Source organism: Devosia algicola (assembly GCF_028816455.1).
Taxonomy (GTDB): Bacteria; Pseudomonadota; Alphaproteobacteria; order Rhizobiales; family Devosiaceae; genus Devosia; species Devosia algicola.
Genome location: NZ_CP118246.1, coordinates 3395999 through 3509715, shown reverse-complemented (window position 1 = coordinate 3509715; position 113717 = coordinate 3395999). Strand labels below are relative to the sequence as shown.

Sequence of the window (113717 nt, the reverse complement as noted above, 5' to 3'; positions counted from 1 at the left end):
TGTTTACCGCGGTGGTCGCCGACACGCTGGACTTGCTGGGCTATCATCGTCAGGTGCTGACGCCCGGCATAACCGCACTGGACCCCGACCGGATATTGTGCGGCGTTGCGCGGGTCGGCCTTTACATGCCAATTTATCACGACGACGAGACGACCAAGGTCTACGAGCACGAAATCGCGTTGGTCGATAGCTTGCGCACCAACGATGTGCCCGTGCTTGTGTGTCATGGCAACACGCGCATTTCGCCCTGGGGCGAGCTTCTGTCGGAGCGCTCGACATATCTCGGCGCTGCGGGTTGCCTGACCGACGGTAGCGTGCGGGATTCGCGGATGATCCGGGAAATGGGATTTCCGGTATATTGCGCAGCCACCAATCCCAGTGACACCAAATATCGCGGCAAGTTGATGCTGTGGGATGTGCCCGGTGAAATCGCCGGCGTCGGTGTACACAGCGGTGATCTGGTCTTTGGCGATCAGGACGGCACCGTAATTATTCCCAGCGCCGTGATCGCGGAAACCATTGAAAAAGCGTTTGAAAAAGTGACGGCAGAGAACACGGTTCGCGATGAAATTCGTCGCGGTGACCGCCTTGTCGATATTTTTGCCCGCCATGAGGTTCTCTAGCAGTGGCGCCGGATCGACTGCAGGAAACCGCGAGTCGGTGGCCGGTGGTTGGCGGTGGGCGCGTAATTGGAATGCCATACTATACCCTTTGGTTGACCAAAAATTATTTTCTAGACACCAAAGTGAATTGGTAGTTTGATGGTCGTGGGAGAGTTTGGAGGAGCTTTACCGACGATGAATACGATTTCTGCGCTGCAGATTGCCAAGACGCTAGCGAGCGAAGTGCACGCTGGTGTGTTGCGTCCGGGCGACATGTTTCAATCCGAGCGGGAGTTGTGCGAACGTTTCGGCGTCGGGCGCAATGTGGTGCGCGAGGCAATTACCATGCTGCAGGGCATGGGCGTTGCCGACCTGTCCAAGGGACACCGTCCACGGGTTGCCGAACCAACATTGGCGCGAGTCATGTTCAGCGTCAGCGACGCGGCGCAGTTCTTTTTTCAAAGCAGCGAAGGCAAGGCGCATCTGGAACAGGCCCGCCTGTTTCTTGAAACCAGCATGATCCGCCATGTCGTTGTCCATGCCTCCCATGCCCAGCTGGCCAAAATGGTCAGTGCTGTGGACGAATGCGAAGCTGCTATCCATGATATCGCCGCGTTTCGGGACGCGGATGCCAAGTTTCACCGGGCGCTGGCGGAAGTGCCAGGCAACCCGATTTTTACCGCACTGCACGACACATTCGTTGAACGGCTGATGAAAAACCGGCCGGTCCAAGAGGATTTTGAGGCGCGCAATCGCGCCAGCAATGACGATCACAAGCAGATTTTGGCAGCAGTGCTGGCAAAAAAATCGGATGCCGCCGAGGCCATACTGACGCGGCATCTGACTCGCAATTACGGCACCTATTTTTTCGAGACCGTCAACGGTCTCGGTGCGGTTTCGTAATCAATGGTTTTGAAAAGCCGAAGAACAAGGGGACTGAAAATGAAGAAGATTTTCGCGCTTGCCGCGGTTATCGCGTTTCAGCTTGTGTCAACAGGGATTGCCTGGGCACAAGCGACAAACGCTAATCCGCTGTCGGACATTCGCGTTCGGCATGCTATCGCTTACGCCATCGATATGGACACCATCGTTGATACGCTCCTGGAGGGGAAGGCCATCAGCGCGGTGGGCTTGTTGCCAAATGGGCCACTAAAGCCAGAAGGACTTAACGCTTACAAGTATGATCCCGACAAGGCACGGGAGCCTACTCAAGGAAGCGGGTTGGGATTCCAATCAGGAACTCGACATGGTCTACTACTATGCCGATCAGCTGACCGCAGACATGATGGCAGCATTCCAGGCCTATTTGGCCGATGTTGGCATCAAGATGAACTATCGCCTTCTTGAAGGTGATGTTGCCGCCCAGCTGAACACTGTGCCCGAGGATCCCGTAAACGGTCCATCGGCAGTCAAGTGGAACCTTGGCTATGGCGCCCGCGCCGCATTGGCGTTGCAGGAATATTATAACGGCTTTGCAACCGGCAGTTCGGCACATACACCCGGCACGCCCGAAATGGACAAGTTGATCGCTGCGATCAATGCCACGTCCGATCCGGCAAAGGCTCAAGACTGCTTATGCCGACATCCAGAAGTATGAGAACGAAGAGCTTGACACCATCCCGCTCTATTACCAGCAATTGTTCATCTATGAGAGCAACCGGGTAAACCGCAACGGCCATGGATATGGCAATGAGCAGTATAATTATGACTGGGGTATTGTTGACTGGACGGTCGAACCTGATGCCGACGGCAAGAAGGTTCTGTACACCAACACCGCACCGGCGCAGTTCTTTGAACAGCCCTGGCTCAATCTTGGCATCTGGATCCACAACAAGGTGGTTTTCGATCATCTGTTGGTCGCCGATGGCAGCCTGACCAGCTTCAGCCCGCAATTGGCCGAAAGCTACAATGTCAGTGAAGACGGCATGACGGTCAGCTTCACGCTGCGTGACGGCCTGACCTGGCACGATGGCTCACCGCTGACGGTCGAGGATGTTGCCTGGAGCATCAAGACGGCAATGATGATCCCAACGGTCAATCCGGTGGTATCCAACACTATCCACTCGATCGAAGGGGCCGACGCCTATAGCGACGGCAGCGCCGACGATGTCAGCGGCATTGCGCTGGATGGCAACACGATCACGCTGACCTTTGCCAAACTAGATCCAAATGTGCTGCTGACGTTCAGCCAGTTCGCTCCGCTGCCTGCCAAGTACTTCCCGGACATCGATCCACTGCAGATCCAGCAGTCGTCCTTCTGGCAGAAGCCAATCGGTTCGGGTCCGTTCATGGTGAAAGAAGTCAAGATGAATGACTTTACCACAATGGTGCCCTTCCCCGACTATTTTGGCGGCGTCGCCAAGATTGACGAGATCGTGGCGTTCCCCAGTGGCGATGGCGATGGCAACCTGCTCAAGAACGCAGGCGCCCACAAGGCTGACTATGGCTTCACCAAGAACACAGCTGACGTCAGCGCGCTTGAAGACATGGACTTCATGAAGGTCACACCGGCCGACATTCCCTACACCCGCATGATGTGGATCAACCACTATCCCATGAAGTAGGGATCAACTGGATTTTCAAGCATAGCTGTCGCAGCATTGTGTTGCGGCAGCGTCTCGCAAAGACCTTCAAGAAGGCCGTCAATGCTCACTTATGTCATCCGACGCATTCTGATCCTGATACCCATGGCGCTGATCATCAGTTTCCTGGTCTATCTTGGGCTTGAATTAACGCCGGGTGATGCTGTTTCCCATATGATCAGCCCCGAAATGATGGCCAGTATCAGCGCCGAGCGACTGGACGCGTTGCGGGTGTCTCTGGGTCTGGAACAACCGTTTATCGTGCGGTACTGGATCTGGCTACAAGGGATGCTGCAGGGCAATTTCGGCTATAGCACCGCAGGTGGCGTCGCCATTCATGCCATTCTCGCCGACCGACTACCGGCAACGCTGGAGCTGTCGGCAGTGGCGCTGGTATTTTCGACCATTTTTGGCTGCGTGCTTGGCGTTATCAGCGCCCTGAAGCGCGGCTCAACCACCGACAATGTGTTGACGGTGACCGGTATGCTGGGCGTATCGATACCCGAGTTTTTCTTTGGCCTTGTGGCCATATTGATTTTTGCCCTCAAGCTGCAATGGCTGCCGGTCGGCGGTCGCCTGCTGCCCGGCTATGACAGCTATTGGGATCACCTGCCCCATGTCATCATGCCGGCGCTGGTGTTGTCGATCATGATGACGGCCGGGGTGATGCGCTATGCGCGCTCCTCCATGCTTGATGCCTTGAGCAAGGAATATATCAAGACCGCCCGCAGCAAGGGCTTGCCCGAATGGCGGGTCAATCTGCTGCATGGTTTTCGCGTGGCGTTGACCCCGGTTATCGTTTTGATCGGCTTTCGATTGCCGGTTCTGATCGGCGGCTCGGTCATTATCGAACAGGTTTTTCAATGGCCCGGCGTCGGCAGCGAATTTATCTCGGCCGTGCGCTCCCAGGACTACCCGCTGGTGATGATGATCGCGCTGCTCTCGGTCATGGCGGTGCTCACCGCCAGCCTGCTGGTTGACATTCTGACTGCACTGATCGACCCGCGCGTGAGGTTGGACAAATGAGCATGACCAATACGACCGGTCGCAAAACCTCGCGCCTGGATCGGCAATTTGACCTGATCCGCCGACGCGAAGAAGCGGGGCAACTGACCAACCCCAGGGGCTATCGGTTTGCGCGCAAGTTCCTGAGCAATCGCCTGGCCGCGATCGGGCTGCTGATCTTTACGATCATTGTGCTGGTGTCTGTGCTGGCGCCGCTACTGACCCCATATGATCCGCGCGCGATCGATCTGCGCAATATATTGAAGCCGCCCACATGGGCACATTGGTTTGGCACCGACAAGGTGGGGCGCGACCTGCTTACGCGGGTGCTCTACGGTGGGCAGATATCGATTTTGGTCGGATTGGGTAGCGCGCTGGCCTCAGCAGTCGTTGGCGTGTTGATCGGTTGCTATACCGGCTATGTCGGCGGGTGGCGCGATGCGCTGGCGATGCGCGTATCCGAAATATTCATGTCGTTTCCCCAGATCATCCTTGTGCTGCTACTGGTTGCCATTTTGGGACAGTCACTGTCCAATCTGATCATCATTTTTATCCTGACCGGTTGGGGCGGTATCTATCGCTTGGCGCGAGCGCGCATGCTGTCGCTGCGCGAGGAAGAATATGTGCAGGCGTTGCGCAGCTTCGGGCTAAGCACGCCGATCATTTGCTACAAGCACATCCTGCCCAACGCGTTAGGGCCGATCATGGTCAACATCACTCTGAGTACGGCGGCGTTCATTCTGGCCGAGGCCGGATTGAGTTTTCTTGGGTTGGGTGTGCCGCTCGATATTCCAACCTGGGGCAATATTCTCAATGTGGCGCAGGATTTGCGTATCCTGGAGAATAATTGGTGGGTCTGGTTGCCAGTGGGCATTGTCATCTCGCTGTTCGTGCTCAGTGTCAATTTCATCGGCGACGGTTTGCGCGACGCCACCGATCCAACACAGCAGGGGTGATGCCATGACCCAGGATCAGGATGTCGCCCTTAGCGTCAAGAACCTAAAGACCTTCTTTTATACCAACAAGCGCTGCAACAAGGCGGTCAACGGGGTATCGTTCGACATCAAGAAGGGCAAGACCCTGTGCATTGTCGGCGAGAGCGGTTGTGGCAAAAGCGTTACGGCCTCCACCATCATGCAATTGCTGCCGACGCTGTCGCGGATTGAAGAGGGTGAAATTACCTACCACTCCGAAAATGGCGACATACGGATCGACCAACTTGAGCGCAATGGCGAGAAGATGCGCTCCATTCGCGGGTCGGAAATCGCCATGATCTTTCAGGATCCGATGACCGCGCTCAACCCGGTCTATACCATTGGCTTTCAGATTTCGGAGAGCCTCAAATATCATACCGACCTGACGCGCACGCAATATAAAACACGGGCAATCGAGCTATTGCGCGACATGGGCATCTCGCTGCCCGAAAGTCGGGTCGATGACTATCCCCACAGCTATTCGGGCGGCATGCGCCAGCGCGCCATGATTGCCATGGCCATGTCCTGCAGTCCCAAGATATTGATCGCGGACGAGCCGACGACGGCGCTCGACGTGACCATTCAGGCGCAAATATTTGAACTGATGGACACACTCAAAAAAGAGCATGGCACCGCCATCATGCTGATTACCCATGACATGGGCGTGGTCGCCGAACTCGCCGACGAGGTGGCGGTCATGTATATGGGCAATATTGTGGAGGCGGGCACGGTCGATGAGGTGCTGCGCAACCCGACCCATCCCTATACGCGGGCCCTGTTGGCCTCAATTCCGGTGTTGGGCAAGGGCAAACATCAGGATATCACGGCCATTCCAGGCTCGACGCCTGACCCCTATGACCGGCCAAATGGCTGCCAGTTCGCGGATCGTTGCGCCTATCGCATCGACGCCTGCGATGTCATGCCCGAGGAAACCCAGATTGGACGGACGCATCGGGTTATGTGCTGGCGTCATGAAGAGGTTGGGGCCAATGCAGCAGAATAAGGATGTCATTCTCAAGCTGCGTGATCTGAAAGCGCATTTTCCGGTCAAGGCGGGCGTGTTCAAACGCACTGTGGGCCACGTCAAAGCGGTAGACGGCGTTGATCTCGATATCTATCGCGGCGAAGTGCTCGGTGTGGTTGGCGAAAGCGGCTGTGGCAAAACCACCTTGGGCAAGGCCATCCTGCGGCTGGTTGAATCGAGCGAAGGCCAGGTGATCTATTGCTCCGGCGACGAGCAGACTGATCTGACAACCCTCGATAATGAGGGTCTGGTGCCCTATCGCAAGAAATTGCAAATCGTGTTCCAGGACCCGCACTCCTCGCTCAACCCGGCCTTTACAATTTTTGGCTCGCTTGAAGACCCACTCAAGAAATATGGCGTCAAATCACGGGCGGAACGGCGCAAGATTATTGGCGACCTGCTCGAAGCGGTAAATATGCGCCCCGAATATATGGATCGCTATCCCCATGAGTTTTCAGGCGGCCAGCGCCAGCGAATTGGGATTGCCCGGGCCTTGAGCATTGGGCCTGAACTGATTGTCTGCGACGAGGCTGTCAGTGCGCTCGATGTGTCCATTCAAGCTCAGGTCCTGCAATTGCTGATGAAGCTGAAGCAGGAAAAAAACCTGACCTATGTTTTCATTACCCACGATCTGAGCGTGACCGAATATATCTGCGACCGGATCGCGGTGATGTATCTCGGGCGGGTGGTAGAATTGTGCGACTCCGAAGAATTATACGCCCATACGCTGCACCCCTATACCAAGGCGCTATTGTCAGCCGTACCCGTGGCCGATCTGGACAAGCAGACGGACCGGATCGTGCTTGAGGGTGATGTACCCAGCCCGGTCAATCCGCCGAGCGGCTGTCCGTTCCATCCACGCTGCCAAAGCGCCATCGAACGATGCAAGACCGACGTCCCCAAGCTCAAGCGCTATGAGGTGGATGGACGAGACCATTTTGCCTCCTGCCATCTGGTCGACCTGCCCGAGGCGGTCTGAGCGCCCTACCCCACCCATAATGAAATATTCGCGACTATTTTTTCCCGGAGTTGGAAATGCCTGCTTTCAAACTAAGCGATATCACCGGTGTAATCCCGGCCCTGATTACCCCGTTCGATGAAAATGAGGCCTTTGACGAGAAGCGGATGCGGGCGTGCGTGCGCTTCCTTCTGGCGCGCAAGGTAGATGGATTTTATCTGACCGGCAGCACAGGGGAAACGTTTCTGATGTCGCCCGAAGAGCGCAAGCGGGTTGTCGAGGTGGTGGTGGATGAAGTGGCGGGGCGCGTGCCCGTCATGGCCCATATCGGCGCCATCGGCACGCATTTGTCGGTTGATCTGGCCCAGCATGCACAGGAAACCGGTGTTGATGCGCTATCGTCGGTGCCCCCGTTCTACTGGTCGTTTCCACAGCATGAGGTGCTCGGCTATTATGCTGACCTAACCGCATCCACCGATCTGCCGATGATCGTCTACAATGTGCCGCTGGCGGGCCTGTTCGGTTTTGACATGATCTCCAAGCTGGCGCAGATCAAGGGCGTCGAGGGGATCAAATATACCGCCCCGACCCACTTTGAAATAATGCGGATCAAGGCCGAAATCAGCAAGGATTTCGTGGTCTATTCGGGCGCCGATGAAATGGCGATGTCAGGGCTCTCGTTCGGCGCTGACGGCATTATCGGCTCACTTTACAATCTGATGCCGGAATTGTTTATTGGCATTCGCGATGCGATTGCGGCGAAAGACCTGGCGCGGGCACAGGCGCTGCAGGAAACGGCAAACGCTGTCATCTTCTTTGGGGTGAGCCGCAGTCTGATGGCGGTGATCAAGCGGGGGATGGCCTGGCAGGGCGCTGACGCGGGTTATTGCAGACGCCCATTCTCAAATTACTATGACGCCGAGGCCGAAGAAGCGCTCAAAAATGACTTCCGCCAGGCTCAAGAAAGAGCGAAATTTGGTAGGCGTCAATTTCCTCGACGCACTCTGAATTATTACGTCTCTGATAGCGCTGGAGGGCAAATTGGGCAGCGGGCAGGATCTCTGGAAACGTGCAAAAACGGTGATCGCGGGCGGCAACATGCTGCTCTCCAAACGCCCGGAGATGTTCTTGCCAGACCGCTGGCCAGCCTATTTTTCCAAAGCCAAGGGGTGTCGGGTCTGGGATCTCGACGGGATTGAATATATCGATATGGGCCTCATGTCGGTGGGCACCAATACGCTGGGTTACGGCCATCCTGAAGTCGACGATGCCGTGCGAAACATCGTTGATTTAGGCAATATGTCGACCCTGAATGCGCCCGAGGAAGTAGGCTCTGGCCGAACGCCTTGTCGGGTTGCATCCCTGGTCGGACATGGCCCGCTTTGCGCGCACTGGCGGCGAGGCCAATGCCATTGCCATACGCATTGCCAGGGCCGCAACCGGGCGCGACAAGGTGGCGATCTGTGGCTATCATGGCTGGCACGATTGGTATCTCGCGGCAAATCTTGGCGACAGCGAGAAGCTGGCGGGCCATCTGCTGCCAGGGCTCAATCCCAATGGCGTGCCCCACGATCTGGCCGGTAGCACAGTGCCGTTCACCTACAATGATTTCGGCCAACTTGAACAGATCGTGCGCGGCCAAAATCTTGCAGCCATCAAGATGGAGGTGATGCGCAACCATCCCCCCGAGAATGACTTTCTGCAACGCGTCAGATCATTGGCCAGCGCGCATGGCGTGGTGCTGATATTTGACGAATGTACTTCGGGGTTTCGACAGGAATTTGGCGGACTGCACAAGGGTTTTGGCGTCGAGCCGGACATGGCGGTGTTCGGCAAGGCGCTTGGCAATGGCTATGCGGCGACTGTCGTCATTGGCCGCCGTGCCGTGATGGAGGCCGCGCAAACCTCCTTTATCAGCAGCACTTTCTGGACCGAGCGCCTTGGCTCGGCTGCCGCTCTGGCAACGCTTGAGGTGATGGAGCGGGAAAAGTCGTGGGAAATGATCACGCGAACCGGCAGTGAGGTGACCCGCCGTTGGCAGGCGCTTGCCGACAAGCACGGTCTCACCATTACCACCAGTGGTTTGGCCGCGCTAACCGGCTTTGCCCTCGCGGGACCAAATGGGCTGGCCTACAAGACTCTGATCACCCAGGAGATGCTGGACAAGGGCTATCTCGCAGCCACGAGCTTTTACGCCAGTACCGCTCACACAACCGATATCGTCGACGGCTATTTCGAAGCACTGGACCCAATATTCGCACTGATCGCTGAGTGTGAGAATGGCCGCGATGTCATGGGATTACTCAAGGGGCCGGTGTGTCACAGCGGTTTCAAACGCTTGAACTGAAAGAGGCGTGCCATGCAAATTGAACCGATAACCCAGGACGGTCTAGGCGACTTGGCTCTGCTGCTCGCCGCCCCCGATGGGCAATATCGCGATCTGCCACAAGTCGTTGCCCATGACGATGCGCCGGGTCACCATGGCATGGCAATCCTGTGCCCCCAAAAGATCGCCGAAGGGCCGATCCAGATTTCGACGCTGGAACGACACCCTCATAGCGCCCAGACATTTTTTGCCGTGAGCAAGACGCGATGGCTGGTCTGCCTCATGCCTTCTCAGGCGGATGGTGCGCCCGACATTGGCGAGGCGCGCTGCTTTGTGGCCGGGATTGGTGACGCAGTGTGTATTCACACCAATGTCTGGCACGCGGGCCTGACGGTTCTGGACGCGGACGCCCGTATTGCCATGATGATGTGGCGCAGCCAAAGCGGCGAGGATGGCGTGGTGCATACACTGGAAACACCATTATCGTTTCGTCTGTAAAGGGGGAAATCGTGCAGGAACGAATGGTCTATATCTCCGGCGAAATGGTGCCGGAATCGCAGGCGCGCATATCGATATTTGATAGCGCGGTCATGCTCGGGGACACAGTAACCGAGTCGACCCGCACTTTTGCTCATAAGCCGTTCAAGCTGGAAGAGCATATAGGGCGACTTTATAAGTCCTTCAAAGTCACCCGGATCGACCCGCAGTGCAGCGCCGACACCATGCTGAAAATCACACAGGACGTTCTGGCGGCAAATCTGGGCATGATGAGCCCCGATGATGACTGCTGGATCGTGCACAATGTGTCCCGCGGCCTGGCGATCGCCGGGGCTGATCCTACGGTTCAGCAGGGTTCGGCAACGGTCATGATCTTTACCCAGCCGATGAATTTATTGCCTTGGGTCGACTTTTACACCAAGGGGTGCCACGCAGTCACACCGATGAGCCGCGCCATTCCCGCCCAGTCGCTCGACGCGCGGATCAAGAATCGCAGTCGCATGGCCTACACGTTGGCCGAAATGGAAGCCAAGCTGGTTGACCCGCTGGCGCAAAGCGTCATTCTGGACGTTCATGGCAATGTCGCCGAAAACAAGGGCGGCAACATTTTTCTGGTGTCGGATGGTGTGCTCAAAACGCCGACCACCGCAAATTGTCTGGAGGGTCTTAGCCGCCAGGTGGCGCTCGATCTGGCAGACAGTTTGGGTATTCCAACTGTCCAAACCATACTGCAGCCCTATGATCTGGCGACGGCGGACGAAGTATTTTTCACCAGCACACCCTATTGCATCATGCCAGCAACACGCTTTAACGGGCTGGCGGTTGGCGATGGTCAGGTCGGGCCGATTACCAAGCGGCTACTGAACGCGTGGAGCGCGTTAGTGGGGCTCGATATTGTCGGGCAGGCGCAGGGGCAGCGTCCGAGCGGTTCGTGAGGCTGCCGACATCCACTGAGCAAGGTCATGACTTGCCAATCGATGACAGCAGCCTCCGCATTTACTTATTCTGGCGCACGCGTGCCAAAATTGTTTGAATCTACCCTCGATAGTGGGCCCGAGAAACCGTTTCAGGAATAGCTGATTTCGATCATTTGATGACCGCGCACTTCGGGCACCTTGAAGGACAGGATGTCGCCCTTCAAATCGTGGGCCAAGACGGTATTGTCCGGCACAATCTTGACCTCGGCGACTTTACCGTCGACGTGCATGGAGACGGCGATGTCGTGCAGGGTGACCAGATCCTGGATCGGCTGAATGTTTGATCCCCGCAAATTGCCCCGCAATGCAGGCGTCGCATGCAGGAGATGCACCACGTCCCGGTTTTGCTTGGCCTGATTACGCACGGTCACGCGACCGGCACGCGGCAGACTGGTGGTGACGGCTTTGTCGCCGCCCAACGCTGATCTGATGGCTTTTTCGGCAATTTCGAGCATGGAAACCGCACCCGCCTGCCGGTAGCAGGAGAATATCGGGTGAGCGATGTGGGTAAAATTGCCCTTGCGCACGCCCGCCGCAAAGCCGGATGCGTCGGGGCAGCTTGGTGCATTCACATGTCCCGAAAAATGGCGCGGTGTCCGGTCGAAATATGGGAAATAGACATCGCCCAGAGTTTCGCCGTCCTTGACGCTGATCAATTGGGCCGGCTGATACATGAACAGTGGCTCGTCGATACCATCGGCGCGCCAGTCTGGGGTCGGCAGCAAATAGTCGCCGCCCGCCATTTCGGAGACGCCTTGCCAGGTTGCGCCAACATCGAACAGAAATCCCGTGTCGGCATCAATGCCACTGGCGCCAGTCGTCAACACCTTGCCACCCGCATCCGCATAAGTCCGAAGTTTGGCGCGATAGGCGTCATCGAGGGAAATTTCGTCAGGCAGTATAATGAGACGATAGCCGGAGAGATCGCTTTCCCGGTCAAGCACGTCGAAGGTAAACTGGCCTTCCATCAGAATACGCACGGCACCTTCATCGGCAGCATAGGTCTTGTTGGGCCGATCCGACAATGTATTGCGGCTCATCGCCTCAACACTGACAAGGCCGATTTCGGCGCGGTTGGTGCTGCCTTCGGCCCACGCCTCGCGTTCTGCTACCCACTTATAGGCTGGTGCGATGACGCGCATGGTCGAATTGTCGATCGCGGCGGTCGGGTGCAGATGATCGCCGATGGAGCAGCGCGCGCCCTGCGCGATCATGGCGCCGCATTCGTAGATCATGGCGTCGGGCTTCTTGTAGCCCCCCACCTCACCCCAGTGATAATGGAATTTTCCGGTCATGCCGAGGAATGGCATGTCCATCTGTTCCACATAGCGAGCGCTCAAGGGGAAATGTTCATAGCCCCAACCCGCTGTTGGCAGCGATTCCAGTTCGAGGTGAGTGTAGTGCTGGTGATAGTGTTGGCGCATGCCTTTGCGAATATGGCCGGAATTGAAGAACAGGGGCGTTTTCGGATTGTGTTTGACAACGGCGTCCTGCACCCGCTGGAAGAAATTTTCCGACGACTGGATGGTAAACTTGGCGCGGTCGTCGGGGTCGGTCCAATCCAGACCCTGCTTTTCCATCTGCGCCTGAGCCGATGCGGATATTGAGGGCAATTGCCAGGAAATATCCATGAAAATACCGTCCCCGTCCGGATAGTTCTCCATTACCTCTTCGACTTGATTGCATAGATAGTCGAGATAGGGGGTGGAGAAATCAAGGCTGGCCCACCCGGCCCCGTTTGGCTCGCTCATGAAACGCGGCAGGGAGCCGTCAGGGGCAACAGTTCGCCATTCGGGATGGTTGAAGGCGGCCAGTTCGTCCCAGGTTGCGGTCAGGTAAATCGGCGCGTTGATGTTTTCGGCATGCAAAGCATCCAGTTGGCCACGCAACAGGTCGAACTCGAGATGCGGATGCATCTCGCCCACTTTGGTGGGGTGATATGAGTATCCATGGTGGCATTTGGAAAAGACCGTGACGCTGTCGACATAGGCGTCCTTGAATGCCTTGCCGAAGGCCTTTGGGTCAAATTTCGAACCAATGTCGGGAATGCGTCCGGAGGTATGGAAATCGAGATGAATCTGGCGAAAACGCATGATGGTCTCACATTATACTTGGTTGTGAATGATGGAATGGTGCGATTGGGGGAAGGCAATCGTCTCGTCATCGGGCCCGAAAAGGAACACTGCATTGGGGTCGACCGTGACTGTAAGGCCGTCACCGTGCCGGGCAGTAATCTGGCGGGTACGGTGCACCGCAAAATAGCCCTCGTGGGATTCTGAATCGGTGGCGCGTACCTGTCCGCCGTCGAGATAGACAAGGGTTTCCCGGCCAAGGCTTTCGATGACCGCGATTGACCCCTTTATGGTCCAACCACCTGCATCGTGCTCACCAAATGCCTCAGGTCGGACACCAACAGTGACTTTTTCGCCGGGTGCCGGTGCATCGGCGCCCGCCTTGAGTTTGATCCTCAGGGAGCCGTCAAGGCCGGGCGCTGATACGGACACCATGCCCTCGCGGCTCTGTTCTGCCCGCGCTTCGATAAAATTCATGCGGGGTGATCCCAAAAATCCGGCAACGAAGCGATTATGGGGTTCATTGTAGAGATCAAGCGGTGTGCCGATCTGCTCGATGATGCCGTCATGCAGCACAACGATCCGGCTGGCCATGGTCATGGCCTCGGTCTGATCGTGGGTGACATAGACCATGGTGGCGCCGAGTTCTGTATGCAGCCGCCCCAGTTCGATGCGCATCTGGGAGCGCAATGCGGCATCGAGATTAGACAAGGGTTCATCAAACAGGAAAACGTCGGGCGACCGGGTGATGGCGCGACCGATGGCAACGCGCTGCTTTTGTCCGCCCGACAATGCCTTCGGGCGCTTATCAAGTTGTTCCTGAATGCGCAGGATGGCTGCGGCCCGCTCGACGGCTTCGTTGACCTCGCGCTTGGGGGCGCCGGCGATTTTCAGGGCAAAGCCCATATTCTGGCGCACCGTCATATGGGGATATAGCGCATAGTTCTGAAACACCATGGCGACGCCACGGTCGGATGGTTCATCTCGGCTGATGTCGCGCCCATTGATGCAGATTTCCCCAGACGAGATTTCCTCAAGCCCTGCGATACTGCGCAGCAAAGTGGATTTGCCACAGCCCGACGGGCCGACCATGACCACGAACTCCCCCTGCTCCACGGCAAAGCTGACGTCTTTGACTGCGGTGAAATCACCATATTTCTTGACGAGGTTTTTTATCTCGAGATGGGGCATGAACCTGTCCTATTTGCCTAGACCGGCGAGCGACCGGACGAAATATTTTTGAGCGAGAATGAAGATCAAAAGGATTGGCAGCACGGCAATGGACAGACCGGCCATGATGGCCGGCCAGTCGGCGGTGAATTCGCCCGTAAGTTGCAAAATGCCAACCGGCAACGTCTTGAGCGCGGGCTTGGTCAACATAAGCAGCGCCAAAACAAATTCATTCCAGATAAATACCGCCTGGAAAATAGCGGCGCTGGCGATCGCCGGACCGGAAAGTGGCAGGATGATCCTGAAAAAAATCTGCAAACGGCCACACCCATCCAGGCGCGCCGCCTCTTCGAGTTCACGCGGGAAATCAAGGAAGAAGGCGTAAAACAAAATGGTGGTAAAGGGCACGCCATAGGCGGCGTAAGGCAACACAATCGCGGCCCGTGAATTGAGCATCCCCGCTTCGGAAACCATCTGGAACAATGGCACCAGAACGGCCTGCACAGGCACGGCAAATCCGGCAACAATCATCAGATACACCAGTTGCATCCATTTGTTGTCCGACCGGGCCAGCACATAGGCCGCCATGCCGCTGACGACGACAATAACAATGACCGAAAAGAAGGTGATGATGGCGGAGTTGAACAGAAATGTGCCCATGCCCACACTCCACGCCCGTTCAAACGCGTCGAGGCGAAATTGCGCGGGCAGGCCGAGTGGATCGAGGAAAATTTCCCGCCGGGTCTTGCTCGAGGCAATGACCATCCACACCAGCGGCAGCAGAACGAAAAGGCTCCACAGACTGACGGCACCATAGAGCACAACATTAACAAAGCGAAAGCGCGAACCCATGCTCATGCCCTCCGTGAAATCTGCAGTTGCAACCAGCCAAGGGCCACGGCTATGAGCAACAGCACCACGGAAATGGCGTCGGCATAGCCCATGTTTCCAAGGTTGAATGCCTGTTGATAAATATAGGTACCCAGCACCTGGGTGGCGTTGGCCGGACCGCCTTGGGTGGTTGCGTAAATCAGGTCGAAGACCTTGAAACCACCAATCGTGGTGATTAGCACCGCGACAATAAGAATGTTCCGGATCGAGGGCAGCGTGATGTACCAAAAGGCCTTGAGCCCACGCGCACCATCAAGGGAAGCCGCCTCGTAAAGTTCTTTGGGGATGCCCTGTAGGCCAGCAAGAATGAGCACCATCATGAAGCCGGTGAACTGCCACATGGCGATGATCAGGATCATCCAGATGGCAATATTGGGGTCGCCCAGCCACCCCAATGCAGGCGGTGTCAAACCGATCTGTTTGATCACGGCATTGAGTGCGCCCACATTTGGATCGAGAATAACCAGCCAGATAATGGCGATAGCCACAGACGAGACCACCATGGGCGCAAAGATGATGGTGCGGAATATCGTGCTGCCCGACGGCAACCCCCGGTCGAGAATAGCGGCGAGTATGGTGCCCACACCAACCTGCAGAATGATCGAACCAACCACGATAATGAGATTATTGCGCAGGGCAATCCAGAACACCGGATCACTGGCGGCGCGTCCATAATTGCCAAGGCCGACAAATTCCCAGTTCTGCGAGGTAATGCCGAAGTCAAAGAACGAGCCGAATATGGCCAGAATGGCCGGAACGACAATGAAAACACCGCACAGCAACAAAGCGGGGCCCAGCAACACAGATGTACTGATCGCATTGGCCGATTTGGCGCTTCGCGGCGCGCCGCTGCGGCCACGATCGCCAGTGAGTGATGTTTTTGCGGCATCCGTCATCATGTGTGCCCGTGCGTCAGCGCCTGTGAGTGCGTGGCGAGACATGCCACGTCGGTGCGGCATGTCTCATTGTAAAAAACGGGTCCGCGCAGGGAGGATCGCGTTCGGACCCAAGGCCGAACGCCAGGCTAGCTGGCCATTTTGGCTTTGGCTGCCAATGCGGTTTCACGGATGAACTGCATTGCCTCTTCGGGGGTTTTGGTGCGGTTGAGAACCTCAACACCCATATTGAGATATGCCTCGGCGACACTTGCCTCCAGCGCCACGTCGAGCACGTTGTAGGAAGCGGACAAGGACGCAATGTCCTGGGCAACCCACTTGAATTGCTCCGTTGCGTCGGTCATCTCGGGGACAAGCGCGGCGTTGGACGGAATGCTACCGCGCATCTTGGCATAGAGTTGACCCATTTCAGGCGTCACAAGGAAGGCTCAGCCACGCCACCGCTTCTTCGGGATGCTGAGTTTTGGAAGAAACCTGCATGCCTTGCGGGACCACCATATTGGTTGTGCCATCGCTCTTGCCGCCTTCAACCGGTGGGAACCGGAACAGTGCATAGTCGGTAAAGCCATCCTTGTTGAAGGTGGACATGCACCAGGTGCCGCAATAGATCATCGGTGAAATCTGCGAGGAAAACATGGACCAGGCCACTTCAGGTGACGTCGCGTTTGGCGCGTCCTGAAAACATCCGGCATCCTGCAATTCCAGCAGTTTGTTCCACGCCTCGACATAACCCGGATCGGTAAACAGGTCGGCGTCCGAGGCACTCAAATCGTAGTCGGCCTTGGTGCCGTCAATGCCCAAAACACGTTCGTTGAGCACGGTCATGTAGTGGACAACGTGCCAGCGTTCGGAATTGCCAATGGGTAGCGGGACGATGGACGGATTGATCTTGCGGATCGCCTTGCAGAGATCGAGCACGCCGTTGAACGATGTCGGCACTGACAGATTATTGTCAGCAAAGAACTGCTTGTCGTAGTAAAAATACTTGCTGACGGCCTCAATGGGAACGCCATAGAGCTTGCCATTGACGGCAAAGGTCTGCTGCCAGGCTCTCCGAGATCAGACTTTTGAAACCACCGTCCATATCGCCGAGATCGGTTATATCGAGGGCCAGACCGTCGCGCGCCAGGCGCGCTGAGTCTTCGCCTGCCCAATTGAAGAACACGTCAGGTGGCTCGGACCCAACAAGGGCCACCTGGATGGCGGTCTTGTAGGCCTCGTTTGGCGTACTCTCGAGTTCTATGTTCACATTGGGGTGGGTCTTTTGGAATTCCTTTTCTGCCAGGTCGATAAATTCAGGATAGTTGTCGTTCACCAGCGACCACATTTTTAGCGTTACCTGGTCTTGGGCCATGGCCGCGCCTGCGCTCAGCAAACTGGCACAGCAAAAGCCCGCCAGCGCCATTCCAGACGCAATGGATTTAATAGATCGATGCATTGTCCCCTCCCTCGGGATATCAAAACCACACAACGCCGAGCATCAGGTTGGGTGGCGCATAAATGGTATTCGTCCGGTCGCTTTGATAATTTATCGAACCGGTTCGACTGTACATGTTAGGCATGGCAAGTCGTGGAATGTCAAGCGGGTTCGAAGCAAGCAAGCGGTAGATCGGTTGACATTATTGGAGCGTGACGTCACAAGTCATTGTGTTCTCGGCACTTTCTGACAGTAAAAAAACCTATGTCGATAACGCCGAAGTCGGCATATTTCTATGAACGTTTCGATGGACCCAGATGGCAACGATCCGCGACGTGGCACGCATGGCCGAAGTTTCGATATCGACAGTGTCATTGGCGCTGAACGATCCCGATCGCGTCAAACCGGAAACTCGTGAGAAGGTTCTGAAAATTGCAAGTTCGATCGGCTATTCGGCGGACCCCATAGCGCAAACGCTAAAGAGCGGTCGCAGCAAAATGATCGGTGTTGTCGTCACCGACATCAACAACCCGTTTTTCGGCAATCTTCTGCACGAGATTGAACAGCAAGCATATAAAGACAATTACATGGTCCTGCTGTCCGACACCGGCGGCGATCCGGCGCGCGAACTGGCAATCATGAATCACATGGCCGGGCAGCGTGTCGCCGGCATTTTACTGTCTACCTGCGTGCAGGAGGGGCAATCCATCGAGCATATCAGGCAGTTGAAAATGCCCTGCGTGCTGTTTGACCAGCAGTTTGACTCGCTAGGGCGGGACTTTGTCGGCAGCGACAACGAACTGGCTGCGGCCATGCTCACCCGGCATCTGCTGGAGCTGGGGCATCGCGACATCTGTATGCTGGGCGGTGCCACCGGCATTTTCACCTCCCGAATGCGCGCCAATGGTTTTATCGACACCATGCGCGCGGCCGGTATCGAGGTGCGACCGGACATGATCCTGGATGCCGAGTACCGCGCCGACCGCGCCTATGATATCACGCTAAAACTGTTCGCCGGACAACGGCGTCCGACCGCCATTGTCGCAGCGAGCAATGTGATCGCGCTTGGCGCGCTACAGGCACTCAAGGACCTGGCCATAGATTGCCCGGAGGATGTGTCGCTTGTCGGCATCGACGACGTGCCCTGGAGCGGTCTTATTGTCCCAAAAATCACCTCGGCGGTGCAACAAATCGACCTGCTGGCGCGCAAGGCCAGCCAGATGCTGATGCGGCGCATTGCCGAATATGGCAAAGACGCAGCGCAGCCGGAAACATGCATATTTTCGCCGAAACTGGTCATGGGCGGTTCAACTGCTAAACCGCCGTCCAGCTGACTATTGCTCGGCGGGCAATCATATACAGAATGGCTGGGGCGCCAGGATTCGAACCTGGGAATGCCGATACCAAAAACCGGTGCCTTACCACTTGGCGACGCCCCAACTGGCGCGGTTCCTACACGGTTTGAAACCGACTGGCAACACGGATTACCGTGTTTGATTTGCAAACCGGACCGTCTTGAACCGCAGCGGTGGCATCGCTATAAAACAGGACATTGCGGTCACCCCATCGGGGTCGCAACAATGACGGAGTATGGCGCAGCCTGGTAGCGCACCTGCTTCGGGAGCAGGGGGTCGAGTGTTCGAATCACTCTACTCCGACCAACCAGCCCCGGCCTTTTCCAAGGTCGGGGTTTTTGCGTTGAACCTCACAAGCACTCTTGCAGGACCCGACTCGTCGGGCACATCAACGCACTGTCTGGAACTCTGTCTTTTTTGCATCGTTGAGGTGGCAATTAGTCGGAGAATTTTTCATGACAAATCATCCTGAAGCAATTTACTCTCGCGTTGTTGCCGTCATCATTGGTCTGTGCGGTCTTGCGCTATTGGCCGGTGGCGGTTGGCTGATCGGCTTGGGTGGCTCGTGGTACTATGCCTTGGCCGGTTTGGCGTTTTTGGCAACGGCAACCCTCATTTTTCAGCGTCGAGTGCTGGCACTATGGATTTATGCCGGCACCATCATCATCACACTTGCGTGGTCGATCTGGGAGGTAGGGCTGGATTGGTGGACCTTGGCACCGCGCGGCGATGTGGTCGTGATTTTAGGCGTGCTACTTGCCCTGCCCTGGGCGGTAAATGCGCTGGAGCGCGGGCCGCATGATGGTCGACGCACCGCTTGGTTTGGCCTTTTGGGCAGCATTGGTCTGGCGGTAATAGTGGGCATTGCTGCCCTGTTCATACCCAGCAACGATTTGTCCGGCAGTTTGCCGGTACGCGAAACCGCGGCGCGCCAGGTCGATCCTGTGCCGGATGGCGACTGGCACGCCTATGGCCGCACAGCGCTGGGACAGCGCTATTCGCCGCTCAATCAAATCACGCCCGACAATGTGGCCAATCTGCAGGTTGCATGGACATTCCAGACCGGTGATGTGCGCGGCGATGATGATCCGGTGGAAACCACCTATGAGGTTACCCCGCTCAAAATTGGCGACACGGTATATCTGTGCACGCCTCATGATCTGGTGTTTGCGCTGGACGCAGAAACCGGCGCGGAGAAATGGCGCTTTGATCCGCAACTCAAGCAGCCATCGTCACAAAATACACAGCATCTGACCTGCCGTGGTGTTTCCTATTCTGACGGCAGCACGCAAAACCCGCCGGCATCGCCGAGTTCGCCCGATTGCATGCAGCGCCTGTTCCTGCCGACGGTCGATGCGCGCCTGATTGCGCTGAGCGCCAAAACCGGCAAAGTTTGCCCCGGCTTTGGCGGGCAAGATGGCACCGTCGATCTCTGGTCCAACATGCCTAATGTGGTGGGTGGCTCTTATTATTCCACCTCCCCACCTGTGGTTACGCCCGATCTGATTATTGTTGGTGGTGCTGTCAACGACAATGTCTCGACCACTGAACCGTCGGGCGTTGTGCGCGCATTCAATATCAATACCGGCGAACTGGTTTGGAACTGGGATAGCCGCAACCCTGAAGAGACTGCCCCAATTGCGGCCGGTCAAAGTTATAGCGAAAACTCGCCCAATAGCTGGAGCGTCTCGAGCTACGATCCAGAACTTGGGCTGATCTATATTCCGATGGGCAACCAGCCTCCCGACCAGTACGGCGCCAATCGTGACGAAAATGTCGAGAAATATTCGTCCTCAATCGTCGCACTCAATGCCGAGACCGGCGAGGTAGCATGGGTGTTCCAGGGGGTTCATCATGATCTCTGGGACATGGACGTGCCGGCCCAGCCCAGCCTTTTGGACCTGACCATTGATGGCCAAACCGTGCCAGCGCTGGTGGCGCCGACCAAGCAGGGCGAGTTATTCGTTCTCAATCGTGAAACGGGCGAGCCGATCCTTCCAGTGACCGAAGAGCCAGCACCGCAAGGCGCCGTCGAGGGTGATTTTACGGCGCCAACACAGCCGTTATCGGCGCTGTCGTTCAAACCCGAGCCGTTGCGCGAATCCTCGATGTGGGGCGCGACATTGTTTGACCAGTTGGCCTGCCGCATTCAGTTCCGTTCATTGCGGTATGACGGGCGCTATACACCACCCTCCGAACAGGGCAGCATTGTCTATCCGGGCAATTTTGGCGCCTTCAACTGGGGCGGCGTGGCAGTTGATCCCGAGCGTCAGATCGTGTTCGCCATGCCAGTTTACCTCGCCTTCACCTCCAAACTGATCCCACGGCCAGATGCCGAGGAACGGGTGGTCACCAAGCCCGATACGCCGGCGTTCAATGAAAATTTCGGGGCACCGTATGCGGCCAAGATGGGGGCATTCCTGTCACCGCTCGGCCTGCCCTGCCAATCGCCGCCCTGGGGCTATGTCGCGGGTGCGGACCTGACCACGGGCCAGATCGTATACAAACATGTCAATGGCACGGTGCAGGATCTGTCGCCTGTGCCGTTGCCGCTCAAAATGGGCGTACCGGGAATCGGTGGTCCCATAGTTACAAAGGGCGGCGTTGCGTTCCTTTCGGGCACGCTGGACTATTATGCGCGCGCCTACGATGTCACCACCGGCAAGCAATTGTGGCAGAGCCGACTGCCCGCTGGTGGGCAGGCGACACCGATGAGCCTATTGGTCGGAGGCCAGCCAGCGCCAGTTCGTTATTGTGGTGGCGGGCGGTCACGGTTCAACCGGCACTGAAGCGGGCGATTCCATTATCGCTTATGCCCTGCCCAAGCGCTGAACCGAAATAAAAAAGGCCGACCCTCTGGGCCGGCCTTTTTGCCTCATTTGGTCATCTGACAATCAGCGCCGGGCTTTGAGCAGTGACCAGGCACCGGCAACGCTGAGCGCTGCCAGCGCCATTTTCAGAATGTCCCAGACGATGAATGGCTGCACTGCCTTGGCAAAGGCAGAGGCAACTACATTGGTCTGGTCGATCCATCCGGCCTGCCCGGCCATGGCCAGCAACCAAACAAAACCGAGAACGAACAGAACGGCATCGCCGACCAACATGGCGCCGAACAGCAAAGCGGGCTTGTTGGCGGCGCCCATGTCGCTGGCACGGCCGATAATATAGGCCATTGGCAGGTAGCCGATCAGGAACCCGGTTGTCGGACCGGCAAAATAGGCAAGACCACCACCCGCCGCAAACACGGGAAGTCCCATGGCACCTTCGAGTAGATAGGCAGCGACCGTGGCAACGCCCAGCCGCCAGCCGAATGCCGCGGCAATTGCGGCAACGGCAAAACTGGTCAAGGTCACCGGCACGGGCCAGACCGGGACACTGATCTTGGCGCTGATGGTGAGCAGCAGCGTGCCCAGCAATATGGTGACCAGATTGGTTGCGAGTTTGGCAGCCTCACCCTTTGGCGCGAGCGCGCCCAAAAGGGTGTTCGGCGTAGTCAGGGTCACGGCCATTTTATACCTTTCGTACCTCGATAATTCGGCGAATTGGCGCCGAATGCGTTAGGAATGCTCGTGTAACGTCATAATCTGTCCCTATCGTGAGCGCAATGGCCAGCCCTGCCCCAACTTTGAGCTTTGACACCGCGTTTGATCCGCAAACCGGCAGGCCGGTTCAGGTGGCACCGGATCTGGTGCGGGTTACCGCGCCCAACGCCAGTCCCTATACTTTTACTGGCACCAACAGTTTTCTCATCGGCCAGGAGCGGCTGGCGCTTGTCGATCCCGGCCCCGCTGATTCGCTGCATCTGGCAGCACTACGCCAGGCCATTGACGGTCGGCGCGTCGATGCCATCATCCTGACCCACACCCACAAGGATCATAGCGACGCTGCCGCACAACTGGCGCGAGAACTGGGTGCGCCGCTCTGGTTTGGCGGACGACATCGCCTGTCCCGCCCGCTGCGTCGGTTCGAGCGCAATCCGATTCGCAATTCATGCGATTGGCATCTGGTGCCTGATCGCGTGCTCGTCGATGGCGACCGCCTGATGGTCGACAAGACGCGGCTTGAGGTGATAGCGACACCCGGACACTGCGCCAATCATTTGGCATTTGGTCTGGTTGGCACGCCCATCCTGTTGACCGGCGATCACGTCATGGGCTGGAATTCGACTCTTGTGTCAGTACCCGACGGGTCGATGGCCGATTATTTCGCTTCGCTGGGGCGGGTGCTGGCCAGCGGATACCGGTACTATGTACCCGCTCATGGCGGCCCTATCGCGGATGGCCCGGCATATGGCAAGGCGCTGGAGGCACATCGGCGCCAGCGCAACAGCCAGATCATTGCCGCCGTGTCAGCGGGCGCTCATTCGGTGCCAGCAATCACCGGCAAACTCTATCCCGACGTGCCGCTTGCCATAAAGGTGGCGGCGCGAATGACGGTCATGGCCCATATCGAATATCTCGAATCCAGTGGTGCGCTCCGGGTCAGCCGACGCCCGTGGGGCCTACGTGTAGCGCTTTAGGGTTCTGGCGTTTCAGGCGTGTCATCAGCCTCGATCGGCTGGTTGATATTGGGATTGTCGCGCAACAGATCCGTCACCTGATTATCAAGTGCGCCCAGAAATTTTTCGATCCGCAGCCCGTTCGACCCCAAATCGTGCAGGGCATTAAGAGATACCGATCGCATATCGACGCTGGAGCGGCTGGCATCGCCCGAAACGCGCACAACGACCTCTTCCCGCCAGCCGAGCAAGGTGGTCATGCGGGCATTGATGATGCCGGGATCGCCGGGGCCGGTGGGGTCATGTCGAAAGCGAATTTCCCAGCCCTGATCGCCGATCATGCGCGCGACCAGCGCAAAGGCCTGATCCTCATTGAGCGGATAATTGCGCGTCTTGGCGTTGGGAAAGACCTTTTCCTGTCCTGTCTCGCCCAGCAGTCTTGGGGGGGCCATCCCCCGGGTCGCCGGATCAAACACCAGCGGCAGTAATTGCCGATCGGTAGTGGCGATGTCGGTGGCGTCTGGATAGCGCAGCACCAATACCCCGACATAGCAAAACGGGACCAGGCACAGGAGACACAGGAGCATCGCAGATATGGCGCGCCCCCAGCCTTGATCGCCGATAATCCACAGGCGCACCAGCGCAATCAGGGCCGAAAGCAGTCCGAGTAGTGTGACGCCGAGGGCAACCAGTGCCAAATTCAAGAATGAGTCGCTGGCCAGTAATTGAAGACGGTGGAGTACCAGCGGTATTACCACCAGAGGCACGGCTATGCTGGCGATACGCCGCGCCCAGATCGCCCATTTCGATGTTCTGATTAAGATGCGCACGCTGTTATCGGTCCGGTTTCAGGCCCAACCATAGTGCCAAGAGGTTGCTCGAGTTTGAATCGGATCTTAACTGACTGATTTTCAGGGATAAAGCCGCTGTGCGGACCAGGGCATATCAGTCCCCTCACGCGTGTAGCGGACGCGATCATGCAGGCGAAACTCGCCATCTTTCCAGAATTCGATTTCGAGCGGCACGAGGCGAAAACCCGACCAATGTTCGGGGCGCACCATGTCCGCGTCGCCAATCTGGGCGGTCAGGGCGGCCACATCGGCCGCCAATCGTTCGCGGTTTGCCAGCGGGCGTGATTGTTTTGAGGCGGCCGAGGCAATCTGCGAGCCCCTTGGGCGTGAGGCAAAATAAGCATCGGCTTCAGCCGGGGTTACAACTTCCACCGGGCCGCGCATGCGGATCTGCCGACGAATTGATTTCCAGTGCATCACCATTGCGGCCTTGGGATGAGCCAGCAATTCAACGCCCTTGGCGCTGCCGAAATTGGTAAAAAAGCTGAAACCGCGGGTGTCACGAGCATTGAGCAGCACCATGCGGACGTCGGGCATGCCACCATCGTCTACGCTGGCCAGCGCCATGGCGTGGGCATCGTTGGGCTCGCTTTGATGGGCCATTGCGAACCACTCTTCGAAAATCGCAAACGGATCGAGCACCGCGGGGTCATTGTCATCAAACAATTTGTCGGTCAGCGTGTTGGACATTTGGCGTGGCTCGCAGCAATGATAATCGAAAACCAGTGCAAAACTGGACAATGGTGATCGCTCTCGCCATATAGGACGTGAACTGTGGGCGAAGCAACGCCCCCACAAAGATGATTGGATACAATGCGCGACCCCTACAGCGTTCTCGGGGTGGCCCGTTCGGCGAGCGAGAAAGACATCAAGTCTGCCTATCGCAAGCTGGCAAAGGCACACCATCCCGACCAAAATCCTGACGATCCCAATGCCCACGCAAAATTTGCCGAGGCAACGTCGGCCTATGACCTGCTCAATGATGCGTCCAAGCGGGCGCAGTTTGATCGCGGCGAAATCGATGCGGACGGCAACCCGAAATTTGCGGGTTTTAATCCGGGCACTCATGCAGGCGCCTCGCGCGGTGGGCGCAATGGCGCGGCGGGCTTTTCGGCCGAGGACATTTTGAAAGAATTCATGAGTGGCTTTGGCGGCCAGCAGCGCCCGGGTGGCGGCGGCAGCGGTGGTCGCAGCGCAGGCGGGGCACAATGGGACCCGTTTGCCGGTGGCACGGCCAGCGGCGCTCATGGCGGGAAGGGCGAGGACATTGTGGTCAATGCCACGGTGTCGCTGGAAGATGCGCACAAGACCAGCGCGATCAATGTACGCATGCCCAGCGGCAAGATGTTGTCGGTCAAGCTGCCCGAAAAGGTCGAGGAGGGCCAGCAGATCCGCCTCAAGGGCCAGGGTTCGCCCTCCCCATATGGCGAGTCGGGCGATGCGCTGGTCACCATTCGATTTGCCAAGAGCAAGCAGTTTCGCAAGGACGGTCACGACATACGCGTCGACATGCCCATTGCCCTTTACGAAGCCGTGCTGGGCACCAAGGTGCGGGTGCCAACGCTGGACGGATCGGTTGAATTGAGCCTGCCGCCGGGTGTTGATACGGCAAAATCGCTCCGGCTCAAGGGCAAGGGTCTTTATGGTGATGGCGATCTGTACGTCAATCTCAAGGTCGTGCTGCCCAAGGGTGGCGATGCCGACCTTGAAAGCCTGATGCGCTTCTGGCGTGACCAAAAGCCGTATAAGGTCAGGGACTGAACGCCGGTTGGCGTGTCAGACCCGGCCGCGATACTCGGGCGTGCCCACTATCTATTGTAACCAGTATCGGGTGCCCGACAGGGCCAAGATAATCGTCAGCGCGGTGCTGCTGCCCGCTCCAGCCGATCATTGATCGCCTCGCCCAAACCGTGGGTCGGGATCGGCGCCACGGCAATGGCGCTGGCGCCGGTTTCGTCCAATTGTTGCAGCATGGCAAAAAGATTGCGGGCCGCCTCATTCAGATCGCCGGTGACCGACAGGTTGAGTTGACCACCAACCGCGCCGAATCCCAACAGCGCTTCGCCTGGCACCGGTTCGGTTACGTTCAATCGCACCGCCGCATCGGGCGCGTAGTGGCTAGCCAGCATGCCGGGCGCCGCGACCGGCGCGTGGGCGTCGACATCGAGCACCCGCCGACTGGTCAAGTCCTCAATGCGTGACCGGGCCAGGCCCCCAGCGCGCAATTGGTGCAATCGGTCGCCATCGACGGCGATGATGGTTGATTCAACCCCGGCCAGACACGGCCCACCGTCAAGAACCGGCACTTTTCCTGCAAATCCCTTTCGCACCTGCTCGGCACTGGTGGGCGACAGCCGACCCGATGGATTGGCCGAGGGTGCTGCCAGCGGTTGGCCGACGCTGGCCAGCAGTTCGAGCGCCAGCGGATGGGCGGGAATACGAATGGCCACCGTGCTCAATCCTGCCATGGCGATGTCAGAAAGTCCGGTATTGTCGCGGCGCGGCAGCACCAGCGACAGCGGGCCGGGCCAGAACGCTTCGGCCAACAGGTGTGCAAGCGGCGAAAATTCGGCCAGCGTTTCGGCCATGGCCAGATCAGCACAATGGATGATCAAAGGATTGAAGCGCGGTCGTCCCTTGGTGTGATAGATAGAGAGCACCGCATCGGTGTTGGTTGCCACCGCGCCCAGCCCATAGACTGTTTCGGTGGGGAAGGCGCATAACCTGCCCGCACGCAGCAATCGGGCGGCGGCGGCAACGGTTGGCGGATCGTTTGGAGCGGCGGCAGCGTTCAACATCATGCGCGCTGTTTGACAACAGCACGACGGCGCGTCAAGACGGGCGTTCGTGCCCGGACCACGGAAAGGTGACAGGGTGACCACGCTTTTTGTCAGCCAGCCCAATTTTGAGCGCCACGCGACACCCGCCGGCCATCCCGAACGCGCCGACCGCATTCGCGCGATCGAGCAGGAATTGACCCTACCCCAGTTCGACGGCCTGTTGCGGCGCGACGCTCCCAGTGCCGATCTGGCGCTTGCCAGTCTGGTACACGGTCCCCGCTATCTCGAGCGGCTGCGCGATGCGCGACCCGCCGAAGGTCTGGGCCAGATCGATGGCGATACGTTCGTCTCATCGCGCTCGCTTGATGCGATAGCGACCGGGTTGGGTGGGGCACTGGCGGCACTGGACGCGGTGATTATGGGCGAGGCCGACAACGCTTTTTGCGCCATCCGCCCCCCCGGTCATCACGCCGAGATCGAAACGCCGATGGGGTTTTGTCTGATCAACACTATTGCCATTGTGGCGCGTGAGGCCCAGCGCAAATATGGCGCGGATCGGGTTGCGATCGTCGATTTTGACGTTCACCACGGCAACGGCACGCAGGATATTTTCAAGGACGATCCCAGCGTTTTTTATGCATCGAGCCACCAGATGCCGCTTTATCCCGGCACCGGCCATCCCGGTGAAACCGGCGTTGGCAATATATTAAACGTGGCACTGCCCCCCGATAGCGATGGTGCGATGATGCGCGCCGCCTACCAACATCAGATATTGCCGAACCTGACCGAATTTGTGCCCGACATCATCCTGATTTCGGCGGGATTTGATGCGCACCAGCGCGACCCGTTGGCGCAGTTGAACTGGACCGGTGGGGATTTTGCCTGGATAACGGCGCGTTTGATGGAAATCGCCGAGGCCCGGTGCGGCAACCGCATTGTCTCGCTGCTCGAAGGTGGGTATGACCTCAAGGGGCTGGCCAATGGCGCTGCCGCCCATGTGGGCATGCTCATGGATGGCGCGCTGGGCAATCTGGATGACTGACAAGGAGCCGATCATGGCCGAACCAAGCAATGACGACGTCAAGAAGCTCAGCTTTGAGGCAGCGCTTGAACAACTTGAGCAGATCGTTGGCAAACTGGAAAGCGGCAAGGCGCCGCTGGCCGAGTCGATTGCCATTTACGAACGCGGTGAGGCGCTCAAGTCCCATTGCGAGACCCTGCTCAGGACCGCCGAAGCGCGGATCGAGAAGATCACGCTGTCCAAGGATGGCAAGCCGGTGGGCAGCGAACCGCTGGACGCCTGATCCAATAGCCAGATAGAGACCTCATGTCGCCAAAATCCATTCGGACGTTCCGCATTGTCTTGTGGGCGCTGGTCGCTGTCGTGGCGGTTGGCGCCACTGCCATGTATCTGTTCAAGCCCCCGGCCCGGCCACTCGGCGTCTCGGGCCAGACCTTTGCCATGGAAACGACGAATGGCGGCGAGTTCACCCAAAAGCGATCTGGTTGGCAAACCGAGCCTTGTATTTTTCGGCTACACATTTTGCCCCGATGTCTGTCCAACGACACTGGCCGAAACCACCGCCTGGCGCAGTGAACTGGGCCTAAAGCCGGATGATCTGCGCATCATTTTCGCCAGCGTCGATCCGGCGCGCGACACGCTGCCTATCGTCAAATCCTATGTCGAAGGCTTTGATCCCTCGATCATCGGTCTGGTTGGCGACCAGCAGCAGACGGACAATATCAAGAGCGCGTTCGGCGCCTATTCAGAGATAAACGGGGCGGCGGACGATCCCTATTATCTGGTCGATCACACCGCGCTGGTTTACATGATCAAGGCCGATGGCAGTTTTGCCGGCACCATTGCCTATAATGAATCAAATACCCCGGCCCTGGCCAAGATCAAGCGGCTGGTTACGCCGTGAGCGAGCGGATCCGGCTGGATCTGGCGCTTGAACAACGCGGATTGCTGCCCAGCCGCGCTCGTGCGCGCGACGCCATCTTGCGGGGCACCGTTACCATCAACGGCGCGGTCGCCGTCAAGCAAAACCAGATGGTTGGCCCAACTGACAAGATCGAAATTGATGATCCGGCCGCCCGCTATGTATCGCGATCGGCGCTCAAGTTGGTTGCTGGACTTGATGCTGGCGACATCGCTGTAAAAGAGCGCATCTGCCTTGATGTAGGCTCGTCGACGGGCGGCTTTACCCAGGTGCTGATGGAACGGGGCGCCGCCAAAATCTATGCGGTCGATGTCGGCCACGACCAATTGCATCAACGGCTCAGGGGCTCCAACAAAGTGGTCAGCCATGAAGGGGTCAACGCCAAGGATTTAACCGCCGAAATCATTCCTGACATCATAGACGTTCTGGTCAGCGACGTCAGTTTCGTGTCGGTGGTCAAGATTCTTGCCGCGCCGCTGGCACTGTGTAAATCCGGTGCCGATGCGATCATCCTGTTCAAGCCGCAATTCGAGGTGGGGCGGCGCAATATCGGCAAGGGCGGCATCGTCACCGACGATCAGGCGATTGCCAATGCGCTTGATGAAATGATCACCTTTATGGACGAGAACGATTTTGCCCACCGCATGTCGATTGCTTCGCCAATCACCGGCGGCGATGGCAATACTGAAACAGTCGCCGTCTTTCGCCGCCGATAGGCCCCTACCCGGCAATCTTTGAGAAGTCGGCGACCAGATGCATGGTGTCGCGCAAACGCGCCAGCAGGTTCAGCCGATTGGCGCGGACGGCTGCGTCTTCGTCATTGACCAGCACCTGGGTAAAAAACGCATCAACCGGACTGCGCAATGTCGCCAGTTCGGCCATGGCGCCTTTGTAGTCATCATGCTTGATATGCTCGCCGACCGCCGCGTGCACGGCATCGACCGCAAAGGCCAGCGCCGTTTCCTCCGTCAGTTTCAGAACGCTCTGATCAACGGTTCCGGAAAAGCTGACGCCGTCCTTTTTCTCTTCGGCGACCAGAATATTGGCGGCACGTTTGTAGCCCGCCAGCAGGTTGACCCCATCTTCGCACGATAGCAGCGCCGTCAGCGCGTCAACCCGCTGGGTGATTTGCAACAGATCATTGCTATCGTCTGCAATTACCGCGTCGACCAGATCATGGCGCGCGCCGGCGTCGCGCAAGACACCCTTGAGCCGGTCATGGAAGAAGGCCAACAGATCCGGCTCCACCGCGAGCGGCAGGCGCAAATTGTTTTCGGTTATGATGCGGATGACGCCGAGCGCGGCGCGGCGCAGCGCAAATGGATCGCGCGAACCGGTGGGTTTTTCGTTGATCGCCCAAAACCCGGTCAGCAGATCGAGCTTGTCGGCCAGCGCCACAGCGATGGCCACCGGTTCGGTCGGGACCTGATCAGAGGGGCCAACCGGCTTGTAGTGCTGCTCGATAGCGTTGGCGATCGCGGCGGGTTCACCCTGCGCGGTGGCATAATAGCGCCCCATCAACCCCTGCAATTCAGGAAATTCTCCGACCATGCCGGTTACCAGATCGGCCTTGGCCAGCATCGCGGCGCGCTTGGTGGTCTCGATATCGGCGCCCACTTTTGGTGCGATCTCACCGGCCAGCTTGATCAGGCGATCGACGCGGGCAAACTGCGTGCCCAGCTTGGCGTGGAACACCATGTCTTCAAGTTTGGGCAGGCCGTTTTCCAGCGGTAGCGCCAGATCGTTTTTGTAAAAGAATGCCGCATCGCTCAGCCGTGCACGGATCACCCGTTCGTTGCCCGCCGTAATCACCGCACCGTCATCGCTGGCTTCGGTGTTGGCGGTGATGATGAAATTGGGCGCCAGCTTGCCGTTGCCGTCGCGCAGGCAGAAACATTTCTGGTTGGCACGGATGGTGGCAATGATGGCTTCCTCTGGCAGGGTGAGGAAGGCGGGATCAAAAGCGCCCATCATCACCACCGGCCATTCGACCAGGCCCGCAACTTCTTCGAGCAGACCTTCATCGGCGATCACACTCAGCCCCTGGGCGAAGGCCAGGTGTTCGGCGTCGGTGCGGATAATCTCCTTGCGGCGATCCAGATCCAGCACCACCTTGGCGCGTTCGAGGGCCATGACATAGTCTTCAAAGCGGCGCACCTTGATGGCGGCCGGTGCCAAAAACCGATGGCCAAAGGTCGTTTGCCCCGCGCTCAGGTCGCAGATGGTAAAGGGGATTATCACCGGCTCGTCATTGTCGGTGCCAAAGGTTGCGGTAATGGCGCGCAACGGCCGAACCCAGTTAAAGCCGCCCCTGCCCCAACGCATGGATTTGGCCCAACCAAAGCCACTGAGGATTTTTGGCAGCACGGCGCCTAGAATATCAACGGCGTCAGCACCGGTCTTTTCGATCAGCGCGACATAAAATTCACCCTTTTTGGGGTCACTCTCGATCTTGGCCTGATCAATGCTCGCCAGCCCCGCGGCGCGCAAAAAACCGTCGACCGCCTGTTGTGGCGCGCCAACCTTGGGGCCCTTTTTTTCCTCGCGTGTATCGGGCGAGCGCGCTGGCAGACCGGTTACGGTCAGCGCCAGACGACGCGGTGTCACAAAGGCACTGGCGCCCTCATAGACCAGACCGGCATCCACCAGAGCATTGGTCACCGATTTTTTCAGATCTTGGGCAGCGCGCCGCTGAAAACGGGCGGGAATTTCTTCGGAAAACAGCTCAAGCAGCAATTCAGGCATGGGATGACCAGTCAGTTGGAACGCGGCTTGCCTAGCAAGCCCGGTTGGGGTTGTCCACTTGGGATTGGGCGAAAATTCCTACCAGCCGCCGCCACCACCGCCGCCGCCGCCGCCGCCGGAAGAACCACCACCGCCGCCACCAGAGGTCGAGGATTGAACCGGTTGGGCCGCAACCATCGCGGCGCTCATTGATGTTGCCGCCGTGCTGATATCGGATGCAAAACGATTGGCGGAGAAATTGCTGCCCGAGTACCACATCGGGTGATAGCCGACCCCCGATGGCTGATCGGCCACCGCATTGCGGGCCAGTTCACCCTGAAAATGCTCGGACCAGGGTTTTTCAACGCCCAGCGCGATGGCAAAGGGCAACAGCGCTTCGAACCGCTTGACGGTCATGGGTGGTGCCTTGTCCATATTGAGCCGGTTCTTTTCGGCGGTTTCGAGGTAAAGTTTGAGACCGTCGATCTTGTCCATCATTGCCCGCCCGGCGATGGTGGGTGCCCGCATCAGGATAGCAAAAATGATCGTGGCGGCGACAATTGTCAGTGCCGCCAGCGTGGCGCTGGAAAAACGCAACGTGCTCAACGCGGTCAACGCGCCACCGGCCATATTGATGCCGACAATCGCGATCCAGCCGAAAAACAATATCTTGCTGAAGGCATTACCCGCCATCACCCGCTTGCTGGCCCCGGCAAAGCCACCGAGAAACACGCCCCCCACCACGGCGATGATCAGAAATGGCAGGTCCAGATAGCCCAGCCACACAAGAATCCCCAGCATGGCGAGCGCCAATATGCCGCCGAGCAGCGAGTATGGGACGTTGTTGCGAAACCAGAGGTCGCGATTCTTGCCCACGATGGTGCTGATGAATTCGGAGCGTTTGGTGTTGAGTGTCGGCCCGGTTGTCTTGTTGATGGTAAAGCCGCCGCTTGATCGGACGTAATCAAACAGTTTGGTTTCCGCCGGGGTCAAATCAGTGTTGGCGGTGCGCCCGGTGGGTGTCACTTTCAAATCGCCGGTATTGTCGATCTGCACTAATCCCTTGACACCAAGATTGAAGATGGCAGCGGTAAAGGCAGTCCATCCATTCCCCTTCCATCCCCAATTGTCGATATATTGCGCCAGCGCTGGCGACACATCATGGGGCGGATGAAACAGCGGGATAACAATGCCTTTTTTGGGATCGCGGCCGACGCGCCACCAGGCCACACTGAAATAGATCAGGGTCAGGAGAGCGCCCAGACCGGGTATGATCGACGCCTGCCGGTCAGCGAGCCAATAGAAAAACTGTGTCTGGGATGACGGTGGCACCAAAATGCCTTTTTGAAACGAAACGGCATAGGTCAGCCCCTCGCCGGGAGCCAGGGCGACGGTCGAACGGATCGTGGCGCGGTTCGCCGCGAGCCTGGGTCAGTTTGACGTTCTGGGCGGTCGATCCCACTTCGCCTGTATAGCCCGAGATATCGGAAATTCTGGCGCCATCGGGCAGCGTCACCGTGGCGATTGATGCCAAAATGGGGAAATTCCAATAATTGCCGGTGGCGTTCCAATAGACTTCGTCATGGTCGGGGAAAATCCGCCCCATGCGCGTCATAGTGTAATTGATGCGATAGCGGTGAACGCCCGGCAGCACCAGCACATCGGGATCACCAATCCAGATACGGATGAAGTCGCCCATCCGCTCAGTGCGGAACGGTTCCTGCAGCTTGCCGCGCATGACCGTCAAAACATGAAGGTCGGGCCGCACCCGCACGCCGTCGTCGTCGAGCATAACCACCGGAATGTCGCGATAGATGCCGCGCCTTATCTGGTTGCCCTCGGCATTGACGTCGAGGATTTCGGTGACATCGACGCTGCCATCGGCTGCCAAAACCAGATTTGAGGTAAAGCTGCGTATTTCTTCGCGCGCCACCCCCGGCGAAACCGCCAGCAACAGGCAGGCAACAGCCAGCAGCAGTCTTGGCAGCGCGCCCATATCTCTAGTTGAACTTGACGTTAGGAACGGCGCGGTCCTCGACATTTTCCAGCTCAAAATATTCGGCCTTGCTGAACCCGAAGGCGTTGGCGACAAAATTTGATGGCACCGATTCAACTGCAACGTTCAAATTGCGCACGGCGCCATTGTAGTAGCGACGTGCCATCTGGATTTCGTCTTCAACAGTTTGCAGCGCCACCTGGAACTCGAGAAACGTCGTGTTGGCCTTGAGGTCGGGATAGGCTTCGGCAACGGCGAGCAAGCGCCCCAATGCGCCCGATAGCAGTCCTTCGGCCTTGGAGCGTTCGCCGGGCGTGCCGCTGCTGGCGTTTTGTGCGGCGGCGCGGGCGTTGGTCACCGCCTCCAGGGTTTCGCGCTCGTGGCCCATATAGCCTTTGACGGTTTCCATCAGGTTTGGAATCAGATCGGTGCGGCGCTTGAGCCTGCACGTCGATCCCCGACCAGCCCTCCTGGGTCATTTGCCGCTTGTTCACCAGGCCATTGTAAAGGCTGATGGCATAGCCAATCACCACGACAATGATGCCAAGAATAATCCAGGTGGTCATATCTCAGTGCTCCCCAAAACACATGGCTTGCCGAACCCATGCCGCGGGGCACCATGCCATTGCCCCCTGCTCGACGCAATGGGGCCGCTGGAAGCGGTGCCTACGCGCCGCCACCGGCCGTTTGCAGCCATGCGGCACCGCAGGCCTTGGCCATTTCGCGAATGCGCAGAATGTAGCTTTGCCGCTCGGTTACCGAAATGACGCCACGCGCATCGAGCATATTGAAGCTGTGGCTGGCCTTGATCACCTGTTCATAGGCGGGCACCGCCATGGTCTGCCGATTGGCACCGTCCTCGCCCTGCTTGAGAATTGCCTGGCATTCGTCTTCGGCATCCTTGAAGTGGCGGAACAAAATGTCGGTATTGGCGGCTTCGAAATTATACTTTGAAAATTCCTGTTCATTTTGCAGGAACACGTCGCCATAGCTCACCTTGTCCGCGCCCTCGCGACCATTGAAATTCAGATCGTAGACATTTTCAACGCCCTGCACATACATGGCCAGCCGCTCCAGGCCATAGGTGATTTCACCGGGCACCGGCGAGCATTCAAACCCGGCCACCTGCTGGAAATAGGTGAATTGGGAAACTTCCATGCCATCGCACCAGCATTCCCAGCCCAGCCCCCAGGCGCCCAAGGTGGGGCTTTCCCAGTCGTCCTCGACAAAGCGGATGTCGTGCAGCTTGGCATCTAACCCGATCTCGGCCAACGACTGCAAATAGAGGTCCTGAATATTGTCCGGGGATGGCTTGAGGATCACCTGGAACTGATAATAGTGCTGCAACCGATTGGGATTTTCACCATAGCGCCCGTCGGTTGGCCGGCGTGATGGCTGCACATAGGCCGCTTTCCAGGGCTTTGGTCCCAGCGAGCGCAGCGTGGTTGCGGTGTGAAAAGTGCCCGCGCCCATTTGCATGTCATAGGGTTGAAGGATGACACAACCCTGCGCCGCCCAGAAATGCTGAAGGGTCAGCAGTAATCCCTGAAACGAATTGCGGGGGTCCATATGCGCGGGGCGGTCGGTCATCAGCTCGGTCCTGTACTGTCGGCCAATTGTCTAGTTTGGCCGCCGCGCAGGGTCAACGCCGTTTGTCCTTGTCATCATCGCCGGGGCGGAAAATTCCATCACCATCGCGCTGGAGATCGATGACGTCGTGGGTTTTGCGATCCTTGAGGTCGCGTTCGCGGCGACGGGTGCGTTCCTCGATCTCGTCAGTTCTGAACTGCTTGGTCCAGTCGCGCCAGATCTTGGAGATGCCCAGATATATGGCGAGGCCAATCAGGCCGAAAATCAGGACGCGCAGCACAAATCCGGACATGGGCTAGCGTTTCCTATTGGTAATTGAAGGGGTCTGAACCATGGCTGTCTCTCTTGCTTGCGCCCAGATTTAAGGTGCGTCGCGCCCAATTACCAGACGAGCCGGTCGCGCCCACGAAATATTGCGTCGAAAGCGTCGGCAAATTGGCGCCCTTGTGCCGCGTGCAGGGCGCGCCCCGCCAGCATGGTGGTCGGCGCCCGTGACCCTTTGATCGCCCTGATCAATATACGCGTTGCAGCCTCCCCCGGTCGGGGACACAGCGGCAATATGGCAACGCCGCCAAAACGTTTTTCGAATGCACCAAGCAGGCTGCCCAGCGATTCGAGGGGATAGATAAAAATGATCTCGCCACCCGGCGCCGCGCTGGCGGCGGCGGTTTTGACCCAAAAGTCGAGCATTTCGGCGCGCATGTGGCGCGATTCGGCTCGCCCGGGATCGGTGGCCAATGTTCCCGCCGTCTCCGCAAAAAACGGTGGATTGGCGATAACGCTATCAAAATGATCGGTTCGCAACCCGGCGGCCGCCCGCACAGCGCCCTTGGCGGCAACATCGAGCGCCAACGTTTGAGCACGGTCAGCAAAGCCGTTGGCGGCGATATTTTCTTTTGCCAACAATAACATATCCATGTTGTGATCGAGCAAAGTGGCCCTGAGTGCCGTATTATGCGCTAGACTGACCAGGCTCGCCGTGCCGACACCGGCGCCCAAATCGAGCAACGTCCGGGTGGTCGAACGGGTGGCGGCACCGAGCAAAACACTGTCGAAACCCGCCCTAAAGCCGTTGCGCGGCTGCGACACTATGAGGCGGCCGTCGAGAAAGGCATCGCGCGTCGGCGTTTGGTGTTTTACAATTTGGCTTGGCTGGTCTAGGGACATCGCACCCAATTGGCCGGTTTTCAGGGCAACCTTATAGGTGCTCTGGCTGGTGTCTCAACCAGTTTTGCTGTCCCAGGGCAAAGATGAACGGTGTGGTCGTGTCGGTTCTGACGCAAAAAAAGCTAGAAATTGAGCCCAGCGCCATTGATCGGCTGCTGGAAAGTACGGCCTTGGACATGGCCAAGGTCAATGAGTTGATCCTGGCCCGTGCCGATTCCCATGTCGAAATGGTGCCCGAGCCTGGCTCGCTATCTAATCGATAGTGGCGGCAAACGCCTGCGGCCCATGTTGACAGTGGCCTCGGCGGCCCTGTTCGGTGGCGGCAGTGGAAGCGCCATCAATTTCGCGGCGGCAGTTGAGTTCATGCACAACGCCACCCTGCTCCACGATGATGTTGTGGACGATAGCGACATGCGACGCGGCCGTCCCGCGGCGCGGATGATCTGGGGCAATCAGGCCAGTGTTCTGGTTGGCGATTTCCTTTTGGGCCAGGCCTTCATGATGATGGTGGAAACGCGCGATATCGACGCTTTGGGTGTTCTGGCCGCTGCGGCCGCGGCCATGGCGGAAGGCGAAGTGCTGCAATTGGCCAAGACCGGGGATTTGAGCACTACCGCCGAGGATTATGCCGCCGTAATCCGCGCCAAGACCGCGACCTTGTTTGAATCGGCGTGCGAGGTCGGTGCCATGGCCGGTGGTGCCGACAGTTCTGGTCGCCGGGCCCTCAAGACCTATGGCCTGGAATTGGGCAATGCCTTCCAATTGGTCGACGATGTACTCGATTATCGCGGCGCGGCGGATACGATCGGCAAGAATCGTGGCGATGATTTGCGCGAAGGCAAGATGACGCTGCCGGTCATTCTGGCGCTGGCCGGGGCCAGCAAAGCCGACAAAGAGATCATTACCGCCGCCCTGGGCGATGCCGAGGCCAGCGCGGCAACGGTTGAGCGCGTCGTCGAAATTCTGGAACGACATGACACGCTGGCCCGGACGCTGGATCAAGCCCGCGCCCATGCGAATGCGGCGGTTGCAGCGCTTGGCGTGCTGCCGGTTTCAGCGTTGCGCGACCTGCTGGCCGATGTGGTGCGCTTCAGTGTGTCGCGCGCCTACTGATCACGGCACGATCAGCGGCGCGGCAGTCACCCAATAATTTGCCAGATCGGCGCGGAGTTCATGAGCAGCCTGATGGGCCTGAGCGTTGGAGCCGAACAGGCCAAAGACCGTCGCCCCTGACCCTGACATGCGGGCCAGCATACAGCCGGGTGCCTCGGCAAGCCTTTCGATCAGCATCCCGATTTCTGGCACGATCTTGACCGCCGGTGGTTGCAGATCGTTGCGGGTTTCAGCCAACCAGATTCCCAGCTGCGCCGGGCGGGTCATTGGCGACGGTAACGTTGGCAACGGATAGTTGTCATAGCCGTTCAGGCGTTTGAATATGTCAGCGGTGGAAACCCCGATCAGAGGATTGACCAAAACAATGTGACAGCTCGGAAACTGGGCCAGCGGTGCAATAATCTCGCCGATGCCGCGCGCCAGCAGCGGCTGGGAAATCAGGCACGCGGGCACGTCGGCGCCCAGTTCGACAGCCAGTTCGAACAGTGCCGCATTGTCTATAGTGCCAGTGCCGAGGCGCAGCATCAAGCGCAGCGCCGCTGCCGCATCAGCAGAGCCACCGCCCAAACCCGCCGCTATGGGGATGTTCTTGCGCAACTCCAACGCCAACCCATGGGGCACATGGTCTGGCCAACGCGTCCTGAATGCGGCAACGGCGCGGGCCACCAGATTGGTCGATCCGTCTCCCAGGCCCTGACTGAACGGGCCGGTGATGGTCAGCAAATCCGCTTCGGCGAGACTGGCATGCAGTTCATCTGCGACCTCGGCGAAAACAAACAGGCTTTCGATCTCATGATAGCCATTGTCGCGCCGTCCGGTCACGTGCAGCGCGAGGTTGATCTTGGCGGGTGCTGTTTCGACCGCCAGTGGTGCCGTCCCCACCTAGTGGGCCGGGGGCTGATCGCTGGTGGGGCTATCCTTGCCTGTAGGCGCGGACTGCTTGACGGCCTCGGGGGACTTTTTCTTCTTGGTCGTGGGTGCAGGTGCTGTCGCGTCCGCAGCCTTGGCTGGCGTGCCGATTGCCGCGTCGGGGATGGAAACCTGCGGGTCGGGCGTATGTTCCAACAGTTTTGGCGCAACGCGCGCCGTTACCGCGCCGACCGTATCGACAGCCAGGGCGATGGTCCATTGGAACCGCGCCTCCAATGTCCGTCCGACCTTGAGATAGGCGTCGCCCAGATGATCGTTGATTTCGGGATCGTTGGGCAAAAGCTGCACGGCTTTTTCAAGTGTTGCCACGGCCTCGTCGTCACGACCCAGCTTGTAATAGGCCCAGCCCAGACTATCGATGATGTAGCCATCCTGGGGCGAAGCGTCGACGGCCTTCTTGATCATGTCCAGAGCGCGCTCCAGATGCATGTCCTGATCGATCCAGCTATAACCGAGATAGTTGAGAACGGCGGGTTGATCGGGCACCAGTTTGAGCGCCTTTAGAAAGTCACTCTCAGCCTTTGGCCACTGCTTGGACCGCTCATAGGCAATGCCGCGCACATAATAGAAGCGCCAATCGGTCGGGTGCTCACCGCCCGTCAGGGCTAGCGCCCTGGTATAGGCGATTGCCGCATCATCATATTTTTCATCGTAGCGCAGCATGTCGCCGAGCACAGAAACAGCGTCCAGATTATCGGGTTGTTCAGCAACAACGGCGCGCAATTGCTTCACCGCCCCAGCGCGATCACCAAGGGCATCAAGATTTTGCGCCACCCGAACCGTCGCAGTAGATCGCATCATCGATTGGGGCGGGACGGTTTGGTAAAGCTCATTGGCCATGGCCTGCTGGCCATTCTGGTCAAACAATTGACCCACCGCCAATTTGATCACGTCGGACGTCGGGTCGAGATAGAGCGCCAACCGCAAAAAGACCAGTGCGAGTTCGGTGCTGTTGTCGCGTTGCAGTGCCACACCAACGCCGTGATACATTTCGGCGGCGCCGATCAGGGCGCTGGTGGTGAATTTGCCGGGATGTTTGCGCGCGGCGATTTCCTGCTTCACCCGCGTCACGACCGGATGCGACAATCCTCTGGCTTCGAAATTATCGATGGCGGCTTCGGCCTCATCCCATTTGTCGTTATCGGCATAGACACGGGCGTAAACCTCAACGATACGGGCCACATAGGGCTCGGCCTCCAGCGCCTTGGCGGCCAGATCCATTGCCTTGGCGTCATTGCCTTCGGCTTCGGCCATCAGGGCGCGATGAAATGCCAAAAAGTCCTCAAGTCCGTTGAGCGACAGTTCCTGTAGCAGGGCCTCGGCCTTGTCAGGCTGCTTGTCGCCGATAAAGGCCCAGGCGCGCAGGATCGAGCCGGTAATGGCGGTAAAACTGTCCTGGCTGACGGAGGACAACATCTGCTCGGTCTTGGCAAAATTCCGGTTCTTTAACGCTTGAGTCCCTACCAGCACCTTGGCCAGTTCGTTGGTTGCATCCAACTCGAGTAGGCGCTTGGCCATATCAGCGGCTTGGTCAACCTGCCCGTCGCTGGCAAGCGCGACCACGGCGCGTTCGACAATGACCCGACTGTCCCAATTGTCGCGGGCCGCCGCGCCAAAATAATCCGCAGCCTCGTGGGTGCGCAAATCGTGCAGCGCCTGCTGTCCGGCAACGAAGCTGCCGCTGGGGCTGACACCTGGGGTCAGGAAATCGGATATGATCGAGGCGATCTTGGAATCAGCGTGGGCCGGGGCGATAGCGCCGCCAAGGGCAACAGCCAATAGCAGCGGACGCACCAGACGGTTCAAAAGCTTTGTCACGAGGCAATATTCTCCCTTGGCCACCAAGGCCACAGTTTGACACAAAGATTGTCTAATTTAGGACTGCGCCGCAAGGCCACACGTAATTGTGTGATCGCACTGTTATCGAAACAGCCCCACATCGGGCTACATGCCGACGTAATTGGGCCCACTACCGCCCTCAGGCGGCACCCAATTGATGTTCTGCGCCGGGTCCTTGATATCGCAGGTCTTGCAGTGCACGCAGTTGGCGGCATGAATGCGAAAAATCGGCGCTTCGTCCTTGTCATCAATTTCATAAACGCCCGCCGGGCAATAAAGCGGCGCGGGTTCGGCATATAGAGGCAGGTTCGTTTGGATGGGCACGGTTGGATCGGCGAGTTGCAAATGCACTGGCTGGTCCTCATCATGGGCAATATTGGCCAGATAAACCGAGGCGGCGCGATCAAACCGGGTTTTTGAGTCGGCGCGCTCATAGGTGCGCCCGGCTACCGCGCTTTCGGGTTTGAGCGTAGCGAAATCGCCCTTGGCATGCTTGAGCGTGCCCAATAGCGAACGGCCCAACACGGCTCTGGTCCAGAGTTCAGCCCCGGCGGCAACGACGCCGGCGACGGTGCCAAGGCGCGACCATAATGGCTTGACGTTTTGCACGGCCCGCAACTCGGTTTTGATGCCCGTAGCAAAAATCGTTTCGGCAAAGTCTTCGATCAAATCATGCTGGCGCCCGGCCTCGATCGCCCTTGCCACAGCGTCGGCAGCACCAATGCCTGAGAAAATCGCATTGTGAATGGCCTTGAGGCGCGGCGCATTCATGAAACCGGCCGCGCATCCAATCAGCCCGCCGCCGGCAAAAGCCAGATGCGGCACCGATTGCCAGCCCCCGGCGGTCAACGCGCGTGCGCCATAGCTCAGTCGCGTCGCCCCTTCGAGCAGTTTGGCAATGGATGGGTGGGTCTTGAAGCGCTGGAATTCGTCGAACGGCGACAGTGTCGGGTCGGCATAGTCAAGATGCACCACCAGCCCCAGATAGAGTTTTTTATCTTGGGCATGATAGGCAAATCCACCGCCAGAGGTGCCATTGTCCAGGGGGAAACCCATAAAGTGGTCAACCTTGCCCGGCTGATGGTGATCGGCTGGAATGTCCCAGATTTCCTTGATCCCCAGCCCGTATTTTTGCGGCTGCTGCTCGAGATCATGCGCCCCGATGAGCTTTTTGGCCAATGAGCCGCGGGCGCCCTCGGCAATCAGGGTATATTTGGCTTCCAGCGCGATACCGGCGGCAAAACCGGGCTTTTCATTGCCCGCTCGGTCGCGCCCCAGATCGCCCGTGATGATGCCGCGCACCGGCCCGCTCTCATCGCCCAGCACATCAACCGCCGCGGTCATGGGGAAGATATCGACGCCGAGATCGGTGGCCTGTTCGCCCAACCAGCGCACCAGATCGCCCAGACTGATGATCACGCCATTTGCTGTTTTCATCTGCGGCGGCAGGGCAAAATGGGGGATGGTGAAATCGCCGATCGCGGTCAGATAATGATAGTCGTCGCGGCTGACATCGGGCCCGACCGGCGCGCCCATTTTGCGCCAATCGGGCAATAGCGCATCCAGCCCCACCGGGTCCATCACCGCCCCCGAAAGGATATGGCCGCCGATTTCTGCGGCTTTTTCAACCACGGTGACGCTGATGTCGGCATTGATCTGCTTGATGCGAATGGCCGCGGCGAGGCCAGCCGGTCCGGCGCCAACGATCAAGACATCAGTTGACAGTATCTCGCGGTCGCCAGCGTTTGCCATGCAATTGCCTCGGAATTAGTCACTATTGGCCGCTCTGGGATGATTTTGGCGGAAATCCTGGATCGGACCGGCAAATTCCGGTGACCTCATTTGCGGATCATGCTCTAACAGAAATCATGGTAAAAGATCGACCCCTCAATCACGCCGAGATGGTTTCGGTGCTCGAATGGTATCGGGACGCCGGGGTTGACCTGGCGGTGCTCGACGAGCCGGTGGATCGATTTGCCCAAGCTACGGCGCCGGGGCGCCGCATGTCGCTGCCACCCAAAGCGGCAACGCCGCCACCCCCACCCCGATGGTCACATCGATGGCGGCGGATCCGGCCGAAGCGCGCGCGCTGGCGGCAAGCGCGCAAAGCCTTGAGCAATTGGCAGCACTATTGGGTGCTTATGACGGGTGCGGCCTCAAGCAACGCGCGACCCAATTGGTATTTGCCGATGGCAATCCTGCCGCCGAGATCATGCTGATCGGAGAAGCCCCGGGCGCCGAAGAGGACCGACAGGGCAAGCCGTTCGTGGGCAAGTCCGGCCAATTGCTCGACCTGATCCTTGCGGCTATCGGCTTGAACCGGACCAATGTCTATATCGCCAACACGGTGCCGTGGCGTCCCCCAGGCAATCGCGCGCCAACGCCCGAGGAGCCTGGCATTGTGCCTGCCATTTCTGGTGCGCCAGGTGGAACTGGTGGCGCCAAAAGTCATCGTCACCCTGGGTGGACCGGCGATGCAATCGGTCTTCGGGGTGACCACCGGCATTCTCAAAATGCGCGGCAAATGGGACACGATCAGTCTTGGCACCCACAGCGCCGAGGCCATGCCTACCTTGCACCCGGCCTACCTGTTGCGCTCGCCTGCTGCCAAACATCAGGTCTGGGCCGACATGCTGGCACTCCGCCAAAAGCTGAATTCTCTCGGAATTTCCCAGAGATAGGCTGACAAATCAATCCTGCTCGCCTTATGGTCGTTGCAGTTGATTTGCCAACCCTACCAGCCGCCGGAAACTCATCATGGCCTCGGTTATCAAGATTTATGCCCTATTCCTTGGCTCGGCGCTGCTGATGTTCGGCGGCGGCCTGCAGGGATTGCTGCTATCGGTGCGCGGCGCCGAAGAGCATTTTTCGCTGCTGGCGCTTGGTCTTATCGGCACTGGCTGGTCGGTGGGGTTTGTCGCCGGTTCGATCACCGTGCCGCTGGTGGTGCGCAAGGTCGGTCACATTCGCGCCTTTTCGGTCATGGCGGCCATTGGCACAATCACCATCCTTCTCAACCTGCTTTTGATCAATGATATCAGCTGGATTCTCCTGCGCGCGCTATCGGGCTTCTGTTTTGCCGGTGCAGCGATGATTGTTGAGAGCTGGCTCAATGAAGTGGTCGACAATCGCAATCGCGGCACGATATTTTCGATCTATGTGACCATCAATATGGGCGCCTCGACCCTGGGGCAGATCGCCATGTCGATCACCGGGGTCACCGGTTTCCTGCCGTTCGTCATTGGCGCCATCAGCTTTATCTGTGCGGTTTTGCCGACCGCCCTGACATCGAGCCCGCAGCCGCGCCCGCTGGCATCGGCCAAGCTCGATATCGGGCTCTTGTACAAAACCTCGCCGGTGGCCGCGATTGCGGCGTTTTCGGTGGGCATGGCCAACGGGTCGTTTGGTACGCTGGCCCCGGTGTATGGCTACAGGCAGGGTTTGGACGCCAGCGGCATCGCCTTCCTGTTCGCGTTGACCGCCCTGTTGGGCGCCGCCGCGCAAATCCCGTTCGGGCGGCTATCAGACAAGATCGACCGGCGGCTGGTGCTGATCGGGCTGTCGGGTGCCGCCGCTGTAATCGGCGCCCTGACTGTCCTGATCAATCCGGGCAGCAGCTGGATCATGTATGTGCTGTTTGCCGCCTATGGATTTTGCGCCAATCCGATTTACGCGGTGGCGGTGGCCCATGCCAACGATTTTGCCAAGGATGGCGATTTCGCCAAGATCGCTGGTGGCATGCTGTTGATATTGGGGATCGGGTTGGCATTGGGGCCCATCGTTTCGTCGATGATCATGAATGCCTATCATCCGGTGGGATTGTTTATCGTCACCGCGGTTTTTCACGGCACACTGGCGATCGCGGCGTTCTTGCGCATGCGGGTCCGGGCCAGTGTTGATGCGGCGGATCGCGCGCCGTTCCAACCGATGGCCAATGACAAGCAGGGCACGCCTGAATCGGTGGCGCTGGACCCTCGCGCCGACGGTGACGCGGTGGTCGAGATTGATGATATTGACCTTGATGCAGCGATAAAGGATGGCGATGTTTAAGGCAGCACTGGATCCCAGCCGCAATTTCAAGCCGCTCAATATCGGCATCATTGCGGTGTCGGACACGCGCACCCTTGATACCGACACGGCGGGCGCTCTCTTGCAATCGCTGCTTGAGGCAGATGGTCACCATTGTGCCGGTCGGCAGGTAGTGCGCGACAATATCCAGTTGATCCGGCAGTCGGTGCAAAACCTTGTCGCCGAGCCAAGGGTGGACGTGGTGCTGACCACTGGCGGCACCGGCTTTTCAGGACGCGATGTGACGCCTGAAGCGATCGAGCCGCTGTTTGACAAGCGCATGGACGGGTTCTCGGTACTGTTCCACCAATATTCAGCAACCACGGTGGGCACCAGTTCAATCCAGTCGCGCGCCACGGCTGGGCTTATCGGCACCACATTCGTTTTTGCCCTGCCCGGCTCGCGCGGCGCCTGCCGCGATGCCTGGGAAGGGATATTGAGCCACCAGCTCGACTATCGCCACAGCCCCTGCAATTTTGTCGAACTGATGCCTCGGTTGGACGAACGCTAACGCGCGATGGCCGCAAAATGATCGGCGATCACCGCCGCCAATACGCGCCGCGCCTCGTCCGCCTTGCCCGCGTCTGTCCCATTTTGATCGGCCAGCGTGATCAGCGCCTTCCATAGTGCCCAGCCGCGCGCCCGCGCCCAACAGGCGAAATCGGCATTGATGGCGCTTTTGAAATTTTTTCGACAATCGGCAGCGAACAAGGTCCAGGCAATCACCAGATCGCAGGCATAGTCGCCAACGCCAACGCCGCCAAAGTCAATGACCGCACACAATTGGCCGTTGGCGACCAGCAGATTGCCAGCACTGATATCGCCGTGCACCCAAACGGGCGTACCGCTCCACGGCGCGTTCAATGCGGCATCCCATATGTTTGTGGCGGCGTGGGCGTCAATAGTGCTGCCGAGTACTGCAAGGGCGTCGCGGACCGCCGAGTCATAAATGCCCAGCCAGCCACCACGATGAAAATTATGTGCTCCAGCCGGTGGCCCGCCTGTGGCATCGGCCTGGTGCAGGGCATGTAGAAAGTCGGCAAGATCGCGCGCAAATTTTTGCGGATCATGGATGCGCTCCAGCGTCGCCGTTTCCCCGGCGATCCAGCTATATATCGACCAGGGCGCAGGAAATTCGGTGCTGGACTGGCCAAGTGCGACGGGGTGCGGTATCGGCAGGGGCAGGTGCGGGCCGAGGCGCGGGAGCCACTTTTGCTCCTTGGCAATCTGAGCGACATAGCGGTCGGCGCTCGGCAGGCGAACGTTCATGGTGTCGCCCAGATGAAATGTCCGATTGTCCCAGCCACCGGTCGCGACCGGTGTTACCGGCAACGCCGCCCATTGAGGAAATTGCGCCCCTACCAACCGGCGTACCAGCGCCGCGTCGATCCTGAACCCCTCGATTGACCCGGTGCTACTCAATCTGCATTATCCGCCTGTTGACGTGTCGGTAAATACCGCCAATTGCGCGGCGAACGCCCGCTTGTAAGCAGGTCGCGCTTCGCCGCGGGCAACATAGTCGGCAAGATTTGGATATTCGGTCAATAAGCCCGATGGTTTCAACCGGAGCAGCACCGACACCATCATCAAGTCGCCAGCGCTGAATGCACTCTCGAGCCAGACAGCATCGCCCAGGTGACGGGATAGTTGATCCAATCGGTTCCGCACTCGATCTTTGACGAGTGGCAGGCGTTGCTCGGCCCAGGGTTTGTCACTCTCTAAAATTCTGGCGATTGAGAGATCAAGAATCGGTGGTTCCACAGTATTGAGCGCGGCGAACATCCAGGTGATGGCACGCGCCCGGGCGTCCGGACCCTCCGGCAAAAGGCCCGAATGGCACTCGGCTATATGGAAAATGATCGCCCCGGTCTCGAACAGGACCAGGTCCCCTTCTTCATAGGTTGGAATTTGCCCGAAGGGATGAAGCGTCAGGTGCGCCGGTTTCTTCATCTCGGCAAAGGACAGCAGACGAACCTCGTATGGCTGGCCCACTTCTTCTAGCGCCCAGCGAACGCGTGTGTCACGCGCCAGTCCCGCACCGCGGTCGGGCGATTTTTCGAAGGCGGTGATGGTAATGGGCATTGCGCGGGTCATTTTAGTTTTTCCTCTTAACTCAATTTATGGGCTTTGATTGACCTGTTCGGCAAGTTTGGCGGTATCCAATGGTATTGGCCGGCGATGGCGCGGAGTGGTTTTGCATCCCGTTTCATGGGCCAACGGTCTCAATCACTCACATCACTACCATACCGACCAGTTGGTATGTCGTCTAGTCAGAATTGATCCAGTTGCCGTGACCAACAGCAGACGCCACCCGGTGGTAACCAGCCCGCCACCCCCCTCACCGACTTTCACCCCGGGCTCGACCCGGGGCCCATCGTGAAGTTTTTCCGCCCGCTAGATCGCCTGTCGACCCACTATCCCGTGTTCTCACAATGGATCCCCGCCTTCGCGGGGATGACATTCAGAGTTTGGTATGGCCCCGGCGAAAATGCCTCCGCTATGGCGTCAGCACCAAAAACAAAACAAAAATATCCCCGCCCCCTCAACGCTCCCGCATAATCCATCCCAGCCTTGCGCCAGAGCGCGATCATGACGAGTGATGAGTGCGGGGTGGTCGGGGGTCCGAAGTCGTTTGGGCCCAGGTTCTATTTTGGTGCCCCGTTATCTTCCCTCGCCGGGATAACGTTGAGCGCTGCAGCGCCAAGACAGGTGCAGCGACAACGCGGGATCATGGCCGTTACCCGCCAAGCGCCTCTATGGAATAAAAAATCCGGCCGCTGGGGCGAGACCTGGTCTCACTCAAACAATGCGGAAGACCCGCGACGAGACAAGGTCTCGCCCTGGCCGCTCACTGCGGCAACTATTTGAGGAATAAACCGGCGGCCCACTATGGGCCAACCGGGGCTTTGGCGCGGCTGGTCGCCGCGTCAAATATTGGTCAGTGCTGGAACATGCGCTCGAGCGCACCGGGTTCATTGTGCGTGGCCAACTCGTCCATGATGGTGGTGCTGGCCTCGTTCATACCGATGATCTGCGCCTCGACCCCTTCGCGGCGGAATTTCAGTACCGCCATATCGATGGCGCCGACGCCGGTCAGGTCCCAGATATGAGCATTGGACACGTCGATCTTGGCGCGTTCAATGGGTTCTTTGAAATTGAACGCCTTGAGGAAATCTTCGGCAGAGGCGAAAAATACCTGACCCTCGATCACATAGGTCCGTTCGCGACCATCCTCTGACAGTTGCGACTTGACGCGGAAAATCTGCGCCACTTTCCAGGCAAAAAACAGCGCCGACAGCAGGACGCCGACGCCGACGCCGAGCGCCAGATTATGCGTCCCGACCACGGTAGCAACCGTTGCCAGCATGACGAGACTGGAGCGGCGCGGATGCTTGCGCAGATCAGCAAATGATTTCCAATTGAAGGTGCCGATTGACACCATGATCATGATGGCCACGAGAGCGGGCATCGGGATGATTGCCACCCAATCGCCGAGCACCAGCAGCAGGAACAAAAGGAAAGCACCGGCCACAAAGGTCGACAGTCGCCCCCGCCCGCCCGATTTGATGTTGATCACTGACTGCCCGATCATGGCGCAACCGGCCATGCCACCAAGAAAGCCGGTGAAGAAATTGGCAACACCCTGCCCCATACACTCGCGATTCTTGTTGCTGTCAGTATCGGTCATCTGGTCAACGATCGAAGCGGTGAGCAGGCTCTCGAGCAAGCCAACTGCGGCGACCCCGATCGAATAGGGCAAGATGATCCAAAGCGTTTCAAGCGTGAACGGCACGTTCGGGATCAAAAATGTCGGTAGCGCTGATGGCAGTTCGCCCAGATCGCCAACCATGCGGATATCAGGCTGCAAGACAATGGTAAGGATCGTCAGAACAATGATGCTGACCAGCGGCGATGGCACCAGTGTGGTCAGGCGTGGGAACAGGTAGATGATCGCCAGGCCGCCCGCGACCATGGCGTAGGTCTGCCAGGATTGATCAATCAGCTCGGGCAATTGGGCCATGAAGATCAGGATGGCCAAGGCGTTGACGAACCCGGTCATGACCGAGCGCGACACGAACCGCATGACGTTACCCAAGCGCATATAGCCGGCAAACACTTGTATCACGCCAGCAAGGATGGTGGCCGCCAGCAGATATTGAAGCCCGTGATCACGTACCAGCGATCCCATCAGCACAGCGGTTGCCGCCGTTGCCGCCGAGATCATGCCGACGCGGCCGCCGGTAATCGAGATGATGATGGCGATTGTGAAGGAAGCATAGAGGCCGACCTTGGGGTCGACACCGGCAATGATGGAGAAGCCGATGGCTTCAGGGATCAGCGCCATGGCCACAACCATGCCCGCCAGTACGTCGCCACGGATATTGGATAGCCAGTCGCGGCGGAAGGTTTCGGTAAAATTCATAAGCGAGGTCCAGACAGCATGAGTGGGCTGGTTGCGCCACTGATTGGCGAAGCCGGCCCGACAAGGCGGTTACTTGCTGATTTATCCGGCGGATTGGCGGCCGGAAGAGCCACCCGGGATCGCACCGGGTCCGATGAGTTGCGCCCTTTTGCCCTGTAAAGCTGCAAAACGCAAGTCCGGCTGGGCCCGTTCAAGTCCAGTCGGTCGCAAATATCCTCAACTATTGTATTTTTCGGCGGATTGCCCATATCGAGGTAGCAGGAGTGAGCCCGAGCGCTGGAGTAATTGTTCCAGTTCACAAAGCAATCAACTTGCTGTAAGAAGCGCTCACCTCGAAAACTTGCTGAGAGGGTGGTCTCTGGGGAAACCCGGTTATCATGTCAGCAACTATCTCAATATGCCCCATATGAGTCCGGTCGAGCACCTCGTCCCCTCAAGGCGGCTGCTCAGGAGCCCAGATGGCCAAAGAAGACGTTCTCGAATTTCCAGGCGTAGTGACCGAATTACTTCCCAATGCGACCTTCCGGGTCAAGCTGGAAAATGATCACGAGATCATCGCCCACACTGCCGGCAAGCTGCGCAAGAACCGCATTCGCGTTCTGGCGGGCGACAAGGTTCTTTGCGAAATGACGCCCTACGATCTTACCAAGGGTCGTTTGACCTACCGCTTCCGCTAAGCCGATCAGGCGGATGCGCGTTCAAGGGTACCGCGCATCCTAGTGTGCTCCATGGGCGGCATCATTGTCGGGTTTTCTGACAAAGAATGCGCCCATAACGGTCAGAAGCGAGATAATCGCGCCACATAGGAATGCGGCGCGAATACCGCCCGCCGCCGCCGTAATCGGTTCGGCGCCCCCATTGGCCAGATTCAGCGTTTGCGCGGTCATCAAAGCCACGAACAGCGCCGTACCCGCAGCGCCGGCAACCTGTTGGGTCGTGCCGATCATGGCGCTGCCATGAGAGTAAAGGTGCGGTGGCAGCGATCCAAGGCTGGCGCTGAATAGCGGGGTGAACAGCAGTCCCAGTCCCACACTCAGGGTCAAATGCGTGCCCAGCAGCAAAATAATGCTGGTGTCCTGGGTGACGGTTGTGAAAAACCACATCGCAGCGCTGACCAGCGTGGCGCCCGGCACAAGCAGCACCGTTGGGCCATATCGATCATAGAGCGAACCAACGGTGGGCGCACACAGCCCCATTACCAAGCCACCGGGCAACAATAACAGGCCCGTCTGCAACGTGGTGAGCCCGACAACGTTTTGCAGATAGATCGGCAACAGGATCATTACGCCGAACAAGGACAGCATCAACAGAGCCATCATTGCCACCGATACCGAAAAGTTGGTGACATTGAGCGTTCTTAAATCCAGCAGGGCCGCTTCGCGCTTTTGCAGCGACAATTGGCGTAGCACAAAGATGATGATCACGGTCGTACCGACAATGATCGGCACCCAAGCGGTAAGCGCCGAACTTTCTCCCGCACCGGCCTCACCGACGCCGCTCAACCCGTAAACCAGTCCGCCGAACCCGATTGCAGCCAATATCACCGACAGGATATCGATTGGCGCGGCGCGGGGCGTGGAGACATTTCGGATTTTTGCATACCCCAACGCCAGCGCGCCCAAAGCGATTGGTAGCACCAGGATAAACATCCAGCGCCAATCCAGAACACTCAGGATCAGCCCCGAAATCGTTGGGCCAATGGCCGGGGCAACCGAGATCACGATGGAAATATTGCCCATTGTCTTGCCCCGCGATTTTGGCGGCACCAGATGCATGACCGTGGTCATGAGCAGGGGCATCATGATTGCGGTGCCGCTGGCCTGGACAATCCGTCCAATCAACAATGATGCAAAACCGGGGGACGCGGCGCAGATCAGGGTGCCAAGGCTAAACAGTGACATCGCCAGAACAAATACCGGTCGCGTATTGAGCCGCTGCAGCAAATATCCGGTCACCGGAATCACCACCGCCATCGTCAGCATGAACGCTGCAGTCAACCACTGGGCGGAGCTCGCTGTAATATCCAGCGCCACCATCAGACGTGGCAACGCCACACTCATGATGGTTTCGTTGAGAATAACGACAAATGCCGACACCAGCAGCAGCAGGATTACCAACCTGTTGCGTGCACCGATCTCCTGCTCGCTCAACTCAGGAATTGTTACTTCGGGGGTCATAGCGGATCTCGATGCTCATGGGATCCCTTTGAGAATTTTGACCAGTGCCGACGCACCAATCACGGTAGACGCAAGCGGCGATGACATCCACCTTCATGCCGACATTGTCAAGCGGGGAGCAACGTCGTCGGCATACTGGACAATCCTGCTATAGTTCTTGTTTTGTTCTCATGCAACTGCTATTGTTGGAAGAACGTTAACCGTGAAACGATTCCAAATTGTGTCACGTGCAGGAGAGCAGACATGGCCCTCTATCAGGCCCCATCTTTTGAAGCGCTGGAACGGTTGAGCCTTGAGCCGGGACGCTGATCTGGCGCGCCGTGAGCCTTGTTGATCCGCGACGCAATCGTGGTCGTGGCGCCCAATCCAATCGATCTGGCCGCTTCGAGAAAGTCAGTCGGGAAGGGTTTGATGATGGCTGGGGCAGTGTCGAGCCGCTGCCATTATTCGAAACCGTTGAGCATCTGGAGCGCGCCAAGTCAATTATCAGCGCCAATGACAGTCCCGATATCAATTTCGAACGCTCGATCAATGCTTATCGGGGGTGCGAGCATGGGTGTTCATATTGCTTTGCCCGTCCGACCCACAGCTATCTTGGCCATTCTGCCGGGATTGAGTTTGAACGTGATATTTACGTGAAGACCAATGCGGTGGAGGTGTTGCGCGCGGAACTTGGTGCGAAAAATTACAAAGTCAAACCCATTGCCATGGGCACCAATACCGATCCTTACCAACCGGCCGAACGTACCCACAAATTGACGCGGAATATTCTGGAAGTGTTTCTGGAAACCAGACACCCGACGATGATTACCACCAAGTCCGCGCTTATCGTGCGCGATCTGGATCTGTTGAGTGAACTGGCCAGGCATGGGCTGGTCAAAGTTGGCATCTCAATGACGTCGATGGACCACAAACTCAGCCGGAAGATGGAACCCCGCGCGTCCAGCCCGGCGCGGCGGCTGGAAGCGATCAGGCTGTTGAGCGACGCGGGTGTACCGGTCGCCGTGCTGGCGTCGCCGATGATACCGGCCATCAATGATATGGAGTTGGAGCGAATTCTCGACGCGGCAGCGGCGCAGGGTGCCCGTGGGGCGGCGATGATCCTGTTGCGTCTGCCGGGTGAGGTTCGCGACGTGTTCCGTGAGTGGCTGTTGCGGCATTTTCCGGATCGGGTACGGCATGTATTGTCGCTTGTGCGTGATACACGCGGCGGTCAGGACAATGACGCGCGCTTTGGAAGCCGAATGCGCGGCGAAGGGGCCTATGCAACCCTGTTGCGACAGCGGTTTGAAAAGGCAAGAACCCGCTATGGCCTGGACGAAAAGCTACCGAGCCTGCGGACCGACCTGTTCGAGCCGCCGCGCCTTGAAGACCGGCAGATGAGCCTGTTTTAGGTTGGCTTAATATTGTGCCAGTTTCCGCGCATAGCTTGCCATGAAGTCGAGAGAGGCCGTGACCCCACGCAGGGAAAAGCGGATCGTGCGGCTGTCAGATTCGGCGCCAATTATCGGCAGCGTCACGGTCATTGCGGTACGTGCTTTCATTGATGCGAGCAGGTCTTCACGCAACTGGTCGTTGACGACAAAATACTGATTAACCGTATTGTAGCGCGTTTCAAGGTCGGCTGCGAGATTCAGCGTAACCGTTGGTGCGCCGTTAAACCCGATCGATATCGAGTGGACAGGGTCGATCTCGGCGCCATCGGTGGAAGCGTCCGTAATGGCGATGTCGAGGGCGCCCGTCAGGCGATTGAGCAGCAAGGTCAGTTTATAGGCTGGTAGATTTGCAGCATTGAGCGCGGTCGATCCGGTACTGGCAAAACAGGAAAAGCCGTAATAGGTGCTGGCGCTTTCATCGATCGTGTCGGGACAGATTGCGAGCCAGTCCTGGCTATAGTCGCGCCATTCGCCATAGGGGTGGTGAAATGGTTCTGCGACCAGCGGTTGGTTGAACATCGCCAGCAGCCCAACGGCGGCTAGAAATCGATGTATTGGCATCTGGGCATCTCCGCGTCAGCTTCCTATTGGCCTCGACATACATCAGTGATAACCCGGCAAGGACCAAGTCCCAACCCGACGCCTTCACGATCACGCAGCAAAGTTCTGATGCATGACCAGAGAATCGAAACCCATTCAAATACCCGATTTTTCTTGTGAAAGCGCTGCGATGGCACGGGGCGCCAGAATTATTGCGGGCATTGACGAGGCCGGGCGCGGGCCGCTGGCGGGTCCGGTGGTGGTGGCCGCTGTGGTGCTCAACGCCGACATCATTCCGACAGGCCTGAACGATTCCAAAAAACTGAACGCGCGCCAGCGCGAGGCGCTGTTCGATCATATCGTAGCCAGCGGCGCGGCAATCGCGGTGGTGGCGGCACCGCCCCAAATCATTCAGACACGCAATATTCGCGGCGCCACTTTGTGGGCGATGGCCCAATCGGCCAATGGCCTGTCGCGACAACCCGATTGCGCGCTTATCGATGGCCGCGACGTGCCGCCGGGCATGCCCTGCCAAAGCGAGGCGCTGATTGGCGGCGATGGACGCAGCGTTTCGATTGCTGCCGCGTCGATCGTGGCCAAAGTCATGCGGGATCGCATGTGTGCGATTATGGATTGCGATGCGCCACAGTTCGGGTTTTCAGGGCACAAGGGCTATGGCACACCCCAGCATCTTGCGGCGCTTGGCGCCCATGGTCCCTGCCGTCACCATCGGGCTGATTTTGCGCCTGTGGTGCAGTTCCGGCTTGGCTTCGCCGGCACTGCCTGAGGCTTTAACCTATCGCTAACCAATTGGATTAGTTGATCTTTAACCCTAAGCGCCTACAACGGGATTGTTAGTACTGCGTTAGGGTTAAGTAGATGTTGCGTACCGCGCGTACGGCCGAACCGGCCGCTGCGGAGAAGGCACAAGGCCTTCCCATAGATACCATCCTGGTGGGCGATTGCATCGACCACATGAATGCCCTGCCCGCGGGCTCGGTTGATCTCATTTTTGCCGACCCGCCCTATAATTTGCAATTGGATCAGGGTTTGACGCGGCCCGACCAGAGCAAGGTCGACGCGGTGGATGATGACTGGGACAAGTTCGACAGTTTTGCCCACTATGACAAATTTTCCCGGGCCTGGTTGAAAGCGGCACGACGCCTGCTCAAGCCCGACGGTGCGCTGTGGGTGATCGGCAGTTACCACAATATATTCCGGGTGGGGACGGCGCTGCAGGATCTCGATTTCTGGATGCTCAACGACATTGTGTGGCGCAAAGCCAATCCGATGCCGAATTTTCGCGGCACGCGCTTTACCAATGCCCATGAAACATTAATCTGGGCCGCCAAAAGCCAGAAAAGTCGGGTGACCTTCAACTATGAGGCCATGAAACTGGCCAATGACGACACGCAAATGCGCAGCGACTGGCTATTTCCCCTGTGCACGGGGAACGAACGGCTTAAGAACGAGGATGACGAAAAAGTTCATCCAACCCAGAAGCCCGAAGCCTTGCTGTTCCGAATTCTGAATGCAACGACGAAGCCGGGCGATATCGTGCTTGATCCGTTTTTCGGCACAGGCACCACCGGCGCGGTGGCGCGCAAACTGGGGCGCCATTTCATCGGCATTGAACGCGAAGACACCTATATCACTGCCGCCCTCAAGCGGATTGCCACCATCCGACCCGGCGTTTTCGAGGCACTGCAGTCGGTGACACCAAAGCGCAAGGAAACGCGGATTCCATTCGGTTCGTTGCTCGAACAGGGCGTTATTGCGCCCGGGGCGACATTGTTTGACACCAAGCGACGCTACAGCGCCATGGTGCGTGCCGATGGTTCGCTGATTGCTGGCAAGCATCAGGGTTCAATCCACAAGGTCGGCGCCTTGGTTCAAGGGGCGGAAGCGTGTAACGGCTGGACGTTCTGGCATCATGAGATCGACGGGACAATTGCCCCGATCGATGACCTGCGAAGCAATATACGCGCCAAACTTGATTTGCTTTCCGCCTGATTTTGACCTCCAATCACCTCAGGCTCAAACTGACCGCCGGTTTGCCCCGGCGGTTTTTGCATTGTGCCGCAGGCTTGACTAAATCGCCCGAACGAAATAGAACATATCAAGAACATTTACGCCTCAATAGACTAGTTTTAATTACGTATCCAAGAGTGGAGATGGATGGTGTCGGAAGACAAGTTGCACGGAAGTTGTCAATGTGGTGTCGTCGAATATGAGGTTTCAGGGCTAGATCTGACGCAGAGTATCACCTGTAATTGCTCGCGATGTCAGCGGTTGGGATCAGTATTGGCATTTGCGCCACGTTCCAATTTTACGCTGATAAAGGGGAATGACGCGCTCAGCGAATATTTGTTCAACAAGCATGCGATCCGCCATCAGTTCTGCAAGATCTGTGGGATACAAAGTTTCAGTTTTGGAGCAACCCCTGATGGTGGCGAGATGGTAGCGGTCAATGTAAATACGCTGGACGATGTCGATCCACGGCAGTTGCAGTCCACACATGTCGATGGCCGGTCCTCTTGAGGCGACCGAAGCCAATTTGAGACAATCTACGACCCGCCGATTGCGCCGGGCAATTCAGTCTGATTTTGACCTCCAATCATCTCAGGCCCAAACGGGCCGCCGGTTTGCCCCGGCGGCTTTGTTTACCTCTGGCAGTCGAACTATGCGCGAACAGAAACCGTCAAGATCACCATCGCTGTCGGTGGCAGCCGCGGATAAAATTCCTTTTCCGCAATTAACGGCATCTGAAGTTTTTCCGGGTAGGTTGAAATGTCTTAAGGAGTATTGTCATGGACGTTTCACGCCAAATTGCAGGATTTATGATCGGAGCATTGTGCACGATGGTGCCGATGGCCACAGCCCAGGGCGCCGAAACCGATTTACCCACGCTTACGGTAGAGGGCACGATTTCGGGATCACCAGGGTCGGTCGTTTTTGATCGCGATCAGCTTGAAGCCATTGGCATGGTGTCAGTAAAAACCTCTACCCCTTGGAATGAGGGTGTCGTGGATTTTGAAGGCGTCCCGATGACTCGCCTGCTGGAAGCGGCGGGTGTCAGTGGTGAGTCTCGCCACCGTTACCGCCCTGAACGACTATAGCGTCGATATTCCGGTTGCCGATTTTTCCCAGTTCAACGTCATTCTGGCTATCAAGCGGGATGGCGACTACATGCCGGTCAATGATCAGGGTCCATTCTTCGTCATCTATCCATTTGACAGCGACACGGTGCTGCAGGGTCAGCCCTACCATGGACGCGCCGTATGGCAGGTCAAAGCGATTGCAGTCGAGTAGTTAGGTGGCTCGAATTCGATCCCGGGCCGGGCTAATGCGTCTGGACCCGTTGCGTATAGCGTTGGCGATTGGCGTCGCCGCCTTTGTCATTACCGCGATCTATATCGCCAGCCTGCTGTTCGAGCGTCAGACGGCGCTCGAACCAGTGGGCCGCGGCAATATTTCCTGGATGACGGCGCAGAGTCCCTCCGAATATGCCCGCCTCGAACAACGAATCAGCGCCTATGGGCTTTCTGGTTCCGGAATTGACCGGGCCGAGGTCGAGATGCGCTTCGATATTATCAGCAACCGGTTGCAAACATTGCACAGCAGTGCCTTGGCCCTGTTCATCGCCTCGGACCAGCGGAACGTAAAAACGTTGGCAGCACTCGACGACGCCGTTTCCAAGGCGCGGGCGTTGCTGGGTGAATTAGACGTCGAGGGCACGCCGGTGCGTATGCTCGAGCCTTCTTGATCCGGTATATCCCAAGCTGGTTCGCTTGTCGGTGGACGCCAATGCATGGAATTCCAGCCGCCTCAATCGCGAACGCGAGCAATTGTTTGGCCTGCAAAAAGTGTTTGCCTGGGTGGCGACCGGGCTGATCGCCTGTGGCTTTGTGTTCGTTGTGCTGCTGCTGCTGAACAACCGGGCGCTAACGCGGACGCATGAGCAGTTGCGGCGCAAGGATCGTGCCCTGCAAACCCAGTACAACTGGTTTGAGGCCGCTGTTAACAACATGTCCCAAGGCTTGTGCCTGACCGATGGTGACCGGCGGTTGCTGGTTTCCAACAAGCAGTTTCTCAATTTGTTTTCACTCTATGAGGGCGCAAACTGGCAGGGACAAGCACTCGAAAAAATACTACCTGCCAGCATGCTGCCGGTCGCTGTCGATGTGAGCACAGCAGACCCGCTTGGCGTGTATGTCGCCGAGACACCCTATCGACGGACGCACCGGCTAGATGATGGCACGGTGTTGTTTGTCTCTCATGAACCGATGGCAAGCGGGGGATGGGTTTCTACATTCGAGGACATAACGGAGCGCCAGAACGCCCAGGATCGAATCGCTCATATGGCCCACCATGATGGCCTGACGGGACTGCCGAACCGACTACTCTTCTGGCAGCACACTGAAAACGCCCTTCATGAATTGAGGGATGCCGGCAACCCATTTGCCGTTCTCTATCTGGATGTCGACCGGTTCAAGGAAGTAAACGATACGCTGGGGCATCCAACCGGGGATGCGCTACTGCGCGCCATCGCGGATCGACTGGCAAGCACCGTCACGTCGCCCGACGTGATCGCCCGCCTGAGCGGAGATGAGTTTGCAATCCTGCATTTGCCCGGATCCGAATTATTTTCAAGCACTCAGGCGCTGGCGGAACGCGTGCTGAAGGCCATTAGTCGACCCTATTTAGTAGGCCACACCGAAATTCAGATCACCACCAGCATCGGCATCGCCTTTGGTCCACAGGACGGCAGCGACAGTGATGAGTTAATCAAGAAAGCCGATCTGGCGCTTTACCGGGCCAAGGAGCCTGGGCGCCAATAAATTCCGCTACTTCGATCCCGAACTGGAAGAGAAGTTGCATCGCCGGCGCGGCCTTGAGGTTGACCTGCGACGGGGTCTGGCCAACGGCCAGTTCCAATTGTATTACCAGCCTCTGATTTCGCTACAGAGCATGAAAATCGTCTCGGGCGAAGCCTTGTTGCGGTGGAATCACCCGGTTCACGGCTCCATCTCGCCGGCGGAATTTATCCCATTGGCAGAAGAGACCGGCTTTATCGACGACCTTGGTGAATGGGCGATGCAGCAGGCACTGCGTGATGCAAGCAACTGGCCGGACAACGTTCGGGTGTCGGTCAATCTGTCCCCTGTCCAGTTCCGGGATTCGACGCTGGCGCGCCGCGTCCAGGACATGCTGGTCCGCTCAGGCATGGCGCCAGGTCGTGTCGAACTCGAGATCACAGAGTCGGTGCTACTGCATGACAGCAGCACAAATCTTGAAACACTGCGCCAGTTGAGCGCGCTGGGCTGCCCCATAGCACTGGATGATTTCGGCACGGGCTTTTCGTCATTAAGCTATCTGCTGCGGTTTCCGTTCAACAAGATCAAGATCGATCAGTCGTTTGTCCGCGGCCTTGAGGATCGCGGTGATCGGTTTGCCATCGTTCAATCGGTAGCCCAGCTTGCCAAACGCCTGAATATGACTACGACCGCCGAAGGCGTTGAAACACTGGACCAGCTCAACATTGTGCGGGAAGCTGATTGCACCGAAGCGCAGGGTTATTATTTCAACCGCCCCTTGCCCGAGCATGAGTTTCATGCGCTTGTGCGCGCCGAGGCAACCGGACCCGATAGTGTGGGCCGCCGCCTTAACCGGAGCAAACGCTATCTCGGCCTGGTGAAGTAGGGCCTGGACGGCAAAGCCGAAAGTCAGGCATGAGCAGTCGATCCCTCTATATAGATATCGGGGCCAATATAGGCGACACAATCGCTGAACAAATGGCTGCGGCCACGGTGGATCATTGTTGGGCAATTGAGCCGAACCCTACGCTTTGTGCCGCGCTGAGACAGCGCTTTGATGGTCAGCGTGTCGATATCATTGAGATGGCGGCATGGACAGCTGCGGGTGTTATGCCGCTCTATCTCGGCGATCCCGTATCCTCGACACTGCTCGAAGGCAAGGTAACGCTCGAGAACTATCCTCAATATGCCATTACCTACGATCAATCTGTCGAAGTGCAGACGCTGGATCTGGCGCAATGGCTGCGTACGAATGTTGGCGCCGACGATAATGTCATTGTCAAAATGGATATCGAGGGCGCGGAATATCAAGTTCTTCAGCACCTGCTCGACAATGGCGCCATTGATCTGGTTGATGAGCCTTCGGTGCGAATTTCACCCCGAACGATTTCCAAACGTTGCCAGTGCGCACGACCGCATCGTGCGCGAGGTGGGCGCCCACACCAAATTGGTCATCTGGCGATAATATTGCCTCGGTCGGGTTCTGGCAAAAAACTACGCCAACCCCGACTGCGCCAACACTTTTCGAAATAGGGTCGGCAAGGCCTCGCGTCCAAACGCGCGGGGATCGGCCCACCAGCCATGTTCGAGCGCGGCGGCATCAACCAATTTGATCGACCAGACTTCGAGCTCGAGCCTGAAATGGGTAAAAACGTGGACGATCCGACCATGGGGCTGCCAATATCCGGGGCAAGGAAAGCGGGGATCGCTCGGCCTTGCGGTCCATTCAGAGGTTGGTGTCTGGGTCATTTTGGCCAACAGGCCTTTATCAGGCCGGGTTTCGAGAAAAATATCGCCATCACCGTCAAACATCACAAAAGCATGGCCATACCGCGTTGGCCGTTCAGTCTTTTGGGCCTTGATGGGAAAGAGTGTCGGATTTTCGGTGGTCCGCGCCAAACATCCGGACCGCAGCGGGCAGGAGGTGCACAGCGCCTTGCGAGGGGTGCAGATGGTGGCGCCGATATCCATCATTGCCTGAGCAAAGTCTCCGGCCCGCGCGGGTATCACTGTTTGCAGCGCGGCGCGCAGCGTTTCCTTGGCTTCGCGCACCGGGACATCCAGGCGATAGTAGCGCGCCAGCACGCGGTCGAGATTACCATCGAGCACGGCTATTGGTTCGTCATGGCAGATAGCGGCAATTGCTGCGCTGGTGTAAGCGCCAATGCCAGGCAGGGCCTGCAGGGCGTTGGAGGTTTTGGGGAACACACCGTCGTGATGCTCCACGACCGCGACAGCGCAGGCGTGCAAATTGCGGGCTCGCGCATAATAGCCAAGCCCTGCCCATTCAACCAAAACCGCGTCCAACGGCGCCGCGGCCAGATCGAATACTGTAGGCCAGAGCGATGTAAATCGGGCAAAATACCTGCCAACGGTTGCGACGGTGGTTTGCTGCAACATCACTTCGGATAGCCAAACCCTATAGGGATCCGGCGCGTCACCGCGCGCTCGTTCAGCCGGCCCGGTACGCCAGGCAAGGTCACGGGCATAACGATCATACCAACGCAGAACAGCGGCGCTATCAATGGGCAATGCGGTCGACAAATTCATGTGTGCAGATGTGGAGAAGCGCCCCCGGTAACGCAAGTCAAAAGTGTTAGGGCCGGGCTATGCTTGCGCCTGTGCGGGTGGCGCGGTAGACCAAAACCAATCGAAGCGTGCTTGGATAAAGGGCTGATGGCGGCAAAATCGATGACATTCAAGCGCCGCAATCGCGCAGTCGGTATTGCCGATGCGCTTGCCGGTGCGCTGGATCCGGTACTCAAGAAACGCGGTTTTGCCAGCCAGGATATATTGAACCATTGGGCGGCCATGGCCCCTGCCCCTTATGATCGTATAGCGATACCAGACAGGTTGGGCTGGCCGCGCGGAGAACGAAGTGCAGAAGGGGCAACGCTTTACCTGCGTTGCGTGCCTGGACACGGGTTGGCAATCGCGCATGAAGGCGCGCGAATAGCCGCTGCGGTCAATCGCTATTTTGGTTATGTGCTGGTGGGACAAGTGCGTTTGTCAGTGGAACCGTTCATCCCCGGTTCAACCGTGCCCGACAAAAATGTTGCCGAGCCTGCCCCCGAAATTCGCGCCAAAATTGGTGCGAGCGTTGCAGGGGTGGATGATGAGGGCGTGCGCGAGGCACTGCGCGGTCTTGGCCATGCCCTGGCTCAGCGACGCCGGAAACGGATTGAATAGGGCGTTCACCGCCTATTGATAGTCATGCCCTCTTGTGGTCGCGATGCTGATGTGTAGTGTCCCCACAAAGCAATATTGGAGCGTTCATCGTGAAGTTTAACCGTCGAGATACACTTGTTCTGGCCTCTGCGGCTGCCGCCTTTGGTCTGATCGCACCGGGGGTGATGGCCGCCGAGGGCGATATGATTGATACGGCCAAGCTGATGGCGCCCGCTGGCGGTTGGAGCGATTTTCCGCTTGGTGCCGAGGATGCGCCGGTGACGGTCATCGAATATGCCTCTCCAACTTGTCCGCACTGCGCTTCGTTTTCAAACAATGTCTATCCTGAGTTCAAGAAGGCCTATATCGACACCGGCAAGGTTCGGTTCCTGTTGCGCCCACTGATGCGCGGTGGTCAGGCAGGCGCGATTGACGCGGCAATCTTCATGCTGGCAGAGTCGGCGGGACCAATGCGGTTTCATCAGGTCATTGAAACCTACTACAAGACACAACCTGACTGGATCCAATCGGCGAAATTGCGTGATGCGTTGCAGGAAATTGCACGACAGCTCGGCTTTTCGGACGAACAGTTCGAAACAACGCTGAAAGATGTGGACGGGTTCAACAAACTTGTTGCGGTGCGCGATCAGGCCCTCAATGATTTTGGTTTGGAGGGTACGCCGACCTTCTATATTGATGGCAAGACCCTCTCCGGGGACAAATCGCTTGAAGAGCCTCGCCGCTGAAATCGATCCATTGCTGCCGGCAGGGCAGAACTTTACCCCGGCCAGCGACGCTATGGCACCGGCAGCCGATGCCATGGCACCGGCAGCGGATGCAATGGCGCCCGCCGACACCAGCAGTCCGGCAAAATAGCGTCTTCCTGCCAATCTTGACACGCTGGCGAGCCGCGCGATGAAATTTTCGCGGCTCCGCCTTCACGGCTTCAAATCATTTTGTGACCAAACCGAATTGGTCATGGAACCGGGATTGACCGGCATCGTCGGCCCCAATGGGTGCGGCAAATCCAATCTGGTCGAGGCCATGCGCTGGGCGATGGGGGAAAGGCTCCTATAAAGCCATGCGCGGCTCGGGCATGGATGATGTCATCTTTGCGGGCTCGGGCAATCGACCGGGGCGAAACAGTGCCGAAGTGACCCTGGTGCTCGACAATAGTGACCGCACCGCACCGGCGGCCCTCAATAATGCCGACATTTTGGAGGTAACGCGCCGGATCGAGCGCGAAGCCGGGTCGGTCTATCGGGTCAATGGCAAGGAAGTGCGTGCGCGCGACGTGCAACTCCTATTTGCCGATGCGTCGACCGGTGCGCACTCGCCCGCCATGGTGCGTCAGGGTCAAATTGGCGAACTGATCGCAGCCAAACCGGTGCAAAGGCGTGCGCTACTCGAGGAAGCGGCTGGCATTTCAGGATTGCATTCCAGGCGCCACGAAGCCGAACTGCGATTGCGCGGCGCCGAACAGAATCTGAACCGCGTCGATGATGTTATCGCCCAGATCGAAACCCAGCTTGATGCGCTCAAGCGGCAGGCGCGGCTGGCGCTGCGCTACAGGTCGCTATCAGGCGACATTCGCCGGTCCGAGGCGACATTGTTTCACATTCGCTGGGTTTCGGCGCGGTTTGCCGAAAAAGAAACCGAGGCGCAACAGGGCGTGTTGATCCGCGATCTGGCCGACGCCACGCATCTGGAACGGCAAGCACAGAAAAAACTCGATGCCTCAGAGGCGGCGCTGCAACCATTACGCGAGCAGGAAGCGGCGAGTGGGGCGGTGTTGCAACGGTTCAAAATCCTTTCCGAGCAATTGGCCGAGGAAACACGCCGTGCCAGCCAGCGGCAGGCCGAATTGCAAGAACGCCTGCGCCAATTTTCTACCGATACACAGCGTGAGCGCGACTTGCTGGGTGAAAGTGAGGCCAATTTGGCGCGCTATGCCGAGGAGTCACTTGCGTTGGCGGCGGAAACGCGCGCCGCCCAAACCGAGTTTGATACGGCGCGCGCCGAAGCCGAGGCCGCGCGCCTTGGGGCAGATCAGGCGGAACTGTCGGCGCGGCAGGCAGCCGAAGCGGTGGCTGAAATTCGCGCTCGAAAGGCCCAGACTGTCCGAGCCTTTGAGGACGCTCGGGCTCGCGTGACGCGCATCAGGCAGCAGATTGATGAGGTTGATCGCGAAACCCGGGACATTTTGGGTCGCTTGAACCAGAACCAGGCGCTGGTGCTGACGCGAACGGCGCTCGAAGCGGCGCAAGAGGCGACGCGCGAGGCCGAGGCCCAAACGCTCGCAGCGGAGACGGCCAGTACCGAAGCGGAACACGCCGTGAACGTCGCTCGCCCCGGGCTGTCAGAGATCGAATCCAGTCTGAACCGCCTCGAGGCGGAGGCCGCAACGCTGAAAAAAATGCTCAACAATGGATCACGACAATGGTCAGCCATTGTTGATGATCTGCGGGTTGAGCCCGGCTATGAGACCGCACTTGGCGCGGCGCTGGGTGATGATCTTGAGGCATCGGCAAGTCAGGACGCGCCGATATACTGGACCGACGCGCTTGACACCTCGACCGATCCAGCCCTGCCGCAAGGGGCCGAACCACTGGTGCGCCATGTTGGGGGCAGCGACCGGCTTCGCCGCCGTCTGGCACAGATTGGCGTGGTAGACCGAGCCGACGGTCCGGGCCTAATGCAGAGCCTTAAGGACAGGGCAAGTGCTGGTAACGCCAAGTGGCGATATTTGGCGATGGGATGGGTTGGTTGCGGCGGCCGATGCACCCAGCCCTGCGGCTATGCGCCTTGCCCAGCGCAACCGGCTGGCCGAACTGGATGAGGAAATCGCTCAGGCGCGCGGCGATCAGCAGTCTCGGCAGCGCGATTTAATGGCACTGAGCGGCATCCTTGAGACCGCGCGACAAGATGAAAAGGCGAAGCGGGAGCGCTGGCGCACAGCCCAGCACGCCATAACGGCTGCGCAGGGCGCGGTGGACGACGCCCAATACGCCGTTAGTGAATTGACGACGCGAAAAGGTGCGTTGGAGGATGCGCGGGTCCGACTGGTAACCTCTCTTGCCGAAGCCGAGGCGGCGCAATTGTCGACCAAAGAGGCGCTGGAGGCGAGCAGCGAGGAAAATCACGCTGCCAATTTGTTGGCAACGCAGGAAGCACAGTTGAAGCTGGCGCGCGAGCGGGCGGAACTGGCGAGCGTCAAATTGGCCGGCATCGAAAGCACATCGCAGATGCGGCAGAACAGACTGACGCAGTTGAGCCGCGATCAGGCGAGCCTGGGAACGGCGCTGCGAGGGGGCGCGGGTCCAGTTGAAGACGCTGGAGGCGCGGGTCAATGAGGTCGAGGCGCAATTAGGCGCCGCCAGCGCCGCCCCTGCCGGATATGAAGATCGGGCGAGTGCGTTGGCGGCCGAAATCGAGGATGCCACCGTCACTCACAAGGTGGCAACGGACTCGTTCAACCATGCGCAGACGGGCCATCGCGCCGCCGAAAAAGACCTGCGGCAGGCCAGTGAAATTCTGGTAGCCGCGCGGGTTGAGCCTGGGTCGGATAGAGGAGCGGCTCAAAGGTGCCATTGCCCAGCGACAGCAGATTGAGCGATTGGTGATCGAGACGCTGGGCATCGAGGCTTCACGCACGCTGGAAGCCTCGGGCATTCGCCCGGAGGCGCCATTGCCCGCCGAAGGCGCGGTCGAGCAGAAGCTGGAACGCTTGAAGGCCGAACGCGAGCGGTTGGGCGGCGTCAATCTGACAGCCGAACGCGAAGCCGAGGAGGTCAGCACCAGACTTGCGACCATGATCAAGGATCGCGACGATCTGATCGAGGCAATTGCCAAGCTGCGGCTAGGCATTCAATCGCTCAACCGCGAAGGGCGCGCCCGATTGTCGGAGGCGTTTGACCGGGTGAATGTGTTCTTTCAGGAATTGTTCACCAATCTGTTCGGCGGTGGCACGGCGGAACTGAAATTTGTCGAAAGCGAGGATCCGCTCGAGGCCGGGTTGGAAATCATTGCCCGCCCGCCCGGCAAAAAGCCGCAAACGATGACATTGTTGTCAGGCGGTGAACAGGCGTTGACGGCCATGAGCCTGATCTTTGCGGTATTCCTGACCAATCCCGCCCCGATCTGCGTGCTGGACGAGGTTGATGCGCCACTCGACGATGCCAATGTGGAACGTTTTTGCAATCTGCTCGACTCGATGCGTCAGCGCACCAACACGCGTTTCATGACCATTACGCACAATCCGATCACCATGGCGCGGATGGATCGCCTGTTCGGCGTTACCATGGCCGAACGGGGCGTGAGCCAGCTGGTGTCGGTCGATCTGGGAACGGCAGAATCTTTTCTCGAGGCTGTGTAGGCGCGAAGGGCGAGGTCGGGGATTCTGTTGATGACACGGTGCCGCACCCTGAGCCTCGACACAATATAACTATATGTTTCAATAACTTAGAGGTTTATTCACGTTCTTGACACCTTTGGTGGCTGTCAGTATGGTGCGCACGACTTAGAGGGGCTCCAGCCAAGATTGGTGCGGGTTGGGTGAGGTGGAAAGCGCGATGGCAAATTCGCCTGACCATGATCGCCGCAAGGTGGGTAAAAGCGGGGTCACAAAAGACCTTGCCGAACGCATTGCCTCTGCCAAACGGGACCGGAATGCCCAAGCCAGTCAGGCGGCGGCACGGACGTCGGGAAGGCTCGACCAATGTGGGCCGTGCAGTACGGCTTGGTTCTGAGTTCATCGCCGCCATTCTGGTTGGCATCGGGATCGGGTTTGTTCTCGACCAGGTGCTCGGAACCCGCCCGTGGATCATGCTTGTCATGCTCCTGGTGGGTTTTGCGGCAGGCATCATGAATATCACCCGCGCTGTGGGTGAAATGAACAAGGCGGCACCGCCGCCACCCGGTTCGGACCTAGGCCCGGACGCAGACGACGAAGATGAACGATAGACCGACCAACAAGGAATTGAACCTTGGCCGATCCGACCAAAGTCGACCCGATACACCAGTTTGGCATTACCAGCATGGTGCCGCTCGGTGACAGTTTTGCCTTCACCAATTCCTCGCTGTTCATGGTCCTGACGGTTGGACTGATTGTGTCCTACCTGCTGATCTCGACCGCCGGTCGCAAGCTGGTACCAACCCGTGCGCAGCTGGTTTCGGAGATGCTCTACGAGTTCGTCGCCAATATGTTGCGCGGCGCGGCGGGTACAGAGGGCATGAAGTTCTTCCCCTTCGTGTTCTCGATCTTCATGTTTGTGCTGATCGGCAATTTGTTCGGCATCATTCCGTTCTTCTTCACCATCACCAGCCATATTGTCATTACATTTGCCTTGGCGATCCTGGTTATCAGCGTCGTGCTGATCTACGGGTTCATGAAGAATGGCATAGGTTTTCTCAAACTGTTCGTGCCTCAGGGCGTGCCCGGTTATGTCTTGCCCATCGTGGTGCCAATTGAAATTGTTTCGTTCCTGTCGCGCCCGATTTCACTCTCGGTACGTTTGTTCGCCAATATTCTGGCTGGCCATATTACGCTCAAGGTGTTCGCTGGCTTCGTTTTCACCATGGGTACACTCGGCTGGCTCGGATTTCTCGGCGCAGCGCTGCCGCTGGCCATGACGGTCGCACTGACGGCACTCGAATTGTTGGTTGCGGTGTTGCAGGCCTATGTGTTCGCGGTGCTGACATCCATGTATCTCAACGACGCTATTCACCCCTCGCACTAATTCCCCGGTTCACCTGATCGCGGTGATCAGGCGTTAAAGTCAATCTATCCAGATATCAGAGTTCAAAGGAGCATTAAAATGGATCCAATTGCCGCCAAGTACATCGGTGCCGGTATTGCAGCTATCGGCATGGCCGGCGCGGCTATCGGCGTGGGCAACATCTTCGGCAGCTTCCTGTCGGGTGCATTGCGCAACCCATCCGCCAGCCAGAGCCAATTCGGTAACCTGATCTTCGGGTTTGCCGTGACTGAAGCTTTGGGGATTTTCTCGTTCCTGATCGCTCTTCTGCTGTTGTTCGCAGTCTGATTGTTTCAGACGTTGGAATTTGTGAACGGCGGCCGGCAGGCATCAGCTTGAGGCTGCCGCTCGCTTAACCGGCCAGTTGCGCCGGACGATTTGCCATCAGCGGGTATCGATATGGAAACCACTATAGCGCAGGCCGACATCTCAACCGAAGCCGAACACGCGACGGGAGCCGATGCGACGCATTCGAGCACCGGTGTTCCCGCCGAACATGGCGAGGCGTTCCCCCCATTTGATCCCTCCACATTCGGCACACAGCTGATCTGGCTGGTTATTACTTTTGCAGCGCTATATGTCGCGATCAGCCGCCTGGCCCTGCCGCGCATTGGCGCTATTCTGGATGATCGCAAGGCGCGTATTGACGGCGATCTGAATGCCGCCGATGCCTCGCGGCAGAAAACCGATGCTGCCATTGCCGCCTACGAGGCCGAACTGGCCGATGCACGCGCGAAAAGCCATGCGCTGGCCGAAGAAACCCGCCAGGGCATCAAGGCCGACATCGACGCCAAGCGCCAGTCGGTCGAAGCTGACCTGTCCAAGAAGGTTGCCGAGGCGGAAGCACGCATCCAGGCGACCAAGACGGAGGCATTGGGTCATGTTGGCGAGATCGCCGCTGATACTGTTGAGGCACTGGTGCAGCAACTGACCGGCACCGGTTCGGCCAAGGAAGCCTCGTGATGCCGTCGCCCAGGTTTCCAAGGAGTAAGCCAGATGGACTTTTCAAACATCGATGCCACCACCTGGGCCACGATCTGGGCGACCGTTTCGCTAATCATATTTATCGGCGTCACCATCTATTATGGCATGCCCCGGATTGTTGCCAAACTGCTGGACGATCGCATTGCCAAGATTGAGGAAGAAATTGCCGAGGCCAAACGTCTGCGGACCGATGCTGAAGCCCTTCTGGCCGAATATGAAAGCAAGCGGGCGGAAGCCGAAAACGAAGCCGCCGGAATTGTTACGGCCGCGCAGGAGGACGCCAAGCGTCTGACCGCCGAGGCTAATGTTGCTTTGACCGACATGATCGCCCGGCGTACCAAGGCGGTCGAGGACAAGATTGCCCAGGCCGAGTCACAGGCCGTCGCCGAGGTGCGCGCCAAGTCAGCTGATGTCGCCATCGAGGCGGCCAGGGTTTTATTGACCAAGCAGATGAGTAAAAAGGGTGATGCCCTTGTCGATCAAGCTATCACCGAGGTGAGTGCGCGGCTGAACTAGCCTTAAGGCCCAAAGATGCTACAGGCGGGCGCGATGCCCGCCTTTTTTTACGCACCGACCTCTTCAAAGAACAGATCATAAAAGCGTTGGAGCCGCTGGTGTCGCTCGGCGGCCATATGTCGACCGGTGGCGGTTTGAAAGCCATCGGCAAGCTTGAACAGCTTTGTTCGAAAGTGATCCATCGCGAAGCGCTTATCATCGAGTTGTCGTGACGAGGCGCGCGGATCGATTGGATCATATAGTCCGCTCCCCATGCGCCCGGCGATATAAAAACAGCGCGCCACGCCCACTATGCCAATGGCGTCGAGTCGGTCGGCATCTTGAAGGGTTTTGGCCAAATGTGTTTCAGGTGTGACACCGGCGGAAAAACTGTGGGCCTCGATGGCGTGAGCCACCGCCTTGGTTCTTTGCGCTGACCACCCCAAGTCGCTTAGCAATGCCGTGGCCTTGACGGCGGCTTGACGGGACGCCGTAGCGCGCTGCGGCGCGTTTTTCTCAACTGCGACACAGTCATGCAAAAGCACCGCGACCGCCAGGGTCTCGGCGTCTCCGCCCTCCTTGCGACGGATCGCCTCGGCATTGTTCCAAACCCGCAGCAAATGCGCGACGTCGTGCGAGCCGTCGTCCTCAGCAAAAGCATGCGGCAACAGTTCGGAGGCAAGGACCTGGAACGGCGCGAATCCAGCGGCCAATGCGGCGTATGTCATGACTATTGCGCCGCCTCAGACGCGTCATCCTCACGCTCCCATTTCAGAATTGGTGATCGTGCCGCGCGTGTTTCATCCATACGGCGCCGTGGCGCATTGATCGGGGCGGAAACGAAGTTCTGTTTGTTGCCGGCTTTGGCATCCATGGCGAGTTCGAGCATAATTTCACAAAACTGGTCAAGAGTCTGCTTGGACTCGCTCTCGGTCGGCTCGACAAGCATCGCTCCGTGTACCACAAGCGGAAAATACATCGTCATGGGATGGAAGCCCTTATCGATCAGGGCTTTGGCAAAATCGAGTGTGGACACGCCGGTCTGGTCAAGGAAGCTGTCGTCAAACAGGGCCTCGTGCATGCACGGGTATTGCGGATAAGGCACGGAAAACACCGACTGGAGCCGCGCCTTGATGTAATTTGCGTTGAGCACCGCGTCCTTGGCCGCTTGGGCGAGACCATCGCCACCATGGCTCAGCATGTAGGTCAAGGCGCGGACATACATGCCCATCTGGCCTTGAAAAGCGGTTATCCGCCCCAATGCCTGACCCTCACCATGCTCGACCAATTCCAGTCCGCCTTCAGAACGTCGCACGAACGGTACTGGTGCGAAGGGGGCTAACGCCGCTGACAACACAACAGGACCGGCGCCAGGCCCACCCCCACCATGGGGAGTCGAAAACGTCTTGTGCAAATTGATGTGCATGGCGTCGATGCCCAGATCGCCCGGTCGTACGACGCCCATGATGGCGTTGAAGTTGGCGCCATCGCAGTAAAAGAATGCGCCGGCGTCATGCACCGCCTGGGCGATGTCGATGACCTGGGTTTCAAATAGACCGCATGTATTTGGATTGGTCAGCATGATCGCTGCCACATCATCGGAGAGTGCATTGCGCACCGCCTCGGCATCGACCGTGCCATCTGCTCTTGCAGGAATAGCCCTGACGCTATAGCCGAGAAATGCCGCCGTGGCCGGGTTGGTGCCGTGGGCGCTCTCGGGCACCAGTACAATCTTGCGATGGGCCTGCCCACGCGCTGCCTGCGCGGCCTTGATCGCCATCATGCCAAGCAGTTCACCGTGCGCACCGGCCTTTGGGCTGAGCGCAACAGCGGCGGTATTGGTCAATGTCATCAGCCAATGCGCCAATTGCTCCATCAACATCAGAGCACCCTGAACCGTCGATATCGGCTGCAGCGGATGGATATCGGCAAAGCCTGGCAAGCGCGCCATTTTCTCGTTGAGGCGTGGATTGTGCTTCATGGTGCACGAGCCCAAGGGGTACATGCCGCTATCGATGGAATAGTTGAGGCGCGACAGGCGTACATAGTGGCGCATGGCTTCCGGTTCGGTCAGGCCCGCCAGATCCAGTGGCATTTTTCGCCTGAAACCGCCTAAACGATCGGCCTTGAGGGTGACGTCGGGCAGATCTACACCTGAATGCTCGGTATCCCCGATTTCAAACAGCAAAGGTTCGTCGGGCAACAGGGCAGCGCCGCTCGAAGTCGAAGGGTTCACATTGGTGGTGCCGGTCGGACGACCTTGAGTATTCATGCTCATGGCAAGACCTCCTCCAGGGCGGATATGAGCCTCAGCAATGTTTGCATCGGTCGTTAGGCTCGGTTGCCGCCAATACCAGCAGATTTTCGAGTTCGGGACGCCCGGGCTCCAGTCGTGACACCGGCACGCCGGCCAAAATACCCCGCCCAGCCAATTGCTCGACGACCGGTTCGGCCGCAACGGGCAATCGAATGGTCATTTCGTTGAAGAAAGTGGCATTGAGCAATTCAACATTCTTAACAGTGCCCAGCGCGTCAGCCAGAGCGCAGGCGCGCTCATGGTTGAGCCGAGCCAACTTGACCAGCCCAGCTTCGCCCAGCAGGCCGAGATGAATGGAAAAGGCCAGCGCACATAAACCGGAATTGGTGCAGATGTTGGAGGTCGCCTTCTCGCGACGGATATGCTGCTCGCGCGTTGATAGCGTCAACACGAACCCGCGATTACCGTCAGCGTCGACGGTTTCGCCGCAAACACGGCCAGGCATCTGCCGAACAAATTGCTGGCGCGTCGCCATCAGGCCCAGATAGGGCCCGCCGAAATTGAGCGCATTGCCGATCGACTGCCCTTCGGCCACCACAATATCGGCGCCATAGGCGCCGGGTGCTTCGAGCAGGCCTAGCGACACGATTTCGGTGACCACCACGATGAGCAGTGCACCCTTGGCATGGGCAACGGCGGCGGCGGTCTCGATATTGCGCAAGTGCCCGTAAAAGTCCGGCGTCTGCACAACGATCGCTGCGGTTTGGTCGTCGATGCGGTCGAGAATATCACCTTGGCCTTCGGGCGAGGCGTCCAGACAGACGAGATCGGCATCGTCCTTGAGATAACCGCACACAACATCGCGATAATGCGGGTGCAAGCCGCCCGAGAGCAGAACCTTATTGCGTCGGGTCAGGCGACGGGCCATCAGCACTGCCTCGGCGGTGCCGGTCGAGCCATCATATAGCGAGGCATTGGCGACATCCATGCCGGTCAGCTTGGCGACCTGGGTCTGAAACTCGAACAGCATTTGCAGGGTGCCCTGCGAAATTTCGGGTTGGTAGGGGGTATAGGCGGTCAACCATTCCGAGCGCTGGATCAGATGATCAACGGTCGCCGGTACATGATGGCGATAGGCCCCTGCCCCGACAAAAAACGGACCGTCTCCGGCAGCGTGGTTCTGGCTGGCCAATCCACGCATATGGGCTTCAACCAGAAATTCGGGACTGTGACGGGGTAGATCGAGGCCGCTCGATCGCATCGCGGCGGCCGGAACCACGCTAAAAAGCGCTTCAATCGACTGGGCGCCGATGGCGGCCAGCATATCGGCGCGTTCAGCATCGGAATGGGGAAGGTAACGCATAAATTGGCCTTGTTTATTGGCGTGGACAGCGGCGTCGGCTGGCGTCCTACTTTGTCAGTGCGGCGTAGTCGGTTTCACCCAGCAGACCGTCGAGGCTCGCTCGGGTTGCTCAATTGTATCTTGAACATCCAGCCAGCGCTGTGTGGATCCTGATTGACCAGGCCGGGCTCGCTGTTGAGCGCGGTATTGATTTCGGTCACGGTGCCCGAAACCGGCGCGTAGATTTCCGAAGCGGCCTTGACGCTTTCAACCACGGCGGCCTCGTCACCCTTGTTCAAAACCTTGCCGATGCCGGGCAGTTCGACAAAAACGATGTCGCCCAACTGCTCCTGGGCAAAAAGCGTAATGCCGACGGTGCCGGTGGCGCCTTCGATGCGGATATATTCGTGGTCGGTGGTGTATTTGGTGGTCATGGCGTCCTCGATGAGCGCGAAATAGCAATTACGGCTTTGGTTTGCGGAAATAGCGATGGGGAACAAAGGGGGTGTCGGCGACCTCGGCACGCTGCGTGCGCCCGCGCACTGCAACACCAAGGATGGTGCCAGGTGTGGCAAGCGTGGGTGGCACGAAACCCAATGCTATGGCGCGTCCCAAGGTCGGTGAAAAGCCGCCACTGGTAATCGTGCCCACAATATTATCCTCGCCGTCGAGAATGTCGGCGCCCTCACGCGCAGGGGCTCCCTCAACGAACAGACCAATGCGAATGCGGCTTAGATCGCCGCCATGCTCTTTTGATATGCGGTTAGCACCCGGAAAATCACCGGCTTCGCGACGGCGCTTGGAGACCGCAAACCCCATTCCGGCTTCGGTTGGCGAGACCGTTTCGTCCAGATCATGCCCATATAGCGGCAATCCGGCCTCCAGCCGCAGGCTATCACGGGCACCGAGGCCAATGGGCTTGACGCGCTCATCGCTGAGCAATTTGTCCCAGAACGCTTCGGCAAATTCGGCCGCAACCAGAATTTCAAAGCCATCTTCGCCTGTGTATCCAGAACGTGCAATGGTCAAGGTCGTCCCGTTCCAGGCAAACGATCCATAGTTCATGAAGCCGAGATCGGTCGCCGCGGGGACAATGGTGCCCATGATTTGGACCGCGTCGGGCCCTTGTAGTGCCAATAGCGCACCATTGTCGGCGCGGTTAAGCGTGGCCCTGCCCTGAGCAGCAGCGGCGATGCGGGAAAAATCGGCGTCCTTGGTGCCGGCATTAACGACAATATAGAGTGAGCCTGCCTGTTCGGGCGCTGCCGGACGGGCGATCATCAGATCATCAAGTGCACCGCCCGTTTCGTTGAGCAGCAGCGTGTAGCGGATCTGACCGGGCTTGAGATTGGTGATATCGCCGCAAATCAGCGGCTCGACCAGCGCGGCGATGGCTTTGTGATCGGCCTCAACGTCACCGCTCTTCTGGTTAATCTGGAGAAAGCAGGGCCCCATGTGGGAAACGTCAAACAGGCCGGCATGCTGGCGTGTCCAGTTATGTTCAGCCATGATGCCGCTGGGATATTGCACGGGCAACCCGTAACCGGCAAACGGCACGATGCGACCACCCAAGGTCTGATGGCGGCCGGATAGCGGTGTGGTCTTAAGCTCGGCACTTGGTGTTTCGGCCATTGGGGACAGGCTCCGGATGGTGACACGATCAAACTCGCCCTATGGCGACTTCCGTGCCCCCCTGTCCTGATCACCTGAGAGATTTCCCGGCTACTGTCCGGTTGCTCCGTCGGTGGGACGTCGCCAAGAGCGCGTCCGCTTTCCAGAGTTCATGCTGAGCCGAAGCCCGGGCTGCGGTCCTTTTGCCTGAGAGTTTCCGGGGCGGTTGCTCCTTCGGCGCTGGAGAAACCCAGTCTCTCCCGCAGTGCGTGCAACATGTGTCAGAAATGCGCAAAGGTCAATCTGCGCCGGGATTTGACCACAAGATTGGCGCCGCAACGCACTATCGCCCAATCGGCGGCACACCGCTATTACATGGTGACGCTAGCGTCTGGTATCGAACCCAACCCAGATGGTCACATCGTCGCCGGCCAGATAAGGAATGGCTACATCGTTGATGACCTTGACAAATTGCTGCGTCTCGCTGCCCGCCAAGGCGACATCAATGTTGAACTTTTCGGAGTAAACGGCTTGCCCGTTGCGCTCAATGGCGAAACGCAGCGGCACTTTCACCGATGTCTGCTTGCCAGATGGCCCAAGCAGAACCCGGCCGACCGCTCCCATATTGACGTTAATTCGACCGTTGGAAACAATGCAGTTGCGGGTCGCCTCATCAATTACGCCCTGATAGTTGAGCGCATTGGGATTTCCCACCTTGCCGCTACCATAATAGTACATCGCCTCGCCGCCGGGGCGAACCTTAATTGGCGGGCATTGGGTGGCGATGGCCGGCAGTGCGCTGGCTTGCGCTTGAGCGATCTGGGCGGGTGATGCGGTGGTGTTTGCCAGTTCCGCATTGGTCTTGGCGGCTTCGGCCCCACCACCGAACATCGGTCCCATCGAACAGCCTGCCAAAACAGCTGCAAATGCACCACCGACGGCCAGACGCGCGGCAAGGTTCAATAAAGTCATCCGCATCGGTCGCTCTCCTTGGGTGGGCGCCTTATACATGGGTTGATTCCAGCGCCATCAGCACGGCGGGAGCACCGCTCGCAGATACGCCCGGTCCATCCTCAACAAAAACAGATTGCACCAGTCCATCCCGGATCACCAGAGCCGCCCGTTGAAAACGCTTGCCCATATTGGCGCCGGACTTGTCCTGATCGAGCCCCAGCGCGGTGGCCAGATCGCCATTGCCATCGGCGACAAAATCAATATGACCGAGCGCTTGCGTGTTTTCCGCCCACGCTTTCATCACGAAGTGATCATTTACCGAGGCGCAAACGATGCGGTTGACACCGGCGGCGGCCAATTTTTGGGCATTGGCGAGAAATCCGGGCAAATGATTGACGTGGCAGGTGGGGGTAAACGCCCCTGGGACTGAAAAGAAGACAACCGTGCCAGTGCTCAGGACCGCGTCAGCAGTTGTATCGGAGATGCCATCGGCATCGACAAGTTTTATCGCTACTGAGGGTATGGCGTCGCCGCGTTCTACCATGAAATCTTCTGCCCCTGATTGCCAGCCGGGTCGATCACATCAACAACGCGTCGATCCAGAATTTTGTATCTACTCGGATAAGCGGCTTTGCCCCCGCTGGCAAGCGATCAGCGACACGCAGCCCTAGACAACAGGGGAATGGCGCTACGGTCCGACGACCTGCGTTACTTCGAACGCCCCCATATCGGTCATGAATGAGAGCCTGAACGGGCAATGATTTCAAGGCCTTTTCGTCAAACTTTCCCAAGATTGGCAGCAGCACTACGTTGGGTTCCGGGCTTTTTTGCGGCGCACCGAACAAGGGGTCGCCTGTTTGGGTGGCGGCGATCATTGTGGCTGGATCGATCGCGGGATCGGCCAAACGCACCGCGATTGATTTGAGGTCGGGGCGATATGCGACATTGGCAATGGCGGGTGGATGGTCGTTGGGCCAATCGATAGGGGCTTCTGCAACCGCCTGGCGAATGCGCAAACCGTTGGCGCTGTCTGGTCGGTCCGATTGCAGCGGCAGGGCAAAACTGGCCTGCGCTGGCACACAGATGTCCGAACAGATGCCCAATGTCACTGTCAGGTCCAACTCGGGTGCGGCCCCTGAGGTTGCAATGGCGATGGGCAACAATGTATCGCCCCAATAGACAAAATCGGTGTAGCCATCGGCGACCTGAATGCTTGGATGTGGCCAGATGAAGTTTTCGGCGTTAACGCCGACCGAGCCTGTTGCGTCCAGTTGTGCCGGAATGCCACTCTGGCCGGGGATACGCCAATAGGTTCGGGTGTTTGGGGGCATGGTTATTTCGAGCCCCACCATGGTTTGGCCATCGCTTTTTATCTGGCCGGAGGAGACAAGTCGCAATTTTACGTCGGGGGCCACCTCCTGCCATGCGGTCTCTGCCGCAATGGTAGTCGTTGCGGGAAGCAGGGCGAAAATCAGGACGGTCAGCGCTTTCATGATATTGCCCATACAACACCCCGCTCGTAACCGCCAGCGTCCGCATGATCATGGCTTCGTGAAGGGGTTGCGTGTCGCCTCGGGCGCCTGGCGGGTTGGCATATGGGCTGCCCCGTCCTAGAATATCGGCATGAGTACGCTTGAAGGATGTTTTTTGGTGGCCATGCCCGCCATGGCAGACGAACGTTTCAGTGGCAGTGTGATTTATGTCATCAACCACTCCGACGAGGGGGCGATGGGTATCATCGTCAACCAGCCTTTCAAGGATTTGGCGTTTGCCGATATTATGGATGAACTCGAACTCGGCGACCCCGATGCGATTATTAGACTACCGGATGGGATCCGTGACCGAATGGTGATGAGCGGCGGGCCGGTCGAACGCGGTCGGGGATTTGTGCTGCACACGCCCGATTTCAAGAGCGACAATACTTTTCCCGCCTCCAATGAGGTCTGTCTGACGGCCACGCTGGACGTGTTGCGGGCGATGGCATTTGGACCGGCGCCCAAGGCATCCCTGCTGGCGCTGGGGTGCAGTGGCTGGGGGCCGGGACAGCTGGAAACGGAAATATTGGAGAACGGTTGGCTAACCGTACCGTTTTCATCAGATCTGCTGTTTGAGGTGCCCGTTGAGGAACGCTATGACGCGGCGCTGGCCAAATTGCATATCACACGCGCCAGCCTGTCCACAGAGGCTGGTCGGGCCTGATTGCGGCGATGGTCCGCTCGGGCCTCAGCGGGCCAGTTGCGCGCTTAGCTGTTTTGAAAATTCTGATGCCGACATCGCCGCCCCAAAGGCGAAGCCCTGAGCATATCTGCAATTGAGCCTGGCGTAGCCGTTCAATTTCGTCGAGCGTCTCCACGCCCTCTGCAATGACCAGCAGATCGAGATCGTTGGCGAGCGCGACCACGGCGCGAATGATGGGGACCTGCGTGGGCGCGGCGCCATTAGTGTCACTGATCTGGACGAAATCGGCCGGTATCTTGATTGTGTCGAAGGGAAAGCGATGCAGGTAACTCAGTGATGAATGGCCTGTGCCAAAGTCATCCAGCGCCAGTCCCAGTCCCAAATTGCGCAAGGCTTCGAGCATGAATGCGGAATGTTCGGGGTTGGTCATGATCTGGGACTCGGTGAGCTCCATCTTCAAATGGCCGGCAATCCCCGGGTTCTGCTTCACCAAGGCACGGATATCGTTGAGCAGGGTCTCGGTGGCCAGCTGCGTGGGCGACATATTGACCGAAATGAAAAAGCTTTCAGGCAGGCCGTGATTCTGGTGCATCCAGTCGCGCGTATGGTAGGCCGCCTGTTCGAAGGCGATCCGGCCCAGTTTCTCTATCTGGCCGGAGCGCTCGGCCAGCGCTATAAATTCTTCTGGCGGTACGATGCCGCGCGTTGGATGGTTCCAGCGCATCAAGGCTTCGGCGCCCGCGATTTGACCCGAAATAATGTCCATGATCGGCTGGAACTGGACCTGCAACTCGCCCTGCTTCATGCCGCGCTCAAGATCTTCCTCATTGGCGCGATTATAGGCCGAGATGGAACGGGCAGAGGCGCGGTACGCCTCGATCCGGTCCCCACCCAGACGTTTGGCATAATACATGGCCAGTTCAGCATCGCGCAGGACATCGGCGGCGCTTGCAGGATTGCTGTCATAGATTGTGACGCCAATCGAAGCGGACAGGGCCAGGTCCCGGTCACCGAAATTGAAGGGCGCCTTGAGGGCCTTGCGGATTTGTTCAGCGGTATCGGCAATCTTGGCCGCAGCCAGTTCCGAGGACAGAATGACGGCGAACTGGTCGCCGCCAATCCGCGCCACGGTATCGAGCGGGCGCATAATTCGACTGATCCGGCGCGAGACTGCCAGCAGCACGCTATCGGCAGCCGAGTGGCCAACGCGTTCCTCAAGCTCCATGAAGCGATCAATATCGATCAGGAACACGGCGGGCTTGACCCCGTTCGGCGTGCGCGCGCGCACAAGCGCCCGTTCCAGTCGATCAAGCAGCAATTGCTTGTTGGGCAGGCCCGTTAAACTGTCATGGACAGCATCATGCAGCAATCGCGCCCGGGCGGCGCGATCCTCGGTTACATCCTGCAGGGTGCCGACGATGCGATTAACCTGTCCGTCGCCGCCGAGCACCGGTTTGACCCGCATACGGAACGAGCGATAATTGCCATCGTGCCCGGCAATGCGCATGTCCGAGGAGACTTTGCCGCGGCGAAGTTCGACCAGCGTATCAAAGGCGGTCCGAAACCGGTCACGATCCTCAGGATGAACGCGATCCAGCCAGCGCTTGATAGCGCCCCGCAGGGCACCGCGCTTTTCGCCCAGACGCGTCGCCAACTCGTCGCTGACCGAAACCCGATCACGCTCGATATTCCAGTCGAAGACAAAGTCGCCAGAGCCGGTGAGCGCCAGAGCGCGGCGTTCGACCTCCGACAGGGTGCCGATCGAGACTTGTCCTTCGGAAAATGCATGCTGTACGGCGGTAAAGCCCAACAGCATCACGACAAGCACCAGTCCACCGGCGACCGCGGGTTGGGCGATGTCGTTGGAGACGCGACCAGAAATGACCAGCCAGCTATAAAACAGCCAGGCGATGATAATGATCCAGGTTGGCACCAACAGCACCGCACGATCATAGCCGCGCACGGCGAGCAATATGATCAGCACCAGCCCTGACGCGCCCAGCAGCGCCAGCACCAGTCGGGCGATGGTGGCGGCGATGGCCGGTTGGAAAAATGCAAAGGCAAACAGCGCCAGAAACAGGGCCGCCAGTCCCAGCGCCAGGTGAATGAAGCGCAAATGCCATCGGTGCAAATTGAGATAGATGAACAAGAAGCCCGCAAGCGTTGTAGCGATACCGGCTTCTGATGCCGCCCTGATCGGCTGCATGGCGCCACTAGACAAGCCAAGCAAGCGTCCCAGAACGCTGAAATCGATCAGCAAATAGATCAATACTGCCCAGGCAAAGGCTGCTGTTGCCGGAAAAACGCCGCGGCCCTTGACCACAAACATGATGGTCAGGAAAACCGCCGCCAGCGAGGCAATCCCCAGGACCACACCGCGAAACAGCGTGAACGAATTGACATAGTCGCGATAGGCGTTGGGTTGCCAAAGATAGATTTCAGGCAATTGGCCAGAAGCCAGTTCAGCCACCAGCGTCACCGTGGCACCGGGGTCAATGGTTATTTCAAATACATCGGCTTCGCTATCGGCCAGCCGCACCGGCCTGATGCCCGCACTCGGAGTCAGGGCGGTGATGCGATCATTGCCAAGATCAGGTTGGAAAACACCCGAGCCGGGCAGGCGGAAAAACGGTGCCACCAACAGGCGTTCAATCTGCTGGTCGCTGTCATTGCGCAGCGCCAATAGTGCCCAGTCGGGATCTGTGCCGGGCTGGCTCGCCAACACCTCGATACGCCGGATAATGCCATCTTCACCCGGAGCGGTGGATAATTGAACGCGACCGCCGTCGGCGGGCCTGAGTTCGACGACGCTGGTCAGATTGACCGCGTTAACATTGTCAGGAACCGAAATAACCTCGAGGGCGCTGGCTGGCAGGTTGGTGGCCAACCCAAGCGATATGAACACCACGAGAGCAATTAAATGACGCATTAGGGGCGAATAAATCCTGCGGTGGGCTTCATTGTGAGGGTGACGCGAAGCTGTGCCGCGTCGGTGCGCCCCGCTGCGGGAGCAGTCCTTTGGTAGCGGGGTTTGCCAATATCGACAAGCGCCTGCTGGTGTTGCTAAAATGCAACTAAAATTGCTTCATATGCTTCTACTCGCTCAACGCTGATACCGGAAGCGCTCATAGCCCTCGCGTGTCAGGCCGAACAACACGTGGTCGGCCCATCGGCCGTCAATTTGAAGGTAGTTTTCGGCATAGCCTTCCTCAACGAAGCCGTTTTTTTCAAGAACCCGTCTAGAGGCCAAATTGCCCGGCAAGAAAGCGGCATGGACCCGGTGAAGATCCAGCGTATTGAAGACATAAGGCAGCGTGGTGGCAACGGCCTCCGTCATCAATCCACGGCCGGCATAATCCTGCCCCATCCAATAGCCCAAAGTGCAATGTTGCGCGGCGCGGCGGCGCACATTGGACAGCGTAATGCCGCCCACCAGTTTCTCGTGGGGGGAATCGGGCAGGAAAATAAAATATGAATAGTCGGTGCCCTCGTCAGCTTCCTGACGGGCGCGTTTGACCCGCGCTGCAAAGACCCGCTGGGCCAGATCCGCTTCGGTCCAACGGGGCTCGAACGGCCGCAGGAAGTCCCGGCTTTTAGACCGTAGGCCATACCAGGCTGCATAGTCGGTATAGGTCGGTGGGCGCAGCAACACCTGCTTGCCGCGCAGAAAGGGCGTCTTGTCGGGTGTCAGCCAGGACCAGGCCATCAGTAAACCGGCGCGCCATATAGCTTTGTCGTGATCGTCATCGTCCTTTACCGCTTGATCCGCTCACCAATGGCGTTGACATCTGCCAGATTGTCGATGGGTCCGATGCCGGCCAGCGAAATATCACCTGACATGAAAATCTGCTCGGCGACATCCTTGACCCGCTGGGCGGTGACGCGGTTGATACGGTCGACCGTTTCCAGCATGGGTATCGGGCGACCCCACAGGATTTGCTGTCGCGCCAATTGCCCGGCCCGCGCCGAGGGGCTTTCCAGCGACATCAACAGACCGGCGCGGATTTGATTGCGCACCCGCACCACTTCGTCGTCGGAAATTGTCTGGGTCGCGCGGCGCAACTCGTCTACGACCACCGGCATGAGTTCGCCGACCTCGTCCTCACCGGTGGCGGCGGCGACGCCGAAGACGCCGCTGTCGGCGAAAGCCCAGTGGAAGGCATAGACCGAATAGCATAGCCCGCGTTTTTCCCGCACTTCCTGAAACAGTCGGGAACTCATGCCGCCCCCCAGAATGGAGGCCAGGATCTGGGCGGCGTAAAATCCGTCCGAATTGTAGGCCCGCCCTTCGAACCCCAAAACGATATGGGCCTGCTCATGGTCGGAAAACAGCCGCTCCTGGCCGCCCTTATATTCGGCTCGCTGCGGGGCTGGTGATCCATTGGGTTTGAGGTCAGCAAAGCGGTTTTCGGCCACTCGTACCAATTGATCGTGATCGACATTGCCCGCTGCGGCCATGACCATATGATCGCCGACATAGTTGCGGTTCATATATTTGCGGATGGTTTCAGGCTTGAACTCGCGTACCGATTCAACCGTACCCAATATTGTGCGTCCGATCGGCTGCTCGGGAAACGCCGCTTCCTGAAACAGATCGAAGACATGATCGTCGGGATTGTCACGCGCCGCGCCGATCTCCTGCACGATCACCTGCTGTTCGCGCTCCAGTTCGTGTTCGTCAAACAGGGAATTTTGTAAAATGTCGGACAGGATGTCGGCGGCCAGCACCACGTCTTCTTTGAGCACGCGGGCAAAATAACCAGTATGTTCGATGGAGGTCGCCGCGTTCAGGTCGCCGCCAACATTTTCGATGGCCTCAGCAATTTCGAGCGCCGTACGGGATTGCGTACCCTTGAAGGCCATGTGTTCAAGCAGGTGGGAGATGCCATGTTCGCTCTTGCGTTCAGAGCGAGCGCCAGCCTTGACCCATACGCCCAATGAGGCGCTTTCGAGGTGGGGCATGTTGTCGGTGAGTACGACCACGCCGTTGGCGAGGGTTGTTGATCTTACGCTCACTTATCCTCCTCGCACCGTGCCCCTAAGCTGGACTTTGGCGCACCGTTTCTCAATCGCGCGCCGGGCACGCTGCATTCAGACGCGTGTTCGCGTCGCAATAAAGTCTTCGACCGCTTTTTGGTCATTGGCAAGAACGCTAAGGCGTTCAGGGCGCTGGTGCAAATCGGCCAGCCAAAGCGGCAAACTCGGTTCCACGCCCATCGCTTCCTTGACGGCTGCGGGGAACTTGGCTGGATGGGCGGTCGCCAATGTGATCATCGGCACCATCGGGTCACGCAAGCGCTGGGCAACTTGCACGCCAACGGCTGTATGGGGATCGAGCGTATAGCCATTTTCCCTGAAGATACTGGCAATCACGGATTTGGTGGCCGCCTCGTCGCTGGTTGCGGCGGCAAAGTCAGCGCGGATGGCGGCGATGGTGTTTTCGGGCAGGGCAAAGCCTGAGGATTGTTTGAGACTATTCATCATGGCCAGCACCGCCTTGGCATCCCGACCCGATGCCTCGAACAGCAGTCGTTCGAAATTTGAGGATATCTCGATATCCATGGATGGGCTGATGGTGGGATGAACGCCCGCCATTTCGTAGCGTCCGTTCTTGAGCGTGCGGGCAAGAATGTCGTTGGCATTGGTGGCAATGACCAGCCGATCAATCGGTAGTCCCATGCGCTTGGCCGCATAGCCGGCGAAAATATCGCCAAAATTGCCTGTGGGCACTGTAAAGGAGACCCGACGTGATGGGCTGCCCAGCGATACAGCGGCGGTGAAGTAATAAACGATCTGGGCAACGATCCGTCCCCAATTGATCGAATTGACGCCCGAAAGCCGCACATTGTCACGGAATTGATGATTGTTGAACATGGCTTTGACACTGTTCTGACAGTCGTCAAAAGTGCCTTCCAAGGCAATATTATGCACGTTGGCGTCGAGCACGGTCGTCATTTGCAAACGTTGTACCGGCGAGGTTCTGCCCTGCGGATGCAGAATGAAGATGTCGGTGGTGTCACGTCCCCTGAAAGCCTCGATTGCGGCTGATCCGGTGTCGCCCGAGGTCGCGCCGACAATGGTTGCGCGCAAGCCCCGCTCGCTCAGAATGTGATCCATCACACGACTGAGAAACTGCATGGCGACGTCCTTGAACGCCAGCGTCGGGCCGTGAAACAGTTCGAGCAGAAAGTGGTTAGGTGACAGTTCGTTCAGTGGGGCCACCGAGACATGGCGAAATGGCGAATAGGCCCCGTCAATGATGGACTTCAATGCGTCAGCGCCAATGTCATCGCCAACAAAACGCGAGATTATGGCAAATGCCACGTCGGGGTACCGCTTGCCGGCAAAGGCGGCGATTTCCGCAGCGGTGAACTGGGGCCATTCCCGCGGCACATAAAGACCACCGTCGGCAGCAAGCCCGGCCAAAATAGCGTCCGAGAAACCGAGTATGGGCGCCTGGCCTCGCGTAGATACAAACTGCATTGAGGGAATTTGCCCTTTTGGATTGTGTGCAAACTAGTCAAAGCGCGGCTGCGCCGCAAGTTCTGTGCCTCAGCCTGTTGACGAGCCCTTGGGGTGCCGTTGCCGCCACAACCAGAAAAGCAGCATTACCGGTGCGACAATGGCGAAGCCGTACCAGGTCAATGCATAGCCAAAATGGTTGTTTGGGAACTCAACGACAGTACGTCCCCCCAACGGCAAGACACCTTCCGGCCCGGCGGGCAGATCGAGATAAAATGGCGCGACTGGGGCCAATCCTTTATCCACCATGGCGGCCATTCGGGCGGGGTCGCGGACCCAATCGATCCGGTCAACTGCGTTGGCTTGCGGGGTAAACATGCTGACACCGGCGCTGGGTCGGGCAACGCCTTCGATTGTAACCGCGCCCGCAGGCGTTGCCGGATCATTGGCGTATTGGTCGGCGACCGCCTCGGGGACAAAACCGCGATTGACAAACACCGCCCCGCCCTCAGGCAATACGAGCGGCGTCATGACCCAATAGCCCGGTCCCGAAATATCGCCAACGCCATTTTCCAGGCTGGTGAATACCCGAACTGTCTGGTCTGGCCGATAGGTGCCGGTTACCTCGAGTGGGGTAAAATTGAGGGCGCCGGTATCCAGACTTGGCCATTGGGCCGGACCGGGAAATGGCTGGGCAGGTTGGTGCAGCCGGGTTTCGACAGCGGCCACCAGCGCCTCTTTTTCGCCCAGGCGATGCAGCTGCCAGTTGCCAAGAAACACAAAGACGACTGTCAGGACCAGCATGAGGGCAACGAACGCCCATTGTTTGAACGATAGTGCGGACCAAGCTGCGGGCAATTTCGTGTCCTGTCAAAAAGTTGGGGCGCGGCTGATGCCGCGCCCCGAAAATCCCATAACCTCAGCCTAGTGGCTAAGTGGAACGCCCCAGCTGCCCCAAACATAGATCGAGGCAAACAGGAACAGCCAGACCACGTCAACAAAGTGCCAATACCAGGCAGCAAATTCGAAGCCGAGATGTTTTTCTGGCGTGAACTGGCCGTTAAGGGCGCGAATGAGGCAGATGGCCAAGAATATGGTGCCGATGATCACGTGGAATCCATGAAAACCCGTGGCCATGAAGAATGTCGCGCCATACATGTCGCCCGCAAACGCAAATCCGGCTTCGGAATATTCGACGAACTGAACAAAGCTGAACAGCATGCCGAGCCCAATGGTCAGGGCCAGACCCCATTTGAGACCGCGGCGATCGCCTTCAAGTAGCGCATGGTGCGCCCAGGTGACGGTGGTGCCCGATGTCAACAGGATCAACGTGTTGAACAATGGCAGATGGAATGGATCGAACAGTTCGACGCCCATCGGCGGCCATGTGCCCGAGGTGGCGGCAACTCGGGCATATTGCTCGACGTCATCCAGTCGGAAGAAGCCGTCAAAATAAGCCCAGAACCAAGCGACGAAGAACATGACCTCGGAGGTAATGAACAGAATCATACCGTAACGATGGTGCATCTGCACGACCGGGGTGTGATCAAGACCGTTATTGGATTCCTTGATGACGTCCGACCACCACGCATACATGGTATAGAGAACGCCAACCAGACCGATGAAAAATATCCACGGCGTCCAATGATGCATCCACGCAACGCCGCCGATTGCCAGGACAAGTACCGAAACGGAACCGACAAACGGCCAGGGGCTGGGTTGTACAAGATGATAGTCGTGATTCTTGGCTATCGCGGCCATGGTCAGCTTCCCTCGTTATCTGAAGCGTAGAAAGTATAAGACAGGGTAATGTCCTTGATCGTGTCCATATCCTGATTCTGGTCAAGATCGGGATCAACAAAAAACACGACCGGCATTTGTACGGTTTCGCCCGGCTGCAGCGTCTGCTCGGTAAAGCAGAAGCACTGGATCTTGTTGAAATACGATCCGGCAATTTCGGGTGAGACATTATAGATAGCGTGACCCGTAACAACCTTGTCGCTCAGATTGGTGGCAACAAAATCGATGGTGTCGACTGCTCCGACCTTGTCGGTAATCGGGCGCGCCGGCACCACTTTCCATGGCAATCCGCTGTCGACGTTGGAATCAAAACGCACTGTCATTTCACGGGAAATAGTGCCTTTAGGATTGTCCGTCGCTTCGCGCGTGGTGCCACCATAGCCGGTTGCTGAACAAAATAGCTGATAAAGTGGCACCGCTGCGTATGCGACGCCAATCATCACCGCGACCGTGCCCGTCAGCACATAAGCGATCCACCGGTTCCGGTCACGAGAAATCAAACCACCCAGTGCCATGTCTAGATAGTCCGGTTTAATACAGCGGGGCCCATCTTGACGATGGTCAACGCATAAAAAATAACCACAAGCACTGCTAGAACGATTGCCAAGGCTATCGAACGCCGACGTCTTGTCCGTGCGCGGGCGGCGGCAACTTCGGGACTTTGCGCTGGAACCGAACGTAGTTCGTCAGGTGCACTCATGGCATCAACCCTCCAAGACGCATCAACAAATTGTCGCCAAGCAATCCCAAAAATACGACGAACAGGTAGGCTCAACGAGAAAGTGAACAAGCCGCGCGCCGCCTTGCGCATCGGCAAGCCTTCCTCGCTACGGTAGAGCTTCCAGGCGAAATACAGGAACAGGGCGCCGGTTACGACCGCGACGCCGGTATAAAGCCAGCCGGAAAACCCTAGAATTGATGGCAGGAGCGATGCGACCGCGAGCAGGATGGAATAGACCAATATCTGGCGCTTGGTGGATTTTTCTCCGGCAACATTGGGCATCATCGGAATGCCAGCAGCACCGTAGTCGCCTTGCTTGTAGAGCGCCAGCGCCCAGAAATGAGGTGGCGTCCAGAGGAAGGTAATCAGAAATAGTGACAAGCTTTCGATCGGCACCGTGCCGGTAACTGCGGCCCAACCAACAATCGGCGGAAAAGCACCAGCAGCACCGCCGATAACGATATTCTGTGGTGTCGAACGCTTCAACCATACCGTATAGACGACGGCATAAAAGAAGATAGTGAAGGCCAGCAACCCAGCCGCGACCCAATTGGCGGCCAAGCCCAAAAGACCAACAGAAAACGCGGACAGCACGATACCAAAGACCAGCACTTCGCCGCGGCTGATTCGTCCAGCGGGGATCGGGCGGTTGCGCGTGCGGCTCATGATAGCGTCGATGTCGCTATCATACCACATATTGAGGGCACCCGACGCCCCGGCTCCGATGGCGATACACAGGATCGAAATCATCGCAATGACGGGGTGAATGGCGCCCGGCGCTAGTACCAGACCAACAAGAGCGGTGAATACAACGAGCGACATGACGCGGGGCTTGAGCAGAGCGACATAGTCCTCAACACGAGCCTCGGCGCGCGTGTCGATCAGGTCATCACTGTTGTCGATATAGGCCACCCGGGTCTCTTTCATATTTGCAGGAGGCCGCGCGGACGCGGCTTCCCTGTTTTGTACTGGCGCTAATGGGCCTTGGTATCGTCGAATTCAGGCAAGGTCGAGAACTGGTGGAACGGTGGCGGTGAGTCTCAAGGTCCATTCCAGCGTTGTTGCCCCTTCGCCCCATGGATTGTCACCGGCGCGACGATTGCGGATCTTTGCTTCAATCAGGACTGCGAAGAACACCAGCATTGAGATGAAGGTGATGTAGTAGCCGACCGAGGAGACCCGGTTCCAGAAGGCGAACGCGTCGGGATAGTCGATATAGCGGCGCGGCATGCCGGCAAGGCCGAGGAAATGCTGGGGGAAGAACACAAGGTTCACACCAACAAACATGATCCAGAAATGCGCGTTTGCCAGTTTTTCATTGTACATGACGCCGAACATTTTTGGCGACCAATAGTACCAGCCGGCAAAGATCGAGAATACGGCACCGAGCGAGAGCACATAATGGAAGTGCGCCACGACATAGTAGGTATCATGGAACGAACGGTCGACGCCGGCATTGGCCAGCACCACGCCGGTGACGCCGCCAATAGTGAACAGGAAGATGAACCCGATCGCCCAGAGGATCGGGGTGCGGAAGGTAATTGAACCGCCCCACATTGTGGCGATCCACGAGAATATCTTAACCCCGGTCGGCACCGCAATGACCATCGTCGCAGCAACGAAATAGCGCTGCACGTCGAGGCTGAGGCCAGTGGTATACATATGGTGTGCCCAGACCAGGAACCCAACGACGCCAATAGCGACCATGGCGTAGGCCATGGCGAGATAGCCAAAGATCGGCTTTCTCGAAAAGGTCGATATGATGTGGCTGACAATGCCAAATCCGGGCAGGATCATGATGTACACTTCAGGATGACCAAAGAACCAGAACAGATGCTGGAACAGCACCGGATCGCCGCCTTCGGCCGGCTTGAAGAAGGAGGTGCCGAAATTCCGGTCGGTCAGCAACATGGTGATGGCACCTGCCAGAACCGGCAATGATAGCAGCAACAAGAATGCTGTCACCAAAACGGCCCAGGCAAACAACGGCATTTTGTGCAGTGTCATGCCCGGTGCACGCATGTTGAAAATTGTGGTGATCAAGTTGATCGATCCCAGAATCGAGCCTGACACCGGCAACGTGTATCGACAAGATCACGAAGTCGACTGCCGGGCCCGGTTGGCCGGTGGTGGAATAGGGTGGATACATGGTCCACCCACCCCCGACGCCCATGTGGCCAGCGGGGCCCTCCACAAACATGGAAATGACCAGCAGGATAAAGGCTGGCGGCAACAGCCAGAAGGCGATGTTGTTGATGCGCGGGAATGCCGTATCAGGGGCACCGATCATCAGGGGCGCGAAATAGTTGGCAAAGCCGCCCATGGTGGCGGGCATGACGACGAAAAAGATCATGATCAGGGCATGGGCGGTGGTGAACACATTATACATGTGCTTGCCCGCGTCGATTGCCGCGTCACCGTTGACGCCGTAGGCCATGGCGGCAAGGCCATGAAATATCTGAATACCGGGCTCCTGAAGGCTCCATGCGCATCGCACCGGAGAGCAAGCCGCCCACGACCCCGGTAAAAATCGCGAACACGAGATACATCACGCCGATGTCTTTGTGATTGGTCGAATAGACGTAACGGCGCCATCCAGTCGGATGGCCATGATCATGGCTGGCATTATCATGCCCGGTGGCATGAGCTTCCAGATTTGTTGCCTCGTTCGCCATTGCTGCTATCCCCTATTCTTCGTTACTGAACCGCGGCAAGCGTAGCGGTGGCGCTGTCATAGTCGCCCGCCTTGTACGCCGCCATCCAGGTCTTGTATTCGTCCTTGGTCACCACCCGCACCGCAATCGGCATGAAGGCATGATCCTTGCCGCACAGGCCCGGAACATTGGCCATAAAAAATGCCGGTTTCGCGGGCATTGAACCAGGTCTCGTTCAGGCGCCCCGGCACGGCATCGATCTTGATTCCGAACGAGGGCACGGCGAATGCGTGGATCACGCCGCTGGGGTCAGACGTGATCTGCATCCGTACGGTGGTATCAACGGGCACGACGAGTTCATTGTCGACCGCCAGCAGACGCGGCTGGCCGGGTTTTTTCTCTTCACGCTCGGCGTCGCCCATGATGTTGCTGTCAAACGAGATGTCATCATCGACATAGTCATAGTTCCAGTACCATTGCTGGCCAGTGGCCTTGATGGTCAAGGCCGCGGCAGGCACTTCAACCTGACCGAACAGAATGTCGCCGCCCAGATATTTGCGGACCCCGTCAGGAATGGTCAACTGATCGGTCAAGACACCAAAGGAGGGAACAGCAATAATGAACAGTACCAGTACCGGCAGGACGGTCCAGGCGATCTCAAGGGCCGTATTGTGGGTGGTTTTGGAGGGTACGGGGTTCGCCTTGGAATTGAACCGCACCATGACGATGATCAGCAATGCCAGCACCAGCAGGACGATCAGCGAGACAGTCCACATCAATACGCCGTCGTGGAAACTGGTGATTGCGTCCATTATCGGGGTCACTGACCGCTGGAAATGCCATTGGCCGTCCACGGGATGGCCCGCAACCCATTCATCGGCCAGCGCCATTGCCGGCGACAAGGCCAGCGCGGTGGCCGTAACAGCTCCCAAACGCTTCAAAAACTGTCCGGTCACCCTATAACCCCCTAGTAAACTGCAATCACCAAGATGCCGCCGGATTTTCGGAACGACGCAACATAGCGTGCGCCGCCCCGACTCAAATTCGGAGCACAAAACTCTGATTTGACCTAAATCACATCCGGCAAACCGAGTCCATTCCGACAAGCACCTCAGGCTCATGCGTCAAATTGCATCGCCATGGCCAAAGTGCTGCCCCACGCTGGCCACAGTTTGCATAGCATAAATTGCCTTGTTCCGGGGCAAAAGTTGACACTGGGCGACGCCTGTCGGAAATAGTTCGCAGAGCGAGCGAACAAACGATTCGTCGGGAGTGGTGGGCAAGTGAAGCAGTTTTTGTTGCGTGCTGGGTTGGTGGCGGGGCTGTTTACAGCCATTGCCGGGGCACCAATGGCACAAGGATTGGTCAAGGCCCAGTATGGCGATTGGCAAATGAGCTGCGATACGCCACCCGGCGCCAGCTTTGAGCAATGCGCCATCATCCAGAATGTTACAGCCGAGGATCAGCCCAATGTCGGGCTTTCGGTGATTGTGCTGAAAACCGCAGATAAAAAGGCCCGATTACTGAGGGTGCTGGCGCCACTTGGCGTTTTGCTGCCCAATGGATTGGGCCTTAATATTGATGGCAAGGACATGGGACGAGTGGCGTTTGTGCGCTGCCTGCCCAATGGCTGTGTCGCCGAAGTTTTGCTCGACGATGCCATGATCGACACACTTTCCAAGGGCACCAATGCGATTTTCGTGGTGTTCAAGACCCCCGAGGAAGGCATTGGCATTCCCGTGTCGCTCAAGGGGTTCAGCGACGGATTCAAGGAACTGCCATAAAGAGACCGACCGATGACGGACAATAACCGCACTACCGAGCGGCACCGCACCCTCAAAGGGGGCAAGATCGTTTTCAATGACAACAAATCGACACTCGATTGCACTATTCGCAACATGTCTGACACGGGCTGCCTGCTCAAGGTCGCGAGCGTGATCGGTGTGCCGGATCGATTCCGGTTGATGATGGGGGATGGTCAGCGTCTTGAGTGCAAGATCATCTGGAAGCGCGAAAACGAGATCGGCGTCGAGTATATCTGAAAAAAGGACCGGCGCTGGTTCAATTTGAACGCGGACCGGTCCAGTCATCAGGAAACTGGTCGGCATGATACCGACCGGGATGGCACAAGGCTCGCTATCAACGACATTCATGCCAACTGGGCCCCTGCGCGGCGGCGCAGGGAATTAGTGAGGCTAGCGCGCGGCGCGCTCCGACCGTTTGAACGCCAGAAAATGACCTGAAACGCTGCGACGCGCGAGTGCCTCATGAATGTCCTGGCGGCAAATGCCAAGGTCATCGAGTCGCGATTCATCATATTCGAGCAACGTTCTCAGTGCTTTGACACGCCTGTTGTTGGCGCGGATATTGGCAAAATAGCGGCGAACAGCTGCGGCAAAACCGGACGAGTGTGCGACCGCAACGGACCGCTCGCCCGAGAGCGAGATAGTCATGATAGTCTCCAATTTGGTTGGTGCCGGAGGGAGGCCGGCGGGTGGCGACACCGATGCTGGTTGCCGCTGAAATCAAAACTATCCTCTGGACATCCATTAGTCGAACAAATAGATTTTATCTTTAGCATCAATTTTTGTGATGAGGACTGACATGGCGGCACCGCTGGATCTTGATCAATTGCAAAGCTTTTGCGCGATCGCCGATTGCGGCAGTTTCACCGAGGCGGCACGCCGGGTGAACAAGACCCAGTCGGCTGTGTCGATGCAGATCAAGCGGCTCGAAGAGCGGATCGGCCAGCCGCTACTGTCGCGCGACGGGCGCAGCGTCAGCCTGACCCAGCAAGGCGACGTGCTTTATGCCAAGGCGCGCCGCATGCTGCGAATCAATGCCGAAATTGCCGACCATTTTTCCGACCGCGACCTGGCCGGCAGCATCCGGTTCGGCGTGCCGGACGATTATGCCGTGCGCCTGCTGCCGGTGATCCTGTCGAGCTTTCAGCGCACCCATCCACGCATTGCGGTGGATGTGTCCTGCGTTGCCTCGGAACATTTGCTGGCAGGCATGCGGTCGGGACGGCACGATCTGATCGTATTCACGCAAGGCACCGAGCAGAATTTTGGCGAATTGTTCCGTACCGAGCGCATGTTCTGGGTGGCCTCGCATGGTGGGCAGGCAATGGCCACCGATCCCTTGCCACTGGCAGGCGGCCCGAGCCTGCTGCATCTGGCGCCATGATGCGATCGAAGCGCTCAATCGCGTCGGCAAGGATTATCGGATCGCCTATACCTCATCCAACGCCACGGCCATTTCGAGCGCGGTGCTGTCTGATCTTGCAGTGGGCTTTTTGCCTGAAAGCGCCATTCAACCGGGCATGAAGGTGATTGCCGACGATTTCGGCCTACCGCGTCTGGCCGATGCGCAAATCGCGCTGATGCGCGGCAGCCACGCCTATGGCGGTATTTATGACGCACTGGCCAATCACATTGTGCAGTCCATGGGGAATCTGGATAGTGCCAGTCCAAGTGTGGAGGCGGCGGAGTAAAATTTTCCGGTCAAACCGGCGGGTCGTCCAGACGCTGAATGATTGCCTTGAAGTTTGATTTAACCGACCGCTGGAACGCCCTCGCCTCGACAAGCCGGGCCTGCGGCGGCACGGGTTCTGGCTGGACATGCTGATCCAGCAATTTGCTCGTTTCGTGATTGACGTGCGCCTGCATCTCAAGAAAATCGATGATAGCAGCCATTTCCTCGGGCTTGTATCGTCCCTTAAACATGGGCTCAAAGCGCTGATAGTGGCTAAAAATCCGATCTGCCAGATCCTTGGCGAATTTGGTCGGCGCTACCCACACTTTTCGTCGGTCGTGGGGATCGCGCGCGCGTGCCACATAGCCGGCGCTTTCCAACCGATCGATCACGACGGTTACGGCACCCGTGGTCAGGCCGCTATATTCGGCTAGCTGGCCCGCGGTAACCCGTGTGTTCGCGTCGATAATGTCGAGACAACGCGCGTCGGTGCGATTGATGCCCAGAAAACGGGAAAAGCAGTCATCAAACCTGTCCACAGCGATCTGGCTGGCCCGGGCGGCGGCGCCCAATCGCCCGGGATAGCTGGAGGCGACGGAGTCCGTCTGATTTTCTCTTGACGATTGATTATCTTTATTCATAAGATACTTTTAACTTAATATTCTTATCAGGTCGAACACAATGTTATCACAATCGCGCGAAGCGCCAGCAATTATTGAAGCCAAAGGGCTAACGCGGACCTTTGGCGGCCGTCGTTCGCGCGTCGAGGCGGTGCGAGGCGTCGATCTGAAGGTTCACGCCGGCGAGATCGTCGGATTTTTGGGCCCAAATGGCGCAGGCAAGACCACGACATTGAAAATGTTGTGCACCTTGCTCGAACCAACTGGTGGGAGCGCCAGGGTTTGCGGTTGCGAGTTACGTCGCGACCCTGTCGGGGTTCGTCGGGCCATTGGTTATGTAAGCCAGGCCGGATCGACGGCCAACGAAGCACGCGCCGGCGAAGAGATTATCAGCCATGCCCGGCTTTACGGCATTGATCGGGTAACCGCCACGGCCCGGGCGCGCAAACTGTTGCAGGATCTCGATCTGCCCGATGTATGGGAGCGCACCTGTGGGTCATTGTCGGGTGGTCAGCGGCGGCGTCTCGATATTGTCATGGGCCTGATCCATCAGCCCAAGGCTCGTGTTTCTGGACGAGCCCTCCACCGGATTGGACCCTCAAAGCCGTGCCAATTTGTGGACTCATATCCGAAAATTGCGCGACGAGATGGGTACGACAATATTTCTTACCACCCACTACATGGATGAGGCGGATTCACTGTCGGACCGGATCCTTGTCCTCGATCAGGGCGAGATCGTCGCCGAAGGCACGCCGAGCGAACTCAAGCAAAAGGTTTCGGGCGATACCGTGACGCTGACATTGCGCAGCCATGAGGATGCGATCGAGGCAGCTGGTGTCGTGGGATTGATGGCAGATGCAGACGAGCCGGTAACAGAGGGGCATGTGGTTCGGTTTCACGTGCCCAATGGCGGCGTCGCACTGCCGATGATCCTGTCGGAATGCAACAAGGCTGACATCACGGCAATGGGCGTCGAGGTAAACCGACCAAGTCTGGAAGATGTGTTTTTGACGCTGACCGGCCGGTCGCTACGGGACTAGGAGAAGAGTAAAGTGCGTTTTTTTGCTGATAGCTGGATTATTTTTAGCCGCGCCATGCGCCTGTCGCTCCGCCAGCCCATGTGGGTTGTCATCGGATTGTTGCAGCCCATCCTTTATCTGACGCTGTTCGGTCCCCTGCTGGTACCGCTCGCCAGTGCGCCCGGCTTTCCGCCGGGTGACGCATGGACCATTTTCGTGCCGGGACTTCTGGTTCAACTGGGCATTTTTGGCGGGGCATTTGTCGGTTTTGGCATCATCGCCGAATGGCGCTCAGGGGTAATCGAGCGCGAACTGGCGAGTCCCGCCAATCGCTCGGCACTGATCACAGGAAGGGTGATGCGCGATGTTGTAGTGCTGGTGGTGCAGGCTGTCGTGCTGATCGTCTGCGCCCTGCTGTTTGGCCTGCGCGTGCCGGTATTGGCGGCGGTTGCGGGCGTATTGCTGATAGCGCTGCTGGGTGCGGCTTTTTCCTATTTCAGCTATTCGGCTGGACTGGCAATGAAAAGCGAAGATGCCTTCGCCCCGCTGGTCAATATGGTGTCGTTACCTGTGCTGCTTCTCTCGGGCATATTGCTGCCCATGTCGCTGGCGCCACGATGGTTGCAGATCCTGTCCGACATCAATCCCTTCAAACATATTGTCGACGGCGTAAGGGCGATGTTTCGCGGCGAAATCGTCAGTTCAGCCGCTGGTTTGGGCATCGTGCTGGCATTGGCGCTGATTGGGCTCGGCGTTTGGGCCGGTCGTCGGGTTGTTCAGGCACAAACAAAATAGGCTAAAGTTCGGCGGCCTCGAAAATCGGCGCCAGGTCGCCGCCCCATTTTGTGTGGTAGAGATCGAGCCAGCGTTTGGCCGGTGACTTGGCCTGCGAAATCGTTTCCTCGAGTGATGCCAGATGAACGGTCTCATCCTGCCCCTTGGCATTGAGCACACCGCGACGCACCAGGCCCGCCTCGGCGATGCCGACAGCCTGGGCAGCGATATCATAGACATTGGTTCGGTCGTAGGGGGTCATCAGGCCCTGACGCGGCACTTCGCGACGGAACATGTCGTGATCGTCGAGTGACCAGTCCTTGACCAGTTCCCACGCTGCTTCAAGCGCAATATCGTCGTAGAGCAGACCAACCCAGAAGGCAGACAGAGCGGTGACTGATTTTTCGTCGCCCATGTCAGCGCCGCGCATTTCCAGGAACTGCTTGAGGCGCACTTCGGGGAAAATTGTTGACAAATGGTCTTCCCAGTCCTTGACCGTGGGTTTTTCGCCCGGCAACTGGGGGAGTCGACCCGCCAGAAACTCGCGGAAGCTTTCGCCTGCGACATTGACATATTGCCCATCGCGAATGACGAAATACATTGGTACGTCAAGCGCATAGTCGGCATATTGCTCAAAACCAAAACCCTCATCGAAGGCGAACGGCAACATGCCGGTGCGCTGGTCGTCGGTATTGAGCCAGATGTGGGAGCGATAGCTTAGATAGCCACTTTCCTTGCCATCAACGAAGGGTGAATTGGCAAATAGCGCCGTGGCAATCGGCTGCAAGGCAACCGAGACGCGCAGTTTTTTGACCATATCGGCTTCAGAGGCGAAATCGAGATTGGTCTGGATGGTGCAGGAGCGGAACATCATTGATGTGCCGAGCGTGCCGACCTTTTCCATATAGGGCTTCATGATCCCATAGCGCGATTTAGGCATCGCCGGAATTTCGGCCACAGACCAGAATGGCGTAACCCCCAATCCCAGAAAGTGGATATCCAGCGGCGCCGCAACCTTCCTGGCCACGCGCATATGTTCGGCCATTTCCTCGGCAGTGCCGTGCAAATTCTCCTGCAGGGCGCCTGACAGTTCGAACTGACCGCCGGGTTCGAGCGATATGCCCCCCGCAATCTCGTGATTGCGCAACCCGATTATATTGTCGCCGTCATAGAACGGCACCCAACCGGTTTCCTTTTCGATGCCCTCAAGCAGTGCCTTGATACCTTGCGAGCCGGCATAGGCAACGGGACGGAGCGGATCGGTGTGGAACACATGCTTTTCGTGCTCGGTGCCAATGCGCCAGTCGGCCCGCGGCTTGGCGCCGCGCGCCATGGCATCGATCAGGTCGGCCCGCGTTTCAATGGGGGGCGAAAAAATGTCGGCGCCGGCCATGCGGTCCTCGTGTAAAAATTCGGCATAAAGGTTGGCGGGAACATAGCGAGGTGGAAGCCGAAATCAATCGCCTTTTATCGCCAATCGCCGATGATTGCCTGAATCAACGCCAATGCGGCCACGGCAGCGGTATCGGCCCGCAAGATTCTGGGACCCAGACTGATTGATATTACAAAGGGTTGTGCGCGCAGATTTGTCAATTCATCGTCGGAAAATCCGCCCTCTGGGCCGATCAATATTCCGACAGGGCGCCCTGTCATTGTGGCAAGCCTGTCAACCGGTGAGGCCGAAGCGGTAGTTTCATCAGCGAGGATCAACAGTCGGTCACCCTGCTCGACCTGCCAATTTTCCAGCAATTGGGATAGGCCAATCTCGCGCTTGACCCGTGGCACACTCAACACTTCGCATTGTTCTGCTGCTTCAATGGCGTTGGCGACCAATCGTTCATGCTTGAGTCGGGAAATCTGGGTAAACTGAGTCACAACCGGCTGAATGGTACCGGCCCCCATTTCAGTCGCCTTCTGGATCACATAATCGAGACGCTCGCTTTTCAGCGGGGCAAAACCATACCAGAGATCGGACGGCCTGGTTTGCCCCGCCACCTGTTCCAAAAGGCCCAGCACCACGGATTTTTTCGCGTCGCTGGTCAACTGGGCCAGCCATGCGCCATCGCGACCGTTGAACAACACCACCTGATCGCCGATTCGTTTGCGCAATACCGCTGCCAGATAGAGCGATTGCTCCTTATTAAGGGCCACGGCGCCATCGCGGGCCAAATCCTGATCGACATGGAGGCGCGGCAAGGAAGCATGGGTGCGGGGCATTGACTTGTCAGCCTGTGGGTTTAGCAATCCGTTCAATAGCGTGACAGGATGGCCCATGCAAACCAGTGAACCGCCACACGGCAGCGTTGCCGATGCCCCAACCGACAATTGGGTCGATAAATTCGCCCCCGATTGGCTCAAACCCTATGCGCGTCTGGCGCGATGGGACCGGCCCATAGGGTTTCAATTGCTGTTCTGGCCCTGCGCCTTCGGGCTGGGGCTGGCGGCAATTGCCGATCCATTGCGCGGCTTTGACTGGATTGCGGCGATTCTGATGCTGTGTGGCGCGGTCGCCATGCGCGGCGCAGGCTGCACCTTCAACGATATTGTTGATTGCAATATTGACGACAAGGTCGCCCGCACCCGGTTGCGACCGATTCCCTCCGGACAGGTCACGACCAGGCAAGCCATCGGCTTCATGATCGCGCAATCGATATTGGGCTTCATCATTCTTCTCCAGTTCAACGGCTTCACCATTTTCCTGGGTTTTGCCTCGCTGGTTCTTGTCGCGATCTACCCGTTCATGAAGCGGGTGACCTGGTGGCCGCAGCTGTTTTTGGGTCTGGCTTTTTCGTGGGGCGCACTGATGGCGTGGAGTTCGCAAACCGGGGGACTGAATGTTTCGGTGTTGCTCCTCTATTTTGGCTGCATCTTGTGGACCATTGGCTACGACACGATCTACGCCTTGCAGGACATTGAGGACGATGCCCTGATTGGCGTGAAATCCACGGCCCGCCTTTTCGGTCCCAAAGCCCGCGAGATCGTTGGCGGCTTTTATGTCGGTACGTGGCTATTGTGGCTGGCGGCGGCGATGCTGAGTGGCGCAGGCGTGCTCTTTTTCCTCGCCAGCCTGGTGGTAGCCGCAACGCTGGGGTGGCAGGTTTATAGCCTTGACGCCAAAAATCCTGACAACACGCTGAGCCGATTCCAGTTCAATCATATGGTCGGCATTGCGCTGACCCTTGCATTGCTGCTCGATTGGGCCTGGTAAACGCAAAAAAGACCGGTCGCACCACCGACCGGTCAATTCTACTTTGGAGGCATTATTCTTCCACTGGTAGCGGATGCAGCCGATACGAGTGGTTTGTTAGAGTATTAACGGGCGTTAACAGATTTAGTTGCACCTTGCCTCAAGCTAGTTGGCCTGGGCCGGTCCGGGCTTGCGCCGGTTGAGAAAACGTGGACGGCGGCCCGATTCGGCAGCCAGTTTGCGGCGTCCGGTTTCCTGCCCCAGCATGACCCCGTCAACCTGCTGGCTATAGGGCATATAATTGCCATCACCGGCCTTGATGAACAGCGGCAGGCGCAATTTGCGACCCCAATTCTGCCATTCGGCGACCACCGAATGATTGCCCTGCTCTTCGAACACGCGATAGTTGAGTTCATTGTCGCCATGGATCAGTTCGATCGAGGACGACAACACGCCCTCATCCGAAATGCTGGTGGCGACGGCCACGCCGATATATTCATCGACCGGGACCTTAATCTTGATCGCAACGCCGCTCTTTTCGAGTTGTTTGCGAACGGTAACGGTCTTGACGGGCTCTTTTGGCCCGTTGTCGTTGGCCGCTACAAATCGCTTGGATGCCAATGCTGGCGTTGCAAAGGGCAGAAGCACCGCCGACCCGTCAATTTTCACACCGTGGCTCATGTTGATCTGCCTTCCTGTTAACCCCGAGAGCCTTTTTGTTTGCTGCTCTCTTTTGTGACCCCAATCTAACCCACTCCCTTGCCAGCCAGCTTAAGAAGTTCGGTTAAGTTTAGGTTGTTTTGCAGCAGGGTTTACGGGTTCTAACCAGCTATAGGGGACAGTTAACCCATTGAGATCGCTTGGCGTTAACCACGCGGTTCGGCGCGGGCAAGATGCCAAAATTGTCACTGGACCAAGTGCTTGAAACCCTTGTCCAATCGGTGCTTCAGGCCTACAAGCCCGCAACTGAGTTTTGCGGATTCCCATGGCGCCCACTACGCCGACCAGCTTCGAAACCGACCTTGAGTTGCTGCGCTCTTCTGCTGTGGCGGCTGGTATCATCGCATCGGGCTATTTCCGCCGCACCCTCAAGACATGGACAAAAGAAAACGCGTCCCCGGTCAGCGAAGCCGATATCGTGGTCGACAAGTTCCTTCATGCCTCGCTTTTGACGGCCCGGCCCGACTATGGATGGTTAAGCGAAGAAACTGCAGACAATGCGGAGCGCCTGGGCAAGAAGCGGGTTTTCGTTGTTGATCCGATCGATGGCACCCGCGGCTTCATCAAGGGCGAGGACAGTTGGACCGTCTCGCTGGCTGTCGTTGAAGATGGTCGCCCCGTTGCGGGCGTGGTCTATGCCCCTATTCGCGACGAAATGTATGACGCCTTTCTGGGCGGCGGCGCGCGGCTCAATGGCCGTCCGATCCAGCGCCGCCGCCAACCGGGCACCAGCCCGCTCATTCCGGCGCCTGGGGCGGTGCATCACGAAATGCAGGCTGCGGGGCTCGATTATGCCCGGGGCCCGGCCTACCCCTCATTGGCCTATCGGCTGGTGCAGGTTGCCTCGGGCAGGCTCGATGGCGCCGTGGCCCGGCGCGGGGCGCAGGACTGGGACATTGCTGCCGCCGCGCTGATTTTGATCGAAGCGGGGCAGGACTTCGCCGATGTTTGCGCGGGATATCCCCAATTCAACAAACGAGATGTGCGTCACGGCGCGCTTGCGGCTCTGGCCGACCCCAGCTTAAAACCAGTGGTGCATGCGGCACTGATCAAGGTTTATGGGTGCCCGGCCGAAACCGCCATTACCAACGCATCCCAATCATGAGGTCCCGACCATGAGCACAGAACCCCCAAAGCAGCTATTGCATCTCGTCGTTGGTGGAGAGTTGTCGAACCTTTCCGAAAATACTTTTGCCAATCTCGATGAGGTCGATATTGTCGGGCTCTATCCCAATTACGCGGCGGCATATGATGTGTGGAAGCAAAAGGCCCAGTCGACAGTCGATAATGCGCACACGCGCTATTTCATCGTCCATCTGCATCGCCTGCTGGAACCGGAATCCCACAAGCCCTGACCGATTGCGGGCCTAGCCGCCGCTGAGGTGCTCGATAATTGCGGCCAAGGCACCTGGTCCGCCGATGCGTTGGCGACCAACCTCACCGAGGCGGGCGCGTTCATCACTGTTGCGTAACAACGCCCCCAACGCCTGCCCGACGCTGGCTGGATCGGCGTCGGTTACGATCCGGGCCTCTCCGAACAATCCCTGTTCATCGCGAAAGCGCGAACGGCGGTCGCGGGCGTTAACAAATGTGATGGCGGGTTTACCCAATCCCAGTGCTTGAACCGTCGCGGTTCCGGCCTGCGACAGGACAATGTCCGAAGTTGCCAGCAGATTGCCCATCGCGCCGCCACGCGCCATGTGCACGGTCAAATCGCCGTCCGACAATTCACCGACATCGCTCGCCTCCCCGGTCAGCATTGGCGTGCGCTGCAATTTGGCGGCGCGGGCCAGATCATCAACCTTGACGCTCCCGGCCAGCGCCAGAAAAATATCGGGGCGCTCGCCAGGCGGTAGTGTGCGCAGCGCGTTGATCTGCACGGCAAAACTTTCGCCGGTCAGGGCCCGACTGCCCGGCAGCAGGGTCACCGCATGTGGCCGCGACCGGCGCGCGCCCGCGTCATAATCGCCGCTGGGGACCGTATCCATCATGATATTGCCGACGCAGCGTGCGTCGACGCCCTTGTCTTTGAGGAGCGCCTCCAGATTGGCAGCACGGCAAAACACCGTTTTACAACTGCGCCGGATGGCCATGGCTTCGAGTGGCGAGTATAGCCGCGCCGCGCCGGTCTTATAAACATCCAGATAGGTCAGATCGCCGACGCCGGTTAACACACAACCGAGCACCCCGACCATGTCACCCACCACAATGACGCGGTCATAGCGCCCCCGGATTTGCCGCAAAAAGTGCAGGGCCGGCGGAATGACGGAAAGCCCACCGGTGGCAATATCCTTGCGCAACGATCCTTTGACATTGCGCCAGCCTTCGGAGGCAAGCGCTGCACGCGGCCCCACGATTGGACAGATATGGGCATAGGCATTGCCGGCCCCGATCATCGGGTAGGCTTCGGCCCTGATATTGTCGGGCAAGGCCTTGATCAGTGCCGCCGCAATCCAGTCCTCGCCATGTCCATTGGAAATGACCAGAAAGCAGCGCTGATCAGCTTTGTCGGTCATGGTCAGTTCTGGCCGCGTCCAAACCGCTCAAAGGCTTCTGCCGCTGCTACCGCATCGATATAGGCTTCCTGGCGATCAACGCTCCAATAGAACAGTTCATCGAGTGGAATGGGCTTGTCGGTAATGGCACAGCGCACGAATGAGCCGGGTTTGAGCACCACATAATCGGCATCGAGGTAGCGGACCGTTGCCTGGGTCGGGGCAAAGCCCTTTTCAAATATGTTCATCGCTCGATCCTTGGTCGCCCCCTTGGGCATCTTACCGGCTATGGTGGGCCTTCAAAAGAGGCTTTTCTGTTCGCCACTTTCAGGCCCCGAACGCATCTTCTTTTTGCTCGTCACCGGGGCGCCCGATACCGTGACGCCAATATCGCCATCGGTGAATGTGACATTTAGCGCGTCACCCGGATCAAGCGCTTGTCTGGAGCCGACCAGATTGCCCTGCGCATCGCGCACCAGCGCATAGCCGCGCGCCAGAACGCTTGTATAGCTTAGCGACGCCAGCAATTTTTCGATTGCCCCCAGTTGCTGGCTGCGTTCACGCAACTGGCGCACAATTGCAGGCGACAGCCGCGCCGCCAGCGGGCGCAAATGGTTTTGCGCCTGTCGCAGTTCATTGCGCAAGCCGTTGGGCGACAGTTTTCCGGCCACCCTGGCCAATTGCGCGGCCTTGCGCTCCAACAGCGTTCTCTTGGCGGGCAGCAGTTTTTGCGCCACCGGATCAAACAATAGCCGGGTGCGATCAACCGATTTACGCAGGCCGGTTTCGCCGCGTCGGCTGACATTGACCAGCCGTTCGGACAATTCGCCCGTGCGTCGGGTCAGCAGCGACGGATTGTGGCGCGGCTTGAGCCGCTCGAACTGGATGGCTTTTGCCTGACTGGCGTGACGCAGTCCACTCAAGAGATTGGAGGACGCGTGATCAAGCCTTTGGCGCTGGGTTGCCACCAGATCGCTGGCCCGCGGCAAGCCAGCGATTGCCGCCCGCAGCCGGTCCCGGGCGCTTGTCGCTTGCCGTCGCGTGGCATGGCGCTGGCGCTGCCCCAGATCCTCGACATAGCCAATCAGTTCGGCCCGCACCGGCACCGCTGCTTCAGCCGCCGCGGTCGGGGTGGGTGCACGCATATCCGATGCATAATCGATAAGGGTGGTGTCGGTTTCATGCCCGACCGCTGAAATGATGGGAATGGTGCTGTCGGCGGTCGCGCGCACCACGCTTTCCTCATTGAACCCCCAGAGGTCTTCAATCGAGCCGCCACCCCGCGCCACAATCAATAGATCCGGCCTCGGGATCGGCCCATCGGTGCTCATGGCGTTGAACCCGGCAATGGCGTTGACCACTTCGGGCGCACAGGTGTCCCCCTGCACCCGCACCGGCCACACCAGCACGTGGGTCGGGAACCGGTCATCGAGCCGATGCAGAATGTCACGGATCACCGCGCCGGTCGGCGAGGTGATGACCCCGATAGTGCGCGGCAGATAAGGCAAGGTCTTCTTGCGCTCGCGGGCAAACAGCCCTTCGGCCAGTAGCTTCTTGCGTCGCTCCTCCAGCAACGCCATGAGCGCACCGGCCCCGGCGGGCTCGATATTGTCGATGACGATCTGATATTTGGACGAGCGCGGAAATGTGGTCAGCCGCCCGGTGGCAATGACTTCGAGCCCTTCTTCGGGCTTGAAGCTCAGTTTGGCGTAATTGCCCTTCCAGACCACCGCGTCGATGGCGGCGGCTTGATCCTTGAGGGTAAAATAGGCATGGCCCGAGGAATGCTGGCCGCGAAAGCCGGAAATTTCACCGCGCACCCGCACATAGCCAAATGAATCCTCAACCGTTCGTTTGACCGCCTGGGCGATCTCGGAGACGCTGAATTCACTGGCGTTGGTGTTGGGTGCTTCCATAGACTGTAGGTGCCTGCTCAGACCATTGGCGTCAAGGGTGGCGAGATGACAACACCCATGCTAGAGGGCCGCATCGAGATAAACGAGGGCTGGGCATGCGCGTATTATTAATCGGATCGGGTGGTCGCGAGCACGCTCTGGCCTGGAAAATCACGCAATCGAAAAGCCTTGACCAATTGTTCATCGCCCCCGGCAATGGCGGCACCCGCGATCTTGGCGAAAATGTCGCGCTCGACATTACTGACCACAAGGCCATCACTGATTTCTGCAAACTGATGGCGATTGATCTTGTCGTTGTCGGTCCCGATGCACAGGTGGTTGCCGGGCTTGGCGATGATGTTCGCGCAACCGGCATTGCGTGTTTTTGCCCCAGCAAGGCCGCGGGCCAGCTTGAAGGCTCCAAGGGCTTTACCAAGGCGCTGTGCGACGAGATGAACATTCCCACTGCCGCCTATGGCCGGTTCGACAACGAGGCGGCAGCGCTTGGCTATCTCTACCAGCAGGGCGCCCCCATCGTGATCAAGGCCGACGGGTTGGCTGCCGGCAAGGGCGTCACCGTTGCCATGACCATCGAGGAAGCCGAAGCGGCCATTATCGACTGTTTCGGCGGTGCCTTTGGCGCTTCGGGTGCCGAGGTGGTGATCGAGGAATTCATGGAGGGCGAGGAAGCCAGCATTTTTGTGCTGTGCGATGGCAAGGATACCCTACTGCTGGCGACCGCGCAGGATCACAAGCGCGCCTATGATGGCGACACTGGGCCCAATACCGGCGGCATGGGTGCCTATTCGCCCGCTTCGATCATGACCGAGGCTTTGATCGCCCAGACCATGGCCGAAATCATCGAACCCACGGTGCGCGGCCTGGCAGCCCGCGGCACGCCCTATCAGGGCGTTCTTTATGCCGGGATCATGCTGACCGGAACCGGCCCGAGGTTGGTTGAATATAATGCCCGGTTCGGTGATCCCGAAACGCAGGTGCTGATGATGCGGCTCAAGTCGGACCTGCTTGAGCCTGCTGTTGGCCACCGCGACGGGAAAACTCTCAGGCCACACCGCCCAATGGCGCGATGAAGTGGCGCTGACCGTGATCATGGCGACAAAGGGCTATCCCGGCAGCTATGGCAAGGGCAGCGAGATTGGCGGGGCGGACGCGCTCGATAGCGAGACGATTCAGTTGTTCCACGCGGGAACCCGATATGAGGGGAAACGTTTAGTTGCCAATGGCGGGCGCGTGCTCAACGTGACCGCGCTGGGGGCGAGTGTTTCAGAGGCACAGCGCCGCGCATATGAGGCGCTGGAGAAAATTGACTGGTCCGAAGGATATTATCGACGCGATATCGGCTGGCGCGCCATCGCCCGCGAAGCCGAAGACCAACGGCCTTGAACCATTCCTAAACCTTGCGGGCCTAAATTTGTTTCGGTCCAGCGCGGACGAGACGTCGGCCAAACGCCCTTTGACGCCGCTGCAATTGCGCGGCATGGCACTGGCGCGTAAGCTGGCACAAAAGGGTAAGGAGCCAGAGCGCAAGGTGAGCACGTCGGGGCCAAGGATTGGTGTGGCATTTGGCGGCGGCTCAGCGCGTGGGCTGACCCACATTCCCTATATCGAAGCGATGGATGATCTGGGCATCAAGCCAGCGGTCATCTCGGGCACCTCGATTGGCGCGCTGATCGGGGCCGGCTGGGCCAGTGGTATCAGCGGCAAGGATATTCGCGAGCATACCCTTGAAGTTCTGGGCACCATGCGCACCATTGCCGGAAAATTGTGGGCAGTGCAGTTGCGCGGTCTGGGCGCCATTTTCAAGAACGGCATATCGATGCAGGCTCGACGCGACCTCGATTGTCGATGCGTTCATTCCGCCGGGCTTTCCCGAGGAATTCAAAGACCTCAAAGTGCCGCTCTATGTAGTGGCCACCGATTTCCAGTCCTGGCATCAGGTGGTGTTCAACAATGGCCAGTTGCGCTCGGCCATCGCTGGCTCGATTGCCATTCCGACCCTGTTCAAGCCGGTCAGCTATGCCAATCACCTGCTGGTCGATGGGGGCGTCGTCAATCCGCTGCCGCTGGATCAGGCCGATATCGACACCGACTTTTTGATCGGCATCGACGTCAATGGCGATCCTTCCGAAGGCATTACCAAGACCGATCACCGGGCGCTCGACATCTGGTTCGGCTCGGCCCAGATCATGATGCATTCGCTGACCGCCCACATGATGGCCGCCTATCCGCCCGATGTTTATGTGCGCCCCCATGTTGCCGATTTCGGGGCGCTGGAATATTGGCGGGCGCGCGAAATCATCAGTCGGGGCGATGCCGACAAGGAGCGCTTCAAGCGCATTCTGGATCGCAAGATCGAGGATTACATCGCCGAGCGCATTCCGGTCACCGGTTCCAAATAGACCGCCGCCTCAGCGCCGCAAACTCTTGAAAAACTGCTGCAACAGCGCCGTTGCGCGTTGCTCGCCAATGCCCGACAGCACTTCGGGCGCGTGGTGGCAGGTCGGCTGGTCAAACAACCGCACCCCATTTTCAACCGCCCCCGCCTTGGTGTCGCCCGCCCCGAAATAGAGCCTGCGCAGCCGTGTGTGGGCAATGGCGCCCGCACACATGGCGCAAGGCTCCAGCGTTACATAAAGATCGCACCCGTCCAGCCGCCCGCTGCCGCGCGTTGCCAGCGCCTGGCGAATGGCCAGCATTTCGGCGTGGGCCGTGGGATCATTGAGCGCCCGCATTTGGTTGCGCGCACTGGCCAACAGCCGCTCCCCCTCCATGATGACAGCGCCCACCGGCGCTTCGCCATTGGCCGCGGCCTCTTCGGCCAGGGTCAGCGCCAGTTCCATCGGTGTCTGATCGGTTTTTCGCATGGCTCGTGTGGTAATCGGGCCTGCCGCGAAGGGCAAGCGCTCAGACAAGCGGCACCCGGCGGCGCTCGGCGCCCACAATGGCAATGGCAATGCCGCCCAAGATCACGATCGAAGCCACGATCAGCCGCGCACTCAGCACTTCCCCGAACAATAGCGCCGCCCCCAGCGCCGCAATGGCCGGCACGCTCAGTTGCACCACCGCCGCCCGCGTCCGGCTTAAAAATGGCAGCGCCGCATACCAGATGGCATAGCCCAGCCCCGAGGCAATCGCGCCCGAACCAATGGCCAACAATACGCCCGCGCTGGTCGGCGGATGCTGGACAATGCCCCAGATCGCCATGATCAGCGCAATCGGGGCCAGCCGCACAAAGCTGCCGGCGGCATCGGCCAAGGGCCGCGCCGATCCCCGCCCCAAAAGCGAATAGCCAGCCCAGCTTAGTCCCGCGATCACCATCAAAAAACTACCCAGCGGATCGGGGGCGGAAAGCCCCGGTGATACCAGATAGACAAAGGCGGCAAGCGCAATGGCAATCCCCAGCCATTCAATGCCCCCCGGCCGGTCGCCCGTCCATACGGCGCGGGCAATCATGCCAAATTGCACGCTGACAAACAGAAGTAGCGCCCCCGTGCCGGTGCTGAGCAGCGCATAGGCCAGCGAAAAGGCAATGGCATAACCCAATAGCGCGCCCGCCTGTTGCCAATTGCCCAGCCGCGGCACCGCCCGCCAGCTTTTCGGGGCCCGCAGCGTAACCAGAAGCGCCAGCATGATCGCCCCCGATACCAGCCGCACCCCGGCAAACCCCACCGCATCCATCGCCCCACTGCCCAGCGCCTGCCGCGTCAAAACCGAATTGGCCGCAAACGCTACCATGGCCAGACAGGTCAGCGCGATTGTTCTTGTCATGTTTGCGCTTTCGGGTTGGGGGGCATGAATTTTAGAAGTTGCCGAATACTAGGAGCCTGCCTTCAGATCCATGTAACCGACACTACATTGTCCGCCAAAGAGGCTCGGTGGATTTTCTATAGAAGTTCTTGGGGAAATTTAGTGAATAACCTAAAAGCATTACCTGTTAATCTAATAATGCTTTCAGTTGCCGACTCCTCACTTGTGCGCGATCGTTGGTCCATGGCTAGCTTTATCACGGGCGACATTTTTGTTCGGACCCCACCCTCCCAAACGTTGAGGGCGTGGGAACCATATTGGGATTGCGTTAGCATACTTTTCCTTTTCGAAAACTCCGACATCGTGGATAGAAACGAAGAACTGCCTGAATGGCGACTTCACTGGATTTCAGGAATCGCGCTTTTAAGGACTATTGGCCACGTCCTCGCTAAGGTCGACTCTCAATATTCCTTGACCCATGCAGCCATAGTCGCTGGCTTTTGGGCGACATTAAAGGCCGACCGGCAGTCCTCGGACATATTTTGGAACTTCATCGAGGAGGAAAGAAACAACATTTTAAAGACGTACACGTTCGGTGCAAAACTCAGTCGGAGCGAAAACGGCTATTTCATCGAATTTGCCGATGGCCAAGATGCTTTCCAACTGTTCCGCGAAGCCCTCTATTGGTGGAGGTACCATTTGGAACTGCTTGAGAGGGAACTGCAAAAGTAGATAGTCCCGATCCGCAAACAGCGGACGGTGGCTCTTAAAAAGGGGGAGCCTATGCCAATTCGAAATATCAACCTAAACGACCTCCAAATTAACAAGGCGAACGACCGGCACGGCGAGTTGGAGAGCGAACCGATGGCAATTGCGTGGCTTTTTAACCATCGCGAGGCGCATATGCGGAACCTTGCAAAAGATATTACCGAAAAGGGCCGAATTTTCGAGATTCCGCTGGTCAGTCCTCAGGGCAACAAGTTCACTGTATTTGACGGGAACCGACGCATCACTTGCCTCAAGTTACTCAATGAGCCCAGAAGAGCGCCCACAGCCGAACTTCAGACCTTTTTTGCTAAGCAGCGATCGCTGTTCACAGGGACTTTTCCCAAACAGGTTGAATGCCAAGTGGAGACAGACCCCCACCGCGTCGATGAAATCTTGTTCAGACGACATACTGGAACGCAGAATGGCGTCGGACAGCTGACGTGGGACGATCGCATGAAAGCCACTTTCGTCGGGCGAACCGGGCAAGGTAGTGGAATAAATGTCTCGGACGAGATTGAAAAGCTGCTCAAAGAAGCCGGTAAGCTTCCTAAGAAAAAGATACCGCGCTCGACGATGAACCGGTTATTGTCAGCCGAGCCGTTCAGAAATCGACTTGGGTTTAGCGTGAGCAAGGGGCGCTTCGAGTTTACCCACAACGAGGCTGCGTCGGTTGACGCAATGGCGAGGGTCGCAAGCGACTTGTCAGAAAAAAGCTTGTCCTTGCCCAAGTTTGGGATGTGGACGGCAAGCGCGCCTACCTTGACAGCCTTGATCGTGAGGGCGTCCTTCCCACGGCCCATCATTCTCTACCTGCTACTGTAAGAGGAACAAAAAACACGACGGGCAAAGTTAAACCCGGCAAACCACCCAAACCAACGCTTCGAACAACGCTAATTCCGCATGTCGATTATTCACTCATCTGGCCCGGCCGATTGCAGCGACATCACCAAGTTTGGGAGGAGCCTTCAATTTCACCTAGAGTTGGCAAAGCACCCCAACGCGATTTCGGTGATGTTCCGTGTCCTACTCGAACTGGCAGTCGAGAACTATATTGTCCAGAAGCAGGTACCTATCAACGATCAGGACAAACTAGCTGCGCGTCTTGAAAAGGTTGGTAAACACTTGGCCGCCGCAGAAAAGTTGGACAAAAAGCAGCTCGGGGTGTTAACGAAATTCAAACAGTCAGACAAGCTCATATCTGCAGATACGCTGAACCGCTACGTACACTCCCCAAATTTTGCGCCATCGCCGGAGCATCTCGCATCCATGTGGGACAGCTTATCTTATGTCATTGTACAATGTTTGCAGGCATAGGAACCGCGTCAATATCTTGGGCCGTTTCCCGTTGTCGGTCAGCATCGTGCTTCCGACCAAGCAGGGTGCCCCCCAATAGAACCCATGCCCCTCCCGATAGTATCCGCTATCAATTGAGAGCCTCTTTGCTGACAATCGTGTCCGCTGAGTCTCCCCTCTCGGTGTCACCCCGGGCGTGACCCGGGGTCCATTGTGAGATATTCCCGCCCTCACGGCGGGTTGGTGCATATCATGATGGATTCCGGCCTCCGCCGGAATGACCCGGGGCGGGTAGAAGGTCAGCGACCCGCCAAAACCACTCCTGCCCCCAAGCAAAACTTATCCCCACCGCCAAAACCTCCCCCATACTAGCCTCACTCCCCACGCGATTGCGGGGTCGCGACGAACGGTCCGTGGGAGAGCAGATGGGAGGGAGGCGGTCGCGCGCTCCTGGGTCCGTGTGACGGGTTTGTCCGGCAAGGCCGGAACAAAGCGCTCCATAGTCCGGAAAGCCCATCACATGCGGCGAGACCAGTCTCGCACTTAAAAATCACATGAGGCCGGTTCTCGCCGCATGTGGCAATCTTTTTAAAACCGCCGGTTTGCGCCGGGCGGGCATTTGGTCGTGGGCAAAATGCAAAGCGGGTCGGAAACCGTGTGGCGATCCCCTATGCTGGCGCAAAGGAGAATCGCTGCATGCCGATCCGGCAATTACCTGATGATCTGATCAACCGCATTGCGGCGGGCGAAGTCGTTGAGCGCCCCGCAAGCGTTGTCAAGGAACTGGTCGAAAACGCCATCGATGCAGAGGCCAGCCGCATTGTCATTACCACCGCCGGGGGTGGCAAGAGCCTGATCCGCATCGAGGATGATGGCCACGGCATGGATGCGCGCGATCTGGTGCTGTCGGTCGAGCGGCACGCGACCTCCAAATTGGGCGACGCCGCGCTTGACGATATTCGCACCCTTGGTTTTCGCGGCGAAGCGCTGGCCTCCATCGGCTCGGTGGCCGAACTGAGCATTTCAACCCGCACCCGCGATGCTGAAACCGGTCTGCGGCTCAATGTCTTGGGCGGCAACAAGCATGGCCCCCTGCCCCAGGCGATGAATCGCGGCACCATCATCGAGGTCAAGAATCTCTTTGCCCGTATTCCGGCCCGGCTGAAATTTCTCAAGACCGACCGGGGCGAGACCACCGCCATTACCGACGTGGTCAAGCGTCTGGCCATGGCCAATCCCGAAGTCCATTTCGTTCTCAACGGATCGGACCGCAGCACCGCCAACTGGCCCGCTGTCACTGGCGATGGCGCGCTCGCCGGACGGTTGGCGCAGGTCATTGGCGATGATTTCGCCCGGAACGCGGTCCGTCTGGCCACCACCCGGCACGGCGTTGTCGTTGCCGGTCTGGCGGGCCTGCCCACCTATACCCGCGCCAATTCGCTCAGCCAGTTCTATTTCGTCAATGGCCGCTCGGTGCGCGACAAGGTCCTGATGGGGGCGGTTCGCGCCGCCTACGCCGACTTCACCTTCCGCGACCGGTTTCCCGTCATTGCGCTCTATCTGGCGGTCGATCCGGGCGAGGTTGATGTCAATGTGCACCCCGCCAAGGCCGAACTGCGTTTTCGCGATGCCGGTGGCGTGCGCAGCGCCGTCATTCGCGCCATCGGCGAGGCCTTGACCCACGCCGGTTTCAAGGCTTCAACCAGCGTTGCCGAAGATGTCATGGGGGCCTTTACCGCCCCCGTTTACGACAACGCCGTCGCCCCGGCCCCGGCGCTCGCCCCCGCTTCCACCGCTGGGCCAATCTCTCCCGCGCCTCTGGCCGAAACGCCGTTGGCCTATGGGTCGCGCCCCTCTGCAATCCCCGTCGAGCGCGGCTTTGCCGGGTTTACGGAGCCGAGCGGGCGGGTTGAGGAGGGCGAACCGGCGGGGCTCGTCGAATACCCGCTTGGCACCGCCCGCGCCCAGATGTTTGACAATTTCATCATCGCCCAGAATGGTGACGGGCTATTGCTGGTTGACCAGCACGCCGCCCACGAGCGCCTGGTTTATGAGCGTTTCAAGAGCCAGTTGGCGTCCGGGCCGGTGCCCAGTCAGGCCCAGCTCATTCCCGTCATTATCGAGCCTGCCCGAGGAAGATTGCGTCCGCCTTGAGGATGCCGCCGCCGACTTTGAGCGTTTCGGTCTTTATATCGAGCGCTTCGGTGCCCGCGCCATTGCGGTGCGCGAGACCCCGGCCTTGCTTGGGCAAACCGATATTGAGGGGTTGATCCGCGATCTCGCCGACGGGCTGGCCGAGTGGGAAACCACCACCGCACTGAGCGACCGGATGGAAGCCATTATCGGGCGCATGGCCTGCCATGGCTCGGTCCGTTCGGGCCGCCGCCTGCGGGTCGATGAAATGAATGCGCTGTTGCGCGATATGGAGGCGACGCCCCATTCGGGCCAGTGCATTCACGGCCGCCCGACCTATGTCGAACTCAAAAAGCGCGACATAGAAAGGCTGTTCGGGCGGACGCGCTAGCCTTATTGAAAGACGCTGGCGCCCCGGTCGGCCACGCCCACCAGACTGCGCATGCCCGCGAACAATTCGCGCCCCATGCCGAAATGCTGGGGCCGCAGATCCTCGGTGGCCGGGGTGCGTGAGAAGAATTCGCGCTCATCGCCCAGGAATTGCAGCGTTCCTTCATTGGCATCGAGCCGGATCATGTCGCCGTCGCGGATCTTGGCAATCGCGCCGCCATCCATGGCTTCGGGCGTCATGTGGATCGCCGCCGGCACCTTGCCCGACGCCCCCGACATCCGCCCGTCGGTCAGCAGCGCCACCTTGAAGCCGCGGTCCTGCAACAGCCCCAGCGCCGGCGTCAGCTTATGCAACTCCGGCATGCCAATCGCCCGCGGCCCGGAAAACCGCACGACAGCGATCAGATCGCCCGTCAGTTCACCCGCCTTGAACGCTTCCTGCAAGCCCTCCTGCCCATGAAACACCCGGGCAGGCGCTTCAACTACCCGATGCTCGGGCTTGACCGCCGACACTTTGATCACCGAGCGACCAAGATTGCCGGTCAACAGCTTGAGCCCACCCGTTGGCTGGAACGGCGTCTTTGCCGAAGCCAGAACCTTGGGTAGCGCCGACTCCTTGGGCGCCGGTTCAAAGCTCAACTTATCCTCGATCAGTTTGGCTTCGACACAATAGCCGGACAGGCCTGTGCCCCAAACCGTCTTGACGTCTTCATGCAGGTGGCCGGAGCCAAGCAGTTCCTGAATGAGAAAGCCCATACCACCCGCCGCGTGGAAATGGTTCACGTCAGCAACGCCATTGGGATAGACTCGTGCCAGCAACGGGGTGGCATCGGACAGATCGGACATGTCGTCCCATGTCACCGTCAGCCCTGCCGCCGCCGCAATGGCGATCAGGTGCATTGTGTGGTTGGTCGACCCCCCCGTCGCATGCAACCCCACAAGGCCGTTGACGATGGCCTTTTCGTCGATGACGTGACCGACCGGGGTATAATTGTTGCCCTGCGCCGACAACGACAACGCCCGGCGCGTCGCTTCCTGGGTCAGCGCATCGCGCAGCGGCGTGCCCGGATTGACAAAACTGGCGCCCGGCAGATGCAGGCCCATGATTTCCATCAGCATCTGATTGGAATTGGCGGTGCCATAAAAGGTGCAGGTTCCTGCCGAGTGATACGATTTCGCCTCAGCCTCCAGCAGGCTCGGCCCGACCCACCTTGCCTTCCATATAGAGCCTGGCGAATGCGCGATTTTTCATCATTCGGCAGCCCCGAGGGCATTGGCCCGGCAGGCACGAAAACAGCTGGCAGGTGCCCAAAGGTCAGCGCGCCAATCAGCAATCCCGGCACGATCTTGTCGCAAATGCCCAGAAAAACGCCAGCATCAAACATATTATGGCTCAGCGAAATAGCCGTCGCCATGGCAATGACATCGCGGGAGAACAAACTCAGATCCATGCCCGGCTGCCCCTGGGTTACCCCGTCGCACATGGCTGGCACGCCGCCTGCAACCTGCGCGGTAGCACCAATTTCGCGTGCAGCTGCCTTGATGATGTCAGGGTAGCTCTGGTACGGCTGGTGCGCTGACAACATGTCATTGTAGCTGGTGACGATACCCAGATTGAGCGTCTTGTTACCCGCCAACGCAGCTTTTTCGGAGGGGCTGGAGGCGGCAAAGCCATGGGCGAGGTTACCGCAGGAAAGTCGTGAGCGATAAACGCCGGCTTCCTTGGCGGCATTCAGTCGATTGAGATAGTCGCGACGCGTTTCACGGCTACGGGCCGCGATGCGGTCAGTTACGTCCTGAATGGCTTTTTGCACGGTCATGATTGCTCCTTTCACGGGCGGCTGGAGCGGCCGGGGCGATCAATTGGGGATCGCCCCAGGAGCCTAAGGCGCCCAATAGACGGTTACAGGCTTTCCGGCGCGCAATACGGCTCGAATGGGCATGTCTTCAACCGGCCCATCGCCGAGGGCGACTTCGAGCACCTTGGCCTTTTCATCGCCCTCAATGTGTAGATAAAGCGCGTCGGTATCGAGTAGATATGGCAATGTCAGGGTCACGCGTGGCTCGCCAGCACCTGGGGCCTCAATGGCCAAGGCCGGTCCCTCACTGGAGAGCGCCTGGCTCAATGTGTTGCCGCCGGGAAAGAACGACGCGGTGTGGCCGTCGGTCCCCATGCCCAAAACTACAGCCGAAAATGGGCGTGGCAAATCGGCCAGTAACGCGTTGGTGCGCTCGATGGCGGCAGCGTCGGGTGTTTGACCACCAGTATAAAGCGGCAAAAAACGCGCTATTGCTGCGGGGCCTTGCAACATGCGCTCATTTACAAGCATGGCGTTGGAGCGGTCGCTGGTCTCACCGACCCAACGTTCGTCCACCAAGGTAACAATGACCTTGGACCAGTCTATGTCCTTGTGCTTGCCAAGGGACGCAAAGAACCGGACCGGAGTCGATCCCCCCGATACGGCAATCGCGGCTACGCCGTTGGCCTCGATCGACGTATTAATGTGGCTGGCAACATTGCTCGCCAACTCCTTGGCGAGTGCCAATCGACCCTCGAAACTGCGCCGGTCAATGCTCACGTCAGTTCGTCCTCATGCCAGGTGCGACCATCCCGCTCGATCAAGGCTATCGAGGCTGTGGGCCCCCAGGTGCCAGCCGTATATATCTGGGTTGGATCGGACGAAGCCTCCCACGCCTCGCGGATTGGATCGACCCACTTCCATGCCGCCTCAAGTTCATCGCGGCGCATGAACAGGGTCTGATTGCCTCTAATCACGTCAAGCAGCAGGCGCTCATAGGCTTCGGGCGTACGTTCGGCGAAGGTCTGGGCAAAGCTCAGATTGAGCGGCACCTCGCGCAAGCGCATGCCACCGGGGCCGGGATCCTTGATCATCATCATCAGTTTGACGCCCTCGTCGGGCTGTAATCGAATAATGAGCCTTATTGGATCGCGGCGCCCCTTCGGCGTGATCAAAGATCGAATGAGGAATGGGTTTGAACTGGATGCAGATCTCGGACACCCGCTTGGCCATGCGCTTGCCGGTGCGCAGATAAAAGGGCACGCCCGCCCAACGCCAATTTTCAATCTCCGCTTTGACCGCGACAAACGTTTCCGTGCGACTCCCTTCTTATCGTCGGGCAGTTCGTCCTGATAACC

General features: G+C 58.3%; 110 protein-coding genes, 2 tRNA genes, 13 pseudogenes, 2 riboswitches and 1 other annotated feature (2 of these 128 running past the window's edge). Of the genes and pseudogenes, 64 read left to right on the top strand and 61 right to left on the bottom strand.

The features are described from left to right. From PSQ19_RS18720 to PSQ19_RS18665, 13 genes and pseudogenes are all read left to right on the top strand, one after another. A protein-coding gene (locus PSQ19_RS18720; RefSeq protein WP_282218987.1) for an RraA family protein crosses the window boundary here: on the top strand, positions 1-623 show its 3' portion. The gene continues 52 nt to the left of window position 1, outside the view; the window shows 623 of its 675 coding nt (coding positions 53-675); its start codon lies off the left edge, out of view; it ends in the stop codon at positions 621-623. A gap of 174 nt (positions 624-797) precedes the next feature. Continuing rightward, a complete protein-coding gene (locus tag PSQ19_RS18715; protein ID WP_282218986.1) occupies positions 798-1505 on the top strand; it encodes an FCD domain-containing protein in 708 nt (235 codons plus the stop codon). 3 nt (positions 1506-1508) lie between these two features. Next, positions 1509-1745, top strand: a pseudogene (locus PSQ19_RS20105) (ABC transporter substrate-binding protein); the annotation flags it as partial. A 37-nt stretch (positions 1746-1782) separates the two neighbouring features. Beyond that, on the top strand, positions 1783-2199 hold the full coding sequence (locus PSQ19_RS18710; protein WP_282218985.1) for a periplasmic substrate-binding domain-containing protein: 417 nt from the start codon (positions 1783-1785) through the stop codon (positions 2197-2199). Beyond that, on the top strand, positions 2141-3166 hold the full coding sequence (locus PSQ19_RS18705; protein ID WP_282218984.1) for an ABC transporter substrate-binding protein: 1026 nt from the start codon (positions 2141-2143) through the stop codon (positions 3164-3166). The genes PSQ19_RS18710 and PSQ19_RS18705 overlap by 59 nt, the downstream gene beginning before the upstream one ends. 81 nt (positions 3167-3247) lie before the next feature. Continuing rightward, the gene (locus PSQ19_RS18700) at positions 3248-4210 is read left to right on the top strand and encodes an ABC transporter permease (protein ID WP_282218983.1); all 963 of its coding nucleotides are present in this window, start codon (positions 3248-3250) and stop codon (positions 4208-4210) included. 2 nt (positions 4211-4212) lie between these two features. Then, a complete protein-coding gene (locus tag PSQ19_RS18695) occupies positions 4213-5145 on the top strand; it encodes an ABC transporter permease (RefSeq protein WP_282218982.1) in 933 nt (310 codons plus the stop codon). A 4-nt stretch (positions 5146-5149) separates the two neighbouring features. After that, positions 5150-6166, top strand: coding sequence for an ABC transporter ATP-binding protein (locus PSQ19_RS18690; protein WP_282218981.1), 1017 nt, complete (start codon positions 5150-5152; stop codon positions 6164-6166). Continuing rightward, positions 6153-7166, top strand: coding sequence for an ABC transporter ATP-binding protein (locus PSQ19_RS18685; RefSeq protein ID WP_282218980.1), 1014 nt, complete (start codon positions 6153-6155; stop codon positions 7164-7166). Before PSQ19_RS18690 ends, PSQ19_RS18685 begins: the two co-directional genes overlap by 14 nt. A gap of 56 nt (positions 7167-7222) precedes the next feature. Next, positions 7223-8344, top strand: a complete 1122-nt coding sequence (locus PSQ19_RS18680) for a dihydrodipicolinate synthase family protein (protein ID WP_282218979.1) — start codon at positions 7223-7225, stop codon at positions 8342-8344. Positions 8345-8517: 173 nt separating this feature from the next. Next, positions 8518-9492 (top strand): aminotransferase class III-fold pyridoxal phosphate-dependent enzyme, encoded by a 975-nt coding sequence (locus PSQ19_RS18675; RefSeq protein WP_282218978.1) that lies wholly within the window; start codon positions 8518-8520, stop codon positions 9490-9492. Positions 9493-9504: 12 nt separating this feature from the next. Beyond that, positions 9505-9969 (top strand): ureidoglycolate lyase, encoded by a 465-nt coding sequence (locus PSQ19_RS18670; RefSeq protein ID WP_282218977.1) that lies wholly within the window; start codon positions 9505-9507, stop codon positions 9967-9969. Positions 9970-9980: 11 nt separating this feature from the next. Beyond that, positions 9981-10904 carry an aminotransferase class IV gene (locus PSQ19_RS18665; RefSeq protein WP_282218976.1) on the top strand — a complete coding sequence of 308 codons (924 nt, stop codon included), beginning with the start codon at positions 9981-9983 and terminating at the stop codon, positions 10902-10904. 131 nt (positions 10905-11035) lie between these two features. On the opposite strand, the gene PSQ19_RS18660 is transcribed toward PSQ19_RS18665, so the two are convergent. The 7 genes from PSQ19_RS18660 to PSQ19_RS18630 all read right to left on the bottom strand — a co-directional run bounded on the left by PSQ19_RS18660 (position 11036) and on the right by PSQ19_RS18630 (position 17413). Then, complete coding sequence (locus PSQ19_RS18660) at positions 11036-13039, bottom strand: alpha-amylase family protein (protein WP_282218975.1); 2004 nt, start codon at positions 13037-13039, stop codon at positions 11036-11038. 12 nt (positions 13040-13051) lie between these two features. After that, positions 13052-14209: an ABC transporter ATP-binding protein gene (locus tag PSQ19_RS18655; protein ID WP_282218974.1), complete on the bottom strand. Its 1158-nt coding sequence runs from the start codon at positions 14207-14209 to the stop codon at positions 13052-13054. A gap of 9 nt (positions 14210-14218) precedes the next feature. Further along, positions 14219-15046: a carbohydrate ABC transporter permease gene (locus PSQ19_RS18650; protein WP_282218973.1), complete on the bottom strand. Its 828-nt coding sequence runs from the start codon at positions 15044-15046 to the stop codon at positions 14219-14221. Continuing rightward, positions 15043-16020: a carbohydrate ABC transporter permease gene (locus PSQ19_RS18645; protein ID WP_282218972.1), complete on the bottom strand. Its 978-nt coding sequence runs from the start codon at positions 16018-16020 to the stop codon at positions 15043-15045. Before PSQ19_RS18645 ends, PSQ19_RS18650 begins: the two co-directional genes overlap by 4 nt. Positions 16021-16103: 83 nt before the next feature. Beyond that, positions 16104-16382 (bottom strand): hypothetical protein, encoded by a 279-nt coding sequence (locus tag PSQ19_RS18640; protein WP_282218971.1) that lies wholly within the window; start codon positions 16380-16382, stop codon positions 16104-16106. 1 nt (position 16383) lies between these two features. Beyond that, positions 16384-16977, bottom strand: a complete 594-nt coding sequence (locus tag PSQ19_RS18635) for an ABC transporter substrate-binding protein (RefSeq protein ID WP_282220751.1) — start codon at positions 16975-16977, stop codon at positions 16384-16386. Further along, positions 16973-17413: an ABC transporter substrate-binding protein gene (locus PSQ19_RS18630; protein ID WP_282218970.1), complete on the bottom strand. Its 441-nt coding sequence runs from the start codon at positions 17411-17413 to the stop codon at positions 16973-16975. The genes PSQ19_RS18635 and PSQ19_RS18630 overlap by 5 nt, the downstream gene beginning before the upstream one ends. 296 nt (positions 17414-17709) lie before the next feature. On the opposite strand from PSQ19_RS18630, the gene PSQ19_RS18625 reads away from it, so the two are divergent. Then, the gene (locus PSQ19_RS18625) at positions 17710-18726 is read left to right on the top strand and encodes a LacI family DNA-binding transcriptional regulator (RefSeq protein WP_282218969.1); all 1017 of its coding nucleotides are present in this window, start codon (positions 17710-17712) and stop codon (positions 18724-18726) included. A 30-nt stretch (positions 18727-18756) separates the two neighbouring features. On the opposite strand, the gene PSQ19_RS18620 is transcribed toward PSQ19_RS18625, so the two are convergent. Continuing rightward, positions 18757-18831, bottom strand: a tRNA-Gln gene (locus tag PSQ19_RS18620). Positions 18832-18976: 145 nt separating this feature from the next. On the opposite strand from PSQ19_RS18620, the gene PSQ19_RS18615 reads away from it, so the two are divergent. Together PSQ19_RS18615 and PSQ19_RS18610 are read left to right on the top strand one after the other, a co-directional pair. Next, positions 18977-19053, top strand: a tRNA-Pro gene (locus PSQ19_RS18615). 149 nt (positions 19054-19202) lie between these two features. Next, a pseudogene (locus PSQ19_RS18610) lies at positions 19203-21579 on the top strand (glucose/quinate/shikimate family membrane-bound PQQ-dependent dehydrogenase). Between the two features lie 62 nt (positions 21580-21641). On the opposite strand, the gene PSQ19_RS18605 reads toward PSQ19_RS18610, so the two are convergent. Continuing rightward, a complete protein-coding gene (locus tag PSQ19_RS18605; RefSeq protein WP_282218968.1) occupies positions 21642-22256 on the bottom strand; it encodes a biotin transporter BioY in 615 nt (204 codons plus the stop codon). 95 nt (positions 22257-22351) lie between these two features. Between PSQ19_RS18605 and PSQ19_RS18600 the strand changes: the two genes are divergently transcribed. Next, complete coding sequence (locus PSQ19_RS18600; RefSeq protein ID WP_282218967.1) at positions 22352-23266, top strand: MBL fold metallo-hydrolase; 915 nt, start codon at positions 22352-22354, stop codon at positions 23264-23266. Here PSQ19_RS18600 and PSQ19_RS18595 read toward each other — a convergent pair. Together PSQ19_RS18595 and pdxH are read right to left on the bottom strand one after the other, a co-directional pair. Beyond that, positions 23263-24075 carry a DUF1499 domain-containing protein gene (locus tag PSQ19_RS18595; RefSeq protein WP_282218966.1) on the bottom strand — a complete coding sequence of 271 codons (813 nt, stop codon included), beginning with the start codon at positions 24073-24075 and terminating at the stop codon, positions 23263-23265. The two genes, PSQ19_RS18600 and PSQ19_RS18595, sit on opposite strands and share 4 nt — an antisense overlap. An 81-nt stretch (positions 24076-24156) precedes the next feature. After that, entirely contained in the window at positions 24157-24786 is a 630-nt protein-coding gene (gene pdxH, locus PSQ19_RS18590) for a pyridoxamine 5'-phosphate oxidase (protein ID WP_282218965.1), read from the bottom strand. A 123-nt stretch (positions 24787-24909) separates the two neighbouring features. Between pdxH and PSQ19_RS18585 the strand changes: the two genes are divergently transcribed. Continuing rightward, positions 24910-25857 carry a DnaJ C-terminal domain-containing protein gene (locus PSQ19_RS18585; RefSeq protein ID WP_282218964.1) on the top strand — a complete coding sequence of 316 codons (948 nt, stop codon included), beginning with the start codon at positions 24910-24912 and terminating at the stop codon, positions 25855-25857. A 95-nt stretch (positions 25858-25952) separates the two neighbouring features. Here PSQ19_RS18585 and PSQ19_RS18580 read toward each other — a convergent pair whose 3' ends face one another. Then, a complete protein-coding gene (locus tag PSQ19_RS18580) occupies positions 25953-26897 on the bottom strand; it encodes an L-threonylcarbamoyladenylate synthase (RefSeq protein WP_282218963.1) in 945 nt (314 codons plus the stop codon). A gap of 73 nt (positions 26898-26970) precedes the next feature. Between PSQ19_RS18580 and PSQ19_RS18575 the strand changes: the two genes are divergently transcribed. From PSQ19_RS18575 to PSQ19_RS18560, 4 genes are all read left to right on the top strand, one after another. Continuing rightward, positions 26971-27918 carry a histone deacetylase family protein gene (locus PSQ19_RS18575; RefSeq protein ID WP_282218962.1) on the top strand — a complete coding sequence of 316 codons (948 nt, stop codon included), beginning with the start codon at positions 26971-26973 and terminating at the stop codon, positions 27916-27918. A gap of 13 nt (positions 27919-27931) precedes the next feature. Then, positions 27932-28180, top strand: a complete 249-nt coding sequence (locus PSQ19_RS18570; RefSeq protein ID WP_282218961.1) for an exodeoxyribonuclease VII small subunit — start codon at positions 27932-27934, stop codon at positions 28178-28180. Positions 28181-28351: 171 nt separating this feature from the next. Further along, positions 28352-28801, top strand: a complete 450-nt coding sequence (locus tag PSQ19_RS18565; protein ID WP_282218960.1) for an SCO family protein — start codon at positions 28352-28354, stop codon at positions 28799-28801. Further along, positions 28798-29535 (top strand): TlyA family RNA methyltransferase, encoded by a 738-nt coding sequence (locus PSQ19_RS18560; RefSeq protein ID WP_282218959.1) that lies wholly within the window; start codon positions 28798-28800, stop codon positions 29533-29535. The genes PSQ19_RS18565 and PSQ19_RS18560 overlap by 4 nt, the downstream gene beginning before the upstream one ends. A gap of 4 nt (positions 29536-29539) precedes the next feature. Here PSQ19_RS18560 and glyS read toward each other — a convergent pair whose 3' ends face one another. The 7 genes and pseudogenes from glyS to PSQ19_RS18525 all read right to left on the bottom strand — a co-directional run bounded on the left by glyS (position 29540) and on the right by PSQ19_RS18525 (position 36218). Then, positions 29540-31564 (bottom strand): glycine--tRNA ligase subunit beta, encoded by a 2025-nt coding sequence (gene glyS, locus PSQ19_RS18555; RefSeq protein ID WP_282218958.1) that lies wholly within the window; start codon positions 31562-31564, stop codon positions 29540-29542. A 78-nt stretch (positions 31565-31642) separates the two neighbouring features. Further along, a complete protein-coding gene (locus PSQ19_RS18550) occupies positions 31643-32875 on the bottom strand; it encodes a DUF2207 domain-containing protein (RefSeq protein WP_328517697.1) in 1233 nt (410 codons plus the stop codon). Further along, positions 32832-33539 carry a DUF2207 domain-containing protein gene (locus PSQ19_RS18545; protein WP_282218957.1) on the bottom strand — a complete coding sequence of 236 codons (708 nt, stop codon included), beginning with the start codon at positions 33537-33539 and terminating at the stop codon, positions 32832-32834. The genes PSQ19_RS18550 and PSQ19_RS18545 overlap by 44 nt, the downstream gene beginning before the upstream one ends. Positions 33540-33543: 4 nt before the next feature. Further along, positions 33544-34105, bottom strand: a pseudogene (locus PSQ19_RS18540) (LemA family protein). A 100-nt stretch (positions 34106-34205) separates the two neighbouring features. Further along, positions 34206-35129, bottom strand: a complete 924-nt coding sequence (locus PSQ19_RS18535) for a glycine--tRNA ligase subunit alpha (protein ID WP_282218956.1) — start codon at positions 35127-35129, stop codon at positions 34206-34208. 52 nt (positions 35130-35181) lie between these two features. Beyond that, entirely contained in the window at positions 35182-35421 is a 240-nt protein-coding gene (locus PSQ19_RS18530) for a hypothetical protein (protein ID WP_282218955.1), read from the bottom strand. An 89-nt stretch (positions 35422-35510) separates the two neighbouring features. Next, a complete protein-coding gene (locus PSQ19_RS18525) occupies positions 35511-36218 on the bottom strand; it encodes a tRNA1(Val) (adenine(37)-N6)-methyltransferase (protein ID WP_282218954.1) in 708 nt (235 codons plus the stop codon). A gap of 161 nt (positions 36219-36379) precedes the next feature. Between PSQ19_RS18525 and PSQ19_RS18520 the strand changes: the two are divergent. Next, positions 36380-37409: pseudogene (locus PSQ19_RS18520) on the top strand (polyprenyl synthetase family protein). On the opposite strand, the gene PSQ19_RS18515 reads toward PSQ19_RS18520, so the two are convergent. From PSQ19_RS18515 to PSQ19_RS18505, 3 genes are all read right to left on the bottom strand, one after another. Then, entirely contained in the window at positions 37410-38291 is an 882-nt protein-coding gene (locus PSQ19_RS18515) for a 4-(cytidine 5'-diphospho)-2-C-methyl-D-erythritol kinase (RefSeq protein WP_282218953.1), read from the bottom strand. It lies immediately after the preceding pseudogene. After that, positions 38292-40157: a tetratricopeptide repeat protein gene (locus PSQ19_RS18510; RefSeq protein WP_282218952.1), complete on the bottom strand. Its 1866-nt coding sequence runs from the start codon at positions 40155-40157 to the stop codon at positions 38292-38294. 126 nt (positions 40158-40283) lie between these two features. Next, positions 40284-41930: an electron transfer flavoprotein-ubiquinone oxidoreductase gene (locus tag PSQ19_RS18505; RefSeq protein ID WP_282218951.1), complete on the bottom strand. Its 1647-nt coding sequence runs from the start codon at positions 41928-41930 to the stop codon at positions 40284-40286. A gap of 307 nt (positions 41931-42237) precedes the next feature. Here PSQ19_RS18505 and PSQ19_RS20100 point away from each other — a divergent pair, with 307 nt between their 5' ends. The 3 genes from PSQ19_RS20100 (at position 42238) to moaB (ending at position 44757) form a co-directional block, all read left to right on the top strand. Then, entirely contained in the window at positions 42238-42864 is a 627-nt protein-coding gene (locus tag PSQ19_RS20100; RefSeq protein WP_456077513.1) for a uracil-DNA glycosylase, read from the top strand. Between the two features lie 71 nt (positions 42865-42935). Beyond that, complete coding sequence (locus PSQ19_RS18495) at positions 42936-44228, top strand: MFS transporter (RefSeq protein WP_282218950.1); 1293 nt, start codon at positions 42936-42938, stop codon at positions 44226-44228. Further along, the gene (gene moaB / locus PSQ19_RS18490; protein WP_282220749.1) at positions 44221-44757 is read left to right on the top strand and encodes a molybdenum cofactor biosynthesis protein B; all 537 of its coding nucleotides are present in this window, start codon (positions 44221-44223) and stop codon (positions 44755-44757) included. The genes PSQ19_RS18495 and moaB overlap by 8 nt, the downstream gene beginning before the upstream one ends. Here the strand turns inward: moaB and PSQ19_RS18485 are convergent. The 3 genes from PSQ19_RS18485 to PSQ19_RS18475 form a co-directional block, all read right to left on the bottom strand. Further along, positions 44754-45668 (bottom strand): aminoglycoside phosphotransferase family protein, encoded by a 915-nt coding sequence (locus PSQ19_RS18485; RefSeq protein WP_282218949.1) that lies wholly within the window; start codon positions 45666-45668, stop codon positions 44754-44756. The two genes, moaB and PSQ19_RS18485, sit on opposite strands and share 4 nt — an antisense overlap. Positions 45669-45674: 6 nt before the next feature. After that, positions 45675-46328 carry a glutathione S-transferase family protein gene (locus PSQ19_RS18480; protein WP_282220748.1) on the bottom strand — a complete coding sequence of 218 codons (654 nt, stop codon included), beginning with the start codon at positions 46326-46328 and terminating at the stop codon, positions 45675-45677. 856 nt (positions 46329-47184) lie between these two features. Next, positions 47185-48669, bottom strand: a complete 1485-nt coding sequence (locus PSQ19_RS18475; RefSeq protein ID WP_282218948.1) for a SulP family inorganic anion transporter — start codon at positions 48667-48669, stop codon at positions 47185-47187. A gap of 79 nt (positions 48670-48748) precedes the next feature. Further along, positions 48749-48804: a sequence feature (sul1 is cis-regulatory element that is thought to sense ions involved in sulfur or methionine metabolism; They are found in Alphaproteobacteria), on the bottom strand. 323 nt (positions 48805-49127) lie between these two features. Between PSQ19_RS18475 and infA the strand changes: the two genes are divergently transcribed. Then, a complete protein-coding gene (gene infA, locus PSQ19_RS18470) occupies positions 49128-49346 on the top strand; it encodes a translation initiation factor IF-1 (RefSeq protein ID WP_282212039.1) in 219 nt (72 codons plus the stop codon). Between the two features lie 39 nt (positions 49347-49385). Here infA and PSQ19_RS18465 read toward each other — a convergent pair whose 3' ends face one another. Next, on the bottom strand, positions 49386-50846 hold the full coding sequence (locus PSQ19_RS18465) for a DHA2 family efflux MFS transporter permease subunit (protein ID WP_282218947.1): 1461 nt from the start codon (positions 50844-50846) through the stop codon (positions 49386-49388). A gap of 320 nt (positions 50847-51166) precedes the next feature. On the opposite strand from PSQ19_RS18465, the gene PSQ19_RS18460 reads away from it, so the two are divergent. Beyond that, on the top strand, positions 51167-52240 hold the full coding sequence (locus PSQ19_RS18460; RefSeq protein ID WP_282218946.1) for a PA0069 family radical SAM protein: 1074 nt from the start codon (positions 51167-51169) through the stop codon (positions 52238-52240). Positions 52241-52246: 6 nt separating this feature from the next. Here the strand turns inward: PSQ19_RS18460 and PSQ19_RS18455 are convergent, their stop codons facing one another. Continuing rightward, positions 52247-52843: a hypothetical protein gene (locus PSQ19_RS18455; protein WP_282218945.1), complete on the bottom strand. Its 597-nt coding sequence runs from the start codon at positions 52841-52843 to the stop codon at positions 52247-52249. Between the two features lie 169 nt (positions 52844-53012). On the opposite strand from PSQ19_RS18455, the gene PSQ19_RS18450 reads away from it, so the two are divergent. From PSQ19_RS18450 to PSQ19_RS18410, 9 genes are all read left to right on the top strand, one after another. Next, positions 53013-53609, top strand: coding sequence for a ribonuclease HII (locus PSQ19_RS18450; RefSeq protein ID WP_282218944.1), 597 nt, complete (start codon positions 53013-53015; stop codon positions 53607-53609). Between the two features lie 92 nt (positions 53610-53701). After that, positions 53702-54835, top strand: coding sequence for a site-specific DNA-methyltransferase (locus PSQ19_RS18445; RefSeq protein ID WP_282218943.1), 1134 nt, complete (start codon positions 53702-53704; stop codon positions 54833-54835). 165 nt (positions 54836-55000) lie between these two features. Then, on the top strand, positions 55001-55363 hold the full coding sequence (locus PSQ19_RS18440) for a GFA family protein (RefSeq protein WP_282218942.1): 363 nt from the start codon (positions 55001-55003) through the stop codon (positions 55361-55363). A gap of 269 nt (positions 55364-55632) precedes the next feature. Continuing rightward, complete coding sequence (locus PSQ19_RS18435; protein WP_282218941.1) at positions 55633-55941, top strand: hypothetical protein; 309 nt, start codon at positions 55633-55635, stop codon at positions 55939-55941. Next, positions 55904-56134, top strand: a complete 231-nt coding sequence (locus PSQ19_RS18430; RefSeq protein ID WP_282218940.1) for a hypothetical protein — start codon at positions 55904-55906, stop codon at positions 56132-56134. Before PSQ19_RS18435 ends, PSQ19_RS18430 begins: the two co-directional genes overlap by 38 nt. A gap of 34 nt (positions 56135-56168) precedes the next feature. Next, complete coding sequence (locus PSQ19_RS18425; RefSeq protein ID WP_282218939.1) at positions 56169-56588, top strand: hypothetical protein; 420 nt, start codon at positions 56169-56171, stop codon at positions 56586-56588. 31 nt (positions 56589-56619) lie between these two features. Beyond that, complete coding sequence (locus tag PSQ19_RS18420) at positions 56620-57663, top strand: sensor domain-containing diguanylate cyclase (protein ID WP_282218938.1); 1044 nt, start codon at positions 56620-56622, stop codon at positions 57661-57663. Between the two features lie 34 nt (positions 57664-57697). Beyond that, positions 57698-58525 carry a putative bifunctional diguanylate cyclase/phosphodiesterase gene (locus PSQ19_RS18415; protein WP_282218937.1) on the top strand — a complete coding sequence of 276 codons (828 nt, stop codon included), beginning with the start codon at positions 57698-57700 and terminating at the stop codon, positions 58523-58525. Between the two features lie 29 nt (positions 58526-58554). Continuing rightward, positions 58555-59172, top strand: coding sequence for an FkbM family methyltransferase (locus tag PSQ19_RS18410; RefSeq protein WP_282218936.1), 618 nt, complete (start codon positions 58555-58557; stop codon positions 59170-59172). Here the strand turns inward: PSQ19_RS18410 and PSQ19_RS18405 are convergent. Continuing rightward, positions 59134-60189, bottom strand: a complete 1056-nt coding sequence (locus tag PSQ19_RS18405) for an A/G-specific adenine glycosylase (RefSeq protein WP_407649041.1) — start codon at positions 60187-60189, stop codon at positions 59134-59136. The two genes, PSQ19_RS18410 and PSQ19_RS18405, sit on opposite strands and share 39 nt — an antisense overlap. Positions 60190-60315: 126 nt before the next feature. On the opposite strand from PSQ19_RS18405, the gene PSQ19_RS18400 reads away from it, so the two are divergent. The 9 genes and pseudogenes from PSQ19_RS18400 (at position 60316) to PSQ19_RS18345 (ending at position 68063) form a co-directional block, all read left to right on the top strand. Further along, positions 60316-60828, top strand: a complete 513-nt coding sequence (locus tag PSQ19_RS18400; RefSeq protein ID WP_282218935.1) for a DUF721 domain-containing protein — start codon at positions 60316-60318, stop codon at positions 60826-60828. A gap of 89 nt (positions 60829-60917) precedes the next feature. Then, positions 60918-61553: a thioredoxin domain-containing protein gene (locus tag PSQ19_RS18395; protein ID WP_282218934.1), complete on the top strand. Its 636-nt coding sequence runs from the start codon at positions 60918-60920 to the stop codon at positions 61551-61553. Then, positions 61534-61683 carry a hypothetical protein gene (locus PSQ19_RS18390; RefSeq protein ID WP_282218933.1) on the top strand — a complete coding sequence of 50 codons (150 nt, stop codon included), beginning with the start codon at positions 61534-61536 and terminating at the stop codon, positions 61681-61683. Before PSQ19_RS18395 ends, PSQ19_RS18390 begins: the two co-directional genes overlap by 20 nt. Positions 61684-61722: 39 nt before the next feature. Then, positions 61723-65182 (top strand): annotated as a pseudogene (gene smc, locus PSQ19_RS20095) (chromosome segregation protein SMC). Between the two features lie 293 nt (positions 65183-65475). After that, positions 65476-65769 (top strand): AtpZ/AtpI family protein, encoded by a 294-nt coding sequence (locus PSQ19_RS18365; RefSeq protein ID WP_282218929.1) that lies wholly within the window; start codon positions 65476-65478, stop codon positions 65767-65769. Positions 65770-65792: 23 nt separating this feature from the next. After that, complete coding sequence (locus PSQ19_RS18360) at positions 65793-66545, top strand: F0F1 ATP synthase subunit A (protein ID WP_282218928.1); 753 nt, start codon at positions 65793-65795, stop codon at positions 66543-66545. A 78-nt stretch (positions 66546-66623) separates the two neighbouring features. Continuing rightward, complete coding sequence (locus tag PSQ19_RS18355; RefSeq protein WP_035032694.1) at positions 66624-66851, top strand: F0F1 ATP synthase subunit C; 228 nt, start codon at positions 66624-66626, stop codon at positions 66849-66851. A 111-nt stretch (positions 66852-66962) separates the two neighbouring features. After that, entirely contained in the window at positions 66963-67526 is a 564-nt protein-coding gene (locus tag PSQ19_RS18350; RefSeq protein WP_282218927.1) for a F0F1 ATP synthase subunit B, read from the top strand. A 33-nt stretch (positions 67527-67559) separates the two neighbouring features. Next, positions 67560-68063 (top strand): F0F1 ATP synthase subunit B family protein, encoded by a 504-nt coding sequence (locus tag PSQ19_RS18345; protein WP_282218926.1) that lies wholly within the window; start codon positions 67560-67562, stop codon positions 68061-68063. A gap of 47 nt (positions 68064-68110) precedes the next feature. Here the strand turns inward: PSQ19_RS18345 and PSQ19_RS18340 are convergent, their stop codons facing one another. The 8 genes from PSQ19_RS18340 to PSQ19_RS18305 form a co-directional block, all read right to left on the bottom strand. Further along, positions 68111-68770 (bottom strand): HD domain-containing protein, encoded by a 660-nt coding sequence (locus PSQ19_RS18340; protein WP_282218925.1) that lies wholly within the window; start codon positions 68768-68770, stop codon positions 68111-68113. 2 nt (positions 68771-68772) lie between these two features. Next, positions 68773-70320: an aminomethyl-transferring glycine dehydrogenase subunit GcvPB gene (gcvPB, locus tag PSQ19_RS18335; protein WP_282218924.1), complete on the bottom strand. Its 1548-nt coding sequence runs from the start codon at positions 70318-70320 to the stop codon at positions 68773-68775. A 31-nt stretch (positions 70321-70351) separates the two neighbouring features. Next, positions 70352-71662: an aminomethyl-transferring glycine dehydrogenase subunit GcvPA gene (gene gcvPA, locus PSQ19_RS18330; RefSeq protein WP_282218923.1), complete on the bottom strand. Its 1311-nt coding sequence runs from the start codon at positions 71660-71662 to the stop codon at positions 70352-70354. 74 nt (positions 71663-71736) lie between these two features. Continuing rightward, positions 71737-72075, bottom strand: coding sequence for a glycine cleavage system protein GcvH (gene gcvH / locus PSQ19_RS18325; RefSeq protein WP_407649040.1), 339 nt, complete (start codon positions 72073-72075; stop codon positions 71737-71739). Positions 72076-72103: 28 nt separating this feature from the next. Further along, entirely contained in the window at positions 72104-73273 is a 1170-nt protein-coding gene (gcvT, locus tag PSQ19_RS18320; RefSeq protein WP_282218922.1) for a glycine cleavage system aminomethyltransferase GcvT, read from the bottom strand. 51 nt (positions 73274-73324) lie between these two features. Then, positions 73325-73429: riboswitch (glycine riboswitch) on the bottom strand. Between the two features lie 8 nt (positions 73430-73437). Continuing rightward, positions 73438-73525: riboswitch (glycine riboswitch) on the bottom strand. A gap of 111 nt (positions 73526-73636) precedes the next feature. Beyond that, the gene (locus PSQ19_RS18315) at positions 73637-74263 is read right to left on the bottom strand and encodes a hypothetical protein (protein WP_282218921.1); all 627 of its coding nucleotides are present in this window, start codon (positions 74261-74263) and stop codon (positions 73637-73639) included. Then, positions 74256-74750, bottom strand: a complete 495-nt coding sequence (locus PSQ19_RS18310) for a peroxiredoxin (protein WP_282218920.1) — start codon at positions 74748-74750, stop codon at positions 74256-74258. Before PSQ19_RS18310 ends, PSQ19_RS18315 begins: the two co-directional genes overlap by 8 nt. A 34-nt stretch (positions 74751-74784) precedes the next feature. Beyond that, entirely contained in the window at positions 74785-75699 is a 915-nt protein-coding gene (locus PSQ19_RS18305) for a protein-disulfide reductase DsbD domain-containing protein (protein WP_282218919.1), read from the bottom strand. A 130-nt stretch (positions 75700-75829) separates the two neighbouring features. Here PSQ19_RS18305 and PSQ19_RS18300 point away from each other — a divergent pair, with 130 nt between their 5' ends. After that, positions 75830-76405, top strand: coding sequence for a YqgE/AlgH family protein (locus PSQ19_RS18300; protein WP_282218918.1), 576 nt, complete (start codon positions 75830-75832; stop codon positions 76403-76405). On the opposite strand, the gene PSQ19_RS18295 is transcribed toward PSQ19_RS18300, so the two are convergent. The 11 genes and pseudogenes from PSQ19_RS18295 to coxB all read right to left on the bottom strand — a co-directional run bounded on the left by PSQ19_RS18295 (position 76365) and on the right by coxB (position 88911). Further along, positions 76365-79313 carry an EAL domain-containing protein gene (locus PSQ19_RS18295; protein ID WP_282218917.1) on the bottom strand — a complete coding sequence of 983 codons (2949 nt, stop codon included), beginning with the start codon at positions 79311-79313 and terminating at the stop codon, positions 76365-76367. The two genes, PSQ19_RS18300 and PSQ19_RS18295, sit on opposite strands and share 41 nt — an antisense overlap. A gap of 174 nt (positions 79314-79487) precedes the next feature. Next, positions 79488-80090 carry a GNAT family N-acetyltransferase gene (locus tag PSQ19_RS18290; protein WP_282218916.1) on the bottom strand — a complete coding sequence of 201 codons (603 nt, stop codon included), beginning with the start codon at positions 80088-80090 and terminating at the stop codon, positions 79488-79490. Between the two features lie 47 nt (positions 80091-80137). After that, complete coding sequence (locus tag PSQ19_RS18285) at positions 80138-81400, bottom strand: M16 family metallopeptidase (protein WP_282218915.1); 1263 nt, start codon at positions 81398-81400, stop codon at positions 80138-80140. Positions 81401-81475: 75 nt separating this feature from the next. Next, positions 81476-82867, bottom strand: a complete 1392-nt coding sequence (gene thrC, locus PSQ19_RS18280) for a threonine synthase (RefSeq protein WP_282218914.1) — start codon at positions 82865-82867, stop codon at positions 81476-81478. A 69-nt stretch (positions 82868-82936) separates the two neighbouring features. Next, the gene (locus tag PSQ19_RS18275) at positions 82937-83704 is read right to left on the bottom strand and encodes an SURF1 family protein (protein ID WP_282218913.1); all 768 of its coding nucleotides are present in this window, start codon (positions 83702-83704) and stop codon (positions 82937-82939) included. A 66-nt stretch (positions 83705-83770) separates the two neighbouring features. Next, positions 83771-84607 (bottom strand): cytochrome c oxidase subunit 3, encoded by an 837-nt coding sequence (locus PSQ19_RS18270; RefSeq protein ID WP_282218912.1) that lies wholly within the window; start codon positions 84605-84607, stop codon positions 83771-83773. A 2-nt stretch (positions 84608-84609) separates the two neighbouring features. Further along, positions 84610-85161 (bottom strand): cytochrome c oxidase assembly protein, encoded by a 552-nt coding sequence (locus PSQ19_RS18265; RefSeq protein ID WP_282218911.1) that lies wholly within the window; start codon positions 85159-85161, stop codon positions 84610-84612. A gap of 2 nt (positions 85162-85163) precedes the next feature. After that, complete coding sequence (locus tag PSQ19_RS18260; RefSeq protein ID WP_282218910.1) at positions 85164-85346, bottom strand: hypothetical protein; 183 nt, start codon at positions 85344-85346, stop codon at positions 85164-85166. Further along, positions 85343-86294 (bottom strand): annotated as a pseudogene (locus tag PSQ19_RS18255) (heme o synthase). Before PSQ19_RS18255 ends, PSQ19_RS18260 begins: the two are co-directional and overlap by 4 nt. A gap of 47 nt (positions 86295-86341) precedes the next feature. Continuing rightward, positions 86342-88042: pseudogene (gene ctaD, locus PSQ19_RS18250) on the bottom strand (cytochrome c oxidase subunit I). A gap of 22 nt (positions 88043-88064) precedes the next feature. Beyond that, positions 88065-88911 (bottom strand): annotated as a pseudogene (gene coxB, locus PSQ19_RS18245) (cytochrome c oxidase subunit II). Between the two features lie 393 nt (positions 88912-89304). On the opposite strand from coxB, the gene PSQ19_RS18240 reads away from it, so the two are divergent. Next, entirely contained in the window at positions 89305-89805 is a 501-nt protein-coding gene (locus PSQ19_RS18240; RefSeq protein WP_407649038.1) for an invasion associated locus B family protein, read from the top strand. A gap of 12 nt (positions 89806-89817) precedes the next feature. Beyond that, complete coding sequence (locus PSQ19_RS18235) at positions 89818-90063, top strand: PilZ domain-containing protein (RefSeq protein ID WP_282218909.1); 246 nt, start codon at positions 89818-89820, stop codon at positions 90061-90063. A 153-nt stretch (positions 90064-90216) separates the two neighbouring features. On the opposite strand, the gene PSQ19_RS18230 is transcribed toward PSQ19_RS18235, so the two are convergent. Further along, the gene (locus PSQ19_RS18230) at positions 90217-90474 is read right to left on the bottom strand and encodes a hypothetical protein (protein WP_282218908.1); all 258 of its coding nucleotides are present in this window, start codon (positions 90472-90474) and stop codon (positions 90217-90219) included. A gap of 151 nt (positions 90475-90625) precedes the next feature. On the opposite strand from PSQ19_RS18230, the gene PSQ19_RS18225 reads away from it, so the two are divergent. Both PSQ19_RS18225 and PSQ19_RS18220 read left to right on the top strand, forming a co-directional pair. After that, positions 90626-91210 carry a LysR family transcriptional regulator gene (locus PSQ19_RS18225; protein WP_282218907.1) on the top strand — a complete coding sequence of 195 codons (585 nt, stop codon included), beginning with the start codon at positions 90626-90628 and terminating at the stop codon, positions 91208-91210. After that, on the top strand, positions 91137-91517 hold the full coding sequence (locus tag PSQ19_RS18220) for a type 2 periplasmic-binding domain-containing protein (protein WP_282218906.1): 381 nt from the start codon (positions 91137-91139) through the stop codon (positions 91515-91517). Before PSQ19_RS18225 ends, PSQ19_RS18220 begins: the two co-directional genes overlap by 74 nt. Before the next feature lie 10 nt (positions 91518-91527). Here PSQ19_RS18220 and PSQ19_RS18215 read toward each other — a convergent pair whose 3' ends face one another. After that, positions 91528-92139 carry a MarR family winged helix-turn-helix transcriptional regulator gene (locus PSQ19_RS18215; protein WP_282218905.1) on the bottom strand — a complete coding sequence of 204 codons (612 nt, stop codon included), beginning with the start codon at positions 92137-92139 and terminating at the stop codon, positions 91528-91530. Between the two features lie 40 nt (positions 92140-92179). On the opposite strand from PSQ19_RS18215, the gene PSQ19_RS18210 reads away from it, so the two are divergent. Genes PSQ19_RS18210 through PSQ19_RS18200 form a run of 3 tightly spaced genes read left to right on the top strand, consistent with a single transcriptional unit; the run spans position 92180 to position 93932 of the window. Further along, the gene (locus tag PSQ19_RS18210) at positions 92180-92806 is read left to right on the top strand and encodes an ABC transporter ATP-binding protein (protein ID WP_282218904.1); all 627 of its coding nucleotides are present in this window, start codon (positions 92180-92182) and stop codon (positions 92804-92806) included. Next, a complete protein-coding gene (locus PSQ19_RS18205; protein ID WP_282218903.1) occupies positions 92766-93158 on the top strand; it encodes an ATP-binding protein DrrA1-3 family domain-containing protein in 393 nt (130 codons plus the stop codon). The genes PSQ19_RS18210 and PSQ19_RS18205 overlap by 41 nt, the downstream gene beginning before the upstream one ends. A 12-nt stretch (positions 93159-93170) precedes the next feature. Continuing rightward, positions 93171-93932 carry an ABC transporter permease gene (locus tag PSQ19_RS18200; RefSeq protein ID WP_282218902.1) on the top strand — a complete coding sequence of 254 codons (762 nt, stop codon included), beginning with the start codon at positions 93171-93173 and terminating at the stop codon, positions 93930-93932. A gap of 1 nt (position 93933) precedes the next feature. Here the strand turns inward: PSQ19_RS18200 and PSQ19_RS18195 are convergent, their stop codons facing one another. Then, positions 93934-95304 carry a glutamate--cysteine ligase gene (locus PSQ19_RS18195; RefSeq protein ID WP_282218901.1) on the bottom strand — a complete coding sequence of 457 codons (1371 nt, stop codon included), beginning with the start codon at positions 95302-95304 and terminating at the stop codon, positions 93934-93936. Between the two features lie 74 nt (positions 95305-95378). Beyond that, positions 95379-96128 (bottom strand): 16S rRNA (uracil(1498)-N(3))-methyltransferase, encoded by a 750-nt coding sequence (locus tag PSQ19_RS18190; protein WP_282218900.1) that lies wholly within the window; start codon positions 96126-96128, stop codon positions 95379-95381. A gap of 55 nt (positions 96129-96183) precedes the next feature. Here PSQ19_RS18190 and ubiA point away from each other — a divergent pair, with 55 nt between their 5' ends. Then, positions 96184-97119 carry a 4-hydroxybenzoate octaprenyltransferase gene (ubiA, locus tag PSQ19_RS18185; RefSeq protein WP_282218899.1) on the top strand — a complete coding sequence of 312 codons (936 nt, stop codon included), beginning with the start codon at positions 96184-96186 and terminating at the stop codon, positions 97117-97119. Between the two features lie 144 nt (positions 97120-97263). Here the strand turns inward: ubiA and PSQ19_RS18180 are convergent, their stop codons facing one another. Further along, on the bottom strand, positions 97264-97779 hold the full coding sequence (locus PSQ19_RS18180) for a DUF6101 family protein (RefSeq protein WP_282218898.1): 516 nt from the start codon (positions 97777-97779) through the stop codon (positions 97264-97266). Between the two features lie 304 nt (positions 97780-98083). Here PSQ19_RS18180 and PSQ19_RS18175 point away from each other — a divergent pair, with 304 nt between their 5' ends. Next, positions 98084-98923, top strand: coding sequence for a 3'(2'),5'-bisphosphate nucleotidase CysQ (locus PSQ19_RS18175; RefSeq protein ID WP_282218897.1), 840 nt, complete (start codon positions 98084-98086; stop codon positions 98921-98923). Positions 98924-98933: 10 nt separating this feature from the next. Next, positions 98934-99173: a DUF4170 domain-containing protein gene (locus PSQ19_RS18170; RefSeq protein ID WP_282218896.1), complete on the top strand. Its 240-nt coding sequence runs from the start codon at positions 98934-98936 to the stop codon at positions 99171-99173. Between the two features lie 12 nt (positions 99174-99185). Here PSQ19_RS18170 and PSQ19_RS18165 read toward each other — a convergent pair whose 3' ends face one another. The 3 genes from PSQ19_RS18165 to xseA are packed head-to-tail and all read right to left on the bottom strand — an operon-like array spanning position 99186 to position 102229. Beyond that, complete coding sequence (locus PSQ19_RS18165) at positions 99186-100334, bottom strand: glycosyltransferase family protein (protein WP_282218895.1); 1149 nt, start codon at positions 100332-100334, stop codon at positions 99186-99188. Positions 100335-100336: 2 nt separating this feature from the next. Next, positions 100337-100561: a DUF2093 domain-containing protein gene (locus tag PSQ19_RS18160; protein ID WP_282218894.1), complete on the bottom strand. Its 225-nt coding sequence runs from the start codon at positions 100559-100561 to the stop codon at positions 100337-100339. A 51-nt stretch (positions 100562-100612) separates the two neighbouring features. Continuing rightward, positions 100613-102229 (bottom strand): exodeoxyribonuclease VII large subunit, encoded by a 1617-nt coding sequence (gene xseA, locus PSQ19_RS18155; RefSeq protein ID WP_282218893.1) that lies wholly within the window; start codon positions 102227-102229, stop codon positions 100613-100615. A gap of 95 nt (positions 102230-102324) precedes the next feature. Between xseA and purD the strand changes: the two are divergent. Both purD and PSQ19_RS20090 read left to right on the top strand, forming a co-directional pair. Continuing rightward, positions 102325-103612 (top strand): annotated as a pseudogene (gene purD / locus PSQ19_RS18150) (phosphoribosylamine--glycine ligase). After that, positions 103515-103898 (top strand): annotated as a pseudogene (locus PSQ19_RS20090) (patatin-like phospholipase family protein); the annotation flags it as partial. The pseudogenes purD and PSQ19_RS20090, both read left to right, overlap by 98 nt. On the opposite strand, the gene PSQ19_RS18145 reads toward PSQ19_RS20090, so the two are convergent. Then, positions 103803-104084 (bottom strand): hypothetical protein, encoded by a 282-nt coding sequence (locus tag PSQ19_RS18145; RefSeq protein ID WP_282218892.1) that lies wholly within the window; start codon positions 104082-104084, stop codon positions 103803-103805. The pseudogene PSQ19_RS20090 and the gene PSQ19_RS18145 sit on opposite strands and share 96 nt — an antisense overlap. Before the next feature lie 37 nt (positions 104085-104121). Between PSQ19_RS18145 and PSQ19_RS18140 the strand changes: the two genes are divergently transcribed. Continuing rightward, the gene (locus tag PSQ19_RS18140; RefSeq protein ID WP_282218891.1) at positions 104122-104628 is read left to right on the top strand and encodes a patatin-like phospholipase family protein; all 507 of its coding nucleotides are present in this window, start codon (positions 104122-104124) and stop codon (positions 104626-104628) included. Between the two features lie 9 nt (positions 104629-104637). Here the strand turns inward: PSQ19_RS18140 and PSQ19_RS18135 are convergent, their stop codons facing one another. Beyond that, complete coding sequence (locus PSQ19_RS18135; protein ID WP_282220745.1) at positions 104638-105093, bottom strand: nucleoside deaminase; 456 nt, start codon at positions 105091-105093, stop codon at positions 104638-104640. Between the two features lie 40 nt (positions 105094-105133). Then, positions 105134-105997, bottom strand: a complete 864-nt coding sequence (locus PSQ19_RS18130; RefSeq protein WP_282218890.1) for a DMT family transporter — start codon at positions 105995-105997, stop codon at positions 105134-105136. A 141-nt stretch (positions 105998-106138) separates the two neighbouring features. Here PSQ19_RS18130 and PSQ19_RS18125 point away from each other — a divergent pair, with 141 nt between their 5' ends. From PSQ19_RS18125 to mutL, 4 genes and pseudogenes are all read left to right on the top strand, one after another. Next, positions 106139-106708: a hypothetical protein gene (locus PSQ19_RS18125; protein WP_282218889.1), complete on the top strand. Its 570-nt coding sequence runs from the start codon at positions 106139-106141 to the stop codon at positions 106706-106708. Between the two features lie 51 nt (positions 106709-106759). Further along, positions 106760-107566: a hypothetical protein gene (locus PSQ19_RS18120; RefSeq protein WP_282218888.1), complete on the top strand. Its 807-nt coding sequence runs from the start codon at positions 106760-106762 to the stop codon at positions 107564-107566. 78 nt (positions 107567-107644) lie between these two features. After that, positions 107645-108058: a hypothetical protein gene (locus tag PSQ19_RS18115; protein ID WP_282218887.1), complete on the top strand. Its 414-nt coding sequence runs from the start codon at positions 107645-107647 to the stop codon at positions 108056-108058. 675 nt (positions 108059-108733) lie between these two features. After that, a pseudogene (gene mutL, locus PSQ19_RS18110) lies at positions 108734-110561 on the top strand (DNA mismatch repair endonuclease MutL). A 2-nt stretch (positions 110562-110563) separates the two neighbouring features. Here mutL and edd read toward each other — a convergent pair. The 3 genes and pseudogenes from edd to zwf form a co-directional block, all read right to left on the bottom strand. Then, positions 110564-112380, bottom strand: a pseudogene (gene edd, locus PSQ19_RS18105) (phosphogluconate dehydratase). 63 nt (positions 112381-112443) lie between these two features. After that, positions 112444-113139, bottom strand: a complete 696-nt coding sequence (gene pgl, locus PSQ19_RS18100; RefSeq protein WP_282218886.1) for a 6-phosphogluconolactonase — start codon at positions 113137-113139, stop codon at positions 112444-112446. After that, positions 113136-113717, bottom strand: a pseudogene (gene zwf / locus PSQ19_RS18095) (glucose-6-phosphate dehydrogenase) (it continues 904 nt past the right edge of the window). Before zwf ends, pgl begins: the two are co-directional and overlap by 4 nt.

Coding starts and splice junctions, on each gene's coding strand:
- PSQ19_RS18715 (WP_282218986.1), top strand. CDS start 798: ATGAATACGATTTCTGCGCTGCAGATTGCCAAGACGCTAGCGAGCGAA.
- PSQ19_RS18710 (WP_282218985.1), top strand. CDS start 1,783: ATGATCCCGACAAGGCACGGGAGCCTACTCAAGGAAGCGGGTTGGGAT.
- PSQ19_RS18705 (WP_282218984.1), top strand. CDS start 2,141: ATGCCACGTCCGATCCGGCAAAGGCTCAAGACTGCTTATGCCGACATC.
- PSQ19_RS18700 (WP_282218983.1), top strand. CDS start 3,248: ATGCTCACTTATGTCATCCGACGCATTCTGATCCTGATACCCATGGCG.
- PSQ19_RS18695 (WP_282218982.1), top strand. CDS start 4,213: ATGACCAATACGACCGGTCGCAAAACCTCGCGCCTGGATCGGCAATTT.
- PSQ19_RS18690 (WP_282218981.1), top strand. CDS start 5,150: ATGACCCAGGATCAGGATGTCGCCCTTAGCGTCAAGAACCTAAAGACC.
- PSQ19_RS18685 (WP_282218980.1), top strand. CDS start 6,153: ATGCAGCAGAATAAGGATGTCATTCTCAAGCTGCGTGATCTGAAAGCG.
- PSQ19_RS18680 (WP_282218979.1), top strand. CDS start 7,223: ATGCCTGCTTTCAAACTAAGCGATATCACCGGTGTAATCCCGGCCCTG.
- PSQ19_RS18675 (WP_282218978.1), top strand. CDS start 8,518: ATGGCCCGCTTTGCGCGCACTGGCGGCGAGGCCAATGCCATTGCCATA.
- PSQ19_RS18670 (WP_282218977.1), top strand. CDS start 9,505: ATGCAAATTGAACCGATAACCCAGGACGGTCTAGGCGACTTGGCTCTG.
- PSQ19_RS18660 (WP_282218975.1), bottom strand. CDS start 13,039: ATGCGTTTTCGCCAGATTCATCTCGATTTCCATACCTCCGGACGCATT.
- PSQ19_RS18655 (WP_282218974.1), bottom strand. CDS start 14,209: ATGCCCCATCTCGAGATAAAAAACCTCGTCAAGAAATATGGTGATTTC.
- PSQ19_RS18650 (WP_282218973.1), bottom strand. CDS start 15,046: ATGAGCATGGGTTCGCGCTTTCGCTTTGTTAATGTTGTGCTCTATGGT.
- PSQ19_RS18645 (WP_282218972.1), bottom strand. CDS start 16,020: ATGTCTCGCCACGCACTCACAGGCGCTGACGCACGGGCACACATGATG.
- PSQ19_RS18640 (WP_282218971.1), bottom strand. CDS start 16,382: ATGGGTCAACTCTATGCCAAGATGCGCGGTAGCATTCCGTCCAACGCC.
- PSQ19_RS18630 (WP_282218970.1), bottom strand. CDS start 17,413: ATGCATCGATCTATTAAATCCATTGCGTCTGGAATGGCGCTGGCGGGC.
- PSQ19_RS18625 (WP_282218969.1), top strand. CDS start 17,710: ATGGCAACGATCCGCGACGTGGCACGCATGGCCGAAGTTTCGATATCG.
- PSQ19_RS18605 (WP_282218968.1), bottom strand. CDS start 22,256: ATGGCCGTGACCCTGACTACGCCGAACACCCTTTTGGGCGCGCTCGCG.
- PSQ19_RS18600 (WP_282218967.1), top strand. CDS start 22,352: ATGGCCAGCCCTGCCCCAACTTTGAGCTTTGACACCGCGTTTGATCCG.
- pdxH (WP_282218965.1), bottom strand. CDS start 24,786: ATGTCCAACACGCTGACCGACAAATTGTTTGATGACAATGACCCCGCG.
- PSQ19_RS18585 (WP_282218964.1), top strand. CDS start 24,910: ATGCGCGACCCCTACAGCGTTCTCGGGGTGGCCCGTTCGGCGAGCGAG.
- PSQ19_RS18580 (WP_282218963.1), bottom strand. CDS start 26,897: ATGATGTTGAACGCTGCCGCCGCTCCAAACGATCCGCCAACCGTTGCC.
- PSQ19_RS18570 (WP_282218961.1), top strand. CDS start 27,932: ATGGCCGAACCAAGCAATGACGACGTCAAGAAGCTCAGCTTTGAGGCA.
- PSQ19_RS18565 (WP_282218960.1), top strand. CDS start 28,352: ATGGCGGCGAGTTCACCCAAAAGCGATCTGGTTGGCAAACCGAGCCTT.
- glyS (WP_282218958.1), bottom strand. CDS start 31,564: ATGCCTGAATTGCTGCTTGAGCTGTTTTCCGAAGAAATTCCCGCCCGT.
- PSQ19_RS18545 (WP_282218957.1), bottom strand. CDS start 33,539: ATGGGCGCGCTGCCAAGACTGCTGCTGGCTGTTGCCTGCCTGTTGCTG.
- PSQ19_RS18535 (WP_282218956.1), bottom strand. CDS start 35,129: ATGACCGACCGCCCCGCGCATATGGACCCCCGCAATTCGTTTCAGGGA.
- PSQ19_RS18530 (WP_282218955.1), bottom strand. CDS start 35,421: ATGTCCGGATTTGTGCTGCGCGTCCTGATTTTCGGCCTGATTGGCCTC.
- PSQ19_RS18505 (WP_282218951.1), bottom strand. CDS start 41,930: ATGGCAAACGCTGGCGACCGCGAGATACTGTCAACTGATGTCTTGATC.
- PSQ19_RS20100 (WP_456077513.1), top strand. CDS start 42,238: ATGGCGGCGGATCCGGCCGAAGCGCGCGCGCTGGCGGCAAGCGCGCAA.
- PSQ19_RS18495 (WP_282218950.1), top strand. CDS start 42,936: ATGGCCTCGGTTATCAAGATTTATGCCCTATTCCTTGGCTCGGCGCTG.
- moaB (WP_282220749.1), top strand. CDS start 44,221: ATGTTTAAGGCAGCACTGGATCCCAGCCGCAATTTCAAGCCGCTCAAT.
- PSQ19_RS18480 (WP_282220748.1), bottom strand. CDS start 46,328: ATGCCCATTACCATCACCGCCTTCGAAAAATCGCCCGACCGCGGTGCG.
- PSQ19_RS18475 (WP_282218948.1), bottom strand. CDS start 48,669: ATGAATTTTACCGAAACCTTCCGCCGCGACTGGCTATCCAATATCCGT.
- infA (WP_282212039.1), top strand. CDS start 49,128: ATGGCCAAAGAAGACGTTCTCGAATTTCCAGGCGTAGTGACCGAATTA.
- PSQ19_RS18465 (WP_282218947.1), bottom strand. CDS start 50,846: ATGACCCCCGAAGTAACAATTCCTGAGTTGAGCGAGCAGGAGATCGGT.
- PSQ19_RS18455 (WP_282218945.1), bottom strand. CDS start 52,843: ATGCCAATACATCGATTTCTAGCCGCCGTTGGGCTGCTGGCGATGTTC.
- PSQ19_RS18450 (WP_282218944.1), top strand. CDS start 53,013: ATGGCACGGGGCGCCAGAATTATTGCGGGCATTGACGAGGCCGGGCGC.
- PSQ19_RS18445 (WP_282218943.1), top strand. CDS start 53,702: ATGTTGCGTACCGCGCGTACGGCCGAACCGGCCGCTGCGGAGAAGGCA.
- PSQ19_RS18440 (WP_282218942.1), top strand. CDS start 55,001: ATGGTGTCGGAAGACAAGTTGCACGGAAGTTGTCAATGTGGTGTCGTC.
- PSQ19_RS18435 (WP_282218941.1), top strand. CDS start 55,633: ATGGACGTTTCACGCCAAATTGCAGGATTTATGATCGGAGCATTGTGC.
- PSQ19_RS18425 (WP_282218939.1), top strand. CDS start 56,169: ATGCGTCTGGACCCGTTGCGTATAGCGTTGGCGATTGGCGTCGCCGCC.
- PSQ19_RS18410 (WP_282218936.1), top strand. CDS start 58,555: ATGAGCAGTCGATCCCTCTATATAGATATCGGGGCCAATATAGGCGAC.
- PSQ19_RS18405 (WP_407649041.1), bottom strand. CDS start 60,189: ATGAATTTGTCGACCGCATTGCCCATTGATAGCGCCGCTGTTCTGCGT.
- PSQ19_RS18400 (WP_282218935.1), top strand. CDS start 60,316: ATGGCGGCAAAATCGATGACATTCAAGCGCCGCAATCGCGCAGTCGGT.
- PSQ19_RS18365 (WP_282218929.1), top strand. CDS start 65,476: ATGCCCAAGCCAGTCAGGCGGCGGCACGGACGTCGGGAAGGCTCGACC.
- PSQ19_RS18355 (WP_035032694.1), top strand. CDS start 66,624: ATGGATCCAATTGCCGCCAAGTACATCGGTGCCGGTATTGCAGCTATC.
- PSQ19_RS18350 (WP_282218927.1), top strand. CDS start 66,963: ATGGAAACCACTATAGCGCAGGCCGACATCTCAACCGAAGCCGAACAC.
- PSQ19_RS18345 (WP_282218926.1), top strand. CDS start 67,560: ATGGACTTTTCAAACATCGATGCCACCACCTGGGCCACGATCTGGGCG.
- PSQ19_RS18340 (WP_282218925.1), bottom strand. CDS start 68,770: ATGACATACGCCGCATTGGCCGCTGGATTCGCGCCGTTCCAGGTCCTT.
- gcvPB (WP_282218924.1), bottom strand. CDS start 70,320: ATGAGCATGAATACTCAAGGTCGTCCGACCGGCACCACCAATGTGAAC.
- gcvPA (WP_282218923.1), bottom strand. CDS start 71,662: ATGCGTTACCTTCCCCATTCCGATGCTGAACGCGCCGATATGCTGGCC.
- gcvH (WP_407649040.1), bottom strand. CDS start 72,075: ATGACCACCAAATACACCACCGACCACGAATATATCCGCATCGAAGGC.
- gcvT (WP_282218922.1), bottom strand. CDS start 73,273: ATGGCCGAAACACCAAGTGCCGAGCTTAAGACCACACCGCTATCCGGC.
- PSQ19_RS18315 (WP_282218921.1), bottom strand. CDS start 74,263: ATGTATAAGGCGCCCACCCAAGGAGAGCGACCGATGCGGATGACTTTA.
- PSQ19_RS18310 (WP_282218920.1), bottom strand. CDS start 74,750: ATGGTAGAACGCGGCGACGCCATACCCTCAGTAGCGATAAAACTTGTC.
- PSQ19_RS18305 (WP_282218919.1), bottom strand. CDS start 75,699: ATGAAAGCGCTGACCGTCCTGATTTTCGCCCTGCTTCCCGCAACGACT.
- PSQ19_RS18300 (WP_282218918.1), top strand. CDS start 75,830: ATGAGTACGCTTGAAGGATGTTTTTTGGTGGCCATGCCCGCCATGGCA.
- PSQ19_RS18295 (WP_282218917.1), bottom strand. CDS start 79,313: ATGCGTCATTTAATTGCTCTCGTGGTGTTCATATCGCTTGGGTTGGCC.
- PSQ19_RS18290 (WP_282218916.1), bottom strand. CDS start 80,090: ATGGCCTGGTCCTGGCTGACACCCGACAAGACGCCCTTTCTGCGCGGC.
- thrC (WP_282218914.1), bottom strand. CDS start 82,867: ATGCAGTTTGTATCTACGCGAGGCCAGGCGCCCATACTCGGTTTCTCG.
- PSQ19_RS18270 (WP_282218912.1), bottom strand. CDS start 84,607: ATGGCCGCGATAGCCAAGAATCACGACTATCATCTTGTACAACCCAGC.
- PSQ19_RS18265 (WP_282218911.1), bottom strand. CDS start 85,161: ATGGCACTGGGTGGTTTGATTTCTCGTGACCGGAACCGGTGGATCGCT.
- PSQ19_RS18260 (WP_282218910.1), bottom strand. CDS start 85,346: ATGAGTGCACCTGACGAACTACGTTCGGTTCCAGCGCAAAGTCCCGAA.
- PSQ19_RS18235 (WP_282218909.1), top strand. CDS start 89,818: ATGACGGACAATAACCGCACTACCGAGCGGCACCGCACCCTCAAAGGG.
- PSQ19_RS18230 (WP_282218908.1), bottom strand. CDS start 90,474: ATGACTATCTCGCTCTCGGGCGAGCGGTCCGTTGCGGTCGCACACTCG.
- PSQ19_RS18225 (WP_282218907.1), top strand. CDS start 90,626: ATGGCGGCACCGCTGGATCTTGATCAATTGCAAAGCTTTTGCGCGATC.
- PSQ19_RS18220 (WP_282218906.1), top strand. CDS start 91,137: ATGGTGGGCAGGCAATGGCCACCGATCCCTTGCCACTGGCAGGCGGCC.
- PSQ19_RS18215 (WP_282218905.1), bottom strand. CDS start 92,139: ATGAATAAAGATAATCAATCGTCAAGAGAAAATCAGACGGACTCCGTC.
- PSQ19_RS18210 (WP_282218904.1), top strand. CDS start 92,180: ATGTTATCACAATCGCGCGAAGCGCCAGCAATTATTGAAGCCAAAGGG.
- PSQ19_RS18205 (WP_282218903.1), top strand. CDS start 92,766: ATGGGTACGACAATATTTCTTACCACCCACTACATGGATGAGGCGGAT.
- PSQ19_RS18195 (WP_282218901.1), bottom strand. CDS start 95,304: ATGGCCGGCGCCGACATTTTTTCGCCCCCCATTGAAACGCGGGCCGAC.
- PSQ19_RS18190 (WP_282218900.1), bottom strand. CDS start 96,128: ATGCCCCGCACCCATGCTTCCTTGCCGCGCCTCCATGTCGATCAGGAT.
- ubiA (WP_282218899.1), top strand. CDS start 96,184: ATGCAAACCAGTGAACCGCCACACGGCAGCGTTGCCGATGCCCCAACC.
- PSQ19_RS18180 (WP_282218898.1), bottom strand. CDS start 97,779: ATGAGCCACGGTGTGAAAATTGACGGGTCGGCGGTGCTTCTGCCCTTT.
- PSQ19_RS18175 (WP_282218897.1), top strand. CDS start 98,084: ATGGCGCCCACTACGCCGACCAGCTTCGAAACCGACCTTGAGTTGCTG.
- PSQ19_RS18170 (WP_282218896.1), top strand. CDS start 98,934: ATGAGCACAGAACCCCCAAAGCAGCTATTGCATCTCGTCGTTGGTGGA.
- PSQ19_RS18165 (WP_282218895.1), bottom strand. CDS start 100,334: ATGACCGACAAAGCTGATCAGCGCTGCTTTCTGGTCATTTCCAATGGA.
- PSQ19_RS18160 (WP_282218894.1), bottom strand. CDS start 100,561: ATGAACATATTTGAAAAGGGCTTTGCCCCGACCCAGGCAACGGTCCGC.
- xseA (WP_282218893.1), bottom strand. CDS start 102,229: ATGGAAGCACCCAACACCAACGCCAGTGAATTCAGCGTCTCCGAGATC.
- PSQ19_RS18145 (WP_282218892.1), bottom strand. CDS start 104,084: ATGAACGCATCGACAATCGAGGTCGCGTCGAGCCTGCATCGATATGCC.
- PSQ19_RS18135 (WP_282220745.1), bottom strand. CDS start 105,093: ATGCGAAAAACCGATCAGACACCGATGGAACTGGCGCTGACCCTGGCC.
- PSQ19_RS18130 (WP_282218890.1), bottom strand. CDS start 105,997: ATGACAAGAACAATCGCGCTGACCTGTCTGGCCATGGTAGCGTTTGCG.
- PSQ19_RS18120 (WP_282218888.1), top strand. CDS start 106,760: ATGCCAATTCGAAATATCAACCTAAACGACCTCCAAATTAACAAGGCG.
- PSQ19_RS18115 (WP_282218887.1), top strand. CDS start 107,645: ATGTCGATTATTCACTCATCTGGCCCGGCCGATTGCAGCGACATCACC.